Origin of the sequence: Nakamurella aerolata, from assembly GCF_013002705.1 — a bacterium.
GTDB classification, from domain to species: Bacteria; Actinomycetota; Actinomycetes; order Mycobacteriales; family Nakamurellaceae; genus Nakamurella; species Nakamurella aerolata.
Genome location: NZ_JABEND010000010.1, coordinates 57,672 through 154,369 on the forward strand (window position 1 = coordinate 57,672; position 96,698 = coordinate 154,369).

Consider the following 96,698-nt stretch of genomic DNA (forward strand, 5'->3'; position numbering starts at 1 on the left):
GACGTTCGTCCGCCGACGTCGTCAAGGCGGCATACAGCTGTTCGGAATACGCGCCGACCAGCAGTAGCCGAACCACAGCGTCGGCGAAATCGCCGCGCGGCAGGCTGACCAGATGGGTGCACCGGAAGTCGACGTCGTCACGGAAGTAGGCGAGCTCATCTTCGTTGCGCCCCAACAACTCCCCGGCATACGACAGCAACGCCCTTGCCTGCCCGAGCTGGTCCAGCCCGATGTTGCCCAGCGCCACGTCTTCTTCCAGCTCAGGAGCGTTGGTGATCCACTCGCCGAGCCGCTGCGCGGACACCAGCGCGTCGTCACCCAACCACAGCAGATACTCGGCCATGTCGGCCATGTCGGCCATGTCGGCCTGCCGGCTGGACGGGACGGCGGCGTGATCGGCACCGTTCGGTGCAGTAGCGGAAACCAGCTGCGGGGTCACAGATTCGGCACCCCCTCGCTAGCGGTGTAGAAGGTCGGGTGCCGATACGGTTTGTCGGCCGCCGGATCGAACAGCGAGTCCTTCTCGTCAGGCGAACTGGCGTGGATATCGGTGGAGGCGACCACCCAGATCGAGACGCCCTCACCCCTGCGGGTGTACAGATCGCGAGCGTTGCCGAGCGCCATCTCGGCGTCGGCGGCGTGCAACGATCCGGCGTGCACGTGCGACAGTCCGCGCCCGGGCCGGACGAAGACCTCCCACAGCGGCCACTCGGCCGTCGGCGAACCACTCATGCCGCACCCCTGGCCGATTGCTGCTGTCTTGCAGCCTTTTTCGCGGCGTGTGCCATCGCCGCTTCACGCACCCAGGCCCCTTCGGTGTGCGCACGTCGGCGGTGCTCCACCCGCTGCACATTGCACTGTCCCTGCCCGGCAAGCACCGCCTTGAACTCCGACCAGTCCAGCTCGCCGAAGTCGTAGTGACCGCGCTCGGCGTTCCAGCGCAGATCCGGGTCGGGCAGGGTGAGACCCAGTGCCTGCGCCTGCGGCACCAACATGTCGACAAAGCGTTGGCGCAGCTCGTCGTTGGAGAAGCGCTTGATCTTCCACGCCATCGACTTGGCCGAGTTGGGGGAGTCGGCGTCGGGCGGCCCGAACATCATCAATGACGGTGCGTACCAACGGTTCACCGCTTCCTGCGCCAGCTCGTGTTGCGCCGGCGTGCCCCGGGAGAGCGTCAACAGGATCTCGAAACCCTGCCGCTGATGGAAAGACTCCTCTTTGCAGATCCGGATCATCGCCCTGGCATAGGGACCGTACGACGCCCGGCAGAGCGGCACCTGGTTGCAGATCGCGGCGCCGTCCACCAGCCAGCCGATGGCCCCGATGTCTGCCCAGGTGGGCGTCGGATAGTTGAAGATCGACGAGTAGCGCGCCTTTCCGGCCAGCAGCGCCTGCATCATGTCTTCGCGAGAGGCGCCGAGGGTCTCCGCGGCCGAATAGAGGTACAGGCCGTGGCCGGCCTCGTCCTGCACCTTGGCCATCAGGATCGCCTTGCGGTGCAGGCTGGGGGCACGGGTGATCCAGTTGCCTTCGGGCTGCATCCCGATGATCTCGGAATGGGCGTGCTGGGAGATCTGGCGGATCAGGCTCTTGCGGTAATCGTCTGGCATCTCGTCGCGTGGTTCGATGCGGCCGTCTCCGGCGATCACCCGGTCGAAGCTGGACTGGCCGGACGCCGACGGTTCTGCGGGGCCCGCCGGTCCGGCACTGGTCGCTGGTGCGTGATCGCCGTGCATTCGGCACCTCCACGTGCTCGCTCGCGTGCTGCTTGAATTACCGACCGTTTGGTCGGTAATCTACCGCAGTTGGCCCGGCAAGCAAAGGTTGTGCACGAGGGGCGGCCCGGCGGGGCTGACCGGCCCGCAGGGTGTCACCGGCCGGGTGTGACCAGCAGAGAGGCAGATGTCGATGGCGACCACTCCCGACCGAGCGGCCGGACCGGGCACCGGTGCGCGGTCCGCCGGACCGGGCACCGCGTCGTCGGTCGTCGGATCGTCAGCCACCGAATCGGCAACCAGCGGATCGGCAACCACCGGATCGTCAGTGATCGGATCGTCAGACGTCACCGGCGCCGCGGCGATGATGGCGGCGGACCAGGCGTCGGCGGCGGCGGGAGTCCGGGTCGTCGAGCTGTCCGACGGGCATGCCGTGGCCACCATGACCGTTCGGGGCGACATGACCAACGGTCACCAGATCACCCACGGCGGTTATGTGTTTCTGTTGGCCGACACCGCGTTTGCCTGTGCCTGCAACGCTTCCGGATCGGTGACGGTGGCCGCCGGCGCCGACATCACCTTCTTGAGTGCGACCCGCGCCGGTGACGTGCTGACCGCGACCGCCGACCGCCGTTCCGAACGCGGCCGGTCCGGGGTGTACGACGTCACCGTCACCGACGGCGCTGGTGCGGTGGTCGCCGAGTTCCGTGGCCGGTCGCGCCGACTGGATGCCCGCGGTGGCCGGGGATGACGAGTCCGAGCGTCTCCGGCAGGGGCGGTGCGGATCCGGCCGCCCTTGATCCCGAGGAGCGGATGAGCCGGGATGAGCTGACCGCCCTGCAAACCGAGCGGCTGCAGCGGAGCGTGCGGCACGCGGCCGGCAACGTCGACCACTACCGCAGGGCGTTCGCCGACGCCGGCATCGACCCCCGCGAGGTGCGTTCGCTGGACGATCTGGCCAGGTTGCCGCTCACCAGCAAGGAGGAGCTGCGACAGAACTATCCGTTCGGCATGTTTGCGGTACCGCGGACGCAGGTCGCCAGGGTGCACGCCTCGTCCGGCACCACCGGCCGGCCGACCGTGGTGGGCTACACCGCCGACGATTTGACCACCTGGGCCGCGGTCGGCGCGCGGTCGCTGCGGGCGGCCGGGGTACGCCCGGGCGATCTGGTGCACAACGCCTACGGCTATGGGCTGTTCACCGGCGGGCTGGGCGCCCACGCGGCGGCGGAAACCCTGGGCTGCACGGTGATTCCGATGTCAGGTGGGATGACGGGCCGCCAGGTGCAGCTGATCGACGACCTGAAACCCGACGTCATCCTGTGCACGCCGACCTACATGCTGACCATCATCGACGGTCTGCGCGCCGCCGGGCTGGACCCGGAGCAGACGTCTTTGCAGATCGGCGTATTCGGCGCGGAACCATGGACCCCGGCGCTGCGCGACGAACTGGAGCGGGAGGCCGGCATCGACGCGCTGGACATCTACGGGCTGTCCGAGGTGATCGGCCCCGGCGTTGGCTGCGAGTGCATCGAGACCAAGGACGGCACCACGTTGTGGGAAGACCACTTCTACCCGGAAATTCTCGACCCGGTGACCGGTGAGGTGCTGCCCGACGGTGAGTTGGGTGAGCTGGTCTTCACCTCACTGACCAAGCAGGCCATGCCGGTCATCCGTTACCGCACCAAGGATCTCACCCGGCTGCTGCCGGGCACGGCGCGCCCGATGCGGCGGATGGAGCGGATCAGCGGCCGGGTGGACGACATGATCATCCTGCGCGGGGTGAACGTGTTCCCCACCCAGATCGAGGAACTGGCGCTGGCCATTCCGGGATTGAGCCCGCACTTCCAGATCCACCTGAGCCAGCCGCAACGCATGGACGTGATGACCATTCGGGTCGAGGCCGCCGCCGACGCCGCCGCGGTGGCAGGACCGGGAAACACCCTGCGACAGCCGATCAAAGACCGGATCGGAGTGAGCGCCGAGGTCGAGGTGGTGCCGCCGGCATCGCTGGAGCGCTCGTCAGGCAAGCTGCGCAGAGTGTTCGATCAGCGAGCCGGCGGATGAACACGGCAGCGACCACCCGCTCCAGGCGGGGCCGTCCCGGCCACGATGCGGACGCGGTGCTCAGGGTGGCGGTGCGGGTGTTCACCGAACGTGGTTACGACCGCACCACGATGGACGATGTCGCCGCCGCGCTCGGTCTGTCCAAAAGCTCCATCTATCACCATGTCTCGGGCAAGGGGCAACTGCTGGAGCGGGCCCTCGACACCGCACTGGGAGCACTGGAGGCGGCGCTGGCCAAGGCCGACGTCGACACCACACCGCTGCTGCGCCTGCAATCGGCGGTACGTGGCTCGGTGCAGGTGCTGGTTGCCGAGCTTCCGTTCGTGACGCTGCTGCTGCGGGTGCGCGGTAACACCGCCGTCGAGCGGGACGCGCTGCGCCGGCGCCGCGCCATCGACAGCCGGTTCGCCGAGCTGGTGCGCGCCGCCCAAAACGACGGCTCGCTGCGCGCGGATCTGGAACCGGACCTGGTGTCCCGCTTGGTGTTCGGCACCGTCAATTCGCTGATCGAGTGGTATCGCCCCGCTCGCGGTCTGGACGCCGAGCAGCTGGCCGATGCCGTGGTGAGCATGCTGTTCGAGGGGTTGACCCGCGGCTGACGTCGGGCCGTATGTTGCCGCGGCGGCGATGGTGTTGCGGCGGCCGGTCGCGCTGGCCCGCAACGTCTGACGGCAAGGTCGCGGCGAGACCGCTTGGGCCGGAACGGCATCAATGGCCGTCGGCGGGAACAATCAGCGTGGTCAGCAGCCGGCGGGTCCGGCCCGGTGCCGGCTGGTTGGCCAGCACCGGTCCGAGCACCTGGTTCATCGCCTGCACCAATTCGGTGAACTCGTCGTCGGTGAGCCACAGCGCGAGTTGCTGGTAGCCGAGCTGATCGCGGCGGTGCTGGTGCGGATCGGTGGCCCGGTCGAGGTAGCGCTCGGCATCGCCGAGGACGCCGGCGAGCACGGCTGTGATGCCGGCGAGGTGCTGCTCGGAGGTCAGCGCTGCGTCCTCGCCCGGAGGAGGACGCAGCGCCGGCTCGTTGAGGGCGTAGGTGCGCTCGGTGCCGCCGCGGACCTGACGCTGGTCGACCACCCGCAGAATGCCGCCGCCGGCGAGCGCGGCCACATGGCGGTACAGGGTGGCGGCAGGGACATCGGGCAACTCGCCCGCCAGCTGAGCGGTGGTGAGCTGTCGACCACCCAGCATCCGCTGGACGATGCGTACCCGCACCGGGTGCAGCAGCTGCGCGGTGTCCACGATCGATCAGCCTAGCCAACGCTCCCACTGATGCGAATGCTCTCACGTATGATATTAATGAGTTCGAGACCCGTGAGAGGCCGGTGAGGGCATGGCACGCGTGACGATCGACGGCAGTGCGCTGGTGATCCAGCTGGGCCGCTGGGAGCGGCTGCTGACGTTCCGGTTCGGTGCCGGGGGCAGGCTTGAAATCCCCTGGAGCGACGTCGTTTCCGTGGACGTGGTGCCCCGCCCGGTGCAGGAGATTCGCGGACTGCTGCGCGCACCCGGACAGGGCGCGCCGCTGCCGCGCCGGATCGGCACCTTCCGCGGACCGGGCCGGAAAGTGCTGGCCGCTTTCGCGGTTCGGCGGCCGGCACTGCGACTGACACTGCGGAACCAGCCGTGGGACGTCGCGCTGCTCGAGGTTCCCGATCCCGAGCGCCTGGCCGTCGATATCGATACCGAGCTCGGCGAGAGCCGCCAACCCGCTGGGTGCTGGCGCCTGCCCGATGGCGTCACCCTGGCGGGCACGTACTCCGAGCCGACGGACGGTGCGCCGGTGGCGGTCGCACTGCTGTTGCCGGGATCGGGTCCGCTCGACCGCGATTCCCAGTTGCCACGCATGCAACTGGGTGTCACCGCCGAGCTGGCGCAGGCGTTGGCGGACAACGGTATTGCGAGTGTCCGGTACGACAAGCGCGGCGTCGGAGCCTCGGGCGGCGACTACCTGGCGACCGGGCTGTGGCAACTGGTCGCGGACGCCCGCACCATTGTGGACGCCGTCCATGCCGACCATCCGCAGCTGCCCCTGTTCGTGGTGGGGCACAGCGAGGGCGCACTGATCGCGACCGCGCTGGCCGGTGCTGAGCAGCCGCCGCCGGGGCTGCGCGGGGTGGTGCTGTTGGCCGGTTCGGCAGGGACCGGCGAGCAGACGCTGCGCTACCAGAGCCGCCAGCTGGACAAGTCGATCCCACGGTCGGTGCTGCGGCTCCTGCGGTTGCTGCGCATCGACCTTGAAGCCAAGCAGCGCAAGAGTTTCGACAAGCTTCGGGCGACGACCGGTGATGTCGCCAGGGTTGCCGGGAAGAAGCTCAATGCGCGCTGGTGGCGCGAACTGCTGGACTTCAACAGCGACGAATATCTGGCTCGCATCACCGTGCCGGTACTGGCTATCACCGGCGACAAGGATCTGCAGGTGAATCCGGACGACCCGGCCCGCATCGAGGAGTTGGTGCCTGGCGATGTCGAGACCGAGCGGGTGCCCGACCTGACGCATCTGCTGCGCAAGGACGCCGCGCCGGCCTCGCTGCGCCGGTACCGGGCTCAGCTGCGCGCGGGTGGCGCGGATCAGCACGTGCTGCAAGAGGTATCGCGCTGGATCGATCGACAGGCGAGAGGCTGAACGGCGCTCTGCGAGGACGGCATGGAAGCCAACGCACGATCGACGTACCGGATGATGAGGCTGTCGACGTGGTGATGCGCGTCGCGGCGGGCGAGCTGGCCCCTGCGGACGTGGTTCCGTACCTGACGGCCTGGTGCGACCGAACGTGACCGCGTGGACTGGCCCGCTGACCTTTCGGCATGGCAACGCAAGTCAACGTGCACGAGGCGAAGTCGCAGCTCTCCGCCTTGATCGCCAAGGCGCTCGAGGGCGAACAGGTGACCATCGCGCGCGCCGGTGTGCCCGTCGTCGATCTGGTGGTGCACTCCGAGGTCGAGATCGTGTTCGGTCTCGGCGAGGGAACCTTCGACCATGATCCCGGCGTTTTCGACGGCGCCGATGCCGAGGTTGCCGACATGTTCTACGAGCCGCGTCGATGATCCTGCTCGACACCAACGCGCTCTTGCGGGCGTACGAGGGCAGCGATCGACTCGGTGAGTCAGCGGTGTGACTGTTGCGGCGCGGGCGGGCGCACTACTCGTAGGTGTCCGTCATGGAAATCGTGGTCAAGCGCATGCTCGGCCGGATCGGACTACCGGGAGACGCCGGCTTCCCGTCGATCTTTTGTCGAGTCGGGGCTGGTGGAGTTGCTCTTCACCGGTGCGCACGCGGCCGCGATGCTTGCGGATGCGCAACTTGCCCGGCACGATCCGTTCGACCGGATGTTGGTCGCGCCGGCCCGCACCGAACGCCTTCGGCTGCTGACGTCCGAGAAAGCCCTGCTGAGGATGGGTGAACCGTGGATCGTCGATGCGACCCGGTGACCTATTGCTCCACTCGCGGTTCCGCTGCTGGCTGGGGTGTCTTGGACACCATGGTCAGCACCGTGTAGGTCGCGACGATCTCGTCGCGTTGGTTGGTAATGGTGGTGTGCCAACGCACCTCGCCGTAGTCGTCGGTCTCACGCGGGGTGATCTGGCCGGCCACCAGCTGCACGGTGATCTCGTCACCCGGCTGCACCGGAGTGCGGAACCGGAGGTCCTCCAGCCCGGTGTTGGCCAGCACCGGGCCGGGCGCCGGATCGACGAACAGCCCCGCCGCCCAGCTCAGCAACAGGTAGCCGTGCGCAACGCGACCGCCGAAGAACGGGTTGGCGGCTGCGGCGTCCTCGTCCATGTGCGCATAGAACTCGTCGCCGGTGGAACGCGCGAAAGCCTCGATGTCGTCCAGCGTGACGGTGCGCGGCCCCGCGGTGACCGCGTCGCCGATCTTCAACTCGGCCAACGACTTCCGGAACGGGTGCTGCCAACCGTCGGTGCGCTGGTCGTCCAGTTGCGCACCGGTCACGTATCGGCTTCCAACCGCCGTCAGCAGATCTGGTGAACCCTGCACGGCGGTGCGCTGCATGTGGTGCAGCACGCCCCGGACGCCGCCCATCTCCTCGCCGCCGCCGGCTCGTCCGGGACCGCCGTGAATCAGCGTCGGTAGCGGCGAGCCGTGGCCGGTGGACTCCTTGGCGTCATCGCGGTCGAGCAGCAGGATGCGGCCGTGCATCGGCGCCATCGCCCTGACCAGAGTCCTTGCGGTGTCGGGGGAATGGGTGATCACCGACGCGACCAGCGAGCCCCGGCCACGGGCCGCGAGCTCGGCGGCCTGCTCCAACGAGTCGTAGCCGATCACCGTCGACACCGGCCCGAACGCCTCCACCGCGTGCGCCGCCGCCACCGACGCATCGGCCCGCAGCAGCAGCGGCGGCAGGAACGCTCCGCGGCCGGCGTCGGCTCCCTGCACCGCGAAATCGTCGGGGTTGCCGAGCACCAGCTCGGCGCCGCCCGACCTCAGTTCGGCAACCCTGTCCAGCACCTCGTCGCGCTGTGCGGTGGACACCAGCGCCCCCATGGTGACGCCCTCGGCGGTCGGGGCACCCACCCTGACCTTGGCGGCGATGCGGGCGTCGACGGCGTCGATCACGTCCTGCTGCAAGGCATTCGGCACGAAGGCGCGGCGGATGGCTGTGCACTTCTGGCCGGCCTTGGCCGTCATCTCGGTGACCAGCCCGCGGACGAACAGATCGAACTCGGGAGTGTCCGGGGTGGCGTCCGGCGCCAGCACCGAACTGTTGAGCGAATCGGCCTCAGCGGTGAAGCGAGTGCCGCGCACGATCACCGCGGGATCGGTGCGTAGCTTCTGCGCGGTGCTGGCCGAGCCGGTGAAGGCCAGAAGGTCGCGCTCGTCGAGATGATCCATCACACCCCGCGCCGAGCCGGTGATCAGTTGCAGGGTTCCCGGCGGCAGGATGCCGGAGTCGATGATGGCCCGCACGGTTGCCTCGGTGAGAAACGCGCTGGGGGAGGCGGGTTTCACGATGGACGGAACCCCGGCGAGAAAGGCCGGCGCGAACTTCTCGAGCATGCCCCATACCGGGAAGTTGAAGGCGTTGATCTGTACCGCGACACCGGGTAGCGAGGTGTAGATGTGCTGAGCCAGAAAGGTGCCGTTCTTGCTCAGCGGCTCGGCCGGTCCGTCCAGATAGACGGTGTCGTTGGGCATGTCCCGGCGGCCGCGCGAGCCGTACGAGAGCAGCACCCCGATACCGCCGTCGATGTCCACCCATGAGTCGGAGTGGGTGGCACCGGTGCGGTACGAGAGTGGGTACAGCTGGTCCTTGACGGTCTGCAGGTGCAGCGCCAGCTGCTTGAGGATCAGCGCGCGCTGGTGGAACGTCAACGGCCGCAACGATTCGTGCCCGACGCTGCGCGCGTGGTCGACCATCGCCGCGACATCCAGCTCGTCGTCGGAGATGCTCGCCACCTCCTCGCCGGTGACGGCGTCCAGCAGCGGCGTGGAGCCGGCGCTGGGAGTGATCCACTGGTCGCGGGCGAAGTGCCCAAGAACCGGAGTCGTCATGCTTGGTCCTCCCATTCGAAGAAGCCGCGTCCGCTCTTGCGGCCGAGCTCGCCGCGAGAGACCTTGTCACGCAACAGCTGTGGCGGCGTGAACCGCTCGCCCAGCTTGCCGGCAAGGTATTCCGCGATGCCGAGCCGGACGTCCAGCCCGACCAGATCGGTGAGCCGCAGTGGGCCCATCGGGTGGCCGTAGCCGAGCGTCATCGCGGCGTCGATGTCTTCGGCCGAGGCGACCCCGGCCTCGAGCATCCTGATGGCCTCGAGGCCGAGCAGCACACCGAGTCGGCTGGAGGCAAAGCCGGGGGAGTCCCGCACGGTGACGGCGGTCTTTCCCAGAGCCGTAACCCACTGCTGCGCGGCGGTCACCACGGCCGGATCGGTGGCGGTTCCGGCGACCACTTCGACCAGTGTGGAGGCCGGCACCGGATTGAAGAAATGCAGGCCCAGCAGGCGATCCGGTGCCGGGACGGCGGCCGCGAGCTCGTCGATCGACAGCGACGACGTGTTGCTGGCCAGCACCGCTTCCGGGCCGGCTGCGGCGGCGAGCCGGGCAAGGACGTCGGCCTTGAGTGCAGGATCTTCCGGCACCGCCTCGACGGCAAGCTCGACCTGGCCAAGTGCGGCGATGTCGGTGCGTACCTCCAGGCGCCGCTGGGTGTGTTCGACCGGGCCGTCGAGCTTGCCGCGATCGACGCTGGCCTGCAACGCTTTTGCCACGGCGGACCGGCCACGCTCGGCGGCGCCGGCATCGGATTCGACAATCTGCACCGTCGACCCGGCGAGCAGGAAGGCGTGCGCGATGCCGGAGCCCATTCGTCCGGCGCCCACCACCGCGACCCGGGCCGGCGCCTTTCGTGGTGATTGCCCGGGTCGCGATGGTGCCGGCCGCGATGGTTGCGGTGGCGTGCTCATGCCGCTTCCACTAGCATGGCGGCGCCCTGCCCGACCCCGACGCACAGCGTCGCAAGACCGCGGGTGATGCCGTCGTCGGCCATCCGGCCGAGCAGCGTCACCAGGAGGCGAGTGCCGGAGCAGCCGAGCGGGTGCCCAAGAGCGATCGCTCCGCCTTTGGTGTTGACGGTGCCCTCGTCGAGTCCGAGCCGCCGGATGCAGGCAAGTGCTTGCGGCGCAAAGGCTTCATTGAGTTCCACGGCGCCGACGTCGCTCAGGTCCCAACCGGTGCGGGCAAGCGCCTTCTGGGTGGCGGGCACCGGTCCGAGGCCCATCACCGACGGGGCGACCCCTGCGGTGGCCGCGGCGGCGACCCTGGCGCGCGGCGTCAGCCCCAGCCGGCGCACCGCGGACTCGGAGGCGACCAGCACGGCGGCGGCACCGTCGTTCAAGGAGGAGGCGTTGCCGGCGGTGACGACGTTGCCGCCGCTCACCACCGGACGCAGACCGGCCAGCGCCTCGGCCGAGGTGTCTGGCCGCGGGCCCTCGTCCATCGTCACAACGGTGTTGCCGCGGCGACCCGGGATGGTGACCGGAACGGTCTCAGCGGCGAAGTCGGCCTTGACGGCGAGCCGGTGGCTGCGCAGGGCGAACGCGTCCGAGTCGTCGCGGGAAATGCCGTCCAGCCGTGCCACCTTCTCGGCGGTCTCCGGCATCGACAGGGTCGCCTCGCCACCGTCGATGTCGGCAAACCGAGGATTGGTGAGGCGCCAGCCGATGGAGGTGTCAGCGACCTCGCCCGGCCGGGCGAACGCCTTCTCCGGCTTGGCCATCACCCATGGGGCGCGACTCATCGACTCGACGCCGCCGGCCAACACCACATCGGCCTGGCCCGACGCCACCATCGCCGCCGCGGTGGAGACGGCCGTCAGCCCCGAGGCGCACAGCCGGTTGACGGTGAAGCCGGGAACGGTGTCGGGTAATCCGGCCAGCAGGGTGGCCATCCGTGCGACATTGCGGTTGTCCTCGCCGGCCTGGTTGGCGGCGCCGAACACCACCTCGTCGATGGCATCAGGGTCGACGCCGCTGCGTTCCACCAGATGCGAGATCACCAGCGCGGCCAGGTCGTCCGGCCGGACCGGCGCCAGCGCGCCACCGTAACGGCCGATCGGCGTGCGGACCCCGTCGATCAGGAAGGCGTGCGACATCGGACTCCCCGGCCTCCTTGCGCGGCTGTCAGCTGGTGGCGCTCGCGGGGTGGTCGCGCCGTGCCGAGCACCCGGCGTCGCGCCGTGTAATTACCGAACGCTTGGTCGGTAAGTCTAGCTGTCGTTGTTGTGCCGCGCTGCTGGGAGTGCGGCGCCCTATTCAGAGCGCCCATCACAACCGTTCGGGCGGTGGTTCGCGCAGGTTTGGCGCGTCGCACACCCACAGCCTGTCTGCAGGCGTGCGAGGTGCTGAAAGGTGCGCGATTGGGGCCTTGGGCAAGAGTCGGAGTCTGCGCAGAGCTGCGTCGTGTCCAGCGATCCTTCAACCCGGCCATCACAACCGTTCCGGTACGTCACAATCGCTGCAGCACGCTGGACCGGTTGTGACGTACTGAAATGGTTGTGATCGCGAAAACTGCATGGATGCCGGGCGCCGTCTTGAACAGCGTCGGGCCGGAGGGGGCGGTTGGATAGCGCCGCGTCGAACAGCGCCGGGTCGGAGGGGCCGGTGTTGGATAGCGCCGCGTCGGACAGCGCCGGGTCGGAGGGGGCGGTCGGACAGCGTCACTTCGGACAGAGCGCCCATCACAACCGTTCCGGTACGTCACAACCGCTGCAGCACGCCGGAACGGTTGTGACGTACTGAAACGGTTGTGATCGCGAGAAGTGCCTAGTTGGGCGGCGCCGTCGGGCAGTGCCGCTTTGGACAGCGCCGGGTCGGAGGGGCGCCGTTGAACAGCGCCTCGTCGGGACGGCAGTCCGAGAAGCACCCCTTGCGCAGGCCCACGGCCGCCCACCGGGCCCACAAAAGAAGGCCCACCGGGCCCACCAAACAAGTAGGCCGAGCCTGCACGACGCAGGTCCGGCCCATCCCGACGTCCAGAGACATCGCGAAAAGCGCGCCCAGCAGGATTCGAACCTGCGACCGGCGGATTAGAAGTCCGCTGCTCTATCCAGCTGAGCTATGGGCGCCCAAGGGAAGCGTAGCGGGGCCGCTCGGTCGGCTCGTTACCCTAGGACCGTGCCGCCTCCCGTGCTTGACCGTGCCGCACCAGCTGCGGGCCAACCGCCCACCTCACGTCGCTGGTCGACTGCGGGGCTCGTCGTGGTGGCAACTCTGGTCGCGGCGGCGGTGGCCGCGCTGCTCACGTCGATCACCCAGCCGCGGGTACTGATTCTTGGACTTGGCCAACCGGGTCCTGCCACCGAGTACGGGCTGCCGATCGTCAAGGGCATCTTCGACCTGAGCGCGGCGCTCACCATCGGATGGTTGTTGGCGGCGGCCTGGTTGGTGCCGCCGGCGCGGTCCGGCACGTTCACCGTTGGGGGTTACCGGGCGGTGCGGGCGGCCTCCGCATGCGCCTTTGTCTGGGTCGCCGCGGGGCTGATGTTGGTGCCGCTCAACACATCTGAGGGCTCCGGTGAATCGCTGGTGGCGGCGCTCAGCGCTGACCAGATTCTGGTAGGGCTGTCGGCGTTGACCTCGATCAGCGCGCCGCTGCAGGCCGCTGGGGTGGCTCTGGTGGTGGCGTTGCTGGCGCGAGTGTTGCTGCGGCCCGGCGGCGCCTGGCTGCTGATGGGCCTGGCCGTCGTCGGGCTGTTGCCGATCGCGTTGGCCGGGCACACTGCGTCGTCCGGCGCCCACGACATCGCCTCCGACACCATGATCTACCACCTGGTCGGCGTCTCGTTGTGGGTCGGCGGCCTGGTCGCCCTGGTCGGGCTGACGCGGCAGCGGGTCAGCTTCCTGTCGGTGATCGCGCGTCGTTACTCGGCGGTGGCGTTGATCGCCTTTGTGGCGGTGAGCCTGTCCGGGATCGGGAACGCCTGGATCCGCTTCAGCTCGCCGGCCGACCTGTTCAGTACCGACTACGGCCGACTGGTGCTGGTCAAGGCGGCGCTGCTGGTGCTGCTCGGCGTCCTCGGCGCGCTGCACCGTTCCCGCACGCTGCGGCAGCTCGACTCCGGACGACGCGCCCCGCTGCTGCGGCTGGCCGGCGTCGAAGTTCTGCTGATGGCCGCGACCATCGGCGTCGCGGTCGCCCTGGGTCGCACCGCGACCCCGCCGCCGTCCGGCGTGGTGCCGGGCGGCTACGAGGAGGTCCTCGGCTACCCGCTGCCGGGTCGTCCGACGGTGTGGACCCTGCTGACGAGCTGGCGGTTCGATCTGATGCTCGGGACGTTGTCGGTGGTCGCCATCGTGCTCTACCTGGTCGGTGTGCTGCGGCTGCGCCGACGGGGCATCGGCTGGTCGATCTGGCGCACCACTCCCTGGGTGGTGGGCTGGCTGATGGTGCTGATGGCCACCTCGTCGGGATTCGGGCGGTACGGCGCCGCGCAGTTCTCGATCCACATGATGGACCACATGGCGCTCGGCATGATGGCGCCGATCCTGCTGGTGCTCGGCGGCCCGATCACCTTGGCACTGCGGGTGCTTCCGGCCGCGGGGCCGGCGGACCCGCCGGGAATGCGTGAGCTACTGGTGCGGATGGTGCACTCTCCGCTGGCCCGATGGATCACCCACCCGCTTGTGGTGTTCTTCCTGTTCATCGGTTCGTTCTACGCGCTGTACTTCACCAGTCTGTTCCAGACCCTGATGTCCGGTCACCTCGGGCATCTGGCCATGAATCTGCACTTCTTGTTGGTCGGCTATCTGTACTACTGGGTGATCATCGGGGTGGACCCGTCGCCGCGGCGGCTGCATCCGATGGCGAAACTGGGATTGCTGTTGGGCGCCTTGCCGTTCCACGCCTTCTTCGGGCTGGCCTTGATGCAGAGCCGGACGTCGATCGCGCCCGACTACTTCGGTGGCCTGAACCTGCCGTGGGTGAACGACATCGTGGCGGACCAGCGGCTCGGTGGCGCGATCGCTTGGGGCGCAACCGAAGTGCCGATCATCATCGTGGTGATCGCGTTGCTCAGCCAGTGGTCGGCCAGCGACGCGCGGCAGGCCAAGCGGGCCGACAAACTCGGCGATACCCGCGCCGACGACGAGCTGGACGCGTACAACGCGATGCTGGCCGAGTTGGCGTTCCGTGACGTCGAGCAGCGCCCGGAGTCCGGTCGCGTGCCCCGCAGGAGCGCCGACGACGACACGTCCGTTGCCAGCGGTACGGCGCCTGTGGCGCAGTCGGACCCCGACAGCTCCGCCGACTCCCGCTGACCGACGGCCCTAGCGCTCGGCTCCGACAGTGATGCTGTTATGGCGTCCTCTGGGGTTGTGACTCTGGCTCCGACCGACGCCCTGCTGGGCTGTCTTTCCGATGTTCCGTCCAACCCTGGGGGACGCGTTCCACCCGGTGCTGCCGGGCTGGTTGGACATGACCTCATAGGGGCTTCGCCCACTGCGTGATCACTGTCCTGTCTGACCAGCCGGCTCGGTGGCCAACAACCACGGATAGGACAACCGGTTTGACGACATCACCCGAGGTGATCGGCGGCGCCGACACCCACACCGACACGCTGCACGTCGCCGTGATCACCACCCTCGGCCAGCACCTCGACGATCACGAGTTCCCGACCACGGCCGTTGGTTACACCGCGGCGATCGCGTTCCTGACCAGCCACGGCACCCTGCGACGGGTTGGGATCGAGGGCACCAGCTCCTACGGCGCCGGCCTGGCCGCCGCCTGCCTGACGGCCGGGATCGAGGTGGTGGAAGTGAACAGTCCCAGCCGCGGTGACCGCCGCAGGAAAGGCAAATCCGATCCGCTCGATGCGTTCCACGCCGCCCACGCGGTGCTGTCCGGCCGCGCCACAGCGGCCCCGAAGGATCCCTCGATCGAAGCGATCCGCAGCCTGCATGTTGCTCGCCGGTCGGCGGTGAAGGCCCGTACCGCGACGATGCAGCAGATCCACACTGCGCTGGTCCGCGCCCCCGAACCGGTGCGCGGCAAGTACCGCGAGCTCACCGACAGCAAACTCGTCACAGCGCTTGCGCGGTGCCGGCCAGCAGCAGCCGGCGACCCCGTCATTCGTAGTGTGTTGACCGCGCTACGTGCTTTGGCCGAGCGACACCTGTTCCTCGGCAACCAGATCAAAGACCTGGACGCGAACATCGACGAACTGGTGACCGCCGCGAACCCCGGTTTGCGGGCCAGCCATGGTGTCGGATCCGACACCGCCGCGCAGTTGCTGATCACCGCCGGCGGCAACCCCGAACGCCTCACCTCGGAAGCCTCGTTCGCCGCCCGGTGCGGCGTCGCACCTGTACCAGCTTCCTCAGGCAGAACCGTGCGGCACCGGCTGTCCCGCGGCGGTGATCGGCACGCCAACAACGCCCTCTACCGGATCGCCGTCGTGCGAATGTCCAACCACCCACCAACCCATGCCTACGTGGTGCGGCAAGTCGCCGCCGGACGGTCGAAACCCGAAATCATCCGAATGCTGAAACGGGCCATCGCCCGTGAAATCCACCGGCACCTCACCCAGGCGACACCGGTACCGGCCTACGACGACCTCCGCCCGGCCCGGCAAGCGAAGAACATCACCCTGACCGCCGCGGCGAACCACTTCGGTGTCTGGCCGATCGTGATCTCCCGGATCGAACGCGGACTCCAACGCCACGACCAACTCGCCGACCAATACCGCGACTGGCTCGCTGTGGCCTAGCTGGTCCTGGCCGCGGTCTTGCGATGGGAATAGTGGCTTCCCACGCGGGGCTGTCGGTGGTTGCTGCTAGGAAACCCGGTATGGATGAGACGGAGGCAGTGTTCCCACCCTTCGCGGTGACGCCGGCGGCGGTGGAACAGATAGAAGCGCTGGGCGGTGCGGTGTTGATCGACGTCGAGGCCGGCGGGTGCTGCGGGAGCACGTACGCGTTCCGGGTGGTCGAGGATCCGGACGCTGCTGTCGTCGAAAGTGACCGGTACGGCTGTCCGGGCGCGTGGTTGTTCGTGGGCACTGGTGTCCGGGAGGTGATGCCAGGAGCCACGTTGGACTACTCGTCGCGCCTCAAGCCACCTCGGTTCCGGGTATTGAGAAACCCGAACACCGACGATGTTTGTGCATGTCGACGGTCCTTCGGGAGCCCCTGGCCCGGTCCGGGTCAGCCCGGGTGCCGCTCGTACAGTCCGATGCCGTGGGACACCGAGTTCGATCCGCCTAGTCGATGGAAGAAGCAGACCGGTTACGGTCGTTGATCCGTACCCGGCGCCCGGGGATCAGGCGCGCGGAGTTGAGGATGAACGCTGTCTCGCTGCCGACGTGGATGATCGCGGCGATCACGGGGCCGAGGATTCCGAAGGCGGCCAGTCCCATCCCGAGGAGGTCGACGGCGATTGTCCCGACGAAGTTGAACATGACGATTCGCCGGGCGCGGCAAGCAACGTGCACGGTGTGGGTCAGGTCGTTCAGGTCGGAGCTGATGAGCACGATATCGGCGCTTTCGCGAGCGATGTCGGTACCGCTGCCCATCGCGATCCCGATGTCGGCGTGGGCCAGCGCGGGTGCGTCGTTGACACCATCGCCGACCATCGCCAGGGTGTGGCCGGCCGCGCGTTCGGCATCGATTGCGGCCAGCTTCTGATCGGGAAGCAGGCCGGCCCGTACGTCGTCGATGCCTAGCTCCGCGGCGACCGCCTGAGCGGTCATCTCCTGGTCGCCGGTGATCATCAGCGTGCGTAAGCCGCGTCGATGCAGGTCGGTGATCGATCGGCGGGCACTGTCGCGGATGACGTCGGCCAGCAAGATGGTGCCGACGTAGCCCTCGTTAGCGCTGACGTGCACGGCGGTGGCGATACCTTGCGCTGGCAGGGTTTCCGGGGCGTCGGGGACGAGTGTGCGGTTGCCGGCCGCCACCTTCTTGCCGGCGACGGTGGCGCTGACGCCCTGTCCGGGTTGGTAGGTGAAGTGTTCGGACGGGCCGACGGGTAGACCCTGGGCACGTGCGTGGGCGACGATGGCTTGCCCGAGGGGGTGTTCTGAATAGGACTCGGCGGCGGCGGCAAGCATCAGCAGCGCCTCGGTCGTGATCCCGTCGACGGTGCGGATGTCCACCACGCTGGGGCTTCCGGTGGTGAGGGTGCCGGTCTTGTCGAAGACGATCGTGTCCGCCGTCGACAGAGCTTCCAGGTGCGCCCCGTCCTTGACGAATGCTCCGGACCGGGCTATCCGTGCTATCGCTGCGAGCACTGCGAGCGGCGTTCCGGCGGCGATACCGCAGGCACCGGCGACCACGACGACGGAAATCGTGGCCGTCCAGTCCCGGGTGGTCAGGAAAGTGACCACCGCGCCGGTCAGGGCGAGATAGACGAGGTAGGCGGCGAGCCGGTCCGCGAGCCGCTGCACCGGGGGTTCGGAGGATTGTGCTTGGCGGACCGCTTCGACGATGCGGCCGTAGGACGAGTCCGCGCCGACCCTTTCAGCCCGGATTTCGACGGCGCCGACCTGATTGATCGAACCGGCGAAAACCTCGCTGCCAACGGTGATGTCGACGGGCAGCGATTCCCCGGTGATTCGGGACTGGTCCGCTGTCGACTGGCCGGCAACAACCACACCATCGACGGGGATGCGTCCGCCCGGCGCGACCACGAGTAGCTGACCGGGCTGGACCTCACCGAGCGGAGTTGTTCTCGTTTCGCCACCGACACGGACCTGCACGGTCTGCGGCAGGAACGTCATCAGATCGGTCAGGGCATCGCGACCGCGGTCCATCGACAGGTCTTCGAGGATCTCGGCGGCGAGCACGAACGTGGTGATCAGCAATGCGGTCAGCCACTCGCCGATCGCCGCCGCCGCCACGATGGCGATGAGCATCGACAACTCCATGCTCATCCGCCGATGCCGGATGTCTTCCCACGCCTCCATCACGATGGGCCAGCAGCCCACGATCAGGCCCGCCAGGGCGACCACCGGAACAGTCGGCCAGGGCCACGTCAACCCGAGGGCCGTGGCTGCCGTGCACGCGGCAATGAACAGGGTCCGGGCCAGGTCGCCGCGGTCAACCCGCGACCACAAGCCGCGCAGCCCATGCCGCTGGGTCAAGTCCGGACCCGCCTCGGTCTCAAGGATCACGAGTCTGACGCCGCTGCAGGATCCGCGCTAACCGGCATCCCGGCCGAGTCCAGGTGATGCTCGGGTACGCCACCGCCTACGACATGCTCGGCCTGGAACACCGCATGCGTCACCAGCTGGCGGGCGTGCTCATCGATCAGGCTGTAGAAAACCCGGGTCCCGTCCTGACGCGCGGCCACGACCTTGCCCCACCGCAACTTCGCCAGATGCTGCGACACCACCGTCGGCGGCCGGCCGATTCGCTCGGCCAACTCGCCCACAGCCAACTCACCGGACCGCAGCGCCAGAATGATCCTGATCCGCGTCGCATCCGACAGCAGACTGAATACCTCCGCCGCCAAGTCCACGTACTGGCTCTCCGCGTCGAATGTGCATAACTTAGAACCTTCGCTCATATGCAGATACTACGCCTGTTGCACCGCCTTGACATCAATAGGAGCATCACCGGTGCCGGCTATCCACAGGTTTTCCGGCTGGTTGTCCACCGGCGGGAAATCCATCCACATTCTTGGTATTCCGCTGGATCGACGGACCACCGCTGAGCAGTCTCGGTAGGAGCCGCCGGCATCCGCTGGTCGGCTGTTACCTCTTATCGAGCGGAAAGGAGCACCGTGATGACGATCGTCACCACTGTGGTCGGAAATCTGGCCGACGCCCCGCGCATCAGCGAGAACGGCAACTCACAACGGGCGAACCTGCGCGTCATCTCCAACGACGGCTACTACGACAGGGCGAGAAACGAATGGCGGGCGCGGCCGGGTACCGGCGTCGACGTGGTGTGCTGGGGGCACTTGGCGCACAACGTGGCCGGCAGCCTGCACCGCGGCGACTCCGTGGTGGTGACGGGCCGGCTCGAGCAGTACTCGTGGGAAGACAAGGACGGAGCCAGGCGCAGCAGAATGCAACTGGTCGCCGAGGCGATCGGCCCGAACCTGCGCTGGGGCGTCGCCCGGTTGAGTCGGGTGGAGAACGCGGCCGACAAGGTGTCGCCGGATCCTTGGCGCGATGCCAGTCCGGGCGCTGCCGATGCCGAGTCTGACGGTGACGGTGCCGAATCGGATCCCGACGGCACCGACGGCACCGACGGCACCGGCAGCACTGACGGCACAGACGGCACCGACACGGGTGGTTCCGACGACTCCGCAGCGGCGGACGACGATGCCGAGCTCACTCTGGTGGGCAGCACCCCGGCGCCGTTCTGACCTGCGCCGTTCCGACTCACCTGTTCCGGCTCGCCCCGTTCGGAGTCGGTCCGTTCTGGGGCCGCCCCGCACCAGCAGGTGCTTGATCCGCGGGGCCGATTCTGTGCCGCGGTGCGCGGGCCGCGGCTGATGAGCCGCGCGCGTTGGTCCTTCAGGCAGCGCCCAGCTGCCCGGTGTCGACACCGAGCTCGCTGATCAGCGCGTCGTGGCCGGCCGGGGTGACTCGAATGGCCCGCTTGACGCTGGTTGAGCGGCGCAACCAGCCCTGCTGCAGCATCCAGGTCAGCAGGGCGTCACCGGCGATGCCGGCCAGATGGTGGCGCTGTTCGGTCCAGTCGACGCAGTAGCACACCATGGCGCGGCGGCCGGCGCGCTCCTTGTCTGTCGGCAGGGCACCGGTCTCGGTGAACCAGCGCTCGCCGGCGTCGGACAGGGCGTACTCGATGTCTTTGCCCCTGGCGGAGAACCGGTCGCGCTTGGCGGTGCCGGGATCGTGCAACCCGTTGCCGCCGACGATGTATCCGCGATCGATCAACGAACCCATCACGGCGGTTCCGAGCCGACCGGCCAAATGGTCGAAACATGAACGGGCGAAACGCAATTGGCCCGACCGGGTACCAGCGCGAAGGGAGGTGACGGGTGCGATCGGTGACAGCCGGGCGAGTGCTTCCACGGCCGCCGCCACGTCGCGGTTGCTGATGGCGAAGTAGCGGTGCCTGCCCTGCTGACGAACCTGCACCAGCCCGCCGTTCTGCAGCCGGGCAAGGTGCGCCGACGCGGTTGAGGCGGCGACGCCGGCCTCGTGCGCGAGCCTCGTCATCGGCAGCGAGCGACCGTCCAGCAGTGCCATCAGCATGGCGGCCCGGGCCGGGTGGCCGATGAGTTCAGCGGGCTTGGCGATGTCGGGTTCACCACCGTCGACGCGGGACGGGATCTTGGCTGGCATGACGCTGACGCTACGCCCGGCACATTTCGGTTGGCGACGAAACATCGGCGTCCCCTGCTCACGCCGCTGCCTGCCGTCAAGCGTCGCCGGCCCAGTGACGACATGGTCACCCCGCTGCATGCCGCCAGGCGTCGCCGGCCCAGAGACGACATGCGGCGCAGCGGGCGGGTTGTGCGTCCGGCCCGGCGGCACCGGACGCTGTCGGTGCTGCGTCCTACCGTCGACTGATGACCAACTGGCAACTCACCATCGACGCGAACGACCCGGGCAAGTTGCTCCCATTCTGGGGGCCGCTGCTGGGCTACGAGGTCACTCCGCCGCCGGAAGGATTCGACACCTGGCGCGACTACTACATCTCGTTGGGGAACCGGCGGAGCTGTTCACCGGTGACGGGTCGGACCGACTCCGCGACCCGACTGGCGGTGGCCCGGCGATCTGGTTCCAGATTGTCCCGGAGCGCAAGAGCGGCACCAAGAATCGCCTGCACCTGGACATCCAGGTGAGCGACGGGGAGCAACCCGTCGAGCAGCGTGCGGAGGTGGTCCGGAAGAAGGCAGATGAGCTCTGCGCCGGGGGCGCATCGATCGTCCGCCGGATCGAGATCGACGACGCCGGCTACTACTTCGTGGTGCTGCACGACCCGGAAGGAAACGAGTTCTGTATCAGCTGAGCCGTTCTCGCGCACCCGCTCACCGCCCCGACCAACTCACCTCGAAGACCAACTCGCCTCGACGAGCAACTGAACCGATGCCGGACGTTCCGCGGCGCGCCGGACTGCACATGCGCGAGAACTGTCCATGCGCGCCGGACTGGACATGCGCGCCTGACGCGAATTCACGACGTCGGCGCGGCGGCCGCCCGGCCCGGGTTGCCTGCACCAAAGCGCTCATGCCGGCGGTCTGGCACATTTCGGTCCTATGCGAAACCGGGCGGCCATAGCGTCACCGGCATGACGGCATTCCTGGCGCTCTGTCTGGCTTTCGCTATGATCCAACTCGATGTCACGGTGGTGTACACGGCACTGCCGGCCATCGGCGACAGCTTGCAAGCGCCAGCGGCGAGCCTGACCTGGGTGGTGGACGCTTACACGATCGCGTTCGCCGCGCTGCTGGTCACCGGCGGGGCGCTGGGCGACCGGCTCGGCGGCCGTCGGGTCTTCCAACTCGGCCTGCTGCTGTTCGGACTGGCGTCCGCGGCATGCGCCGCCGCACCCAACCTCGCCGTGCTCGCGGTGGCCAGGCTGGTCCAGGGCATCGGCGCCGCGGTCGCGTTGCCAACGTCGCTGTCGCTGCTCAACGTCGCATACCCGGATGCCGAGCGGCGCAACCGAATGGTGGCCTGGTGGGCGGCCGTCGGCAGCATCGCGGCCGCGATCGGACCGGTATTGGGCGGCACGCTGACCGACCTGCTCGGTTGGCGCAGCCTGTTCCTGGTGAACGTGCCGGTCGTCGCACTCGGAGTGTTGCTGGTACGCAAGGCATTGCCGCCTGATGCCGACCGAAACCCGGCGACCGGATCGCGGCTGGACCCGATCGGTCAGCTGCTCGCCGCGCTGGCACTCGGCGCCGGGGTGGCGGCGATCATCGAGCGTTCGGTGCCGCTGGCGGCCATCGGCGTGGCAGCGGCCGCCGCGTTCGTGCTGGCCGAGCGGCGGGTGCGGCACCCGATGATCCCGGGAGACCTGTTTGCCCACAACGAGTTCAGGGCAGCGATCTTCGTCGGTGCCGCCCTGAACTTCGGCACCTATGGTCAGCTCTTCCTGATGGCGTTCTACTTCCAACGGTTGCAGGGCTACTCACCCAGCCAGGCGGGGCTGGCCACCACCCCCGAACTCATCGCCAGCATCGCCGCGGCCGTGCTCGCCACCCGGCTGCTCGGCCGGTTCGGCCGAATGCCGCTGATCATCGCCGGAACCGGCATCGCCACCGTCGGATTGCTGGTGTTGGCGATCTTTCACCGCCCGGTCGGGTACGCACTGCTGCTCGGCCCGATCATGGCGATCGGGTTCGGCACCGCGCTCGCCGTACCGGCCGCAACAGCCACCGCGCTCACCGCCGGCGGCTCCGGGTACGCCGGCGTGGCCAGCGGCCTGTTCAATGCCAGCCGGCAATTCGGCGGATCGATAGGGCTGGCCGTCTTCGGTGCGTTGACGGCGGCAACCTTTCTCCCCGGCTTTCGGCTCAGCATGCTGTGCGGCGCCGCCGTGATGATCTCGGCGGCCCTGGCCACCGCGCTGGCCACCCGCCGCTCCGGTCGCGGGCGCCGCGGCACGGCCGTGGACAACCCGGAATCGCCTGGCACCGGCCAGCTACCGTCGAACAATGGAGCACAGCCAAGACAGTCGGGGCGGGCAGAGCTCGCGATTCAGGGAAGACTTCGCCGCGTTGGTCAACCAACTCGCCGGTGAGTGGCGGAACGCGGCGCCGGGCAGCGTTGAACTGCGCGACGTCCTCATCGAGCATCTCGGTACCGAGCCGGATGAGTTGCCGACCATCGGGGAGGACGTCCCGGCACATCGTTTGACCGACATCGATATCGCGCTGTCGGCCGTGGCCGACGCCGATCCTGACGCCAAGCTGGTTGGCGTCCGCAGCATGCAACGGCACCATTCGTCGCTGCAGGATCTGGTGTCCGACCAGCCGGGAATGTCCTCGCCGGTCGGCGCCGTCGAATACGCCAACCTGCCGACCGGACCCGATTCCGAGCGCGCCGTCGTCGCATTCGGGGTGCGACTGTTTCGCTACCGGGGCCAGCCGGTGGCGGTGTTGCAGCGCGCCGCGAATCCGCAGTACGGCAGCATGTCCGCGCGGGTGGAAGTGGTGGCGGCCGACCGCGAGCTGGTGGCGGCGCTGCTCGCCGAGATCCGCGCGCTGGCGGTCGAGCGCAGCGTGCTGCGCGGTCAGGTGGTCAGCCTCACCGCCAACGAATACGGCCCCTCCGCTGGTGGCGTCACCTTCGTTGCTCGCCCCGACATTCCCGCCGACCGGGTGATCCTGCCGGAGGGCACCCTCGACCGCATCCATCGGCACGTGCTGTCGCTGGCGACGGTCAAGGCCCAACTGCAAGCCGCCGGCCAGCATCTCAAGCGCGGCGTGCTGCTGTACGGCCCGCCCGGCACCGGAAAGACCCACACCGTGCGGCATCTCATCGGTTCCACCCCGGACACAACGGTGCTGCTGCTCACCGGCAGCAGCCTCGGCTTCATCGGCGAGGCCGCCGCGATTGCCAGGGCGCACCAACCCGCGATGGTGGTGCTCGAGGATGTCGACCTGATCGCGATGGACCGACACTTCGACGCGCACGGGCCCAAGCCGCTGCTGTTCGAACTGCTCGACGCCATGGACGGACTGGACACCGACGCCGATGTCGTCTTCCTGCTCACCACCAACCGCGTCGATCTGCTGGAGCAGGCGCTGGCCCAGCGACCTGGCCGGGTCGACCTTGCTGTTGAGGTTCCGCTGCCGGACCGCGATGCCAGGGCACAGCTGGTGCGGCTGTACGCCGGCGAGCTGCCGTTCTCGGACCAGGCGATCGACCGCTGGGCCGACCAGTCTGAGGGCGCGACCGCCTCGTTCGCCAAGGAAGCGGTGCGGCGCACCGTCCTGCGCGCCGCGCTGGCCGGGCATCCACCCACCGACGACGATCTGCTCGGTGCGTTGGCCGATCTGAACTCGGACGCGGAGCGGCTGAGCCGGTCGTTGATGGGCGTCGGCGGGGACGATCGACCGTCCTTCGACCCGGACGACCCAGTCGGTTTCGGTCCAGAACCGGGGCTGTACCCGGGGGTCACCTTCGCCTCGGCGGCGGCGCCCACCGCCTACTCGTCCACGCTGGAGTTGACCTTCGACGAGCCGGGCCGCGCCGGGGCGAACGCCGATCCGGACCCATCGGCGGGATCGGGTCCCTCGGTCGAGCCGCCCGAGCCTGCTGAGCGGGCCGAGCGGGCCGAGCAGAGCAAGCCGGTCAAGCCGTCACCGCCGGCGGACAGCGGTGAACCGAGCGCGCCGAGCTGACGGTCAGGGCGCTGCTCTGATCGATGGCCGGCATCGGCCCGGCGCTGAGCGGCACTGCGCGGCACTGCGCGGCACTGCGCGGGCGCGGACCGGCACCGCCGAGTGCGGACCGGCACCCCCGGGCGCGGCACTGCTGGGCGCAGCACCGCCGGGCGCGGCCGGCAAGACCGCGGTGCCCCCGCGGCGGATTGCTCGTTCCGGTGGCGGTTGAGGCACACTGGTCTGCGGGCTCGGCAGGGCCGGTATCTGCCGGGCTCCGCACAACCAGCGACCCGCTTCCGCGCGGGTCGATCGTGCGGCCGCCGGCGCCCTGGCTGACCGCGGCGGGACCCGGACCGACCCAGGACGGGACGCAAGGGACGAGACTCAGGAACAAAGAAGGAGCTGTGCACCGCTGTGCCCGAGTTCATTTACACCATGAAGAAGGCCCGCAAGGCCGTCGGCGACAAGGTGATCCTTGACGACGTCACCATGTCGTTCTACCCGGGCGCGAAGATCGGCGTCGTCGGGCCGAACGGTGCCGGCAAGTCCACCATCCTGAAGATCATGGCGGGGCTGGACTCGCCGTCCAACGGTGAAGCCTTCCTGACGCCCGGCTTCTCCGTCGGGATTCTGATGCAAGAACCGGAGCTGGACGAGGACAAGACCGTCCTGGAGAACGTGCAGCAGGCCTTCGGCGACGTCAACGCAAAGATGGCGCGCTACAACGAGATCGCCGAGCAGATGGCTACCGACTACTCCGACGAGCTGATGGAGGAGATGGGCAAGCTCCAGGAAGAGCTCGACCATGCCGGCGCCTGGGACCTTGACGCGCAGCTGGAGCAGGCGATGGACGCGCTGCGCTGCCCGCCGGGCGACGCCAAGGTCAGCGTGCTGTCCGGTGGCGAGCGGCGCCGGGTGGCGCTGTGCAAGCTGCTGCTGTCGGCCCCCGACCTGCTGCTGCTGGACGAGCCCACCAACCACCTCGACGCCGAATCCGTGCTGTGGCTCGAGCAGTTCCTGGCCAACTACCCTGGCGCCGTCCTGGCCGTCACCCACGATCGCTACTTCCTCGACAACGTGGCGCAGTGGATCGCCGAGGTGGACCGCGGCCGACTGATCCCGTACGAGGGCAACTACTCCACCTACCTGGAGAAGAAGGCCGACCGGATGGCGGTGCAGGGCCGCAAGGACGCCAAGCTCGCCAAGCGGCTGGCGGAGGAGCTGGCCTGGGTGCGCAGCGGCGCCAAGGCCAGGCAGGCCAAGAACAAGGCAAGGCTGGCCCGCTACGAAGAAATGGCCACCGAGGCGGAGCGAACCCGCAAGCTCGACTTCGAGGAGATCCAGATCCCGCCGGGCCCGCGGCTGGGCAATGTGGTGGTCGAGGTCGACCACCTCAAGAAGGGCTTCGGCGACCGCGTCCTGATCGACGACCTGTCATTCACCTTGCCGCGCAACGGCATTGTCGGCGTCATCGGACCGAACGGAGTCGGCAAGACCACCCTGTTCAAGACCATCGTCGGGCTCGAACAGCCGGACGACGGCGACGTCAAGGTGGGGGAGACCGTCAAGCTCAGCTACGTCGACCAGAACCGTGCCGGCATCGACCCGAAGAAGAACGTCTGGGAGGTGGTGTCGGACGGGCTCGACCACATCAAGGTCGGCAACGTCGAGATGCCTTCCCGCGCTTATGTTTCGGCGTTCGGCTTCAAGGGCCCTGACCAGCAGAAGCCGTCCGGGGTGCTGTCCGGCGGTGAGCGCAACCGGCTGAACCTGGCGCTCACCCTGAAAGAGGGCGGCAACCTGATTCTGCTGGACGAGCCCACCAACGACCTCGACGTCGAGACCCTGTCCAGCCTGGAGAACGCCCTGCAACAGTTCCCCGGCTGTGCCGTGGTGATCTCCCACGACCGCTGGTTCCTCGATCGCACCTGCACCCACATCCTGGCCTGGGAAGGCACCGACGAGGACCCGGACAGCTGGTTCTTCTTCGAGGGCAACTTCTCCGACTACGAGAAGAACAAGGTGGAGCGGCTCGGCGCCGAGGCGGCCAAGCCGCACCGGGTCACCCACCGCAAGCTGACCCGCGACTGAACCGATGCCAGCGCGGGTGCCGGTGCCTGATCTGACCGGGCTCAGCCATGCCGGCGGCCCGGCCGCCGACACCGGTGTCCACCTGATCGCGCTGACCGGGGCGGACGCCGGCGCGGTCGCGGCGGCATCGGATCACCTCGACACCGCGGTGATCCCCGGTGCCGTCGCCACCGCTGCCACCGCACCGGTCGCCGAGTACGCCATCGCGGTGCTCGCGGCCGGCCAGGTGTCGCTGCCGGCGGCACGAGTGGAGTTGCTGTATTTCCTCGGCCAGGTCACCGAGGCCGCGCAAGCACCGGCCGCCGAGCCCGGCGTCATCGGCTGCCGGGCGCTGCTGCCGGAAATCCTGCGGGTCGCCGAGCATTGCGAAGGCGATACCAGCGAGCAGGTCCGCGAGGAAGCCGCCGACACCGCTGAGTCGGCGCTCGAGGCCATCGACACCATCGAGGCCAGCGGCGGCTGACCGGTCCGGACCGGCAGTGCGACACCCAGGCCGGCGAACACCGCCAGCCGCCGGCCACGGCGAGCGCCCGGCCACGCGCGGTGTGGTGACCGGCGCCGCAGCCCAGCATCACCGGCACGCCGGCCCGGCTGGACTAGGCTCGATGACGCTGCTGCCGGCAACGACGCCGGCGGCGAATGGCCGCGGCTGATCGGCTACCGGCCAGCACGTCCGATGCGTCAACCAGGAGCGCTGTAGTGACTCAGCAGAGCGGCACCGCCGATCCAGCGGTGTTGGCCGAAGCGGAGGCCGCCGACCCCAGCCGGGCGACGATGATCCGCCAGTATTTCCGACACCTCGCCGACGACGACCTCCCGGAGAATCCGGCCGACGTGGTCGCCGCCATCAACAGCCACTTGCGCATCGGCACACAGCGACCGCCGGGCACCATCGCCATCCGGGTCTACAACCCGCCGGCCGCCGAGGTCGGTGTCGACGGGCGGAGCGAGTCGTTCACCGTGATCGACATCGTCAACGACGACATGCCGCACCTGGTGGACACCGTTGTCGGGGTGCTGATCAACGCCGGCATCAGGGTGCACCGGGTGTTCCACCCGATCCTGAAGATCCGGCGCGCGTCCGAGGGGCAGCTGATCGACTGCGAGGACCGGCTTTCCGGCTTCGGTGGCGGTGTGGTGGCCGCGGCCGACTCGGCCGACACCGAGGAGGCGGGCGCCGCGGCCGCCGCTGCCGAGCAGGGCGCCAACGCGAACGGCAAGGCGGCCGGTGCGGTCGGTAAAGAGTCGTGGATGCGGGTGCTTGTCGAACGGCTCACCGACGCCGAGCGCGCCGAGCAGCTCCAGCAACAACTGGACTCGGCGCTGCGCAGTGTCCGGGCGGTGGTCGCCGACGGCCCGCAGATGCAGGCCCGGCTGCAGGAGATCGCAGGCGAGCTGCGCCCTGAGGACGCCGAGTACGCCGAGCTGATCGACTGGTTCGCGGACGGCAACATGGTGCCGCTGGGAGTGGCCGGGGGCGGCGGCCCGGCGTTGGGCAGCTACCGCTCCGAACTCGACGACCCCGGATCCGACGACCCCGAAAACGACGACGCCGGATCCGACAACACCGGATCTGACAACGCCGGAAACGACGGGGCCGGATTCGACGGGGCCGGATCCGATGAGGCGGGCGCGGCGGCAGCGGCGCAACCGCAGCCGGTGTCGTTGTCGCAGGCGGTGTCGTTGTCACAGAGCGAATCCGGGTCGCTGATCAACCCGGCGTTGCCGGCGTTGACGCTCGACATCACGGTGGGCGGCCGGCAGGCCAAGATCACCGGAGTGCTGCAGGCCCGCGGCATCAACGCCGACCCCAGTGGGGTGCCGGTGTTGCGCCGATTGGTCGGACGCACGCTGGACAAGCTGGGTGCCGAGCCGGACTCCTACACCGGCCAACGGGTCGTCGAACTGCTCGGGCAGTACCCGCGGGTGGAACTGTTCTGGGCCGATCCGGAGCAGGCCAGCGACCTGGTGGCCGAGGTGCTGCGTGGGTCGGGAAGACGAGACCTGCGCGCGTTCGTGCAGCAGGACCCCCTGCACCGCTTCGTCGTGGTGCTGGTGTTCCTGGCCAAGGACCGCTGGAACACCGAGAACCGACTCAAGATGCAGCAGGTGCTGCTGCATCAGCTGCGCGGCGACGACATCAGATACAGCGCCTTGGTAGCGCAAAGTGAGCTGGCCGTCGTGCATTTCACGGTGCGGACCGGGCAGCCAACCACGATCAACACCGCGGCGTTGTCGGCCCAGCTCACCGACGCGGTACGCAGCTGGGAGGACGATCTGGTCACCTCCGTCGTCGGCGACGTAGACCTGCTGGACACCGCCGGCGCCATCGCCAGGTACTCCACCGCCTTCGACCAGGCCTACAAGGAGGACTTCACCGGCGCGGACGCCGTGGAAGACCTGCGCAGGCTGGACAGCCTCGCGGGGCCGGACGATCTCGCGCTGTCGATCTCGGTACCGCAGGACGACGGGCAGGTGCAGCGGCGGTTGCGGCTGTATGTCGCCGGCGGCACGGTGAGCCTGTCCCGCGCGTTCCCTGTACTGCAGAGCATGGGCGCCGAGGTGATCGACGAGCGGCCGTACCAGGTGACGCGCAGCGACGGAACCCGTTGTCACATCTACGATTTCGGGTTGACCTTCCCGGACGTCAAGCTGCCGGAGACCGAGCAGTTGGAGGCGGTCCGGCCCCGGTTCAGCGAGGCGTTCCTGGCGAGCTGGCGCGGCGACGCCGCCGTCGACGGGTTCAACACCCTGGTACTGGCCGCCGATCTCGACTGGCGGCAGATCGCCGTGCTGCGAGCGTACGCCCACTACCTGCAGCAGATCGGCTTCCCCTACACTCAGGGCTACATCGAGCGGGTGCTGCGCAACCACCCCGACCTGGTCAGGGAGCTGTCGGCGTTGTTCGACGCACGGTTTGATCCGCGCGCCGCCGAACCGGATACCAGCAGCCGGGTGCAGCGCATCGAGGCCGCACTCGACGAGGTCACCAGCCTTGACGCGGACCGGATCCTGCGGATGTTCCTTGCATTGATCCTGGCCACCGACCGCACCAACGCCTACACCGCCGCGTACCTGCAGCCCAGTGCGGCCGGGCAGTTACCGCCCCTGGCCTTCAAGCTGGTTCCCAGCCGGATCCCCGGTGTTCCCAAACCTGTTCCGGTGCACGAGATCTGGGTGTACTCACCGCGCGTCGAAGGGGTCCACCTGCGGTTCGGCGCGGTCGCCCGCGGCGGGCTGCGCTGGTCGGATCGACCGGAAGACTTCCGCACCGAGATCCTCGGCCTGGTCAAGGCCCAAGAGGTCAAGAACGCTGTGATCGTCCCGGTCGGCGCCAAGGGCGGGTTCGTGGTCAGGAAGCCGCCGGTACCCACGGGCGACCCGGCCGCCGATCGGGAAGCCCAACTGGCCGAAGGTGTTTCGGCCTACCGGCAGTTCATCTCTGCGTTGCTGTCGGTCACCGACAACCGGGTGGCCGACGCGATCGTGCCACCGGACGACGTGGTCAGGCACGACGAGGACGACCCCTACCTGGTGGTCGCCGCGGACAAGGGCACCGCGACCTTCTCCGACATCGCCAACGAAGTGGCGCAGTCGCACGGGTTCTGGCTCGGCGACGCCTTCGCCTCCGGTGGTAGCGAGGGCTACGACCACAAGGCGATGGGCATCACCGCCCGCGGTGCCTGGGAGTCGGTCAAGCACCACTTCCGCGACCTCGGGGTGGACACCCAGAGCCAGGAGTTCACCGCCGTCGGCGTCGGTGACATGTCCGGTGACGTCTTCGGCAACGGCATGTTGCTGTCGGACCAGCTGCGGCTGGTCGCCGCCTTCGACCATCGGCACATCTTCATCGACCCGGATCCGGTGGCGGCCACCGGATATGCCGAGCGGCAGCGGCTTTTCGAACTGCCCCGTTCGTCGTGGGCCGACTACAACCGGGAGCTGATCAGCGCCGGCGGCGGAGTGTGGCCGCGTACCGCGAAGTCGATCCCGATCTCCGACCAGACCCGGCGTGCCCTCGGCCTGCCCGGCTCGGTGACGGCACTGTCACCGGCCGAGTTGATGCGGGCGATTCTGCTGGCGCCGGTCGACCTGTTCTGGAACGGCGGCATCGGCACCTACGTCAAGGCCTCGGACGAGACCAACGCCGAGGTCGGCGACAAGGCCAACGACCCGGTCCGCGTCAACGGAAAAGACTTGCGGGTGAAGGTGATCGGCGAGGGCGGCAACCTCGGCGTCACCCAGCGCGGGCGCATCGAGTTCGCCCGCGGCGGCGGCGCCGTGAACACCGACGCCATCGACAACTCCGCCGGCGTCGACACCTCCGACCACGAGGTGAACATCAAGATCGCGCTCACCCCGCAGGTCACCGACGGCACCCTGTCCGGCCCGGCCAGGCGCGAGCTGCTGGAGTCGATGACCGACGACGTCGCCGCGCTGGTACTGGCCGACAACACCGCGCAGAACCGCCTGCTCGGCGTCTCCAGGGCCCACGCGGCACCGATGATGTCGGTGCACCGCAGGCTGATCGGGACCCTGGAGTCCACCGCCGGGCTCGACCGCGCGCTGGAGTTCCTGCCCGACGACGAGACCATCAGCGTGCGCGAGGCGGCCGGCGAGGGCCTCACCTCACCCGAGCTCAGCGTGCTGGTCGCCTACGTCAAGTCCGCCGCGGCCAGGGAGATGCTGGCCAGCGATCTCCCGGACGACCCGGCCTTCACCGGCCAGCTGTCCGAGTACTTCCCGGAGCGGATGCGCAGCGAGCAGGGCAGCGCCATCCAGGCCCACCCGCTGGCCAAGGAGATCGTCACCACCGCAACCGTCAACGAGGTGGTCAACAACGGCGGCATCTCGTACCTGTCCAGGATCGCGGAGGAGACCGCGGCGACGGCGGTCGACGGCATCAGGGCCTACCGGGTGGTGTCGGAGATCTTCGGGCTGCCCCGACTGTGGGCCGACATTGCGGCCAGGGACAACAAGATCCCGGCAGCGGCACAGGACAGGCTGCTGCTGGACACCAGGCGACTGCTCGACCGGGCCAGCCGCTGGATGCTGTCCCGCCGGCCGCAGCCACTGAACGTCAGCGCCGAGATCGACCGCTACGCCGGCCCGATCGGCACCCTGCTGCCGTTGATGCCCGAGCTGGTGACCGGTGTCGAGCGCGGCAACGTGGAGCGCGACACCGCCAGTTATGTCGCCGACGGGGTCGACCCGCAACTGGCCCGCAGGGTGGCGTACAGCCTGTACACCTTCAGCCTGCTCGACGTTGTCGATGTGGCGCTGGAGACCGACAGGTCGGTGCTGGAGGCCGCGCAGGTGTACTACGCGTTGTCGGCCCACCTGGACTTCGACCGGATGCTGTCGGAGGTGACAGCGCTGGAACGCGGCGACCGGTGGCATGCGCTGGCGCGCCAGGCGGTGCGGGACGACCTGTACCGGTCCATGCGCCTGCTGGCCGCCGATGTGCTGTCCACCACCGAAGCTTCGCAGAGCGTCACCGAGAAGATCGCCCAGTGGGAGACCGAGAACGCCTCGCGGCTGGCGCGTTCCAGGTCGACCCTGTCCGAGATCGCCGGCAGTGCGGCCGGCGATCTGGCCGCGCTGTCGGTGGCGGCCAGGGAAGTCCGCTCGATGATCCGATGAGCGGCCGGCCGCAGCCGATCACCCGAGCCGCCCCGGTCGAGCCGGTAGCCGGGCGATACGTCGTCCAGGTGCCGGTGCGCTGGTCCGACGTCGACGTCTTCGGCCACGTCAACAACGCGCGAACGGTGACGTTGCTGGAGGAGGCCAGGGTGCAGTGGATGTTCACCGACGCGCCGGCAAAAGGCTTGCAGGAGTTGACGAAGGGCGTTGTGGTCGCCTCGCTGACCATCGACTACCGGCGGGCCATCTCGTTCGGTGACCCGGTGACGGTGTCGATGGGGGTCAGTCACATCGGCGGCAGTGCCTTCACCATCGACTATCAGGTGTATGCCGGCGCGGACGGCGATCAGCTGGCGGCAACCGCCAGCACGGTGCTGGTGCCGGTGGATGCCAGTACCTTCAGGGCCCGCCGGCTGTCGGCGCCCGAGCGAGCCTTCCTGCAGCAGTATCGCGGGACAACCGATGCCGGGCCGCGATGAGCTCCACCGCCGTGCTGCTCCGGGTGGCTGACGATGCCGAGCGTGGCGACGCCGCCGCGTTCGCCGGGCGAGTCACCTTGTGGGACAAGGCCAATCCGGTCCGGCTCCGGCGCGACGCCGAGCGCGGGCTGGTCAGGATGTGGGCGGCGGCGCCGTTCGACGTGCTGGTGAGCCGGGCGGTTCGCGGGTCGGTCGAGCCGGCTGACGTCACCGTGCACGCCGGGAACCTGTTGTCCAGCCTTGAGATTCAGCGCAGGGCCAGCGCCGGTGACGGGGTCGACCCTGGGCCGGCGATCGACTCGTCCTGGCGTGGTCAGCTGCCGCCGGTGGACGGGTGGATCGCCGTCGACGACGTCCCCGCCTCGGTGCTGAACGCCAGCGCCGACGAGGCGGCCGCCCGGATCCGCGCCAATCCCGGGCCAACCGGCGGGGCGTCGGCCACCGCGCTGGACGCCGATGCCATGACGGTGACCGGCAACGGCATGCGGGTGGTGGTGCCGATGCGGATGCTGCTGGCGCTGTCCGGAATGGGCTTCACCGGCGCCGGTGACGATCTCGTCCGGGTCAGAGCCACCGACGCTTGGATCCGGTTGGATGCCAGATTCGGCTCGGTGCTGCGCCGCCGACATGCGTTGCTGCCCTTGATGTTCTAGCTGACAGCGTTCAATTGACGGACGGACCGGGTGGGCGCCGTGCTCAGGGCAGCAGCCACGCCGTCGCGTCCGCCGGCAACATGCCGTCGACCAACGGCGCGGACGACAGCAGCACTTCGCCTGGCGGCAACTCGATCGGGGTATCGCCGGCGTTCACCGCGCACACCAACCCGCCGCCGTCCCGCCGGAACGCCAGGCAGTCCCGCGGCGCCCCGTACCAGGAGATTTCGGATCCGGAGAACGCCGGATGGGTGGCCCGCAGCTCGATCGCCGTGCGGACCAGGTTCAGGGTGGAGTCCTGGTCGTCCAGCTGATCCTCGACCACATAGTCGCGGAAAGTATCCGGCGCCATTCGGACCGCGGGATCGGTGCCGTCGGTCGGTCGATCCGCCTGCGGTGCCACCGATCCGGTGAACCCGAACGGTGGCGCGTCGCCCTCCCACGGCATCGTCATGGTGGCGGCTCCGGGGAGCCCGCCGGGCCCGTCCGGGAGCCCGAGCTCGTCCCCGTACAGCAGCGTCGGCACCCCGGGCACCGCCAACAGCACCAGCAGCAGGGCCCTGGTCCTTGCGCCGCCGAGCGCGATGTCACCGTCGCCGAGGCGGGTGGCGGCGCGGCCACCCGCCGGTCCGGAGATCTCCCACCGCGGTGCCGGGGCATCGTCGGGCAGATCGCGCAGGGCCTTGTCGATCGCGGCCTGCATCGGAGCGGCGGAGAAGGGAATCTGGTGCAGCACACCGGGTTCGGCGCGAATGTGCCAATGCAGGGTGAGTTCGCGCGCGGCGGCGTGGTGCGTCAGCTGCTGCACCGGCGAGACTCCGGACTCATCGGCGCCGTCCGACTGCGGGGGCGCACCGGCCGGGTCGGGATGCAGCGCGGCCGGCACCCCGGTGAGTTCGATGTCGGTGATGCCCAACAGCTCCAGATACCCCAGGTGAGTGGTCAGCCCGACCAGGTCGCCGACGCCATCCGCGTCCGAGTCGGCGAACGACGGCACGTGCACCTGGTAGCCGACGGCTCTGGTGTCGGTGCTGAACGGGTCGGACGCCGGGTCGGTGTTCGTCACCGGCGCCGGGATCGGCTGTGCGGTCGCTGCTGGCTCCACAGCACAGCATCTTGCCAGGTCCGGCCGGCATCGACGGCCGGCCCGGTCGGCACCGTGGCTCAGCCGGGGGAGTTGACCAGCATGTTGGCGGCCATCACCAGATAGTTCCAGAGCCGCTCGTCCTGCTCCTTGGTCAACTCCGCCTCGTCGACGGCGGTGCGCATGGCCCGCAGCCAGGCGTCGCGCTCGGCCGGCCCGATCACGAACGGCACATGCCGCATCCGCAACCGCGGGTGCCCGCGTTGTTGCGAGTAGGTGCGCGGGCCGCCCCAGTACTGCTCGAGAAACATCCGCAGCCGCACCTCGGCCGGCCCCAGATCGGCTTCCGGGTACAGCGGACGCAGGATCGGGTCGACGGCGACCTCTTGGTAGAAGCGGTGCACGATCCGCTGAAACGTGGGGTGGCCGCCGATCTCGGCGTAGAAGGTGCCGGCGTCGTCCTGGCCCTGACCAGCCGGCCGTGCACCGGCCGGCGTATCGGCCGGCGCATCGGACGGTGACGCCGGGCCGGCCGAAGATTGCGTCGGCCGGGTGTGCCCGGGTTGCTCGGGCTGACCGGCGCCCGGCCATGGCAGGTTCGTCATCTGGTCTCCGGCGGTTGCTGGGCTGTCGATCCTGGGTCGGTGCCCGATCCCGGCCGTCCTGCCAGATAGCGCAGATCCGAAGCGGGGGACTGGATTCCGGCCAGATCGAAGGCTTGCTTGATGGCGCCGCGGACGGCCCGGCCGAACGCCCACTGCTCGCCGGCGCGCACGGTCGCCACCAATCGGATGGTGACGGCGTCGCTGGTCATCGTCAGTACCCCCTGGCTCTCCGGCATCTTGATGACGACGTCGGCGAACTCGTCCGACTTGGCGACCTCGGTGGCGGTGGCGAGCGCGATCTCGGCGGCCTTGTTGGCGTCGGCCCGGTAGCTCAACGGCAGGTCGATGATCACCACCGATTCGCCCTGGCTGGAGTTGCCGACCCGCAGCACCTCACCGTTGCGGACGTACCAGATGGTGCCGTCGACGCTGCGCAGTGTGGTGATGCGGAGCCCGACGTCGATGACGGTGCCGCTCGCCGGGCCGAGGTCGACGACGTCGCCGACGCCGTACTGGTCCTCCAGCAGCATGAAGATGCCGGAAAGGAAGTCCTTGACCAGGTTCTGGGCGCCGAAACCGATGGCGACGCCGGCGATCCCGGCGCTGGCCAGGATCGGGCCGACATTGATGCCGAGCTCGGCCAGGATCAGGATGATCGCGATCGTCACGATCACGAACGAGGCGATGGACTTCAGCAGCCCGCCGATCGACTCGGCGCGCTGAGTCCGGCGCGCCACCCCGCGCGGGCCCAGGATGATGACGTCGGCGCGTTCCTTGATCGGGCGCAGCAGCTTCGGCACCTTGCCGGTGGCGGTGACCGTGGTGACCTTGGTGATCGCTCGGTGAGCCAGATACCGCACCACGACGGCCGCGATGACGATCACCACGATGGCCAGCACCCTGCGGCCGATGGTGTCGATGTTGGCCGCCAGCCAGCCCATCCCGGTGGACGACCAGATGCGCTGACACCAACTGCCGAGCTCGGCGGCGCAGTCGGGGGCGGCGGCGTGCAACACGCATTCACCGTACTGGCCGCGGGCGCCGGCGCTGCTCCCGCCGGCGCCGTCCCTACCGCGGAACCCGCTCCGGCGGTGGTCCGGGCCCGCCGGGGGCCTGTCGGGCGACACGTCAACGACGAAAACGCCCGGTTGCTGCTGTAATCGAAGGCGGGACGGTTGACTGAATGGTGGATCGACCAGCCCGAGGGACAGCACCTGCACCGAGCACGTATCAGCGCCGAACGAGGTGACCGATGAGCCGAGCCCGACAACCGCGCAGCCCGCGCGGCTCAGCCGCCCGCGCCGTCCGTACTGCCCGCACCGGCAGCACGGCGGCCGCGCAGCACAGGGTGGAGCGGGCCGACGGCAAGAGCCGACAACCACAGGCGGTGTCCGTCACCGATCCTCGCAGCGGGTTTGCCGCGGGACCGGACCGGACGAACACCGCCGCCCTCGCTCCCCGTGGGGAGCCTCCGTCGGCCAAGGTGCGGGTGCTGCTGCTCAACGCCACCCATGAACCGCTGGCCGTCGTCACCGGTCGGCGCGCGCTGGTGCTGCTGCTCGCCGGCAAGGCCGAATCGGTGGCCGACCGGGACACCGCCGCCCCGATGCGTTCGCCGACGCTGGTGCTGGCCGTCCCGGCCGTCGTCCGGCTGAATCGCTTCGTGCGGGTGCCGTATCACCGGGCCACCAGCGTGACGCGGTCCGGCGTACTGCGCCGCGACCGGCGGATCTGCGCCTACTGCGGCGGCCGCGCCGACACCATCGACCATGTCCAGCCGCGCAGCCGCGGCGGAGCGCACTCCTGGGAGAACTGCGTTGCATGCTGCGTCCGCTGCAACTCCCGCAAGGCCGACCGGCTGTTGTCCGAGCTGGGCTGGACGCTGCCGTTCGTCCCGGCACCGCCGGTGCGTGCCGGCAACGGCAGGGTCTGGCTGACCGACGACACCGACCCGGCCTGGGATCCATGGTTGGCCGGCGCGGCCTGAGCCGCCGGCCCGCTCTCCGGCTCGGGCCGTGAGAGCCGTGAAGGCCGTGACGGCGGTGACGGCGGTGACGGCGGTGACGGCGGTGACGGCGGTGACGGCGAACCCTTCAGCCGGGCGGCGACCGGCGTGCCCGAGCAGGCTCGCGCCGGCCCGGTGGGCTACCGTTTTGGCGTGACCATTCTTCAGACCCTCGGAGTTTTCGTGGGGATCCCGCTGGCGATCTACCTGGTGATCGGCCTGTTGGTGTTCCTGCCGGGTCGGCACTCCCGCCGCGGCTACCGCGCCGGCGAGCAATGGGATTACCCGCCGCAGCTGTGGGCCGGCGACACCCCGGTCCAGATCCCCGCCGGTGACGCCCTCGCCGGCACGTCCGAAGGAGGCGCACGTGGCAGTTGGTGAGGTCACCGGAGAACCCGCCGACAGCAGCTCAGCCCAGCGCTCCGAGCAGCGCGGCGCCGGCGAGCTGTCGACCGACCGGCCAACGCTGCCACCGGTGCCGGTCGGCCCCCAGGGCACCGACAACGAGCCGCTGACCGCCAGCCAGCGCATCGAACTCGACGACGTGATCGCCGCCGCCGAACGGGTGACAGGGCTGCGGTTCGCGGTGTACCTGGGCGAGCTCGGCGGTGACGTCGGCGGTGACGTCGAGACCGGGGCCCGTGAGGTGCACGCCGCGCTCGGCGCCGAGGCGCCGGTGGCCGCGCTGCTGGCCGTCTCGCCCGCCCAGCGGGTGGTGCAGGTGGTCACCGGCGGGGAAGCGGCGCGCCGGATCTCCGACCGATCGGCTCGGCTCGCGGTGCTCGCGACCGTCGCGTCGGTCAGCCAGGGCGACCTGCTCGGTGGTCTGGTCAATGGCATCCGCACCCTCGCCGACCAGGCCGGCACCCTGCCGGAGCGCGCCGACTGGTAGGTCGCGCCCTCGACTGCTCGACAGCAAACCGACAACGCCGTTGGCCCGTCGGCGGTCCATCCGCCGACGGGCCAACGGCGTTGTCAGCACGGGTGGGTCCCGCGGCCCGGCCACCGGGCGGTCAGCTTGCTGAGCTACCAGCACCCGAAGAATCGGCGTCGGCAGTACCGGCGTCGGCGGCGCGTGCGGCCAGCGCGCGCTGCATGCTGGCGCGGCCTTCGGACACCAGCCTGATCAGCGCCGCCGGGTGGTCCGCCGCCTCGAACCGCTGCGCGGCATCGACCACCTGCTGACTCACCGCCCAGCGGGGGAACAGTCCGTTGGCGACCTTCTGCGCCACCTCGGACGAGCGGCGGTCCCACACGTCGGCGATCTCGGCGAAGTACGGGTCGGCCAGCGCCGCAAGCTCGGCGTCCTGTGCCGGATGGGAGAACGAGCCGATCGCCGCGTCCTGCAACGCATTTGCCATCGTGTCGTCGTGCATCAGCCGGTCCCACATCTGCTGCTTGCCGCCCGGCAGCAGGGCGGTCAGCCCGGTCGCCCTGCGCTCGCCCGACGCCGTCGGGTCGGCCGCCCTGGCTTCATCGATTTCGGCCTGACCGGCCCGCCCGTGCGCCACCAGCGGAGCCAGCAAGGTCCAGCGCATGTCGGTGTCGACCGTCAGTCCGTCCAAGGGTGCCGATCCGTCCCGCCAGCCGGCGATGACGTCCAGCTGCGCGTCGGTGAGCTTCAACCCGGCGAGCACCCCGACGGTGGCCAGCTGCACGTCGCCGCCCGGCTCGCTGGCCCTGGCCAGCTCGATCAGCCCGTCGACCACCTGCGGATACCCCTGGTCGGCGGCCCACTGCGGGTCGGCGTACGACCGGAGCGCCTGCGATATCTGCGACAGAACCCTTTGCACCACACCGATCTCGGTCTCCGCCGGCAGTCCGCGCAGCGCCAACGCGATGAAGTCGCTGGCCCGCATCTCGGCGTCCCTGGTCATCTCCCAGACCGCCGACCACACCAGCGTGCGCGGCAGCGACTCGGCGATGTCACCGATCCGCTCGACGGCGGTCTGCAGTGATTGCGGGTCGAGCTGCAGCTTGCAGTAGGTCAGGTCGTCGTCGTTGACCAGGATCAGCTCACCGCGGTGCTCGCCGGCCAGTTCGGGCACGTCGGTGCTCTCGCCGGTGACGTCCAGCTCGACGCGCTTGCGGCGCACCAACTTGCCCGAATCCGGGTCGGTGCCGTAGATGCCGACAGCCAGCCGGTGCGGCCGCAGCTCGCCGGCGCCGGGCTGCGCGCCGGACTGCCGCACCGCGAAGCGGGTGAACCTGCCGTCTGCATCGGTGTCGAAGTCCGCCGACAGGGTGTTCAGCCCTGTCGTGGTGAGCCAGGCTTCGGACCAGGCGCCGAGGTCGCGCCCCGAGGTCTGCTCCAGGGCGTCGAGCAGATCGCGCAGGGTGGCGTTGCCGAAGGCGTGCGCGCCGAAGTAGGCGCGCAGCCCCGCCAGGAACTCCTCATAGCCAACATATGCGGTCAGTTGCTTGAGTACCGAAGCGCCTTTGGCGTAGGTGATTCCGTCGAAGTTCACCTCCACCGCTTGCAGATCGACCATGTCGGCGGCGATCGGGTGGGTGGAGGGCAGCTGATCCTGGATGTACGCCCACGACTTCTCGACGTTGGCGAAGGTGGTCCAGCCGGAGCTGTACTCGCTGTTGGCCACCTGCGCCACCACCGACGCCCAGCTGGCGAACGACTCGTTCAGCCACAGGTCGTCCCACCAGCGCATAGTGACCAGATCGCCGAACCACATGTGCGCCAGCTCGTGCAGGATGGTCTCGTTGCGGCGCTCGTACAGGTAGCGGGTGACCTTCGAGCGGAATACGTACTCCTCGCGGAAGGTGACGGCACCGGCGTTCTCCATCGCCCCGGCGTTGAACTCGGGAACAAACAGCTGGTCGTACTTGCCGAACGGGTACCGCACGCCGAAAGCGTTCTGGTAGAAGTCGAATCCCTGTTTGGTCTCGGTGAAGAGCCGCTCGGCGTCAAGATGCTCGGCCAGGCTGCGCCGGCAGAAGAGCCCGAGATCGATGCCGTCGTGCTGGTCGCGAACCGCGTGGTACGGCCCGGCGACCAACGCGGTGACGTAGCTGCTCATCGGCTGGGTGACGGCGAAGACGTGCCGCTTGCTGCCGTCGCCGTTGTCGGTGACGTCCTGCTCCGCACCCCCGGTGACCACCTCCCAGTGGCCGGGAGCGGTAACGGTAAAGGCGAAGGTGGCCTTCAGATCCGGCTGGTCGAAGCAGGTGAACATCCGCTTGGCGTCGGCGGTCTCGAACTGCGAGTACAGGTACACCTCGTCGTCCTCGGGGTCGACGAACCGGTGCAGACCCTCACCGGTGTTGGTGTACAGGCCGACGGCAACCACCTCGAGCTCGTTCTCGGCAGCGAGATCGGGCAGCCCGAGTCCGGTGTTGTTGGTCCAGCCGGAAACATCGAGAGGGGTGCCGTTGAGGGTGGCCGAGGTGATCGATGCACCGACAAAGTCGATGACGGTGCTGCTACCGGGCTTGGCCTTGAACCGCACCACCGTTGTGGTGTCGAAGGTTTGCTGGCCCGGCGCGCCGTTGCCGTCGGTGAGGTCGAGCGTCACCTGATAGCTGTCGACGTCGACGGCGGCGGCCCGTTCCGCGGCTTCGGCCCTGGTCAGGTTCGGTGGCTGGCTAGCCTTGGCGGCGGCACCGGCGCCGGTGGAACCGGCGGGGGTAGTGGCGGGAGTCTCAGCGGGAGTGTCGGGTGACGTCATCGGCATGGGAACAAACCTAGCGTCGAACCCGGTTGCAGCCGAAGGGATGTCCCCGCACCTGCCAGCGTGCCGTCGTACCCGCCACCGGGGCGCCGGCACACCCGTCCACCGGCCGGCCGCAGCCACCGGAACCGTGAGAGGAAATGATCGTCATGAGCGATGCACAGCAAGCCGATACGTCGCCGCAGCAGGCCAGCGCGCCGAAGCCGGAGCGGGTCGACTTCTACTTCGACCCGATCTGCCCCTTCGCCTGGGTGACGTCCCGCTGGATCCTCGAAGTGCAGAAGGTGCGCGACATCGACGTGCACTTCCACGTGATGAGCCTTTCGGTGCTCAACTCCGGCCGGGAGGGCTTGCCAGAGCGCTACCAGCAGCTGATGGAGAAGGGCTGGGGCCCGGTGAGGGTGGCGATCGCCGCGGCGCAGGCGCACGGCGACGAGGTACTGCTGCCGCTGTACACCGCGCTGGGCACCAGGATTCACAACCAGCACGCCGACACCGAGAACGGCTACGACGAGGTGATCCGCGAGGCGCTGGCCGAGGTCGGCCTGCCGGCCGAGCTGGCCGACGCCGCCCACTCCACCGATTACGACGACGCCGTGCGGGAAAGCCACCACCGCGGAATGGATCCGGTCGGTGACGAGGTCGGAACCCCCACCATCCACTTCGGCAAGACCGCCTTCTTCGGCCCGGTGCTCACCCGCATCCCCCGCGATGAAGAGGCCGGCAAGCTGTGGGACGGCACCGTACTGATGGCCAGCTATCCACACTTCTTCGAACTCAAGCGCAGCCGCACCGAGGACCCGGAGTTCGACTGACCCATTCGGCTGCTGGCTCGCCGAGCAGCCGGGAGCGCGCCGCGATCCGCGCGCCGCACTATCGCTGCACAGAGTTCTGTGCCACCGTTGATTCATGACGTTCCCAGGTGGTGAGACGAACTCGCACGGGTTGCCGATTCCGCCGGACCTGGCCGACGGGCCGGTGATCGTCGGGGTGGACGAGGCGTCCACCTGCGGGCGGCCGCTGCGCGCCGCGGTGTTCTTGTCGCTGGCGCTGGACCGGCCCCTGCTGCTGGTGCACGTCCGGCGAAGGTCGATGCCGATGATCGAGGGATACGTCCCGGTGCCGGAGGAAACTCCGACAGGGGAACGAGTGGCCGACGAGATCGAGGCCGAGCTCGTCGAATCGCTCAAGCAGTCCAACGACCTGGCCGGGGTGCGCTGGGAACTGGTCACCACGGTCGGCGATGCCGCCGCCGAGCTGGGCCGGATCGCCGGCGAACGCGACGCCGCCTGCGTGGTGGTCGGCAAGCGCAACAAGGGGTTTGCCGAGTTGGTGCACCGCATCACCAGCGGCTCGGTGTCGCGCGCGATGGTCGCCGCGAACCGCTGGCCGGTGCTGGTGGTGCCGTAGCCGGCCGGCTCACTCCGTGGCCGCCGGCCCGGCGTGACAGACTGGCGCTATGCGGGTGTACCTGGGATCCGACCACGCCGGTTTCGAACTGAAGAAGCACCTGTTGCAGGTGCTGGCCGATGCCGGGCACGAGGTGGTCGACATCGGCCCGTTCGTCTACGACCCGACGGACGACTACCCGCCGTTCTGCATCGAGACCGGCCGCAGGGTGGTGGCCGACAACGGCAGCCTCGGCATCGTGATCGGCGGCAGCGGCAATGGCGAGCAGATCGCCGCCAACAAGGTCGACGGGGTGCGCGCCGCACTAGCCTGGACGGTGCAGACGGCGACGCTGGCCCGCCAGCACAACGACGCCAACGTGCTCTCGCTGGGTGCCAGGATGTACTCGATCGACGACGCCACCGAGTACGCGCTGGCCTTTGTGAACACGCCGTTCTCGCACGATCCCCGGCACGAGCGGCGGATCGCCATGGTCGCCGACTACGAGGCTGACCCCGAGCCCCCGCAACTACCGGCGAGCTGACCTGCCCGACTTGCCGCGCCCGTTGCCCGACAGCGGCGCGGGCGGGACGTAGTGCCTGCGCACCAGCACCACCTCCGCCTCCGCGGCCGCGAGTTCATCGGCGCTGGGTTGAGCAAACTCCCTGGCGCGCATGGCGTCTGCCGGGCTGACCTGGGTGCCGCGGTGGGCCTCGAGCCCGCGCGTCTTTCGGTCTGTGCGGCCGGCGCGTGCCGGCCGGCCGGAGCCGGAGTTGCGGTCGGTGCTGGGGTTGCGGTCGGTGTGGTCGGCGTTGCGGGTTTCGTCTCTGACGCGGGTGTGGGCTGCGGTGCCGGCGCAATCTGCGCTGTCGGCCCGGTCTGCGTTGTCGGGTCGCTCGGGGCGGTTCGGGCGGTCGGTCCTGACCCGCCGGCGCCTGCTGGCGCGCCGTGCCGGCTGATACGAGGAGTCCGGATGCGCCGGCTGTGACGGTGACTCGGACTGCGCCGGCCGGGACTCGTTGTCGGTCAGCGCCGGGGCCGTTACGGTTTGCGCCGGTACGGGTTCAGTCTGCGCTGGTCCGGCTTCGGTCTGCGCCGGGACGGGTGCGGGCGGACCGGCAGGACGGCTGGCGGCCCGCCGGCGGCGCCGTCCGCCCCGGTTCTCAGCCGCCGGCTCGTTGGTCGCCATCGCGTCGCTGACCGTACCGTCCCACCCTGAGCGGGTGGTCAGCGCGCCGTCGCGCGGGCGGGAACGGGCGCGCCCTGGCCGATGTCGGCGAGCATCTCGGTGAACCACGGCGTGCTCAGATCGAACGGCTTACCGCCGGCAATGCGCTGGAACTCGATGGGGCGCAAGATGTTTCCGCGCTCCTCGTCGTGCCCGATCACGCCCGAGGAGCCGCGCATGGCGCTGTCGACGGCAAGGTCCGTCATCGATTTGATCAGCCGCAGGTCTTCCGGATTGGCCGGCGCCGAGCGCGAGAAGTAGCCGGACTTCTGCACCATGACCTTTTCGGCACCGAGCTTTTCGGCGAACTGCTTGGCGAACCAGGCGCCCGGGTTGATGTCGTCCAACCGCACGTGCCCGAACGGGTCGCGGGCCGGGGGCGTACCCGCCGCCTCCAACTCGCGGACGATGGTGTCCACCCCGGCGCCCTCCGACAAGAAGATGGTGACGTTGCCGACGGTGTCCATGATGTTCTTCAGCCGCGCCGACTCGGCCCGCAGGTCGAAATCGGCCTCTGGCACGTAGACGGCGTGCACGTCCCAGGCCTGCTTGGACAGCCCAATCTCCGGCAGCCACTGCCTGGTGTCCAGCCACTTGCGGTAGTCCGCGGCGGTGGCGGCGGTGAGCCACCCGCAGTTGCGGCCCATCACCTCGTGCACGATCAACATCCGGGCGCCGGAGTTGTGTTCACCGACAATGTTCTGGGCGAACCGCGAGCCCTGCTCGGCTGCGGTCCAGGCGCCCAGCGACTGCTTGATCGGCACCACGTCGTTGTCGATGGTCTTCGGCAGTCCGACAACGGTGAGCTGATAGTCGTTCTGCGCCAAGTACTTTGCAAGATCGGCTGCGGTGGTGTTGGTGTCGTCGCCGCCGATGGTGTGCAACACGTCGACGCCGTCGGCGGTGAGCCGGTCGGCGGCCACCTTGAGCGGATCGTCGCCCTCGTTCACCAGTCCGCGCTTGATCAGGTCTTTGACGTTGGTCAGCTTGACCCTTGAGTTGCCGATGGGGGAGCCGCCGTAGCTGTGCAGCAGACCGGCTTTCGCCCGGATCTCGGGAGTGACGGTGATCGAATCGCCGGACAGCAGACCCTGATAGCCGTGCTTGTACGCGATGATCTCGACGTCTGGGGCCAGCTCGGTGTAGCGCTCGATGAGCCCCCCGACGGCCGACGACAGACACGGTGCGAATCCGCCCGCGGTGAGCAGGGCGACCTTCCTGATAGCCATGCCGGAAAGCCTATCGAGAGCGCTTTCGCCGGCTGAGCCCGCACCGCGGTGCCCGGCCGAGCCCGCGCCTGGCTTGATCGAGCGCCGGTGCCGGCGGGCGCTCAGCCTTCGTCGTCCGGCAACAGATGCCCACGCACGGGTGTGATGCCGAAGTTGTCGAGCTCGACTCGACCGCCCAGCGCGACGGGGAGGGTCAGGCCGTAGTACGTGTCGGCCCGCAACGTTCCGTATCGACGGCGCAGCCGCTTGAACAACGGTTTCTTCTTCCCGTCGATGACGTCGAATTGCTTCGGCCGGGCGAGGATCGTGGGTTCCACCGGCAGGGTGGGCAGGCCGTTGGCGACGTCGCGGGAGTAGTCGGCTCCGGTGATCCAGTGATACATCGGGTCGATGGCGATCGCGACCCCGTGTGTGGGTGACCAACAGCGCATCTCGCCGAACGCCGTGCGCAACCACGGGTGGTACGGCCCGGTCAGCAGGGCCGGGTCCAGCCGGGGCGACAGCACCGTGCAGAGCGGAAGTTGCGCGCCGGCGACCGCCGTCCACTCCGCCGGATCGGTGAACCAGGCCAGCCCGTCACCGAAGCTGCGAAACCGACCTGTTCCCACCAGGTGAGCACGATGTCGGGCAGTCTGCCGCGCCAGGTATCGAAGGTCTCCGCCGGGACCGGCGGACCCGGCTCGACCGAACCCATCTCTTCGACGAACATCTGCAGCAACTCATCGGTGATCTCCGGGTGCTCGGCCACGCTTGACCACGTTAGTGAGGTTCGGCTCGCCGGGACGCGCTCGCGCAGGTTCTGGCACGACGCACACCCGCTGCCTGTCGGTAGCTGTGCGCAGTGCCGAAAGGTGCGCGATCGGGATGGCGCGCGGCCGCACCGTGATGGTGAGCTGCCGTCCGTAGCAGTCATCTGCGCAGTGAACCTTCAAACCCGTCGATCACAACCGTTTCGGTACGTCACAACCGCTGCAGCAGGCTGGAACGGTTGTGACGTACTGGAATGGTTGTGATCGCGGGTGGGGGCCGGCTCGATGAGCGGGGACGGGGTGCGCTCCGCGTTGTGGCGGTGCTCCCAGTTCGTCGGGTGCTCACACCTCGTTGCTGTGCCTAATCGAGCGTGCGGATTTCGCCGGCTCGCTCTGCTCCTGGCCGATCACAACAGTTTTGGTACGTCACAACCGCTGCAGCAGGCTAGACCGGTTGTGACGTACTGGAATGGTTGTGATCGCGGGTGGGGCCGGTTCATCGGTGAACGGGTCGGGGTGCTCCCCACCTCGTCGCTGCGCTCCTCGGCAGGGCCCGGGATTTGCGCCGGATCGCTTCGCTCTCGGCGTTCAAATCCTGGCTGTCGCCGGAAATCGCACGTGGGGCCCGCGAACAGCGTGCGGGCGCCACTTGCGATGTGTCGGGGTGCGCCCTTCTCCGGTCCGCTGGCGCGTCCCGGAGTGGGGTCCCGCATCAGTCACCCCGACAAACAGGCCCGAGACCGCAAGCGGCCCCGGGCCGATTTGTCGGGGTGACAGGATTTGAACCTGCGACATCCTGCTCCCAAAGCAGGCGCGCTACCAAGCTGCGCTACACCCCGTCGCGCCGAGAGGCTGGGCCAGTGGGCCCGGCCGGTCAGGCTACGATGGATCCGCACCAAAGGTGCAGCGCGGATGTAGCTCAATGGTAGAGCCTCAGTCTTCCAAACTGATGACGCGGGTTCGATTCCCGTCATCCGCTCCAATGTCGTCCGCTCCAATGTCGTCCGCTCCAATGTCGATGGCTCCACTGTCGACAGTCGCGACACGGCCGGCCGCTCCACTCCGACGGGACCACGCTGGTGTTCGCACGGCCCCACGGCGCTTCCACTCCACGGCGCTCCCGCTGCATCGGCGCTCCGCACACCATGACGCCCCGGTCGCACCCCGCTGCGCCCGCGAGCCGGATCGCAGCGACACCAGCCGAGGCACGGCCGCAACGTCCGTCGGCAATCCCGGGCCGATCGGAGGCGAGCTTCCGTAGCGCCGGGTGCACGGTGACCGTGTCCGACGCGCGCCTGCCGCTGCCCTTAGAATCGCTGTCGCGGCTTGTCACGGCCTTGAACGCCGGTGGTCGGCGAGTCGCGCGTTCTGTCGGCGCCGCCGCTACGGTGGGCCGATTCGCCGCGCCACCACCTGCATGCCACCAGCTCGCTGTCGCATGCCAACCACTGTGTGAGGAGTTTCCCAGCGTGAAGAGCACCGTCGAGCAGTTGAACCCGACCCGGGTGAAGCTCACCGTCGAGGTCCCGTTCTCCGAGCTCGACAGCCAATTCGATGCCGCCTACAAGGCTCTGGCCGGGCAGGTGAACATCCCGGGCTTCCGCAAGGGCAAGGTGCCGCCGAAGATCCTGGAGTCGCGGGTCGGTCGCGGCACCATCCTGTCCGAGGTGGTCAACGAGGCCATCCCGGCCAAGTACAGCGAGGCCGTTGAGGAGAACGACCTCACCCCGCTGGGCCAGCCGGAGATCGAGGTCACCAAGCTGGAGGACCGCGACACCCTTGAGTTCACCGCCGAGGTCGAGGTGCGTCCGGAGATCACGTTGCCGGCGGTCGGTGAGATCAAGGTGACCGTCGACGACCAACCCGTCGATGACGACGCCGTCGACGCCGAGCTGGACGCGCTGCGCGGCCGGTTCGCCGCCAGCAACCCGGTCGAGCGGGCGGCCAAGGACGGCGACGCCGTCACCATCGATCTGTCGGCCAGCGTCGGCGGCGAGGACATCCCCGAGGCCAAGGCCGACGGCCTCACCTACGTGGTTGGCGCCGGTGATCTGGTGGACGGGATCGACGAGGCCATCACCGGACTGTCCGCCGGCGAGAGCAAGACCTTCACCAGCAAGCTGGTGGCCGGGCCGCACGCCGGCAAGGACGCCGAGATCACCGTCGCTGTGCAGCAGGTGTCGGAGCGGACGCTGCCCGAGCTCGACGACGATTTCGCGCAGCTTGCCAGCGAGTTCGACACCGTCGACGAGCTGCGCGCGCAGACCCGCGAGCAGCTGGAACGTCAGGCCGAAGTGACCCGCGGCATGCAGGCAAGGGACAAGGTGCTCGAGGCGATGCTGGACATCACCGAGGTGCCGTTGCCCGAGGGTGCGCTGAAGGCCGAGATGGACGCGCGGGCGCACGACGCCGTGCACACCTTCGATCACGACGAGGCCCGGCTCAACGAGTTCATCGAGTCGCAGGGGCAGACTCGCGAAGAGTTCGACGCCGAAATGCGTTCCAACGCAGAGCGTTCGGTGAAAACCCAGCTGCTGCTGGACGCCCTGGCCGAGGAGCAGGGCGTCGGCGTCAGCCAGGAAGAGTTCACCCAGCGGGTGCTGTACGACGCGCAGCGTTTCGGCATGTCGCCGGACGACTACTTCCAGGCGGTGCAGCAGAACAACCAGCTCGGCGCGATCTTCGCCGATGTTCGCCGGGGCAAGGCCCTGGCCGGCGTCGTCGGGCAGGCCACCGTTGTTGACCAGGCCGGTAACGAGCTGGACGTCGACGAGCTCTTCGGGGTGACGCCGGACGATGCCGAGGCCGCGGCCGCCGATGCTGCTGCGATGGCGGCCGTCGACGCCTACAGCTCGGGCGTCGACGCTGAAGACGCTGAAGACGCTGACGACGCTGAGGACGCCGAAGACGCTGAGGACGCCGAAGAGGCTGCGCCCGGCGACGGTTCGGACAGCGCCGAGGCCGGCACCGGCGCAGACACCAAGGCCGACAGCGCCGACACCGGCAAGAACACCGCAGGCAGCTGACCACCCGACCCGGCGCCGGGACGGGCCCCGCTCACGCCGTGAGCGAAACCGTCCCGGCCCGGGCATGGTGAGCGCGGTCCCGTCGTTACTGTCGAAAAGCAAGGGGCAGCACCACGTCCGTCCTGCAGCAACAGGCGAACGCGTCCTGCCGAAAGGACCGGCTGCTAAGGCTGTACCGCCGCGGTAGGCGAGTGGACCACCCCTTGAAGACGAGAAGTGCCCAGAGCTAGCCAGAAGTACCCAGAGCTACAAGGAGCAGATGTGACCCACCGTTCTGCCGGCCACCCGCTGGCCGCCGTGGAGCAAGCCGCACCGGAGATCTTGCCCGCCGTGATGCGCGGCACCCCGGGGCTCAACCTGTCCGACTCGGTGTCCGAACGGCTGCTGCGGGAACGCATCATTCTGCTTGGCTCAGAGGTGCGCGACACCAACGCGAACGAGATCGTCAGTCAGCTGCTGCTGCTCGCCGCCGAGGATCCGGAGAAGGACATCACCTTCTACATCAACTCGCCCGGCGGCAGTGTCACGGCCGGCATGGCCATCTACGACACCATGCAGCTGATCGAGCCGGACGTCGCCACCACCGCGATGGGCCTGGCCGCGTCGATGGGGCAGTTCCTGTTGACCGCCGGCGCCCCCGGAAAGCGCTCGGCGCTGCCGCACGCGCGGATCCTGATGCATCAGCCGTCCGCCGGTGTCGGCGGAACCGCAGCCGACATCGCGATCCAGGCCGACATGCTGACCAACTCCAAGAAGGAGATGGCCGAGCTGATCTCGCAGCACACCGGGCAGCCGGTGGATCGGATCATCGCCGACTCCGACCGGGACCGCTGGTTCACCGCTGAGGAAGCGAAGGACTACGGCTTCATCGACCGGGTGGTCAGCCGTGCCTCGCAGGCGCCCAGCGAAACCGCCGAGACGGCGACCGAGAAGAAGTAATACGAGGAAACCTTATGTCTAACAACGGATATCCCACCGGCGCCGCGCACGGTCACGCCTTCGACCGCTCGCTGGCCGCGCCGCAGGCCCGCTACATCCTGCCGTCGTTCGTCGAGCGCACCAACTACGGGGTCAAGGAGTCGAACCCGTACAACAAGCTGTTCGAGGAGCGCATCATCTTCCTCGGCGTGCAGATCGACGACGCGTCCGCCAACGACGTGATGGCCCAGCTGCTCACGCTGGAGTCCACCGACCCGGACCGCGAGATCATCATGTACATCAACTCGCCGGGTGGTTCGTTCACCTCGATGACGGCGATCTACGACACCATGCAGTACGTGCGCCCGCACGTCCGCACGGTGTGCCTGGGCCAGGCCGCGTCGGCCGCCGCGGTGTTGCTGGCCGCCGGCTCGCCGGGCAAGCGGATGGCGCTGCCGAACTCGCGGATCCTGATCCACCAGCCGGCCACCGAGGGTGTCTACGGGCAGGTGTCCGACCTGGAGATCCAGGCCCAGGAGATCCAGCGGGTCCGCACCACCCTCGAGGAGATGCTGTCGCGGCACTCCAACCGGACCGCCGAGCAGGTGCGCACCGACATCGACCGCGACAAGATCCTCACCGCGCAGGAGGCCAAGGAGTACGGCCTCATCGACGACGTGCTGCCGTACCGCAAGATCGAGAACTGACCTCGAGCCGGCAAGAACAAGCCGGTCGAGCACAAGCCGGCCAAGCACGAGTCGGCAAGCGCAAGTCGTCAAGCACGAGCCGTCAAGCACGAGCCGTCAAGCGCAAGCCAGCAAGCACAAGCCGTCGATCACAACCCTTTCGGTACGTCACAACCGCTGCAGCAGGCTGGAACGGTTGTGACGTACTGGAACGGTTGTGCTCGTGGGTTGCGCGGTCGCCCAGCGAGCTCTGCTGCATCGGCGAGCACGCCGGTAGCCACGCCGGTCGCCGGTAGCCATGCCGGTCCGGTATCGACGCTGGCCGGGTAACCAGGCCACGCCGGCCGGGTAACCACGCCGGTCGCCGCCAGCAGTGCCGGCGCACGGTTGGTCGCGCTGCGCCGTGCCGGACGAAGTCCGCTGCCGGATGTCGGCGTTGACGGATACCCTGGAAGAACCTGGACGATCGGGCCGGCGCTGGCCGGCTCGTGACCGGAGAACGTGGCCGTGTCGTGATGGATATTCACGGCGCGGGCCGGGCGGTATCGGCTACCGTCGAACGATCCCTAGCGGATACCCGGGGCGCCGGATCCGTCCAGCCCGCCGAATCAGCCGAGCACCCAGCACGGGTAGATCGAGAGGACCCATGGCACGCATTGGTGACGGGGCAGACCTGTTGAAATGCTCCTTCTGCGGAAAGAGCCAGAAACAGGTGCGCAAGCTCATCGCCGGCCCCGGCGTGTACATCTGCGATGAGTGCATCGACCTGTGCAACGAGATCATCGAGGAGGAGCTGGCCGAGACCAGCGACGTCAAACTCGACGAGCTGCCCAAGCCGACGGCCATCCGCGACTATCTCGACAGCTACGTGATCGGGCAGGACTCGGCGAAGAAGGCCCTGTCGGTCGCGGTGTACAACCACTACAAGCGCATCCAGGCCGGCCCCGACCGCGGGCCCGAGCCGGTGGAGCTGGCCAAGTCCAACATCCTGATGCTGGGACCGACCGGCTGCGGCAAGACGCACCTGGCGCAGACCCTCGCCAAGATGCTGAACGTGCCGTTCGCCATCGCCGACGCCACCGCGCTCACCGAGGCCGGCTATGTCGGCGAAGACGTCGAGAACATCCTGCTGAAGCTGATCCAGGCAGCCGATTACGACGTCAAGCGCGCCGAGACCGGCATCGTCTACATCGACGAGGTCGACAAGATCGCCCGCAAGTCGGAGAACCCGTCGATCACCCGCGACGTGTCCGGTGAGGGTGTGCAGCAGGCGCTGCTGAAGATCCTGGAGGGCACCCAGGCGTCGGTGCCGCCGCAGGGTGGACGCAAGCACCCGCACCAGGAGTTCATCCAGATCGACACCACCAACGTGCTGTTCATCGTTGCCGGTGCGTTCGCCGGGCTGGAGAAGATCATCGGTGAGCGGGTCGGCAAGCGCGGCCTCGGCTTCGGCTCGGAGGTGCGCAGCAAGTACGACATCGACGCCAGCGACATCTTCTCCGACGTGATGCCGGAAGACCTCATCAAGTTCGGGCTGATCCCCGAGTTCATCGGCCGGTTGCCGGTGGTCGCGTCGGTGACGCACCTCGACAAGGACACCCTCGTCTCGATTCTCACCGAGCCGCGGGACGCGCTCAGCAAGCAGTACCAGCGGATGTTCGAGATGGACGGCGTCAATCTCGAGTTCGAGCGGGAGGCGCTCGAGGCCATCGCCGACGAAGCCATCCTGCGTGGCACCGGTGCGCGCGGTCTCCGCGCGATCATGGAAGAAGTGTTACTGCAGGCCATGTATGAGGTGCCCGGCCGCGACGATGTTGAACGCGTCGTCGTCACCGCGCAGACCGTCAGGGAGAACGTGCTGCCCACCATCGTGCCGCGTCCGGCCAAGCGCACCCCGCGCGAGAAGTCGGCCTGATCGTTTCGCACCCGCGTCCGTCCTAGATCGGCCCACCGGCCCAACCAACACAGCACAACAAGAACAGCACAACACCGCAGCCCCGCGCTGGACCCTCTCTCGAGGAACCAGCGCGGGGCTGTTGGTTGTCGCCGAGCCCGCATCGCACCGGCCCGGCGTCAACGGGCCTTGACTGGGTGCAGGCGGCCGCTGTTCGTTGCGCAGCGGCTCGATGCAGGCCTGCAGGGATCAGCGGCAGGCCGTTCCGAGATTGCCGCTCAGCTCCTGCAGGACGGACGTCACGGCACTGGTTTCCGTCGGCGCCTGGACCAAGGATTTTCCGATCAGCGCCTCGGTCTGCTTCTTGAGCTTCTCGACGTTCGGCTTGAGCTCGGCGGGCAGTCCGTCCATGCGCTCCTGGGTGAAGATCTTGTCCACATCTGCCTGGCTGACCTGGCCGCTGGTCATCTTTTCCAGCATCAGATCGCTCAAACCGTTGGCGATCTCGAGCAGTCCTGCGCACTTCCCGCCAGGGACGGCCTGCCCGCCCTGGGCCGGTGTCGGCAGCGCTGGGGCCGGGCCGAGACCGCCGCCGGCCTCGGTGGTTTCGGCGGCTGTCGTCTCATCCGAGCCATCGCCACCAGGCGCCGGCTCCAGCGTCACCGGTCCGAGACCGGAGTCGCCGGGATCGATGGTCTTCATGGTGGGAATGTCAGGTGCCGGGATGACGCCGCCGGTGTCCCCGTCATCGGTGCCGCCGTCGGTATCGCCACCGGTATCGCCACCATCGGAGTCTCCGCCGCCGGGTGCCGGCATGGTCGGCACCGTCAGCCCGCCGCCGGCGGTCTGCTCGTCGCCCGGCTCGGGGACGGTGAGCCCACCTCCGCCGGTGTCGCCGCCCTTGGTGCCCTCACCGCCGGTCTTGTCGCCGTTGGTCTTGTCGCCGCCGGTGCCGACGGTGTTCGGGGCCTTTTGACCGCCACCGTCGGTGCCGACAGCGGCCGGGGCCACCTCGGCCGAGCCGGTCACGGTGCTGGCACAGCCGGTGAGCGCCGCCACACTGACGGCTCCGGCGATGACGAGTCCCGGCAGCCAACGCCGGCGTGTGGTCTGCTGCTGCACGATTTCCCCCTGCGGTGTGGTTCCCGAGATCACGGGCTGTTGCTGTCCAGTCGGCACGATAGATCCTGACGAGAGTGCGGGTCGTCCGGACGGTCGGCGGTGCGCGAAACGCGTCCGGCTCCGGACATGCCCAGCGTCGAACATGCTCACCTTCGAACATGCACAGCTTGGGACATGCTCTGTCGGACGTGCAAGTCGCCGCGAACGTTCCCCGAGCATGCGAAGAAATCGAAATCTGGGGGACACCACCGGCGGCGGGTCGCCCGGCGCGCGATCGGCCGGTCAGCTCTGCGGGTGCGCGCGGACCATCCGGATCTCCATGATGCCCATGGAATCGGGCCGCTCAGCGCCGTCCGGGATGAAGCCGTGATTGACGTAGAAGGCGGCGGCGCGCGGGTTGTCGCGGTAGGTCCACAGCGAGACCGGTCGCCCGTCGATGGTGGCTTCCAGCAGATCGTCGGCGATGCCGCTGCCCTGGTGCTGCTGCCGGACGAAGGTGGCGTACACCTCTTCAGGGGTCGGCGCGTCCTCGTCGCGGCTCGGCCCGGAGATCGCCACCCCGATCACCTCGCCGTCCAACTCGGCCAGCACGTGCACGGCGGAACCGTCGGCGATCTCGGCGGTGCGTCGCGCGGTCAGATCGTCGAGGTCCAGCTCGGCGAGCCGTTCCTCGCCCCACAGCTCGGTATAGGCCTCACGCCAGCACTCCAGCTGACAAGCCGCGAAGGCGGCGGCGTCGTCCACCGTGGCTACCCGAACCGTGGGAGTGGAAGCCATGAGCCCTCCTGTTGACTGTCTGATCGTGTGCGTGGCGGGGGTGATCGACGTCGGGCCAGAGTGGGACCAACCGGCCGGTGCCCCGACACTCCGGCTTCGGTGACATTCCAAGGCTAGACGACGCATTCCGGGCACCGATCCACGCGGTCGGGACGGCGTGCGTGCGGCACCGGGCTAGCGTTCGGTGGCACGATGAACAGTTGTGTCCACCGTGTCCAGCCACCGCACCGATTCAGCGGACCGCACGTCCGCTCACCGCGGTTCCACCTACCGCGACGCCGGCATCGTGTTGCGGGTGACCAAGCTCGGTGAAGCGGACCGGATCGTCACCGTGCTGACCCGCCGGACCGGCCGGATCCGCGCGGTGGCCAAGGGAGTGCGGCGCACCAAGTCCCGGTTCGGTGGCCGGCTCGAGCCGTTCAGCCACGTCGATCTGCAGCTGTACAACGGCCGGAACCTCGACATCGTCACCCAGGCAGAGTCGCTGGATGCGTTCGGGCCGGTGCTGGCCGCCGACTACGGCAAGTACACCGCGGCCACCACCATCGCCGAGACCGCCGAGCGGCTCGCCGCCGAGGAGCGGGAGCCAAGCCTGCGGCTGTACCTGCTGCTGGTGTCCGCGCTGCGGGCGCTGGCCGAGTCGGAGCGCTCACCCGGATTGGTGCTCGATGCGTTCCTGCTGCGGGCCATGGCGTTGGCCGGTTGGGCGCCGGCACTCACCGAATGTGCGCGGTGCAATGCGCCGGGGCCGCATGCGGCCTTTCACGTCGCCGCCGGCGGTTCGCTGTGCCCGCACTGCCGCTCGGCCGGGACCGCCCGCCCGGCCCCGCAGACCGTGACGCTGATGGCCGCGCTGGCGGACGGTGACTGGCCGGTTGCCGACGCCAGCGAGGGGGTGCACCGACGAGAGGCCTCCGGTCTGGTGGCGGCACTGCTGCAGTACCACCTGGAGCGGGCGCTGAAGTCGCTGCCGCTGGTGGACGTCGATCGGACCGCGAAGTGACGGCGCCGGACCACCGGCAGCGCACCACCCCGATCAGGCCACCCGATCCGCATCCGTCCGGCGCGCGGCCGCCGCAGCTGCCACCGGACCGGGTGCCGCAGCACGTCGCACTGGTGATGGACGGCAACGGCCGGTGGGCGGGGGCTCGTGGGCTGCCACGCACGGCCGGGCACCAGGCCGGCGAGGCGCAGCTGTTCGACGTGGTGGCCGGCGCCATCGAAATCGGCGTGAAACACCTTTCGGCGTACGTGTTCTCGACCGAGAACTGGCGACGCTCGGCGGCGGAGGTTCGATTCCTGATGGGCTTCAACCGCGACACCATCCGCCGTCGCAAGCACCAGATGAACGACTGGGGGGTACGGGTGCGCTGGGCCGGTCGCAAACCCCGGCTGTGGCGCAGCGTGCTGCACGAACTGGAGGCGGCCGAGGAGCTGACCGCCGGCAACGACGTGCTCACCCTGACCATGTGCGTCAACTACGGCGGCCGCGGCGAGATTGTCGACGCCACCAGGGCGATCGCCGAGCAGGTCGCCGAGGGCCGGCTGAAGCCGGAGAAGATCACCGAGCGGACGCTGGCCGAGCACCTGTACCACCCGGACATGCCGGACGTCGACCTGTTCATCCGCTCGTCCGGGGAGCAGCGCACCAGCAACTTCCTGCCATGGCAATCTGCTTATGCCGAAATGATTTTCATGGACACGCTGTTCCCGGACTTCGACCGCAGGCACCTGTGGCAGGCCTGCGAGAGCTATGCGTTGCGGGAACGCCGGTTCGGCGCAGTACCCACCGACCCAGCCGCCCCGGGGCCTGCCGGTACGGCTTCGACGGGTACCTGACGCTGATCCAATGCTGAACTGACCGCTGTCCGGGAGGGAGCGCCACCGTGGGTCGTCACCGCCGGCCGCGCAGCCGGAGTCGGAACGGGCACCGATGGTTGCGGCGCGCCGGCGTGGTCGGCGGGGTGGTGCTGATCGCAGTGGCCGCCGATGCGGTGGCGATGGGCGCGCGGTTGCAGCACTTCGCCCTGACGGCCGCGGTCGATGCCACCGGACAGCCTGCGGGCCGGAGCTGGCTGATCGTCGGGTCCGATTCCCGTGCCGATCTGGCCGCGGGCACCGACGCCGGCGGCTACGGCAGCACCGACCAGGTGCAGGGCCGCCGGGCGGACATGGTGCTGCTGGTCCGGCAGGACGGCACCGGAACCAGGGCGGTGTCGATTCCACGGGACATGATGGTGCGGCTGCGGCCCGATCTGGCGGTGCGCGTTGCGCTGGCCCTCCAGGACGGTCCACAGGGTCTGGCCGACGGCATCTGCAACACCCTCGGCGTTGCGGTGACCGACATGGCCATCGTCAATTTCCGCACCTTTGCCGCAGCGGTCGACGCCGTCGGCGGGGTGCCGGTGACGCTGCCGACGCCGATCCGGGACCGGGCGACGGGCCTGGAGATCGGCGACGCCGGACCCCGCACTCTCGACGGGGTTCAGGCGCTGGCGCTGGTTCGCTCGCGGCAGGCCGAGCTGCTCGTCAAGGGACGGTGGGTGGCCGAGTCCGATGCGGTGGGGGCGCAGCAGCGGGCCGACTGGGGCGGCGCCGTGCTGTCCGCGTTCGCCGGCCGGGCAAAGTCGGCCGTCGGCAATCCCGTTGTGGCACAACGCCTTGCCTGGACCCTGAGCGGTGGGCTGCAGGTGTCGTCCGGGCTCGGTCTCGCCGACCTGATCCAACTGCGCGGCGTCGATCCCCGGGTGCCGGTGCTGCCGACCGACCCCGATCCCAATCCCCGGCTCGGTCTGCTGCATGCCGGCGCCGGAGCCAAGAACGTCTTGCGGGAGTTGGGATACCAGGGGGAGTGCACCACCGCCGCCATGCGCGGCTACGTCGAGGACGCGGGCGGCCGGGTGCGCAGGGTCGACGGCTGATCGGCGCCGGAACCCCGGGGGAACGCCAGCAGGGCCCGGCGGATCGGCCGGGCCCTGCTGGCGGTGGTGGTGGTCGAAAGGTGAAGCGGTGTGCTGACTTCGGCGAGCGTCAGTGCTGGTGATCGGCATCCCGGCGGCGAGTCAGCAGCAACAGCGCGCCGCCGAGCACCAGCAGGGCAGCGCCGGCACCGGCGAGCGGACCGACGCTGCCGGCGCCGGTGTTCGCCAGCGGGTGTTCGCCGGCAACGTTCCGGACGCTGGTGCTCGGCGGCCAGACGATCACGGCAGAGGTGACGGTGCTGGTCGCGGTGCCGGCCACCTCCCGCGTCGATGGCGATGTGGACGTCGACGTGGAGGCGGTGGCTGTTGCGCTGGGTCCGGACCCGGTCGGGGTCGGTGTGGTGCCCGGGGTTGTGGTGGGCGGCACGGGGGTGGTCACGCGGAACGGCGCGGCCACCACCACCTCGCCGTCGAGGAACAGTGCGATGACGTGTTGTCCGGTCGCGGCGTCTGCGGGGATGGTGATGCTGGTGTGTACTTCGCCGTTGGCGTCGGAGGTCACTTGGCCGACATGTGTTGGCTTGGAGTGGAATTCGACGTCGTAGGTGGTGTTGGGCTGCAGTCCGGTTGCGTCGATTTTGACGTTGATGCCGGCGGCGCCCTCGGTGGGGGTGACCACCAGCTTGGGCGCGCCGCTCTCGCCCCCTCGATAGCTCTTGCTGATCACCCGGCCGTCGGCGTCCGAGCTGTACACGGTGACGCTGCCACCGGCGGGTGCCGTGACGACGGCGGGCACCTCGACGGTGACCACGCCGCCTTCGGGTATGTCGGACTCGATCCACACCGTGAACGTGCTGAGCTCCGGCACGAAACGGGTCTCGTAGACAAGGTCGATGAAGGCGCCGTCGGGTCCGCGCAGCTGCACCTTCGGCGGGATGTTCGGGTCGAACCGCAGCTCGTCCTCTGGCCAGTAGACGTCGATGAACTGCGGAGCCTCCAGTGCCGCAACGGCTCTGATCGTGTTGACGACCGTCACCGGGTCGCCGGTCAGCAGCACCCCGCCGTTGTTGTCGACCAGCTCGATGGATTCGGTGGCGGCGGGGGTCACCGTCAGGGTGGCGGTCTGGGTGGATTGCGTGTCGTAGGTCTGGCAGTTCACGCTGACGGTGAATGTTCCGGGCCAGAGGTAGTCGGCCCACAGCTCGGTGCGGTAGCCGCCGGTGGCGTTGAGCGGCAACAGGTCTGACTGCCAGAGCACCTCATCGGTCTCGTCCAACACACTGACCTGGGCGGCGTTCTTGGAGGCGTCGCCGGCGGCCGGAACCGGGCAGCTGCCGCTGACCGCCACGCTTTCGACAGTGCCCTCGATGAATCGAGCCGGCGACAGGGTGGGAGCGGTGGCGGTCGGTGCGGCGGCCGGCATCGGGGTTGGCGCCGCGGTGGCGCTGCCGGCTCCGAGGCCGGCTCCGACGGTGATCAGGGCGGCGACGCCGCAGGCGAGAATGGAACGCAGCTTCATGGAGGGCCCCCGGCTGAGAGTGGTACAAGGCCGGCGACGCCGACCAGCGAAACCTGGCACATTAAATATTGATACAAGAAGCGGCGCCGGGCAGCCGTTACCGAACCGAATCCATAGCCGGATCGATGCAGTCGGATCGAGGTGGTCGAACAACAGGGCCCGGCGGATTCGCCGGGCCCTGTCGGTCGTGCGGGTCAGAGCAAACTGCGGGCAGCGTAGGTACTTTGCTGCTTGCTCCTTAGGACGTCGATATTAATGCTTGCGGTCGGCTTCCCGGCGACGGGAGAGCAGCAGGAGCGCGCCGCCCAGCACCAGCAGGCCGGTGCCGGCACCGGCCAGCGGGCCGACGTTGTTGGCGCCGGTGTTGGCCAGCGGAAGATTGGAAGAGGTCGTGGTCCACGACGAGCTGGTCCAGCTGGTGGACCAGGTGACGGTGACGTCCGAGCTGGTGCTGGTCGGGGCGGTCGTCGGGGCGGTGGGCGCCGTGGTGGTCGGCACGCCGGTAACAGTCACCTCGAACGGCGCGGACACCACTACCTCGCCGTTGAGGAACAGTGCGATGACGTGTTGTCCGGTTGCGGCGTCTGCGGGGATGGTGATGCTGGTGTGTACTTCGCCGTTGGCGTCGGAGGTCACTTGGCCGACATGTGTTGGCTTGGAGTGGAATTCGACGTCGTAGGTGGTGTTGGGCTGCAGTCCGGTTGCGTCGATTTTGACGTTGATGCCGGCGGCGCCCTCGGTGGGGGTGACCACCAGCGTGGGCGCGCCGCTCTCGCCGACAACGTAGCTCTTGCTGATCTCGCTGCCGCCCAGGTTGCTGGAGACGGTGATGGTGGCACCAGCCGGAGCGGCGACGGTCGCAGGAACCTCGACGGTGAGCGTGGCGCCGACCGGAATGGCGGAATTGACGGTGACGAGGAAGGAGTTGTCGGCCGGGTCGAAGTCGGCGCTGTAATCCAGGTCGACGAACTGCCCGTTCACGTCGCGCAGCTGCACCTTCGGCGGAACGGACTCGTCAAACGTGAGTTCCTCTGGCGGCCATGCCACATAGAACTGGTAGGGGTTCTCCGGCGAGGCAAGGAACTTCTGGGTCGCCACGATGGAAACCGGGTCGCCGGTCAGCAGCTTGCCGCCGTTGTTGTCCACCAGATCGATCGACGCCTCGATGAGCGGGTCGACGGTGAACTCGGCCGCGGCTGACTCCGAGGTCGCCTCGTAGTCGGAGCAGGTGACGGTTACCTGGTAGGTGTCTGCCGGCAGCGCGCCCAGATCTTCCGTGAAGGTGTAGTTGCCGGCCGCGTCCAACGGCACCGGGTCGCCGTAACCGGCCCCGCTGATGTTCAGCAATGCGGTGTTTTTGCTGGTATCTGGCGCGGAGGTGACCGGGCAGGTGCCGCTGATCGTCACCGGGTCGGTGGAACCTTCGACCAGCTTGTTGGGCGACACCGTCGGCGCTGGAGGCGCCGCGCTCGCCGGTGCGGCCACCAGACCCACCGAGACCAGGGCAGCGACAGCGCTACCGACCAAAAGTGAACGAAGTTTCACAGAACTGCCCCCAAGCTGGACTTTTGGCGGGCCCGTCCCGCCGACCACGCGAAAAGTATCACAGCGAAATCTCATGCGATACCCATGCAGATACCCCAATTGTCGCAGTGTCGAGAGTTCACTCAATCAGGTGGCGAGACTGCGCTGAGCAGCGCAAACGCCTGTTGATGCAGGGTTGCCGGTGGATTGCCCGTTGGCGGGCCGCGGCGGGTGCCGGGCGGCCTGCGGCGGGTGCCTGCGGAGCTGGGTCACCGCAACGACGCCAGCGGGACTGGGCCAGCGGGAACCGGGTCAGATCAGTGCAGCTGGGTCAGCTGCGGCAGCCGTTGCACCGCGGCGGCCAGGGCAGCGGGATCGGCATCGCAGTAACCGGCCCAGCCGGCCAGGAACGCGTCGTCGACGCCGTCAGGGCCGGTGATCCTGGCGTCCAGAACTGTCGGCAGGCCGTACCGCTGCAGCAGCTCGCGGAAGGCCAGCAGCTGCTGGTCCGGCGCGTCGTTCAGGATCAGCTGCACCAGCAGCCCGGTGCCGACCACCTCGCCGTGCAGCAGCTGAGGTTCGGCAACGCGGTTGCGGTGCATGTAGTACATGGCATGAGCGACGCCGGTGCGAGTGGGCGGTTGGGTGCCGGTCACCAACGCCGCGCCGACCGTGTTGGCGAGTATCAGCACGTCGTCGGCCGCCAGCCCGCCGGGAGCCGCGCCGCGCAGCCGCTCGGCTATCTGGTGATGGATCTGCTCTGCGACGCCGGCCGCAAGCTGAGCCGGCCACGGCAGCGCATCCGTTGCGCCCCAACGCTCCTGCAGCTGCCATTGCAACTCGAGGTACTTGGCCATGGCGTCGAACGCGCCGGCCACCAGCAGCCGTTCCGGAGCGGCGGACACGATCCGACGCGGAATCAACAGCTCTCGGACGGTGGCCACCTGGCGCGCCGTGGCATAACCGCCGCTGGGCGTGTAGAGCACCGAAAGTGTTGCGGCACAAGCACAGGTGGCCGCACTGGTCGGTACCGTCACCACCGGGACCGTGGCAAGATCGCCGGTGGCCTTGGCGACGTCGAGCACCTTGCCGCCGCCGACGATCACGTCGACAGCTGCGGTGCCGGGTTCGCCGGTCCATCCCAGTTGTGCCGCGGTGTCGGCCACCAGCTCCGCCGTCACCGCGCCGGGCACCGGCACCGTGATCGCGCCGGGTGGCGGCCAGGCAACCCCGGCTGTGCGCAATTCGCCGGCCAGCAACCGGTGACCGACGCCGCCGACCACCAGCCCCACCCGCGGCCCGTAGCCGGACAAGGTCAGCGGGAGCGCTCGGTCCAGACCGTCATCGATGACGATGCGGCCGGGACCGAGCGCGAAACCGCCGCTCGGCAGCAGATCCACAGCTGCTACAGACCCAACTCGCCCTCGAACTCGCCGGCCTCGATGCGCTTCTTGACCGCATTGAGGAACCTGGCGGCGTCGGCACCGTCGATGGTCCTGTGGTCGTAGCTGAGCGCGACGTAGGCCATTGAGCGGATGGCGATCACATCGTCACCGTCGGCGTCGGTCACCACCACCGGGCGCTTCACCACCGCTCCGGTCACCATGATCGCCGACTGCGGGGGAGTGAAGATGGCGGTGTCGAACAGCGCCCCGACGCTGCCGGTGTTGGTCAGCGAGAAGGTGCCACCGGACAGCTCGTCCGGCCCGATCTTGTTGCTACGGGTGCGTTCTGCCAGATCGGCGATCTTGCGGGCGATACCGCCGAGGTTCAGGTCGTCGGCATTCTTGATCACCGGAACGATGAGCCCGCGCGGGGTGTCGACCGCCATGCCGAGGTTCACCGTCGGGTGGTAGGTGATCTCCTTCAGGTCATCGGACAACGTGGAGTTGATGACCGGGTACACCTTCGCGGCCTCGACGGCGGCCTTGACGAAGAACGGCAGGAACGACAGCTTCACGCCCTCGCGCTGTTCGAAGCTCTTCTTGGCCTGCTGACGCAGCTTCGCGACCTTGGTGACGTCGACCTCGATCACCGTGGTCAGCTGCGCCGAGGTCTGCAGCGCCGCCACCATGTTCTTGGCGATGGTCTGCCGGATCCGCGGGGTCTTCTGCGTGGTGCCGAGCAGCTTGGTCGCCGCCTCGTCCGGCACCGGAGCGCCGCTGCCGGCCGGCTGCCCTGCTGCCGCGGCCGGCGCGCCGGACGCCGCCGGTGCGGTGGTGGCCGCCCCGGCAGCCTTCGCCGCCTTGACCACGTCCTCCCGGCGGATGCGGCCGCCGACGCCCGTGCCCTGCACCGTCGAGAGATCGACTCCGTTGTCGGCGGCGAGCTTGCGGATCACCGGCGTGACATAGCCGGCAGCACCTGCGCCACCGGCGTCCTTGGGGCTGAGCGACTCGGTGGCCTTGGCCGCCGGGGCCGAAGCTGCCGGAGCCGCGGACGCCTGCGACGCGGCCTGCGATCGGCCGGGCGTCGAACCGCTGCCCTCGGCGGTGACTTCGTCCTCCTTCTCCGCCGCTTGCGGGGAGCCGGAGGGTTCGATCTCGTCCAGCGGCTCGGCCTGCTTGCTCGGCTGGTTTGTTGGCTGCTGGGCCGGCCGGCTCGGTTCCGCCGCCGACTGCTCGGCAGAGCCGGCGCCGTCGGAGCCGGAGCCGGAGTCGGAACCCGAGTCAGAATCAGAGCTGGAACCGGAGTCGTCGCTCGCGCCGGAGCCGGAGCCGGCGGACGCATCACCGATGACGGCGAGCTGGCCACCGACCTCGACCGTCTCGTCCACCTGGGCGTTGATCTGAAGCAGCGTGCCGGCCACCGGTGACGGAATCTCGGTGTCGACCTTGTCGGTGGATACCTCCAGCAGCGGTTCGTCCACCGCGACCTCGTCACCCACCTGCTTGAGCCAGTTGGTGACGGTGCCCTCGGTGACCGACTCGCCCATCTCCGGCAGGGTCACGGGGGTGCCATTGCCGGATCCTCCGCCCGAGCTCGAACCCGTTCCTGCTGTGGGCTTTTCGGCTGGTTGCTCGGTGTCCGACGACGGCGCTTCCGGTGCCTCGGACGCGGCCGGAGCTGCTTCCGGTTCCGGCTGCGCCTGCTCGGCGGCGTCATCGTCGTTGGCGTCGGCACCGGTGCTGTCGGCACCGCCGGAGTTGTCGGCGGATTGGTCCGCTGAGCCGGAGTCGTCGGCGCCCGAACCGGAACCGTCGCCGATGATCGCCAGGTCCGCGCCCACCTCGGCGGTCTCGTCCTCCGGCACCAGGATCTTCTCCAAGGTGCCGGCGACCGGTGACGGAATTTCGGTGTCGACCTTGTCGGTGGACACCTCCAGCAGCGGTTCGTCGACCGCCACCTCGTCCCCCTCGGCCTTGAGCCAGCGGGTGACCGTGCCCTCGGTGACGCTCTCACCGAGGGCGGGCATCTGCACGGACTGCGACATGGGTTCTCCTTCTTCGGGTTCGGCGCGAAGTTCCGGCCGGCGTGACTGCTGTCAGTTCACCGCAGCTGCGGTGTGCGCGCGAGTCGGCGCCGGTGCTGACGGTCGATCAGTGGGCGGCGTGCAGTGGCTTGCCGGCCATCGCCAGCATGGTCTCGCCGATGGATTCGTACTGCGTCGGGTGGGCGTGGATCAACGGTGCGACGTCTTCCGGGTGTGCCTCCCAGTTGACGATCAGCTGGGCCTCGGCGAGCAGCTCGCCGATCCGGCCACCGACCATGTGCACCCCGACGATCGGCCCGTCCTTCACCCTGACCGCTTTGATTCCGCCTGCGGTGCGCAGGATGTCGGACTTGCCGTTGCCGGCGAGGTTGTAGGTGTAGGTCTCGACCTGATCGTCGCCGTACTGCTTCTTGGCCATGTCTTCGGTCAGGCCGACCGACGCCACCTGCGGGTCGCAGTAGGTGACCCGCGGAATGTTGCTGTCCGGCACCACCACCGGGTTGAGCCCGGCGATCTCCTCCGCGGCGAAAATGCCCTGCTGGAAGCCGCGGTGCGCCAGCTGCAAGCCGGGGACGATGTCGCCGATCGCGTACACGTGGTCGACGTTGGTGTGCAGCCGCTCGTCGGTCAGCACGAAGCCGCGGTCCATGGCAATGCCCTGCTCGGCGAAGCCGGTGCCGTCGGTGGCAGGTCCGCGGCCCACCGCAACCAGCAGCAGGTCGGCCTTCAGCTCGGTGCCGTCCTCCAGGGTGACGGTGACGCCGGAATCGTCCTGGGTGACCTTGGAGAACTTCACCCCGGTCTTGAAGTTGATCTTGCGCTTGCGGAAGGCCCGCTCCAGCTGTTTGCCCAGCCACGGATCTTCGGCCGGCACCAGCGACGGCAGCGCCTCGACGATGGTGACGTCGGAGCCGAAGGAGCTCCAGATGCTGGCGAACTCGACGCCGATGACGCCGCCGCCGAGCACGATCGCCGACTGCGGCACCCACTGCAGCCCGAGGGCCTGCTCGGAGGTGATCACCCGACCCTCGATGTCAAGGCCGGGCAGGCTGCGCGAGTACGAGCCGGTGGCCAGGATCAGATCTTTGCCGGTGTAGGTGGTGTCGCCGACCTTCACCGAGGTGCCGCCGACGTAGGTGCCCTCGCCGGCCACCACCTCGATGCCGTGCCCCTTGATCAACCCGGTGAGGCCCTTGAAGTGCTTGCCGACGATCGAGTCCTTGTACTTGTGCAGGCCCTCGATGTCGACGCCGTCGAAGTTGACCTTGAGCCCGACGTCGGCGGCGTGCTGCGCCTCGTCGGCCACCTCGGCCGAGTGCAGCAGCGTCTTGGTGGGAATGCAGCCCCGGTGCAGACAGGTGCCGCCGAGCTTGTCCTTCTCGATCAGCACCACCTTCATGCCGAGTTCGGCGCCGCGGATGGCCGCGGCGTATCCCGCTACTCCGCCGCCGAGAATCACAAGGTCGACGTTGGTGTCCGTCATTGCTGGGCTGCTCCTTGATCGGTTCGATCGCCGTGGTGGGCGCCGCCGCCGGGTCAGCCATCGACCTCCGGCTCCGTTGCTGGGCCGGACGCCGCTGGCGAGGCGGTGGAACGCCGCGACGCCGGCCGCGTTCTTGCGCCGGGCACGCGTCGCAGTGTGCCGATCAGGATCGGTCTGTGCGGCACGCCTCCTCTATCTTGGCACTCCGCAGCGGTGGTCCGCGGGCCGGGGCGACCTCGCGGCATACTGGAGTAATGGGGCTATTCACGCGGCGGTCGAAGCAGACCGGGCAATCCGGGGCGAAGCCGTCGCGCCGCGAGGCCCAGGCCACCTCCGATGCCCTGGCCGAGTGGGTGGCCAACCGGCGCGGCGTAGAGGTGTACGTCGAACCGAAGACGGCCGTCACCGAGAACAGCGTGCTGCTGGTGGCGCACGACGGCGAGTTCACCCGCCGCCGGGTGCCATCGCCCGATGTGGCCCGCACCTTCGCCCGCAAACACGGCCTGCCGATCTACGACGCGACCGTCGTCGGCTACCCGCAACGCATGCGCGACTACTCGCGTCGCGAGACCATCCAGCGGCAGCGCGAGCTGCGCAAGGCTCTCGACGAGGGCTGAGGTCCGGCGGCCGAGCGCGGGTGGCGCGGCCCCGTCCCGCCGCCGCGCCACCCGCACCCCGATCAGCCTCAGTCCGATCAGCCGAAGACCGATCGGCCGAAGACCGATCGGCCCGCAGTCCGATCAAGCGTCGGCCAGGTCCTCCATGGTGGCGAGCAGGGTGCGCACCGGCACCCCGGTGCCGCCCTTGGTGGTGTAGCCGTACGGCGCGCCGGGATGGAACGCCGGCCCGGCCACATCGAGATGCGCCCAGGGCAGCTCGTCGGGGACGAAGGCCGCCAGATAGTGCGCCGCGGTGAGCATCCCGCCCTCGCGGCCGGCGCCGACGTTCTGGATGTCGGCAAGGTACGACTGCAGACCCTCGCGCAGTTCCTCGGGCATCGGCATCGCCCAGCCGCCCTCGCCGGTTTGCCTGGCCAGCTCGGCCACCCTGTCCCGCAGCTCGTCTGTGCCCATCACGCCCATGGTGCGGTTGCCGAGGGCCACCACCTGCGCGCCGGTGAGCGTCGCGGTCTCGAGCAGGTAGTCGGGGTTGTCCTCAGCGGCTCTGACAATGGCGTCGGCCAGGATGATCCGTCCCTCGGCGTCGGTGTTGAGGATGTGAGATGTCTTGCCCTGCTTGCCTTTGCCCGCGTAGTGGGTGATCACGTCGGCCGGCCGGTAGGCGCTTCCGGAAGGCAGATTCTCGGCCAGCGGCACGGTCGCGGTGACGGCCACCGGCAGTCCCAGCGCGGCGGCGCCGATGGTGGCAGCGACAACGGCGGCTGCACCGGACATGTCGCTGGTCATCTCGACCATGCCGGGCATCGGCTTCAGCGAGAGGCCGCCGGAGTCGTAGGTGACGCCCTTGCCCACCAACGCGATCTTCGCCGCCGGCCGGGCCGGACGGTAGCTGAGCCGCAGCAGCCGCGGTGGCCGGGCCGAGCCGGCGCCGACCGCGAGGATTCCCCCGAAACCCTTTTGCTGCAAAGCTTTCTCGTCCAGCACCTCAACGGTGAGCCCGGCGGCGGCACCGGCCTGCGCCGCCCGCTCGGCGAATGCCGCTGGGGGAAGGTCGTTCGGCGGGGTGTTGATCAGGTCGCGCGCCAGCAGCACCGCTTCGGCCGTGACGACGGCCCGCCGCAGCACTTCCTTTGCGGCCTTGTCGGCGCTGGGCACCAGTAGCTTCACCGAGCGCACCGGCGGCTTGCTCGGCTGCTTGTAGCCGGCAAACACGTAGCCGCCCAACGCCAATCCCTCGACCGTCGCGGCCAGGTCGATGGCCGACAGGGTGGTCGCGACCTCGCCGAGACCGGCGACCGCGCGGGCGGCGTTGCCCGCTGCCTTGCGCACCCGTTCGGCGTCCAGCCTGTAGATCTCGCCCAGCCCGACCAGCACCAGCCGGTCCGCGGCCACCAGGTCGGTCCCTGGGACCGTGGCGACCTCACCGAGGGCGCCGCTGATGCCGGCCAACTCGGCGGCCCGCTGCACCTGCGCCCACGGTGACTGCGGCTCCGGCTCGAACGGCAACACCGCGCCGGCGTGTTCCTCCGCGCCGGTGTGCAGCCCGACGATCAGCGCATCGGCCTTCACCTTGCCGGGATCAGCGGTGGTCAGGCTGAACTGCGGTGGCGCGGTCGACGCCGCGGTACCGGCGCCGGTGCCGGCAGCCCGGGCGGCGGACGCCCGTCGCCGCCGGGCCGGTGCCGCAGCTGTTGCCGCCGGGGTTTTTGTGTTGGCACGCTTGGGCTTTGCGCCGGACGCGCTGGCCGTGCTCGCCGAGGAGGTAGCGCCGGTGCCACCGGCGGAAGTATTGCGGGTGGATGTACCGCGGTGAGAAGCGCTACGGCTGGAGGCGCTGCGGCCGGAGGCGCTGGGTTTACTTCCGGACGAAACACTGCGCGGCGCTGCGGACTGGCGAGCCATGAAGTCTCCAAAAGGGGTATGAGAGCTTGATCGGATGCGGCCAAGGGTATCGGCCGGTCAGCTCGGCTCGTCCAGACCGCCGGCGCCGCGGGCCATTTCGTAGCTGGCGGTCACCTCGAGGAAGAACTCGGCGGCCACCGTGGTGAGCTCGGCGGCCTCGCCGGGAGCGCCGTCGCCGATGGCCCGGCTGAGCGCGTCATGATGAATCCGCACCAACTCCAGCAGGCTGACGCCGGCCGCGACACTGTCGCGACCGAGGTCGTAACCCGCCAGCCGAGCGGTCTCGTCCTGCCGGCTGATGAACCGCAGCAGGAACACCAGGTAGTTCTGGGCGATCCGCGCCAGGTCGGCACCCCGCTCACCGGCCGGCGCCCGGTCAGTCACCGAGCGGGCCGCGCACCGGCCGGCGGGGCACCCTGGCGTTCAGGTACGCCAGCCCCTCCTCCAGATCGAGGGCGGTGGGCACCCCGGCTGTGCCCATCCCCAGCTGCACCATCGCGAAGGCCACGTCCGGCTGGATACCGACGATCACCGTGAGCGCGCCGCGCAGTCGCGCCATTTCGGCAATCGTGGCCAACGTCTTGGCGCCGAAGGAATCCAACACATCGAGCGCGGCGACGTCGATGATCACCCCGTTGCTGCGGTACCGGCCGATCTGCTCGACCAGGTTGTTGCGCAGCCGGATCATCTCGGAGTCGTCCAGGGCAGTGTGCACCGATGCGATCAGGTAAGAATCCTGTCGCAGAATCGATACCAGCGCCGGACCGGAGCTCACGTCTCGTTCACGCCATCCTGTCGAGTCACGTTGTAGCCGAGCAGCCGCTCGGCTTCTTCAAGACCGCCCTGCAGATCGCCGATGGTGTTCATCTTGCTGAGGTCGACGCCGATCGTCACCAGCGTCTGCGCGATGGTCGGCGACAACCCGGTAATGATGACGCTTGCGCCCATCAGCCGTGACGCGTCGACCGTCTGCACCAGGTGATTGGCCACCGTCGCGTCGACGTCGGGGGCGCCGGTGATGTCGATGACGACCACCTTGGCGCGGTGGGTGCGGATCCCGGACAGCAACTGCTCGGTGACCTGGCGAGCACGTTCGGAGTCGAGCACCCCGATGATCGGAAGGATCAGCAGCCGCTCGCGCACCGGCAGTACCGGGGTGGACAGCTCCCTGATCGAGTCCTGCTGCTGCCGGATCACCCGCTCGCGCTCCTCGACGAACGACACCGCCACCGTGTTGGCGATCCGGTTCGCCGCCGGCTCGTAGGCATCGAGCACCCGGTTCAGCAACGCGAAGTTGCCCTGGTACTTCTCGAACAGCGAGCGGGCCAGCACGTCGCGCAGCAGCAGCACGATGCCGACCACCTCGTGCGTCTCCACCCCGCGCGGAATGATCCGCTCGGAAAGATCGCGGGCGTAGTGCTGCAGGGCCTCGACGCTGCCGGTCTCCAGCACCTCGACGTAGTTGTCGTAGACCGAAGAGGTCTCGGTGGCCATCTCCTGCGCCGTCATCGCCTCCAGCAGATGGGCGTCGCGGATCCGGGCCGCCCACTGATCGCGCAACTTGGCCCGGTGTTGCTGTAGGTGCGCGGTGAGCTGGGTGAGCAACTCGGCGTTGGCGTTCTGCTCCGAGTCGCTCGGTGCCGGCGGCTGGCCGGTGGCGGCCGGCGGCTGTGCGGCGGCGAACCCGTCCGGGCCGGCAGTGCTGTTGGGGTTGGCGGCGCTGTTGGGGTTGGCGGCGCTGTTCGGGTCGGGGACGCCGGCCGCTGGCGCCGGGTGCAGCGACGCGGCCCAGGCCGCGTCGGCGCTGGGTTCGGTGTCTTGTTCACCGCGCCGGCCCGCCGGGTCGGCGGCCGGACCTGGCTGGTACTCGGTCATCGTTGCTTCCTTCTAGTCGGAGTCGGTGGTCTGCTCGGCCGCGGCATTGCCGCCGGCGTGATTGCCGAGAACTGTTGCCTCATCGGGAGTCCCACTTGGTCATCGTCACGGTGGTGCCGCGTCCCGGTTCGCTGACCAACTGGAACTCGTCCATCAGACGGCGGGCGCCGGGCAGGCCAAGACCCAACCCGTGATAGGTGCTGTATCCCTCGGTCAGTGCCGCCTGGGTGTCGACGATGCCGGGACCGGCGTCGCGGGCGACGATCTGCACTCCGGCCCGTGGCCGGCGCAGCAGCTCGACCACGATCTCGCCCTGACCGGCGAAACGCACGATGTTGCGGGCGATCTCGGAGACCGCGGTCGCGATGGTGGTGAGCGCGGTGGCGGAGAAGGACAACCGGCTGGCCAGCTCTCTGGCTGCCTGCCGGGCGGTGACGATGTCGGCATCGACGCTGATGCCCACCGTGATCTGATCGTCGCTGGTCTTGCCGCGGGCCAGCAGCGGGGTGCTCAGCTGGGCACAGACGTTGCACTGCAACAGATGTCGGGCGGCGTCCAGCTGCCGTTGCCGGCGACGATCGGCCGCCGAGAGTGCCAGCAGTACCGCCCGGCACTGCGGCGTCGGGAGTTCCACGTGCTCGGCAGCCAGCAGGTACTCGATGCGCAGCTTGGCCCGCGCCCTGCTCAACTGGGCGGCGACCGCCCCCGGGGTCGACCCGTCGCGGGCGGCCAGCGTCGCGGTGTCCACCCCGGACACCTCGTGCGCCAACACCAGCGCGCGGTCACGTTCGGACAGCTTGCTCAGTGCGGTCGCCATGGCCGAGCGGTCCTCGCCGGCCAGCAGTGCGGAGTCCGACGGCCCGTCGATGGCGATCTCCAGCGCGCGGTGCTGGTTGCGGCGTTCCCTGTCCTGCCCGCGCCAGTGGTTGGCCAGCACATTGCGGGCGGTGCTGATCGCGTACGGCTCCAGCATGCTCGCGTCGATGCGGTCGATCGCCGTCATCACCCTGGTCAGGGTTTCCTGGACCAGATCGTCGGCCAACGGATCGCCGCCGAGGCGGGCATGCACAATCCGGCGCACGATCGGGATGAGGTGGGTGATCGGCTCGGTTGCCGCCCGCGATCCGGCGCGGGCGTCCGGGTCGGGTCCGTCGGAGCGCGCCGGACCGGGAGCGACCGTCAACTCCGACACGTCCGGTAGCGGCGCGGCGGTCGGCACCGGGGTTGGCGGAACCGCGGCAGGCGGCGGCACCGAGGTCGGCGCCTGCTGCTCACCACCGGCATCCGACGACCGGGCCACAGTCACGCGTTCATCATGGCCCAACCGGAGCGCGCATCGGTCATCGTCACGACACCGGAGCCCGGCCGGCGCGGCGGAAATGTTCTTACCGTCCGGTCTGTCCGTGCGATTGCCCGCCGCGCCGCCTCCCGGTCGGAGAGCGGCGACGGGCCGTCGGCAACCGGACATTCCGGTAGTAGCCGCAGTCGGCTCGGCTCCCGGCCGGCCGGCGCCGACTCGCTGACGGGTCTGGACCCAGCGCCGAACACGCTGGTCGGGACCGGTGCGACGGGGAGAGGCGACGGCGGACACCGATCTCGCGACGGCATGACGCGACGACGCCGGAAAATCGGCGCGGCCTCGGCCGCCGCCCACTTACCGGCACCACATTCCCCTGATTGGGTGGAATTCACTCCATTGCTGCGAGGCGCACCGTGGAGACGAGCGGTGACGCCGTCGTTCAGGAATCCCGGCATTGGCGCGCGGACCTGCGGTGATGCGCCATGTACTCGACACCGTTGACGCTGCTGACGCCGCCGCCGGGCGGGCATGCGCCCGGGTTTCCGATCAGCCGAGCGCTCGTGGTGGCAGGCCACATTCCCGGCCCTCCGGCGTCCGGACACCCGGTGGCGGCTGGCGAAATGGCGCCGACCGCGGACGTCATGCACCGGGCCGGTCGGGGTTTCAGCTGGTGTGTGCGACCCCGCACACTCCGCGCCAACCGCGCGGACGCCTCAAGCGATGCTCGCGGATCCCCGCGACCAACGCCGAACCTGTTCCCGACATGGGAGAAGGGGAATCCATCATGTCGATTCGTCTCAAGCTCGCCAGTGCCTCCGCCGCCGTGCTGCTCGCCACCACGGCGACCGTGCTGCCGGTGACGACGGCCGCAGCCGCACCGGCAAGCGCCGCGCCCGCGGCCGCGTCCGTGCTGCCGTTCCAGGCGAAGAAGACCGCGCCGACCAGCCTGCCGGTGACCGGAACGCTCGCCGACGGCACCGCCTTCACCGGCGCCATCAGCGACCTGACCGCCACCTCCACCAAGGGCGGCGTGATGCAGCTGACCGGCACCATCACCGGAAACGGGTTGCCGGCCGGCGGGACCACGTTCACGACGCCGATCGAAAACCTTGCGGCGCCCGCCGGATGCAGCGTGCTGAACCTCGACCTCGGGCCGCTCAACCTTGACCTTCTCGGTCTGGTGATCGATCTGGCGCCGGTGAAGCTCGACATCACCGCGGTTCCCGGCAGCGGCAAGCTGCTGGGGAACCTGCTCTGCGCGGTGACCCACCTGCTGGACAAGGGCGGCCCGCTGTCGGGGCTGACCAACCTGCTCAACCGGCTGCTCAGCGTGTTGGGCCTGTAAGTCACCCCGCTCTGTTACTGATCTATCCGGAACAGCTCCAGCTGGAACCGCGCGGTGACGCCGGGCCCGTCGTTACTGGCTGACGACAGGGTGCGGTGTCGCCGGCTGTTCCGGCACGGCGCACGCAACGTGCAGCTGATAGCAGTGCCGTGGTCACGGCACCGCGTCATGGGTCTGGAGCAGTACCGGAGCACAGCGCCACCGGCGATGTCGGGTCGCCGGTGGCGCTGTCGCGTCCAGTACCGGTGATCGACCGGGCAGCGACCGAGCAGCCGGACCGCCGCGATAGGTTGACCGCCATGGCCGAGACCCTGCAACAGTCGCCGCTCAACGCCCAGCACGAAGCGCTCGGGGCCACCATGGCCGCGTTCGGCGGCTGGTCGATGCCGATCCAGTACCCGGCAGCCAACGGCGGTGGGGTAGTGGCCGAGCACACCGCGGTGCGCGATGCGGTTGGCGTTTTCGACGTCTCACACCTGGGCAAAGCCTCGGTCACCGGACCAGGCGCCGCCGAGTTCGTCAACCGCTGCCTGACCGCCGACCTCGGCAAGATCAGCGCCGGGCAGGCCCAATACACGTTGTGCTGCAACGAATCCGGCGGCGTGATCGACGACCTGATCGCCTACCTGGTCTCCGACGACGAGGTGTTCCTGGTCCCCAACGCAGCCAACACGGCCGCCGTCGTTGCTGCCCTGCAGCAGGCCGCGCCCGACGGTGTCGAGGTGACCGACCGGCACCGGGACTTCGCCGTGATCGCCGTGCAAGGCCCCAAGTCCGCCGACGTGTTGGAGGCTGTTGGGCTGCCCACCGACCTCGACTACATGGCCTGGACCGACGCGAGTCTGCCGGACGGCAGCAGCGTCAGGGTCTGCCGCACCGGATACACCGGCGAGCACGGCTACGAGCTGGTGCCCGAGTGGGACGCCGCCCCCGCGCTGTGGGAGCAGTTGCTCAGCGCCGCAACGGATCTCGGCGGCCGCGCCGCCGGGCTCGGCGCCCGCGACACCCTGCGCACCGAGATGGGCTACCCGCTGCACGGGCAAGACCTGTCGCTGGAGATCTCACCGGTGCAGGCCAAGGCGGGCTGGGCCGTCGGATGGAAGAAGCCGGAGTTCTTCGGTCGGGAGGCGTTGGTGGCGGAGAAGGCCGATGGTCCGCGGCGGGCGCTGCGCGGTCTGCGGGCGGTGGAGCGGGGCGTGCCGCGTGCCGGGCAACCGGTGCTGGACGCCGACGGCAACCAGGTGGGCCAGACCACCTCTGGCACGTTCTCGCCGACCCTCGGCCAGGGCATCGCCTTGGCGCTGATCGACACCGCCGCGGGCGTTGCCGACGGCGACGAACTGGCCGTCGACGTGCGCGGCCGCAAGCTGAAGGTGGAAGTGGTGAAGCCGCCGTTCGTCGCGTCGCACGTGCGATAGCCGGCCAGCGGTTTTGCCTCCGTCGGATTTCGTCGGATTTCGGCGGACCCGATAGTTGGACGTCCAAGCAACGCGCTAACGTGGTGCCATGACGAGCCCGGTCTTTGCTGTGCAGAAGAACCCGAACCCGGCGACCGACGAGCAGTTGGCGGAGATTTTCGCCGCACCTGGCTTCGGCAACTACTTCACCGATCACATGGCGTTGATCGATTGGGACCCGGAGCAGGGCTGGCACGATCCGCGGGTGGTGCCCTACGCGCCGTTCTCGATCGACCCGGCGTCGATGGTGCTGCACTACGGACAGGAAATCTTCGAGGGCCTCAAGGCCTATCGCCAGCCCGACGGCAGCGTCGCGGCGTTCCGGCCGGACGCCAACGCCAAGCGGATGGCCGGCTCGGCCCGCCGACTGGCGCTGCCTGAGCTCGGCGAAGAGTTGTTCGTGGGTGCGCTGCGGGCGTTGGTCGAGGTCGACAAGCGCTGGGTGCCCAGTGCCGAGCATCAGTCGTTGTACTTGCGGCCCTTCATGTTTGCCAGCGAGGTGGGGCTCGGAGTTCGGCCCTCCAGCGAGGTCACCTTCTGCGTGATCGCCTCGCCGGCCGGCAGCTACTTCTCCGGCGGCGTCGCCCCGGTGACGGTGTGGCTGTCCACCGAGTACGTCCGCGCCTCGCCGGGCGGCACCGGCGAAGCCAAGTGCGGCGGCAACTATGCGGCCTCGCTGCTGGCCCAGGCCGATGCGGCCGCGAAGGGCTGCGACCAGGTGGTCTGGCTCGACGCGGTCGAACGCCGCTGGGTCGAGGAGATGGGCACCAACAACCTGTGTTTCGTCTTCAACGACGGCAACGGCGGGGTCGAGGTGGTGACCCCCGAACTGAACGGTTCGCTGCTGCCCGGCATCACCCGCGACTCGCTGATGAAGCTCTCCAAGGATCTCGGCTACACCGCGACCGAGCGTCGGATCTCCACCGACGAGTGGGCCAAGAGCGTTGACGCCGGCGAGATCACCGAGGTGTTCGGCTGCGGCACCGCCGCGGTGGTGACTCCGGTCGGCCAGGTGAAGAGTGTCGACGGTGAGTTCGGTACCGGTGCCGAAGGTTTGGGCCCGGTCGCCGCCGCGCTGCGGGAAGAGCTCGTCGGAATCCAGAACGGCACCAAGCCGGATCGGCACGGCTGGATGGTTTCGCTCGCAGACTGAGCGGGCGGTGCTCGACCTGAGTGGTCGCGCGGCTCCGGGTGCCGGGTGTTCGGCGGTTCTCGACCTGGGTAGCGGTTCTCGACCTGGGTAGTGGTTCTCGACCTGGGTAGTCGCGCGGCTCCGGGTGCCGGGTGTTCGCTGGCTTGCCTGGCCGCCCCGGTTCGCGGGCTCACCGGGTCGGCTGGAGCCTGACCCGCTTTCCCGGACACCTGAGCTGAGGCGATGATCGTCTCGGAGAGGAGTCTGGGATGCCTGCTGCCAAACCATTGGAGTTCCGTCGTCGAGCGGTCGAGCTGACCCGGGTGCCGGGTGCGTCGGTCGCGTCGATCGCCAAGGACCTGGGGATCAGTGAGTCGTGCCTGCGCCGTTGGATGGCCAAGGACGACGTCGACGCCGGCCGCCGCGAGGGCCTGACCTCGAGCGAGCACGAGGAGCTGGTCCGGCTGCGAAGAGAGAACCGCCGTCAGGCGATGGAGATCGAGATCCTCAAACGGGCCTCGGCCTACTTCGCGCAGGAGAACGTGCTGCCCCCAAAATGAGCGCCCCGCTGGTCCGTGAGCTGGCCGCCGACGGCTACCCCGTCGCGGTGACCTGCGAGGTGCTGGGCATCGCCCGCTCCAGCTACTACGAGGCCGTCGCCCGGCCGCCCTCGAAGCGGTCGGTGGCCGACGCGCAGCTGGCCGCCACGATCGAACGGGTGCACACCGACTCCCGCGGCACCTACGGCGCCCCGCGGGTGCACGCCGAGCTACGCCTGGGGCTCGGCCTCCCGTGCGGACGCAAGCGGGTGGCCCGGCTGATGCGCCGGGCCGGGCTGGTCGGGGTGTGCCACCGCCGCAAGCGTGGGCACCGTCCCGCGCCGGCCACGCACGAGGACCTGGTGCAGCGGGTCTTCACTGCCGACGCACCGAACCGGGTGTGGTTCACCGACATCACCCAGCACCGCGCCAGCGACGGGTGGGTGTACTGCTGCGCGGTGATCGACGCCTACAGCCGGCGGATCGTGGGCTGGTCGATCGCCGACCACATCCGCACCGAGCTCGTCGTCGACGCCTTGGAGATGGCCCGCTGGCAACGCCGCCCCGCGCCGGGCACGATCCTGCACGCCGACCGCGGCTCCCAGTACACCTCGTGGGTCTTCGGTCACCGCCTGCGCGACGCCGGCCTCCTCGGGTCGATGGGGCGGGTTGCCTCGTCAGTGGACAACGCCCTCATCGAGTCGTTCTGGTCCACCATGCAACGCGAGCTGCTCGACCGCCGCACCTGGACCTCACGCGTGGAGCTGGCCGCGGCGATCTTCGAATGGATCGAAGGCTGGTACAACCCCCGCCGGCGGCACTCCACCCTCGGCTACCTGTCCCCGCACGAGTACGAAGCCCTTCACACCGCCGCCATCACCGCGGCATGATCACCACACCGAAACTGTCCGGGAAACCGGGTCAGGCTCCGCTGGCACTGCAGAGTGCTTACACCCGCCACCCTTACGCCGCGGGTGAGCTGTGGCGCGAAACCGGGGTCATGCTGACTCCGCGGCCCGTGCCGGCTGGCCGCCCGGCCGGATGGCTGGTCGGCGATTTTCAGCACCAGTGGCAGAAGTGGGCTGGGGATGCGTGGTTGCGGGCCGGAATGGGCCGGGACTGTCGGTGGTGCTGAAATCTGGCTCCGCATTGTCGGACGACAGGTGTGCCGGCGGTGCTGAGTGTGCTGTCGGGGTTGCCGGTCGGCTGGTTGGTCGGCGATTTTCAGCACCAGTGGCAGAAGTGGGCTGGGGATGCGTGGTTGCGGGCCGGAATGGGCCGGGACTGTCGGTGGTGCTGAAAATCTGGCTCCGCGTTGTCGAACGACAGGTGTGCCGGCGGTGCTGAGTGTGCTGTCGGGGTTGCCGGTCGTGTGGTTGGTCGGCGATTTCAGCACCAGTGGCAGAAGTGGGCTGGGGATGCGTGGTTGTGGGCTGGAATGGGCCGGGACTGTCGGTGGTGCTGAAAATCTGGCTCCGCGTTGTCGAACGACAGGTGTGCCGGCGGTGCTGACCACAAGGCACGTCGGCGATGACGAGCAGCTCGGCGCAACGGTCCGGGGACGAAGAACGGCGACGACCGGATGGTCGTCGCCGTTTTCGTTGATCGCGCCGCGGAAGTTTGCGCGAAATCTGAGGGGTCTTGCGGGGTACTGAAGGGGTCCTGGCGGGCGCTCGGCGTTCGGCAGGTGGCGCGCCGGCCGGTGGTGGCCCGATCCCGCCCGATCCTGCGGCCTCATCGGCGAGCCAGGGTGCTGGCGTCGCCGCTACCGAGGTTCGCTCAGGCGCGCGGGGCGCGCTGAACGGCGCCGGCCTTCAGGCACGAGGTGCAGGCGTTGATCTTGCGCACGGTGCCGGGCGCGACCTGAGCGCGCACCGACTGGATGTTCGGGTTCCAGCGCCGGCTGGTCCGACGATGCGAGTGCGAGACACTCATGCCGAAGCTCGGGCCCTTGCCACACACGTCACACACGGCAGCCACGTCGGCTCACTCCTTGAATTGCCTATCGGTTCCGGCCGACCGGGCGCAGCGGGCATGCTGGCGTCGGCGCGGACAAACCTGGGTTTGGACACTGTCGAATAGCCTGGCCACGGCCGGGCAACCACTCCACAATACGCGGGCTCGCGTAACACAGCCAAATTGCGGCCTGTGACCTGCGCCGAGGCTCCCGCGCAGAATCGCCCGCGCAGGATCCGGCGGGAATCTGCGGCCAATCAATTCGCGCGGTCGGCTCGGACCTGGGCCAGGGACAGCCGGGCCGGTAGCACCGTCAGGCCGCGCAGCGGACAGATCAGGTTGCCGAGGTTGGCGGCGCAGTGGATGGCGGCCATCACCACGATGGTGGTGCGCACCCCGAGCTGGTTGCCGAGCGCACCGGCCACCACGCCGGCGACCGGCATGGTCCCGAAGTTGACCAGTTGGGAACACGTGACGACGCGTCCCATCAGCTCGCCAGGGACGTAACGCTGCCGGAAGGTCACCGTCAGCACGTTGCCGCCGACCACGAAGAAGCTGACCAGCAGCGCGGACAGCGCGTACCAGACCAGTCCGGCGCCGGCACTGGTGAATGCCAGCAGCAGCGCCGGCGGCCCGCCCAGCGTCCGGACCCACAGCAGCGCCCTGGCATCACCCATCCATCCCGCGATTCGCCGCACCACCAGCGCCGCGGCGATCCCGCCGATTCCGGAGAACATGCCGAGCAGCCCGACGGTCGCTTCGCTGACCCCGAGCTGATTGACCAGTAGCAGCACCAGCAGCGCGCCGTAGCCGGTGAGGCCGAAGTTGGAGATCCCACCGATGATCATGAAGCTGCGCAGGAACCTGTCTCTGCCGACGATCCGCAGGCCGTCGGCGATGCGCTGTCGCAGCGGCGCGGCCGGTACCGCTGTTGCCTCGCGGTCGGCGCCGGCCGCGTCCGGTCGGATCCGGAAGAGACAGAACGCCGACACCAGGAAGCCCGCCGCCTGTGTCCACACCCCGACAGCCGCGCCGATGGCGTGCGCGATGAGACCGCCGGCGGCCGGCCCGGCCAGCTGCGCCGTCGACTGACTCACCTGCAGCGCCGAGTTGGCGCTGCCAAGCGCGCCGCGGCGAACCAGCCGGGGGAGCAGCCGTTGGTAGGCCGGGGTGAAGAAGACGTTGCACCCGCCGGTCAGCAACGCCACCACCAACAACTGGGCGAGGCTGAGCACGCCGAGCTGCCAGCCGATCGGGACGCTCGCGGTGGCCAGGGCCGCAACCAGGCCGCAGCAGATCATCACCCGGCGCGGATCCCAGCCGTCCACCCAGGCCCCGGCCGGCAGGCCGATCAGCAGCCAGGGCAGCCAGGTCGCGGCGGTGAGCAGTCCCATCCAGAACGGCGTGGCCGAAAACTCCACTGCCGCAACCAATGCCAGCAGCACCGATGAGGTGGAGGTGCCCAGCAAGCTGACCGTCTCACCGGTCCACAACCAGCGGAAGGCGCGATACCGGAACGCACGGTCAGCCGCGGCGGGCTGCCCCTTGGCGGTGATGGTCATGGTCGGGCCGGGAAGCCGCGCAACAGGTAAAAGACGGTGGTGCGGTCGTTCTCCGCGGCGGACGGGCCGTCTCCGCTCGCAGCGGGGTCTGCCGAGTCGAGCGGGGTTGCCGAGTCGCGCGGGGCTGCGGGGCCGGCCGGCCGCCCGCCGGCGGCGCCGGGACGGCCGGCCTGGTGCAGCTCGTCGCTGTAGCGGCGCCAGCGGTTGACCACTGCGCGTAGCTCTTCACCGAAAGCGTGCAGTTCCGCCGGGGTCAACCGCAGCCAACCGTCGCTGGCGAAGCTCGCGTCCGCCCACTGCGGCAGGCTGTCGGCGTTGCGGCGGTAGTCGTTGAGCAGCTGCCAATGCCGTTCGGTGAGGACGTCGGTGGCCGCTTCGACCGCCGTGCGCTCCGCATCGGACCCGGTGGCACCGCCCCAGCTGATCGAGTGCACCCGCCGCCACCAGCTCTCGCGCTGGTCGCGCGCCAGGTCCGGGGCCGGCGCCACCACGCCGGCGGTCTGCAGCACCTTGAGGTGATGGCTGACGCTGCCGACCGCCTGGCCGGTGCGCTCGGCGAGCTGACCGACGGTGGCCGGGCCGTCGGCGCTGAGGGAATCGAGCAGCCGGCGCCGGAACGGATGGGCCAGCGCGCGCAGCGTTGTCGGCTCGGTGAGGCGAATATCGCCCGGCAGCACCGCATCGGGGTGCTCGGCGGGTTGCTCTGGGCGGTCGGATCGAGCGGGCATGACACCAACGCTAGCTCTACAAATTCCCTTGCACAAGAGCTCTTGTAGATATGGCCGGCTGGGTGGATGGCACCGATGCGGCGCGACGCGCGGACCGAGTCCAGCGGCGAGCAGCGGCAGGCGCCTGGCCCGAAACGTTGACCGGAACGGGCGCGGACGCGCGCAGGAACCGGGTCGGGAACGCTGACAAGATGCCTGCATGAATCCCGCCGATGCCGATGCCGATGCCGATGCCGGTGCCGACCCGGATGCCGATGCCGGTGCCGACCCGGATCGCGCCGACCGCGCGGGCAGCGGCGCGTTGGTCGTGGGTCCGCCAACGGGTGCGGCGCCCAGCACCGGGGACGCGGTCACGGCGGACGCAGCCAGGCACGCCGGGCATCCGGGCGCGGTTGCCGGGTTTCGGTGGCGGACAGGTGCCGTGCTGCGCGGCGTGCTCGATCCGGCCGCCGAATCGGAGCAGTCGGTGGTCGACGTGTTTGCCGCGGCCGGCCGGGTGGTCGACGCCTCGACGCCGGTGGTGGTGCCAACCGAACTGAACATCGCCGAGGAGCTTGGCGTTCGCGACGTCCGGATCGAGGTGCCGTGGGCCGGGCTCCGGCCGGCCGAACCTGCGGCCACCGAAGCCGAGCTGCGGGAAGCTGCCGCTCGCCGGCTTGCGCCGTACGAGCGCACCGTCGACCAAGCGCTACAGCGGGGCGTGCGGCCGTGGATCACGCTGTATCGCAATGCATTACCGCTCTCGCTGATGCTGCAGGGCGGCTGGTTGCACCGCGACACCGCGGCCCGGTTCGGCGACTTCGCGGCCGTGGTGGCGGAGCGGCTGGGTGATCGGGTCGCCGGGTTCATCACGTTGGAAGAACCAGCCTTGCACGTGTTGTACGGCTACGACTTCGGCATCGAGGCGCCGGGATTGACATTGCTGGGCAACACCTTTCCCGCCGTGCACCATCTGTTGCTCGGGCATGCGGCGGCGCTGTCCGCGGTGCGCGCCACCAGCGATGCGCCGGTGGGGATTCTCAACCATCACAGCGTGGTGCGGCCGGCCAGCGATCGCGAGGCCGACATGAACGCCGCCAACCACTACGACGCGCTGCACAACGGACAGTTCCGCGCACCGCTCACCGGCCGGCCGTACCCGGAACCGACTCTCACCGGTGCCGGCGCCGCCGCCGAGGTCGACACCGTGATCAGGGACGGTGACCTTGCCGCGATCGCCGCGCCGGTCGACTTCTACGGCGTCGGGTACGACCATCCAAGGACGATCGCCGCGGCGCCGGACAACGCGCGGGTGCCATTCACCATGGTCGATGATGCCGCCCTGCCGCACAGTGAGATCGGTTGGCCTATCGACGTTTCCGCGCTGGACCAGACGCTCCGGTTCGCGCCGAGTCAGGTTCCTGTTCACGTCGGCCTGCACGGCTACGGGACGCCCGCTGCCGGCACGGACGGCAGCGCCGCCGACGCCGATCTGGTCGACACTGCCCGCGGCGAGTACCTCGGCGGGCACCTTGACGCGCTCGCCGCCGCCGACCGGCCGATCGACGTGGTGTGGCTGCCGCCGATTGTCGACGACTGGCGTGGCAGCGAAGGTTTCGGCCAACGGTTCGGCACGGTGCGCCTGGATCCGGCCACCGGCTGCACGCGCAAGCGGGCGTCGTTCGATGAGCTGGCAGGCAGACTGGTGACCCGGAACGCAGAAGCGGCCGAAAGGAGCGACAGCTGATGAGCAGTGTGCGATTGCCACTGGTGGACGACTGGACCCAGCACCTGTTCGCGGAGCTGCAGCGCAGCCGAACGCTGTTCGGCGTTGGTGTTGACGGTGCCGAACAGTCGGCGGTTGGCAGTGGCATGGCCGCCATCCGCGCCGTCGTCTGCGGCGAACCGATACCGGAGCAGACCGATGCGGTCGACGGGACGGCGCTGGGCGGGGATGGCCCGGCCGGTGACGGGCACCAGCCGGGGGAGCCAACGGCGGCCGGGGCCCTGCGCGAGTACCTGCGGGGCGTGGCCGCCGGGATCGCCGCGGCAGGTGCCGACGGCTCGGTGATTCCGCTGGTGGCTGGGCTGGTGACCGGTGGTGCGCAGTTGCGCTTTCACGCGCTGGACTCGGTTCCGGCCGCCGGCGGGGTGTCGGCCGGTGAGTTGGCCTCCAGGGCCGGGTTGGCCGCGGCGGATGTGGCCGGTGACGGCGGCGACGTCGGCGAGGTGGCACGGGCGTTCGCCGAGGCCGCACAGTCGGGTTGGTCGCAGCGCCTGACGGCGGAATCGGGCGCTGCCGAGCCGACAGGTATTGCCCGGCAACAGTTCCGGCTGCGAGTGCTGCTCCGAGCGGTCGCGGTGGCGCTGTCCCGGGCCGCCGGCGCCGAGGTGGCACCGCCCCGCGCCGGCTGCGGCGCCGAACCCGGAAGTCCCGGCGGCCGAGCATTTCTCGCGGAGCTCACCTTCAGCGTCGACACCGCTGGGCGGGGTGACGCCCTGGTCGCCGCGCTGCAGGATGCGCTCGATCCGCTCGGTACCGATCTGCGGGTCTGGTACGCGCCAGGAACAGACGCGAACGAGCGCAACACCGCGCCCGCCGCCGATGCGAAATCGGGCCGTGGTAGCCGCGTCCACCAGGCTGCCGGTCAGAACCAGAGCGGTCAGAACCAGAGTGGGGCGGTTGCCTTTCACCTGCACACCACCCGCCCCGGCGAGGCAATCACCCAGGTCTACGCGCTCACCACCCCGTTCGAGTTGTCGGTGCGCACCCTGGAACCGGCGCTGCACCCCAGCGACGGCTTCGACGGTTGGGCCGGGCCGAACCAGCGGGATACCTCAGACGGATTCGGAGAGCCGCACGACTGACGAACGGCGACCGGCTGCAGTGTCACTTTTCGGCGTCCAGATCGCCAGAACGATGTCCTGGCAAGAGTTCTGCGGAACCGCATGCCGTGGACGCCAACAGCGTGCCGGTCACTCGTCGGTGATGCGCAGGATGCGATCGTCGCCGTCGCGGGGGTCGCCGCGCCCGTCGGTGTTGCTGGTGGTCACCCAGAGGTTGCCATCGGGAGCCACCACGGCGGTGCGTAGCCGGCCGTACGCACCCTGTAGGTGAGCCACCGGCGTGCCGGTGCGGTCGCCGTTCAACGGGATCTGCCAGAGTCGCTCGCCGCGCAGCGACGCCATCCAGATGGCGCCCCGCCAGATCGCGATCCCGGACGGAGAGGCGTCCGCGGTCGACCAGACCTGTTGCGGCGAAACGAACCTCTCGTCGTCGCTGGGGCCCTCGACGATCGGCCAGCCGTAATTGCCGCCCGGCTCGATGAGGTTCAGCTCGTCCCAGATGTTCTGCCCGAACTCGGCCTCCCACAGCCGGCCGGCCGAGTCCAGCGTCAGCCCCTGTGGGTTGCGATGCCCGTAGGAGTACACCAAAGGATTGTCGGGGAACGGGTTTCCGTCCGCGCCGGATCCATCGGCCTTGACCCGCAGGATCTTCCCGCCGAGGTAGTCGAGCTGCTGCGCGCGATCGGCCTGCCCGGCGTCGCCGACCGTGATGAACAGGTTGCCGTCGGGCGCCCACAGCAGCCGACCGCCGTCGTGGGTGCTGCCGACCGGCAGACCGTCAAGAATCACCCGGCCACCGGTCAACCGGTTGTCGGCGTCGAGGGTGTACGTCATCACCCGATTGTCCGACTCTGTGCTGAAATACACCGCCAGCAAACGATTCTCGGCAAACTGAGGTGAGACGGCGACTCCCAGCAGGCCGGCCTCGCCGCGGGCGTCGACACCCTCGACGGTTCCGGCCTCGGCGGTGTCGCCAGTGTCGCCTGTGCCGGAGACAAGCAGCACCCGCCCGCTGTTGCGTTCGGTGACCAGCGCCCGGCCGTCCGGCAGCACGGCGATACCCCAGGGAACCTGCAGGCCGGTGACGGCATCGGCGGCGCTCACCAGGGACACCGGGCCCGCTGGCGTGACGGTTCGCGAACCGCCGGTACTCGCCGGCCCGGAATCCGTCGCCCCGGAACTGCCGCCCGCCGAGCCGGTGGACGGGGCCTGCCCCGACGTCGTGCCCGACACCGACGCGGTTGCTGGTGGTGCGGTTGTCGGCGCTGCCGGTGTGGACGGTGCCGACCCGGGTGCCGATGGCCCGGGCGCCGGCGCCGACGCTGATGCCGCCGCACCGGACGACGAAGCTGGTGTGGGGCCCGTCGAGGTGATGGCGGTGGGAGTGGCCGGCGCCGGAGGGTTCGCCGTCTCCGCCCCGGAACAGCCGGCGAGCACCACTCCCGTCACCGCCGCGAGGCCCGAAAAGCTGGAGCGACGGCCGGCGTGACGAGAAGCTGTCATCTCTCCAGTGTGCCGGAGCCGGCAATGTCGGCCCGGCCAGGCAGGATGGAGTGGGGTAGTGACGTGCGCACTGCGGCGGGGCAGGCGCACACCGGACGTCCGTTCACGGCGGAACATGGCGGGAGGTCACCGATGTCAGGCAAGGCGGGCAAGCACAGCGCAACCCTTGGGCTGGACAGCCCGCTGCGGGACGCCGGTATCCCGCAGCGGCTCGCCGGAAACCTCGACGACAAGCTGGGCCTGCGCACCGTTGGCGATCTGCTGCGGTACTACCCGCGTCGGCATACCGAGCGCGGAAACCTCACCGACCTGTCCCATCTGCGGGAGGGGGAGCGGGCCACCATCTGGGCCAGGATCGTCTCGGTCACCGACAAGAACCTGCCGCCGCGCAGTGGCCGCAAGGGCGGCGTCCGGTTGGTCACCAGGGTCGTCGTCGGCGACGGCAACCGGCAGGTCACCTGCGCGTTCTTCAACCAGTACCACGTCAAGCGGGTGATGCGGCCTGGCATGGAGGCGATGTTCGCCGGCACCGTCAAACGGTTCAACTCCGAGCTGCAGCTGTCCTCGCCGAGTTACGCGGTGCTGTCCGGTGGCGACAGCCTGAGCACTTCGGCCGACGCCGACATCGAGACCCTTGAGGAGTTTTCCGGGATCATCCCGATCTATCCGCTCACCGAGGGCATCACCCAGAAGTTCATCCAACAGGCGGTGCGGGTGGTGCTGGAACTCGTTGGCACCATTGAAGATCCGGTGCCCCAGGAGCTGCTGGCCACCCGCGGCCTCACCGATCTGGACACCGCGCTGCGCAACATTCACCGACCGGTCAGCGACGAGGCGCTGGCGGCGGCGAAGCGCCGGTTGAAGTACGACGAGGCGCTGGCTGTGCAGCTGGCGCTGGCCCAACGCCGGCACCTTGCCAAGGAGTTCCCGGCTCCGGCCTGCCCACCGCGCGCCGACGGCCTGCTCGCTGCCTTCGACGCGCAGCTGCCGTTCATCCTGACCAACGGCCAGCGCACCGTCGGCAAAGAGATCGCCGCCGAACTGTCCCGCCCGCATCCGATGAACCGGCTGTTGCAGGGCGAGGTGGGTTCCGGCAAGACCTTGGTGGCGCTGCGTGCCATGCTGCAGGTGATCGACTCAGGGCACCAGGCGGCGCTGCTGGCGCCCACCGAAGTGCTTGCCGCGCAACATGCCAGGTCGCTGCGCGAGATGCTGGGCCCACTCGGCGCCGGCGGTGAGCTGGGCGCTGCCGAGGCATCGACCTCGATCACGCTGCTGACCGGATCGCTGACGGCCGCCGCCCGGAAGAAGGCGTTGCTGCAGATCGCCTCGGGCGAGGCCGGCATCATCGTCGGGACCCACGCGCTGCTGTCCGATCCGGTGATGTTCGCCGGACTCGGGCTTGTGGTGGTGGACGAGCAGCACCGGTTCGGCGTCGAGCAACGCGATGCGTTGCGCAGCAAGGGATCTGACTCGGCACCGCCGCACGTACTGGTGATGACGGCGACGCCGATTCCGCGCACCGTCGCGATGACGGTGTACGGCGACCTGGAAACCTCCACCATGCGTGAGTTGCCGCGTGGCCGCTCACCGATCGCCACCACCGTCGTCCCGACGGCGGAGAAGCCGGCCTGGCTGGGGCGGGCCTGGCAGCGCATCCGCGAGGAGGTCGAGAACGGGCACCAGGTCTACGTTGTCTGTCCCAAGATCAGCCAGGACGCCGCTCAACCGGGCAAGGCCCGCGCACTGAGCGAGGACGACGGCGGTGACTGGGACGACCCTGCACTACTGGACGACGGCGCCGACGAGAAAGGCCGAAGGGCGCCGTTGTCGGTGGAGCAGGTGGCCGACCTGCTGCGCAACGGCCCGCTGCAGGGACTGCGGCTGGCCGAGCTGCACGGCCGGATGCCGCCGGTCGAGAAAGACGCTGTGATGCAGGATTTCGGCGCCGGTCTGATCGACGTGCTGGTCTCCACCACGGTGATCGAGGTCGGCGTCGACGTCCCCAACGCCACCATGATGGTGGTGGTCGATGCCGAACGCTTCGGCCTGTCGCAGCTGCACCAGCTGCGCGGTCGGGTGGGCCGCGGCAGCGCCCCTGGAGTCTGCCTGCTGCTCACCGATTCGCCCGCGGGCAGCACCGGGCGGCAGCGGTTGGACGCGCTGGCGAGCACGCCGGACGGCTTCCAACTGGCCGAGAAAGACCTCGAGCTCCGGCGCGAAGGAAACGTGCTCGGCACCAGCCAGGCCGGGCGGGCGTCCTCGCTGAAGCTGCTGTCGCTGGTGTCCGACCGAGAAGTTGTGCAGGAGGCCAGATCTGACGCCCAATCGCTGGTCGCCGACCAGCCCGATCTCGACCGGTTCCCCGGGCTTGCCGCCATGGTCGCCACCGTGATCGACGAGGACGACCAGGATTTCCTCATCAAGGGCTGAGCCGTCCCGCCGCGGTTCGCACCGGGACCTGTTGAACGGGGATCTGACTGTGCAGCACCATCGCCCGAGTAATCGATTTCGGCTAGCGTGGGGCTGCGGCTCGCCGAGCAGCCGGTGACTTCCGAGGATGAAAGGACCACGTCCATGAGCCCGACCAGCGCGGTGATCGGCGTCGACATCGGAACCTCGAGCAGCAAGGGCGTGCTGGTCGACTTGGCGGGGAACGTGCTGGCCAGCGCCACCCGTGAACACCAGGTGCAGCGGCCGCACTCCGGGCAGGTCGAGATGGACGGCGCCATCTGGTGGGACGAGTTCGTCGCCATCACCAAGGATCTGCTCGATGGTGGCGACGCCGAAGTGATCGCGGTGGGGGTGTCCGGGATGGGGCCGTGCGTGCTGCTGACCGACGACGCCGGCACACCGGTACGGCCGGCCATCCTGTACGGGGTCGACACCAGGGCCGGCGAGCAGATCGACCGGCTGAACCAAGAACTGGGCGCCGACGCGATCGTGCAACGAGGCGGCTCGGCGCTGTCCAGCCAGGCCGCGGGGCCGAAGATCGCCTGGGTGGCCGACAACGAACCGGACGCGTTCGCCAGGGCCAGGAAGTTCTTCATGCCGAGCAGCTTTCTGGTGCATCACCTCACCGGCGCCTACGTGCTCGACCATCAGTCCGCCAGCCAGTCGACGCCGCTCTACGACACCTCGGCCGCCGCCTGGTACCAGCCGTGGTGGGACGCGATCTGCCCGGACATCTCCCAGCCCCAGCTGTGCTGGTCCGACGACGTCGTGGGTACGGTGACGGCCGAGGCGGCGGCGGAAACCGGTCTGCCGCAAGGTATTCCGGTGGTATGCGGCACCATCGACGCCTGGAGCGAGGCGATCAGCGTCGACGCCCACAACGTCGGTGACCTTTTCCTGATGTACGGCACAACGTTGTTCATGATCAATACCGTCGCGGAGACGTTGCGGCACAACGTGATGTGGGGGACCGTCGGCGCGTTCGACGGCACCCGCAACCTGGCCGGCGGCATGGCCACCTCTGGTGCGATCACCGGCTGGCTCCGGGAACTGTACGGCGATCCCGATTACGGCACGCTGGTTCGGGAGGCCGGTGAGAGTGCGCCGGGCGCCAACGGTCTGCTGCTGCTGCCGTACTTCGCCGGGGAGCGCACCCCGATCAACGACCCGGACGCCCGCGGCGTTGTCGCCGGCCTGACCCTCTCGCACACGCGCGGCGACCTGTACCGAGCGGCGCTGGAGGGCACCGCCTTCGGCGTCCGGCAGAACATCGAGGCCTTTCTGGATGCCGGCGGCCGCATCGACCGGGTGGTGGCCGCCGGCGGCGGCACCCAGGGTGATCTGTGGACGCAGATCGTCTCCGACGTCACCGGTCGGCCACAGGAACTGCGCCGCACCTCCATCGGCGCGTCCTACGGCATGGCCTACCTGGCGGCCAAGGCGGCGCGTCCGGACGACGCCGCCGTCACCCTCGACCGCTGGAACCCGGTGGATCGGGTGGTGCAGCCCAATACCGAGCTGAGCGAGCGGTACCAGCGGCTGTACGAGCTGTACCAACAGCTCTACCCGGCCACCAAAGACATCCAGCACGCGCTGGCCGAGATGCAATAGGCGAGCGGCGACAGCACGGCACAGACCGGCGCCGGGCCCGACAGGTTCGGACCCGGCGCCGGTGTTTCGTTTCGTTGCGACCGCTGTGCGTCAGCGGCAGTGCACCCAGGCTCCGCTGCCGTTCCAGTACTCGACCCCGCTGACCTTGATGGAGCCGTAGAACCAGACGCATTTGCGGTCGGTGCGCGTCTGGTAGGCGCCACCCGCGTAGTTCGGGTAGGTGCCGTAATCCTTGGAGTAGCCGTCGCCACGGGTCAGGCGCTTGTTGCCGTCACGGTCCACCCACAGCTCGGCCATCGTGGCGGGGCTGCCGGTGCCGTTGCGGGTGATCACACAGTTGGTCCCGCCGTTGGCCCGCGAGTACCACAGCTCGACCTGACCGAGCCGGACGTTGCCCTTCATGATCGGCTTGACCTCAAGCCGCGAGCCGTAACACCCCGCGTCACGGACCGTGCCGACCTTCTGGATGGTGCCGGCCGACGCGGGCGCGGCCGTTGCGGCCATCCCCCCGGCCACCGTGAGCGCCAGTACCGCGGCGGTGATGCTCTTGCGAACGACAGACATCGCTGTCCTCCTTTGTCCGGGACCGCCCGGCTGGGGCGATCCCCTTGGTGCCACCGGATGGTGACGCCCGTTCGATGCGTGGGTCGGGCCGGTGGTTCTGCGCGCCGTGCGAGATTGCCGCGAGGATGCCGGTGCCCCGCGGGCGGGGAGCTTCGCCCGGTGCCCAAGCGGGACGAGGGAGTTTCGCCCAGTGAGACGAATGCGGGTGGGTTCGGGCCGCTCGGCTACGGTTTGTGGCACTGCGGTCGGCAGGCCGGCTCGACGCTGAGCGGCCAGCCGGCCGCGTTGTTGCGTCAGTGTTGGTGGTAGCGGCCGTGTTGGCACGCTGCTCCGGTGAAGTGAGGGAGCCGGCATGTTCTCGAAGATTCTGGTCGCCAACCGCGGCGAGATCGCGATCCGCGCCTTCCGGGCCGGTTATGAGCTGGGCGTCACCACGGTGGCGATCTACCCCTACGAGGACCGGGCCTCCACCCACCGGCAGAAGGCCGACGAGGCTTATCAGATCGGCGAGCCGGGTCACCCGGTGCGGGCCTACCTCGACGTCGACGCGGTGGTGCGGGCCGCGGTGGAATCCGGCGCCGACGCCGTCTATCCCGGGTACGGATTCCTCTCCGAGAACCCGCAGCTGGCGCAGGCCTGTGCCGACGCCGGCATCACTTTTATCGGGCCGCCCGCGGACGTGCTGGAGATGGCCGGCAACAAATCACGAGCGGTGGCCGCGGCCCGCGCCGCCGGCATCCCGGTGCTGGAATCCTCGGCGCCGTCCGCCGACGTGGACGAGCTGATCGCGGCCGCCGAGCAGATCGGGTTCCCGGTGTTCGTCAAGGCCGTCGCCGGCGGCGGCGGCCGCGGGATGCGTCAGGTGAACGAGCCGGCCGAACTGCGCGAGGCGCTCGGCACCGCCATGCGGGAGGCCGAATCGGCGTTCGGTGATCCGACGGTTTTCCTGGAACGCGCGGTGGTGAACCCGCGGCACATCGAGGTGCAGATCCTCGCCGACGCCACCAACCGCACCGCCGACAGCCCCGACAGCAGTGCCGGCACCGAGGGCGGCGCAGGCACCGGTGTGATCCATCTGTACGAGCGGGACTGCTCGGTACAGCGGCGGCATCAGAAGGTGGTCGAGGTCGCCCCGGCGGTCGGGCTGGATGATGAACTGCGGCAACGTATCTGCGCCGATGCGGTCGCCTTTGCCAGGCACATCGGTTACGTCAACGCCGGTACCGTCGAGTTCTTGCTGGACTCCAGCGGCCGGCACGTCTTCATCGAGATGAACCCGCGCATCCAGGTGGAGCACACCGTCACCGAGGAGGTCACCGATGTCGACCTGGTCTCCAGCCAGATCCGCATCGCTGCCGGCGAAACGCTGGAAGACCTTGGCCTGACGCAGGACTCGATCACCGTCAACGGTGCGGCGCTGCAGTGCCGGATCACCACGGAAGACCCGGCCAACGGGTTCCGCCCCGACACCGGGAAGATCAACACCTACCGCTCGCCTGGCGGCGCCGGCGTCCGCGTCGACGGCGGAACCGTGCACGCCGGCGCCGAGGTCAGCGCGCACTTCGACTCACTGTTGGTCAAGCTCACCTGCCGCGGCCGCGACTGGAAGCAGGCCGTCACCAGGGCGCGGCGCGCCCTCGCCGAGTTCCGGATCCGTGGCGTGGCAACGAATATCCCGTTCCTACAGGCGGTGCTGGACAACCCTGATTTCGCTGCCGGCGGCGTCACCACCAGTTTCATCGCCGACCATCCGCAGCTGCTCACCGCCCGCACCTCGGCAGACCGCGGCACCAAGCTGCTCACCTTCCTTGCCGACGTCACGGTGAACCAGCCACACGGCGCGGCACCCAGCACGCTCATCGACCCGCTGAGCAAACTCCCAGCACTGGCCGACGGACCGCCCCCGGACGGCAGTCGGCAGTTGCTGCAGCAGCTGGGCCCCGAGGGGTTTGCCGCGCAACTGCGGCAGGGCAACGCCGTCGGTGTCACCGACACCACCTTCCGCGACGCGCACCAATCGCTGCTCGCCACCAGAGTGCGCACTCGCGATCTGCTGGCCGTGGCACCAGCGGTCGCCAAGCTCACCCCGCAACTGCTGTCGGTGGAAGCCTGGGGCGGAGCCACCTACGACGTCGCGTTGCGGTTCCTCGCCGAGGACCCGTGGGAGCGGCTCGACCAGCTGCGTGCCGCGATGCCCAACATCGCCCTGCAGATGCTGCTGCGCGGGCGAAACACGGTGGGCTACACGCCTTATCCCACCGCCGTCACCGACGCGTTCGTCGCCGAGGCGGCGTCGGCCGGCATCGACATCTTCCGGATCTTCGATGCGCTCAACGACATCGAGCAGATGCGCCCGGCGATCGACGCGGTGCGCGGCACCGGAACCGCCGTCGCCGAGGTCGCGCTGTGCTACACCGGCGACCTGTCCGACCCTGACGAAAAGCTGTACACCCTCGACTATTACCTGCGCCTCGCCGAGCAGATCGTCGCCGCCGGCGCACATGTGCTGGCCATCAAGGACATGGCCGGCTTGTTGCGAGCGCCGGCCGCCCGCACGCTGGTGACGGCGCTGCGCGACCGGTTCGACCTGCCGGTGCACCTGCACACCCACGACACCCCGGGTGGCCAGCTGGCCACGCTGCTGGCGGCCATCGACGCCGGGGTGGACGCGGTGGACGCGGCCAGCGCACCGATGGCGGGCACCACCAGCCAGCCGCCGCTATCGGCGCTGGTGGCGGCGACCGACCACACCGACCGCGCCACCGGGCTGTCGCTGCGGGCGGTGAACGACCTTGAGCCGTACTGGGAAGCGGTCAGGGCGATGTACGCACCGTTCGAGTCCGGGCTGCGCTCACCCACCGGGCGGGTGTACCGGCACGAGATTCCCGGCGGGCAGCTGTCCAACCTGCGCCAGCAGGCCATCGCGCTCGGATTGGGAGGCAAGTTCGAGCAGGTCGAAGACATGTACGCGGCGGCGGACACGATGCTCGGACACCTGGTGAAGGTGACACCGTCGTCGAAGGTGGTGGGCGACCTGGCCCTGCAACTGGTCGGCGCGGGCGTCGACCCGAAGGAGTTCGAGGCCGACCCCGGCCGCTTCGACATCCCCACCTCGGTGATCGGATTTCTGCACGGCGAGCTCGGCGACCCGCCCGGTGGCTGGCCGGAACCGTTCCGCAGCAAGGCATTACAGGGCCGCAGCTGGCAGGCACCGAGCGCCGAGCTGTCCACCGAGGACGCGCAGGCGCTGGCGGACAACCCGCGGCCGACGCTGAACCGACTGCTGTTCCCCGGGCCCACCAAGGAGTTCCAGGGCAACCGCAGCGAGTACGGCGACACCTCGGTGGTGCCGACCGCGGACTACCTGTACGGGTTGCGGCCGGGAGCCGAGCACGAGTTGCAACTGGAACGCGGGGTGCGGTTGTACGTCGGCCTGGAGGCGATCGGCGAGCCGGACGAGCGTGGCATGCGATCGGTGGTCACCACCCTGAACGGGCAGCTGCGGCCGTTGCAGATTCGCGACCGCTCGGCGTCGAGCAACGTTCCGGTGGCCGAAAAGGCCGACGCCGGCAACCCGAACCACGTCGCCGCCCCGTTCGCCGGGGTGGTGACGCTCACCGTCGGTGAGGGCGAGCAGGTTGATGCCGGCGCCACTGTGGCGACCATCGAGGCGATGAAGATGGAGGCGGCCATCACCGCGCCGCGCGCCGGAACCGTTGCCCGGGCTGCTATTTCACCGGTGCAGCAGGTGGAGGGCGGCGACCTGGTGCTGGTGCTGGTGGACTGAGCCACGCGGCACCGGGTTGAGCACCGCGGGCCCGGCCCCGCGTGGCAACGGTGCTGCGTGCCGGCCGGCTCAGCCGGCAAGCGGGCCGATCCGGAACGACCGCAGGATCTGGCCGGCGATCCCACCGCCGCCGTGCTGGGCCGTGAACGCCTGGGTGGCATCGGTTCCGCAGATCGACAGGATGCGCTCCGGGCCGCCGGGGTGCCGGTTGATCCAGGACGTGAGGTCGTACACCTGCCCGTCGACGGCGGCCCAGCACGACGCCGCGGAGCGGTGTCCAGCGACCTGATCCATGGTGATGCCGGCGGCCGCAGCCGTCGGGCTGGCGGTGCTCGGGCGGGTCGTCCCGGCGCCTGGGCGCGGAGCTCCAGCTCTGGGGGTAGCCGTGCTGGTGGTGGACACGGTGCTGGTGGTGGACACGGTGCTGGTGGTGGACACAGTGCTGGTGGGGGACACGGTGCCGGCGGTGGACGTGCTGGAGGTTGCCGCCGCCCGGGATGACGGTGCGGCACTTGAGGTTTGCGCGGAACCGGAGCTTGCTGCGGTGCTGGAGCTGGGTGCGGTGCTGGAGCTGGGTGCGGTGCTGGCGCTGGGTGCGGTGCTGGAGCTGGGTGCGGTGCTGGCGCTGGGTGCGGTGCTGGCGCTGGTTGGGGTGCCGGGGACGGGTGCGGTGCCGGCCTGCGCCGGCGCGGGATCGGCCGGGAACGCCACGGTCGCGGCCCAGGTGCGCTGTGCGCCGCTATGGCCGGTCAGGATCACTAGCACGACGGCCGCCACCCCCAGTGCGGCACACGTCAACGAAACAACGGTCAGGGCAACGCGATCGCGACGCGAAGGCCTGGCCCGATCGGCGTCACCCGCGGCCGGCGCCGGCCGGCGTGCGTCGCTGCGCCGGACCAGCAGCAGCCACCCGATCGTGCCGAGTGTCAGCAACCCGACCACCACGAAGGTGGCGTTGCCGTACCTGGCATGCACGCCGGGAGCCCCGACGTACCGCTGCAGCTGTTCGCCGGATTGTTTGGCCATCAGGGTGCCGATGCCGCCGACGACCATCGCGGCCGTCACCAGCGTGGCGTAGCGCCGCCGGTGCCGTGGAAAGACCGTCAGGGCAATGAGTCCGAGGGCGGCGAGCGGCACCAACACCACAACGAAGTGCACCACAAGTGGATGCATGGGCAGGCCCATCACGGTGTCGAACATGCTGCTGCTCGACCGTGTACCGCTCGGTGTGGGGTTCACGAAGGCACCTTTCGTTGCCGCCTCGACGGCTCGGCCTCGACGGTTCGGCCTCGACGGCTCGGCCCGGTCGCTGCGCGCCGCGCTGACCCCGGCGATGACCATGAGCTCGCCTGCGAGTTCAACTGGTTGTCACAGGGTTGTTCGTGGCACTCGGCCCGCAGGACGGGTGCGGACCTCAGGCTCGGCCCTGCCGCTCGCCAGGCCCCGCCGCTCGCCAGGCCCTGCCGCTCACCAGGACCGGTCGCGATGCTCGGGCCCGGCGACCAACCCGGGGCGCGGCGGCGATCCCGATGCGGCACCGGCCGCGCCCGATGCGCACTGGTCGCGCCCGATGCGGCACCGGCCGCGGCCCGGCTGGGATGCTGGTGCGGTGACACGCATCGTCTCCGGCCGGTGGAAAGGCCGCACGCTGGCAACGCCGAGCGGATCGGTGACCCGACCCAGTTCGGAGAAGATGCGGGCTGCGCTGGGCAATGCGTTGACCGCTGCCACCGACCTTGACGGTTTGACGGTGCTTGACCTCTACGCCGGCAGTGGAGCGCTCGGCCTGGAGCTGTTGTCAAGGGGAGCCGGCAGGCTGACCTGCGTCGAGGTCGATCGGAAGGCACTGGAATCGTTGCGCCGCAACGTATCCGATCTCCGGGCCGGTGCCGAGGTGGTGGTGGTGCCCGGCAAGGTGGAGACCGTGCTCGGACAGTTGCCGGCGGCGGCCTTCGACATCGTCGTCGCCGACCCGCCCTACGCATTGACCAATGACGACCTGCGCAGGGTGCTGGCGCTGCTGGTGCCGACGCTGCGTCCGGGCGCCGACGTCGTGGTGGAACGCGCGGCCAGGGCCGGTGCACCGCCGTGGCCGCCGGAGCTGGAACCCGGGCGCGGCAAGACTTATGGCGACACCGCACTCTGGTACGCGGTGCTAGCGTCCGCGCCACCGACCGATCCGTCGGCGGCTCCGCCCCGACCCCGAACCGATCCACCACCGCCCCGACAGCATGGGAGTGCCTCGTGAGCGACCCGCAGCGCAATTCTTCACCGACCCGGCCGGCGGGACCGGGAACCGACGTCGTGGCGGTCTGTCCCGGCTCGTTCGACCCGCCGACGCTGGGGCATCTGGACATCATCGAGCGCACCGCCCGGCTGTTCGCCGAGGTGCGGGTGGCGGTGCTGCGCAATCCCGACAAGCACTCGCTGTTCAGCGTCGACGAGCGGATGGAACTGCTGCGGCAGGCCCTCGCCCAGCTGCCCAACGTCGTTGTCGACTCCTTCGACGGGCTGCTGGTGGATTACTGCCGTGACCGCGGGGTGAGCGTCATCGTCAAGGGCCTGCGGGCGGCGTCCGACTTCGACTACGAACTGCGGATGGCCCAGATGAACACCGGCCTGACCGGCGTCACCACCATGTTCCTGCCGACCGCGCCGCAGTACGCGTTCGTGTCGTCATCCCTGATCAAGGTGGTGGCGCGCGGCGGCGGCGACGTGTCGCCGTACCTGCCCGAGCAGGTACTGACCGCGCTGCGCGGCAAACTGGCGCGCTGACCACCCCGCCGTCCGGCCGCGCCGACCGTCGGGCGGGCCGATCCAAAACCGGACACCCGGGTGTGGCAGCGCGGCTGTGGCCGCACCGATTGGCAGACTGAGCACGTCTGCTGAACCCTTGGGCTCTGCCGCCACCCCGGCCGGAGCCCCGAGCCCTAGCGGCGGCGGCAACCCGTGCCGCCGCCGAATGTGATGGAGGAACCCACCGTGTACCGGGTGTTCGAAGCGCTCGACCAGCTGGTCACCATCGTCGAGGAGGCACGCGGCGTTCCGCTGTCGGCGTCCTGTGTCGTGCCCCGCGGTGACGTGCTTGACCTGCTCGACGATGTCCGCGATGCGCTTCCTGGCGAGGTGGACGACGCGCAGGATGTGCTCGACCACCGGGACAAGCTGATCGCCGACGCCGAGGAGTCCGCGGCCAAGACCATCGCGGACGCGCAGGCCGAGGCCGACCGGCTGGTGGCCGCGGCACGGGCTCAGGCGTCCAACACCGTGGCCGGCGCCAATGCCGAAGCCGAGCGCACCGTCGGCGAGTCGACCGCGCGTGCCGAGTCGATCCTGCAGCGCGCGCATGCCGACGCCGAGCGCGCCGTGCAGGCCGGCCGGGAGCAGCACGACAGCCTGGTGGAGCGTGGGCAGCGTGAGCAGGAGCGGCTGGTCGGGGCCGGTGAGGCCGCCCAGGAGCGCAGCATTGCCGACGGCCGTGCCGAGCAGGCCCGCCTGGTCAGCGAGCACGAGGTGGTGCGGGCCGCGCATGTGCAGTCCGCCGAGATCATCGACAGCGCCCACGCCGAGGCCGACCGGTCGCGGTCCGAATGCGACGGCTACGTCGACAACCAGTTGGCGGGGCTTGAGGAGACGCTCACCAAGACCCTGCGTACGGTTTCCCGTGGTCGCACCTCGCTGCGCTCCGGGTCGAGAGCGGAGTTCAGGGACTAACAGCACGGAACTGAGGTCGGGATGGTCGGGGTCGGGGTACGTCAGTCGGGAACGCGGTCGGAGCAGTCGGACACCACCGAGCCGGGGGTGGCGCTGCCGCCGACGGCAGTGGATCTGCACAGCACCGCGTCCGCTGACGGGGTGTCCGGGCCCCGCCGCGAGCGTTGGCCGCGCTGGGTCGGTTACCTGGCAGGGACGCTTGCCTGGCTGCTGATCGCGCTTGTGCAGTTCTCCCGCATTCCGGCGCAGGCCAGGGACGTGCTCTACGCCGAGGACGGGCAATACTTTCTGGCCGATTGGATCAATCGACCCGGTATCGGTCTGCTCTTCGAGCCATACGCGGGTTATCAGCACTTTGTTCCGCAGGTGTTGTCGGGTGCGGTGCGGTGGATTTTTCCGGCGCCGCTGTGGGGACTGGCACTGACCTTTTCCGCCTGTGCGGTGGTGTCGGGAATAGCGCTTGCCGTCTATGCCATTGCCAGGTCGCGGCGGCTGTCCATTCCGGTCAGCGCTGCTGTTGCCGCTATTCCGGTACTGCTGCCGTTGGCCCGGCTGGAAGCCATCGGTTCGGTTGCCAACCTGCACTGGTACTTCGGTTACCTGATGTTTTGGCTGCTGCTGTTCGTCCCGCGCAACCGGCGACAGGCGGTCGCTGCCGGCACGGCGGCCGCTGTTGCCGTACTCACTGAGCCGCAAGCGATGTTCCTGCTACCGCTGGTACTGATGGTGGTGCTCAGATACCGACGGGCGAGCATCCCGGTGGTGGCCGGTTGGGTGGTCGGCTGCGTTGGCCAGGGCTTGACAGTCGCCAGTTTTCTGGGGATCCGGCCGTACAGTTTCGACGACGAGCGGTCCGCCTTCTACGGATATCTTGTCAATGTGGTCGGTACCGACATTTCCATGCGGGGAACGAGGTTGTCGACGGCGGTCGCTACTTTCGGCTGGCTGGGTCTTTCCTTGATGACAGTACTGGTGCTGTGCGCCGTGGCGGCCGCTGCCGTGTTGGCGGCTCTTGGACGTTGAGCGGGGCGGCAGCCTGAGGTAGGGCTCGTGGCCGCGCATGCTGTTGGTCTCTCACAACGTCCAGCAGCGAGGCCACGAGCATGGTTCAGGGTAGCGGGGCTGCCGTC

At 69.2% G+C, this 96,698-nt stretch carries 81 protein-coding genes, 3 tRNA genes and 2 pseudogenes (1 of these 86 only partly in view); 48 read left to right on the top strand and 38 right to left on the bottom strand.

Going from position 1 to position 96,698, the window contains the following annotated elements; genetic code table 11:
• From paaC to paaA, 3 genes are all read right to left on the bottom strand, one after another.
• Positions 1-361, bottom strand: partial view of a 1,2-phenylacetyl-CoA epoxidase subunit PaaC gene (gene paaC / locus HKD39_RS15585; protein ID WP_212754646.1) — the beginning only. It extends 386 nt beyond the left edge of the window; 361 of the gene's 747 nt are visible here — the first part of the coding sequence; its start codon is at positions 359-361; its stop codon lies off the left edge, out of view.
• A 74-nt stretch (positions 362-435) separates the two neighbouring features.
• Positions 436-732 (bottom strand): 1,2-phenylacetyl-CoA epoxidase subunit PaaB, encoded by a 297-nt coding sequence (paaB, locus tag HKD39_RS15590; RefSeq protein ID WP_171200802.1) that lies wholly within the window; start codon positions 730-732, stop codon positions 436-438.
• Complete coding sequence (gene paaA, locus HKD39_RS15595) at positions 729-1,736, bottom strand: 1,2-phenylacetyl-CoA epoxidase subunit PaaA (RefSeq protein WP_171200803.1); 1,008 nt, start codon at positions 1,734-1,736, stop codon at positions 729-731. The genes paaB and paaA overlap by 4 nt, the downstream gene beginning before the upstream one ends.
• A 343-nt stretch (positions 1,737-2,079) precedes the next feature.
• Between paaA and paaI the strand changes: the two genes are divergently transcribed.
• The 3 genes from paaI to HKD39_RS15610 are packed head-to-tail and all read left to right on the top strand — an operon-like array spanning position 2,080 to position 4,381.
• Entirely contained in the window at positions 2,080-2,466 is a 387-nt protein-coding gene (gene paaI, locus HKD39_RS15600) for a hydroxyphenylacetyl-CoA thioesterase PaaI (RefSeq protein ID WP_171200877.1), read from the top strand.
• Complete coding sequence (paaK, locus tag HKD39_RS15605; protein WP_171200804.1) at positions 2,463-3,782, top strand: phenylacetate--CoA ligase PaaK; 1,320 nt, start codon at positions 2,463-2,465, stop codon at positions 3,780-3,782. The genes paaI and paaK overlap by 4 nt, the downstream gene beginning before the upstream one ends.
• The gene (locus HKD39_RS15610; protein WP_171200805.1) at positions 3,779-4,381 is read left to right on the top strand and encodes a TetR/AcrR family transcriptional regulator; all 603 of its coding nucleotides are present in this window, start codon (positions 3,779-3,781) and stop codon (positions 4,379-4,381) included. Before paaK ends, HKD39_RS15610 begins: the two co-directional genes overlap by 4 nt.
• Before the next feature lie 109 nt (positions 4,382-4,490).
• On the opposite strand, the gene HKD39_RS15615 is transcribed toward HKD39_RS15610, so the two are convergent.
• Complete coding sequence (locus tag HKD39_RS15615) at positions 4,491-5,024, bottom strand: helix-turn-helix domain-containing protein (RefSeq protein WP_171200806.1); 534 nt, start codon at positions 5,022-5,024, stop codon at positions 4,491-4,493.
• Positions 5,025-5,115: 91 nt separating this feature from the next.
• On the opposite strand from HKD39_RS15615, the gene HKD39_RS15620 reads away from it, so the two are divergent.
• The 3 genes from HKD39_RS15620 to HKD39_RS15630 all read left to right on the top strand — a co-directional run bounded on the left by HKD39_RS15620 (position 5,116) and on the right by HKD39_RS15630 (position 7,211).
• Positions 5,116-6,408 carry an alpha/beta hydrolase gene (locus tag HKD39_RS15620; RefSeq protein ID WP_171200807.1) on the top strand — a complete coding sequence of 431 codons (1,293 nt, stop codon included), beginning with the start codon at positions 5,116-5,118 and terminating at the stop codon, positions 6,406-6,408.
• Between the two features lie 179 nt (positions 6,409-6,587).
• Positions 6,588-6,827 carry a type II toxin-antitoxin system Phd/YefM family antitoxin gene (locus HKD39_RS15625; RefSeq protein ID WP_171200808.1) on the top strand — a complete coding sequence of 80 codons (240 nt, stop codon included), beginning with the start codon at positions 6,588-6,590 and terminating at the stop codon, positions 6,825-6,827.
• A 201-nt stretch (positions 6,828-7,028) separates the two neighbouring features.
• Positions 7,029-7,211, top strand: a complete 183-nt coding sequence (locus HKD39_RS15630; RefSeq protein ID WP_171200763.1) for a PIN domain-containing protein — start codon at positions 7,029-7,031, stop codon at positions 7,209-7,211.
• Between the two features lies 1 nt (position 7,212).
• Here HKD39_RS15630 and paaZ read toward each other — a convergent pair whose 3' ends face one another.
• The 4 genes from paaZ to HKD39_RS15650 all read right to left on the bottom strand — a co-directional run bounded on the left by paaZ (position 7,213) and on the right by HKD39_RS15650 (position 12,364).
• Positions 7,213-9,294 carry a phenylacetic acid degradation bifunctional protein PaaZ gene (paaZ, locus tag HKD39_RS15635; protein ID WP_171200809.1) on the bottom strand — a complete coding sequence of 694 codons (2,082 nt, stop codon included), beginning with the start codon at positions 9,292-9,294 and terminating at the stop codon, positions 7,213-7,215.
• Positions 9,291-10,205 (bottom strand): 3-hydroxyacyl-CoA dehydrogenase family protein, encoded by a 915-nt coding sequence (locus HKD39_RS15640; protein ID WP_171200810.1) that lies wholly within the window; start codon positions 10,203-10,205, stop codon positions 9,291-9,293. Before HKD39_RS15640 ends, paaZ begins: the two co-directional genes overlap by 4 nt.
• The gene (locus HKD39_RS15645; RefSeq protein ID WP_171200811.1) at positions 10,202-11,392 is read right to left on the bottom strand and encodes a thiolase family protein; all 1,191 of its coding nucleotides are present in this window, start codon (positions 11,390-11,392) and stop codon (positions 10,202-10,204) included. The genes HKD39_RS15640 and HKD39_RS15645 overlap by 4 nt, the downstream gene beginning before the upstream one ends.
• Positions 11,393-12,290: 898 nt before the next feature.
• Positions 12,291-12,364: transfer RNA gene (locus HKD39_RS15650), tRNA-Arg, on the bottom strand.
• 136 nt (positions 12,365-12,500) lie between these two features.
• Here HKD39_RS15650 and HKD39_RS15655 point away from each other — a divergent pair.
• A complete protein-coding gene (locus HKD39_RS15655) occupies positions 12,501-14,555 on the top strand; it encodes a cytochrome c oxidase assembly protein (protein ID WP_171200812.1) in 2,055 nt (684 codons plus the stop codon).
• Between the two features lie 248 nt (positions 14,556-14,803).
• A complete protein-coding gene (locus tag HKD39_RS15660; RefSeq protein WP_171200813.1) occupies positions 14,804-16,003 on the top strand; it encodes an IS110 family RNA-guided transposase in 1,200 nt (399 codons plus the stop codon).
• A 492-nt stretch (positions 16,004-16,495) separates the two neighbouring features.
• Here HKD39_RS15660 and HKD39_RS15665 read toward each other — a convergent pair whose 3' ends face one another.
• Both HKD39_RS15665 and HKD39_RS15670 read right to left on the bottom strand, forming a co-directional pair.
• The gene (locus HKD39_RS15665; protein WP_212754624.1) at positions 16,496-18,406 is read right to left on the bottom strand and encodes a heavy metal translocating P-type ATPase; all 1,911 of its coding nucleotides are present in this window, start codon (positions 18,404-18,406) and stop codon (positions 16,496-16,498) included.
• Positions 18,403-18,801 carry an ArsR/SmtB family transcription factor gene (locus tag HKD39_RS15670; protein WP_171200814.1) on the bottom strand — a complete coding sequence of 133 codons (399 nt, stop codon included), beginning with the start codon at positions 18,799-18,801 and terminating at the stop codon, positions 18,403-18,405. The genes HKD39_RS15665 and HKD39_RS15670 overlap by 4 nt, the downstream gene beginning before the upstream one ends.
• Before the next feature lie 219 nt (positions 18,802-19,020).
• Between HKD39_RS15670 and HKD39_RS15675 the strand changes: the two genes are divergently transcribed.
• Complete coding sequence (locus tag HKD39_RS15675) at positions 19,021-19,608, top strand: single-stranded DNA-binding protein (protein WP_171200815.1); 588 nt, start codon at positions 19,021-19,023, stop codon at positions 19,606-19,608.
• Positions 19,609-19,759: 151 nt separating this feature from the next.
• Here HKD39_RS15675 and HKD39_RS15680 read toward each other — a convergent pair whose 3' ends face one another.
• Complete coding sequence (locus HKD39_RS15680; protein WP_171200816.1) at positions 19,760-20,554, bottom strand: ArsR/SmtB family transcription factor; 795 nt, start codon at positions 20,552-20,554, stop codon at positions 19,760-19,762.
• A 227-nt stretch (positions 20,555-20,781) separates the two neighbouring features.
• On the opposite strand from HKD39_RS15680, the gene HKD39_RS20640 reads away from it, so the two are divergent.
• From HKD39_RS20640 to HKD39_RS15720, 9 genes are all read left to right on the top strand, one after another.
• Positions 20,782-21,057: a VOC family protein gene (locus HKD39_RS20640; protein ID WP_343074747.1), complete on the top strand. Its 276-nt coding sequence runs from the start codon at positions 20,782-20,784 to the stop codon at positions 21,055-21,057.
• Entirely contained in the window at positions 21,000-21,224 is a 225-nt protein-coding gene (locus HKD39_RS20645; protein ID WP_425488464.1) for a VOC family protein, read from the top strand. The genes HKD39_RS20640 and HKD39_RS20645 overlap by 58 nt, the downstream gene beginning before the upstream one ends.
• A gap of 279 nt (positions 21,225-21,503) precedes the next feature.
• A complete protein-coding gene (locus HKD39_RS15690) occupies positions 21,504-22,961 on the top strand; it encodes an MFS transporter (protein ID WP_171200817.1) in 1,458 nt (485 codons plus the stop codon).
• Positions 22,876-24,567 (top strand): AAA family ATPase, encoded by a 1,692-nt coding sequence (locus HKD39_RS15695; protein WP_171200818.1) that lies wholly within the window; start codon positions 22,876-22,878, stop codon positions 24,565-24,567. The genes HKD39_RS15690 and HKD39_RS15695 overlap by 86 nt, the downstream gene beginning before the upstream one ends.
• Positions 24,568-24,963: 396 nt before the next feature.
• Positions 24,964-26,640, top strand: coding sequence for an energy-dependent translational throttle protein EttA (gene ettA, locus HKD39_RS15700; protein WP_171200819.1), 1,677 nt, complete (start codon positions 24,964-24,966; stop codon positions 26,638-26,640).
• A 22-nt stretch (positions 26,641-26,662) separates the two neighbouring features.
• Positions 26,663-27,103: a hypothetical protein gene (locus HKD39_RS15705; RefSeq protein ID WP_171200820.1), complete on the top strand. Its 441-nt coding sequence runs from the start codon at positions 26,663-26,665 to the stop codon at positions 27,101-27,103.
• Between the two features lie 236 nt (positions 27,104-27,339).
• The gene (locus HKD39_RS15710) at positions 27,340-32,283 is read left to right on the top strand and encodes an NAD-glutamate dehydrogenase (RefSeq protein WP_212754626.1); all 4,944 of its coding nucleotides are present in this window, start codon (positions 27,340-27,342) and stop codon (positions 32,281-32,283) included.
• Positions 32,280-32,762 (top strand): acyl-CoA thioesterase, encoded by a 483-nt coding sequence (locus HKD39_RS15715; protein ID WP_171200822.1) that lies wholly within the window; start codon positions 32,280-32,282, stop codon positions 32,760-32,762. The genes HKD39_RS15710 and HKD39_RS15715 overlap by 4 nt, the downstream gene beginning before the upstream one ends.
• Positions 32,759-33,415 carry a DUF8185 domain-containing protein gene (locus HKD39_RS15720; protein ID WP_171200823.1) on the top strand — a complete coding sequence of 219 codons (657 nt, stop codon included), beginning with the start codon at positions 32,759-32,761 and terminating at the stop codon, positions 33,413-33,415. Before HKD39_RS15715 ends, HKD39_RS15720 begins: the two co-directional genes overlap by 4 nt.
• Positions 33,416-33,458: 43 nt before the next feature.
• Here HKD39_RS15720 and HKD39_RS20820 read toward each other — a convergent pair.
• From HKD39_RS20820 to HKD39_RS15735, 4 genes and pseudogenes are all read right to left on the bottom strand, one after another.
• Positions 33,459-33,746 (bottom strand): annotated as a pseudogene (locus HKD39_RS20820) (DUF3459 domain-containing protein); the annotation flags it as partial.
• Between the two features lie 558 nt (positions 33,747-34,304).
• Positions 34,305-34,481, bottom strand: a pseudogene (locus tag HKD39_RS20825) (alpha-amylase family glycosyl hydrolase); the annotation flags it as partial.
• A gap of 98 nt (positions 34,482-34,579) precedes the next feature.
• The gene (locus HKD39_RS15730) at positions 34,580-35,095 is read right to left on the bottom strand and encodes a globin (protein ID WP_425488465.1); all 516 of its coding nucleotides are present in this window, start codon (positions 35,093-35,095) and stop codon (positions 34,580-34,582) included.
• A gap of 5 nt (positions 35,096-35,100) precedes the next feature.
• Positions 35,101-36,120 (bottom strand): mechanosensitive ion channel family protein, encoded by a 1,020-nt coding sequence (locus tag HKD39_RS15735; RefSeq protein ID WP_212754628.1) that lies wholly within the window; start codon positions 36,118-36,120, stop codon positions 35,101-35,103.
• A 467-nt stretch (positions 36,121-36,587) separates the two neighbouring features.
• Between HKD39_RS15735 and HKD39_RS15740 the strand changes: the two genes are divergently transcribed.
• From HKD39_RS15740 to HKD39_RS15750, 3 genes are all read left to right on the top strand, one after another.
• The gene (locus HKD39_RS15740) at positions 36,588-37,091 is read left to right on the top strand and encodes an HNH endonuclease (RefSeq protein WP_343074746.1); all 504 of its coding nucleotides are present in this window, start codon (positions 36,588-36,590) and stop codon (positions 37,089-37,091) included.
• A gap of 171 nt (positions 37,092-37,262) precedes the next feature.
• The gene (ctaJ, locus tag HKD39_RS15745) at positions 37,263-37,490 is read left to right on the top strand and encodes an aa3-type cytochrome oxidase subunit CtaJ (RefSeq protein ID WP_171200826.1); all 228 of its coding nucleotides are present in this window, start codon (positions 37,263-37,265) and stop codon (positions 37,488-37,490) included.
• Positions 37,477-38,001 (top strand): DUF5130 family protein, encoded by a 525-nt coding sequence (locus HKD39_RS15750; RefSeq protein ID WP_212754629.1) that lies wholly within the window; start codon positions 37,477-37,479, stop codon positions 37,999-38,001. Before ctaJ ends, HKD39_RS15750 begins: the two co-directional genes overlap by 14 nt.
• Positions 38,002-38,122: 121 nt before the next feature.
• On the opposite strand, the gene pepN is transcribed toward HKD39_RS15750, so the two are convergent.
• On the bottom strand, positions 38,123-40,792 hold the full coding sequence (gene pepN, locus HKD39_RS15755; RefSeq protein WP_171200827.1) for an aminopeptidase N: 2,670 nt from the start codon (positions 40,790-40,792) through the stop codon (positions 38,123-38,125).
• Between the two features lie 152 nt (positions 40,793-40,944).
• Between pepN and HKD39_RS15760 the strand changes: the two genes are divergently transcribed.
• The 3 genes from HKD39_RS15760 to HKD39_RS15770 all read left to right on the top strand — a co-directional run bounded on the left by HKD39_RS15760 (position 40,945) and on the right by HKD39_RS15770 (position 42,728).
• The gene (locus HKD39_RS15760; RefSeq protein ID WP_171200828.1) at positions 40,945-41,610 is read left to right on the top strand and encodes a mycothiol-dependent nitroreductase Rv2466c family protein; all 666 of its coding nucleotides are present in this window, start codon (positions 40,945-40,947) and stop codon (positions 41,608-41,610) included.
• A 94-nt stretch (positions 41,611-41,704) separates the two neighbouring features.
• On the top strand, positions 41,705-42,205 hold the full coding sequence (locus tag HKD39_RS15765) for a universal stress protein (RefSeq protein ID WP_171200829.1): 501 nt from the start codon (positions 41,705-41,707) through the stop codon (positions 42,203-42,205).
• Positions 42,206-42,254: 49 nt separating this feature from the next.
• Entirely contained in the window at positions 42,255-42,728 is a 474-nt protein-coding gene (locus HKD39_RS15770; protein WP_171200830.1) for a ribose-5-phosphate isomerase, read from the top strand.
• On the opposite strand, the gene HKD39_RS15775 is transcribed toward HKD39_RS15770, so the two are convergent.
• The 4 genes from HKD39_RS15775 to HKD39_RS15790 form a co-directional block, all read right to left on the bottom strand.
• Positions 42,714-43,373, bottom strand: a complete 660-nt coding sequence (locus HKD39_RS15775) for a hypothetical protein (RefSeq protein ID WP_171200831.1) — start codon at positions 43,371-43,373, stop codon at positions 42,714-42,716. The genes HKD39_RS15770 and HKD39_RS15775 overlap by 15 nt on opposite strands.
• 38 nt (positions 43,374-43,411) lie before the next feature.
• The gene (locus tag HKD39_RS15780) at positions 43,412-44,641 is read right to left on the bottom strand and encodes a pyrophosphate--fructose-6-phosphate 1-phosphotransferase (protein WP_171200832.1); all 1,230 of its coding nucleotides are present in this window, start codon (positions 44,639-44,641) and stop codon (positions 43,412-43,414) included.
• Between the two features lie 101 nt (positions 44,642-44,742).
• Positions 44,743-45,249, bottom strand: a complete 507-nt coding sequence (locus HKD39_RS15785) for a T6SS immunity protein Tdi1 domain-containing protein (protein WP_171200833.1) — start codon at positions 45,247-45,249, stop codon at positions 44,743-44,745.
• 906 nt (positions 45,250-46,155) lie between these two features.
• A tRNA-Pro gene (locus HKD39_RS15790) sits at positions 46,156-46,229 on the bottom strand.
• A gap of 69 nt (positions 46,230-46,298) precedes the next feature.
• On the opposite strand from HKD39_RS15790, the gene HKD39_RS15795 reads away from it, so the two are divergent.
• The 5 genes from HKD39_RS15795 to clpX all read left to right on the top strand — a co-directional run bounded on the left by HKD39_RS15795 (position 46,299) and on the right by clpX (position 51,935).
• Positions 46,299-46,372, top strand: a tRNA-Gly gene (locus HKD39_RS15795).
• A 487-nt stretch (positions 46,373-46,859) separates the two neighbouring features.
• Entirely contained in the window at positions 46,860-48,416 is a 1,557-nt protein-coding gene (tig, locus tag HKD39_RS15800; protein WP_171200834.1) for a trigger factor, read from the top strand.
• A gap of 321 nt (positions 48,417-48,737) precedes the next feature.
• Positions 48,738-49,355 (top strand): ClpP family protease, encoded by a 618-nt coding sequence (locus tag HKD39_RS15805; protein WP_281361961.1) that lies wholly within the window; start codon positions 48,738-48,740, stop codon positions 49,353-49,355.
• 14 nt (positions 49,356-49,369) lie between these two features.
• Complete coding sequence (locus tag HKD39_RS15810) at positions 49,370-50,041, top strand: ATP-dependent Clp protease proteolytic subunit (RefSeq protein ID WP_171200835.1); 672 nt, start codon at positions 49,370-49,372, stop codon at positions 50,039-50,041.
• 625 nt (positions 50,042-50,666) lie between these two features.
• On the top strand, positions 50,667-51,935 hold the full coding sequence (gene clpX, locus HKD39_RS15815; protein ID WP_171200836.1) for an ATP-dependent Clp protease ATP-binding subunit ClpX: 1,269 nt from the start codon (positions 50,667-50,669) through the stop codon (positions 51,933-51,935).
• Positions 51,936-52,163: 228 nt separating this feature from the next.
• Here the strand turns inward: clpX and HKD39_RS15820 are convergent, their stop codons facing one another.
• Positions 52,164-53,093 (bottom strand): hypothetical protein, encoded by a 930-nt coding sequence (locus HKD39_RS15820; RefSeq protein WP_171200837.1) that lies wholly within the window; start codon positions 53,091-53,093, stop codon positions 52,164-52,166.
• Between the two features lie 225 nt (positions 53,094-53,318).
• Positions 53,319-53,813, bottom strand: a complete 495-nt coding sequence (locus HKD39_RS15825) for a GNAT family N-acetyltransferase (RefSeq protein ID WP_171200838.1) — start codon at positions 53,811-53,813, stop codon at positions 53,319-53,321.
• A 211-nt stretch (positions 53,814-54,024) separates the two neighbouring features.
• On the opposite strand from HKD39_RS15825, the gene recO reads away from it, so the two are divergent.
• The 3 genes from recO (at position 54,025) to HKD39_RS15840 (ending at position 56,734) form a co-directional block, all read left to right on the top strand.
• A complete protein-coding gene (gene recO, locus HKD39_RS15830; RefSeq protein ID WP_171200883.1) occupies positions 54,025-54,816 on the top strand; it encodes a DNA repair protein RecO in 792 nt (263 codons plus the stop codon).
• A complete protein-coding gene (locus HKD39_RS15835) occupies positions 54,813-55,652 on the top strand; it encodes an isoprenyl transferase (RefSeq protein WP_343074743.1) in 840 nt (279 codons plus the stop codon). Before recO ends, HKD39_RS15835 begins: the two co-directional genes overlap by 4 nt.
• A 98-nt stretch (positions 55,653-55,750) precedes the next feature.
• Complete coding sequence (locus tag HKD39_RS15840; RefSeq protein WP_171200839.1) at positions 55,751-56,734, top strand: LCP family protein; 984 nt, start codon at positions 55,751-55,753, stop codon at positions 56,732-56,734.
• Positions 56,735-56,843: 109 nt separating this feature from the next.
• Here HKD39_RS15840 and HKD39_RS15845 read toward each other — a convergent pair whose 3' ends face one another.
• The 5 genes from HKD39_RS15845 to lpdA all read right to left on the bottom strand — a co-directional run bounded on the left by HKD39_RS15845 (position 56,844) and on the right by lpdA (position 64,693).
• The gene (locus HKD39_RS15845; RefSeq protein ID WP_171200840.1) at positions 56,844-58,253 is read right to left on the bottom strand and encodes a hypothetical protein; all 1,410 of its coding nucleotides are present in this window, start codon (positions 58,251-58,253) and stop codon (positions 56,844-56,846) included.
• A 252-nt stretch (positions 58,254-58,505) separates the two neighbouring features.
• Positions 58,506-59,738, bottom strand: coding sequence for an LPXTG cell wall anchor domain-containing protein (locus HKD39_RS15850; protein ID WP_171200841.1), 1,233 nt, complete (start codon positions 59,736-59,738; stop codon positions 58,506-58,508).
• Positions 59,739-60,094: 356 nt separating this feature from the next.
• On the bottom strand, positions 60,095-61,177 hold the full coding sequence (locus HKD39_RS15855; protein WP_171200842.1) for an iron-containing alcohol dehydrogenase: 1,083 nt from the start codon (positions 61,175-61,177) through the stop codon (positions 60,095-60,097).
• Between the two features lie 5 nt (positions 61,178-61,182).
• Positions 61,183-63,210, bottom strand: coding sequence for a 2-oxoglutarate dehydrogenase, E2 component, dihydrolipoamide succinyltransferase (gene sucB, locus HKD39_RS15860; RefSeq protein WP_171200843.1), 2,028 nt, complete (start codon positions 63,208-63,210; stop codon positions 61,183-61,185).
• Positions 63,211-63,316: 106 nt separating this feature from the next.
• Positions 63,317-64,693 (bottom strand): dihydrolipoyl dehydrogenase, encoded by a 1,377-nt coding sequence (gene lpdA / locus HKD39_RS15865; protein ID WP_171200844.1) that lies wholly within the window; start codon positions 64,691-64,693, stop codon positions 63,317-63,319.
• A 254-nt stretch (positions 64,694-64,947) separates the two neighbouring features.
• Here lpdA and HKD39_RS15870 point away from each other — a divergent pair, with 254 nt between their 5' ends.
• Positions 64,948-65,310 (top strand): oxidoreductase, encoded by a 363-nt coding sequence (locus HKD39_RS15870; RefSeq protein WP_171200845.1) that lies wholly within the window; start codon positions 64,948-64,950, stop codon positions 65,308-65,310.
• A gap of 123 nt (positions 65,311-65,433) precedes the next feature.
• On the opposite strand, the gene HKD39_RS15875 is transcribed toward HKD39_RS15870, so the two are convergent.
• The 5 genes from HKD39_RS15875 to HKD39_RS15895 form a co-directional block, all read right to left on the bottom strand.
• Positions 65,434-67,215, bottom strand: coding sequence for a leucyl aminopeptidase (locus tag HKD39_RS15875; protein ID WP_171200846.1), 1,782 nt, complete (start codon positions 67,213-67,215; stop codon positions 65,434-65,436).
• Between the two features lie 57 nt (positions 67,216-67,272).
• Positions 67,273-67,599, bottom strand: coding sequence for a phosphatase RsbU N-terminal domain-containing protein (locus tag HKD39_RS15880; protein WP_171200847.1), 327 nt, complete (start codon positions 67,597-67,599; stop codon positions 67,273-67,275).
• Complete coding sequence (locus tag HKD39_RS15885) at positions 67,592-67,990, bottom strand: STAS domain-containing protein (protein ID WP_171200848.1); 399 nt, start codon at positions 67,988-67,990, stop codon at positions 67,592-67,594. The genes HKD39_RS15880 and HKD39_RS15885 overlap by 8 nt, the downstream gene beginning before the upstream one ends.
• A complete protein-coding gene (locus HKD39_RS15890; protein WP_212754631.1) occupies positions 67,987-69,090 on the bottom strand; it encodes an STAS domain-containing protein in 1,104 nt (367 codons plus the stop codon). Before HKD39_RS15890 ends, HKD39_RS15885 begins: the two co-directional genes overlap by 4 nt.
• A 79-nt stretch (positions 69,091-69,169) precedes the next feature.
• Entirely contained in the window at positions 69,170-70,396 is a 1,227-nt protein-coding gene (locus HKD39_RS15895; RefSeq protein WP_212754632.1) for a sigma-70 family RNA polymerase sigma factor, read from the bottom strand.
• Positions 70,397-71,174: 778 nt separating this feature from the next.
• Between HKD39_RS15895 and HKD39_RS15900 the strand changes: the two genes are divergently transcribed.
• The 5 genes from HKD39_RS15900 to HKD39_RS15920 all read left to right on the top strand — a co-directional run bounded on the left by HKD39_RS15900 (position 71,175) and on the right by HKD39_RS15920 (position 75,753).
• Positions 71,175-71,735: an ABC transporter substrate-binding protein gene (locus HKD39_RS15900; RefSeq protein ID WP_171200850.1), complete on the top strand. Its 561-nt coding sequence runs from the start codon at positions 71,175-71,177 to the stop codon at positions 71,733-71,735.
• Positions 71,736-72,034: 299 nt separating this feature from the next.
• Positions 72,035-73,153 (top strand): glycine cleavage system aminomethyltransferase GcvT, encoded by a 1,119-nt coding sequence (gene gcvT, locus HKD39_RS15905; RefSeq protein ID WP_171200851.1) that lies wholly within the window; start codon positions 72,035-72,037, stop codon positions 73,151-73,153.
• An 88-nt stretch (positions 73,154-73,241) separates the two neighbouring features.
• The gene (locus HKD39_RS15910; RefSeq protein ID WP_171200852.1) at positions 73,242-74,345 is read left to right on the top strand and encodes a branched-chain amino acid aminotransferase; all 1,104 of its coding nucleotides are present in this window, start codon (positions 73,242-73,244) and stop codon (positions 74,343-74,345) included.
• Between the two features lie 248 nt (positions 74,346-74,593).
• Positions 74,594-74,884, top strand: a complete 291-nt coding sequence (locus HKD39_RS15915) for a transposase (protein WP_171200853.1) — start codon at positions 74,594-74,596, stop codon at positions 74,882-74,884.
• Positions 74,881-75,753, top strand: coding sequence for an IS3 family transposase (locus tag HKD39_RS15920; protein ID WP_171200854.1), 873 nt, complete (start codon positions 74,881-74,883; stop codon positions 75,751-75,753). Before HKD39_RS15915 ends, HKD39_RS15920 begins: the two co-directional genes overlap by 4 nt.
• An 889-nt stretch (positions 75,754-76,642) precedes the next feature.
• On the opposite strand, the gene rpmB is transcribed toward HKD39_RS15920, so the two are convergent.
• From rpmB to HKD39_RS15935, 3 genes are all read right to left on the bottom strand, one after another.
• Positions 76,643-76,843, bottom strand: a complete 201-nt coding sequence (gene rpmB, locus HKD39_RS15925; protein ID WP_171200855.1) for a 50S ribosomal protein L28 — start codon at positions 76,841-76,843, stop codon at positions 76,643-76,645.
• 233 nt (positions 76,844-77,076) lie between these two features.
• Entirely contained in the window at positions 77,077-78,381 is a 1,305-nt protein-coding gene (locus HKD39_RS15930) for an MFS transporter (RefSeq protein WP_171200856.1), read from the bottom strand.
• On the bottom strand, positions 78,378-79,109 hold the full coding sequence (locus HKD39_RS15935; protein ID WP_171200857.1) for an ArsR/SmtB family transcription factor: 732 nt from the start codon (positions 79,107-79,109) through the stop codon (positions 78,378-78,380). Before HKD39_RS15935 ends, HKD39_RS15930 begins: the two co-directional genes overlap by 4 nt.
• A gap of 199 nt (positions 79,110-79,308) precedes the next feature.
• Here HKD39_RS15935 and HKD39_RS18980 point away from each other — a divergent pair, with 199 nt between their 5' ends.
• Both HKD39_RS18980 and HKD39_RS15945 read left to right on the top strand, forming a co-directional pair.
• Complete coding sequence (locus HKD39_RS18980) at positions 79,309-80,835, top strand: family 1 glycosylhydrolase (protein WP_212754633.1); 1,527 nt, start codon at positions 79,309-79,311, stop codon at positions 80,833-80,835.
• Entirely contained in the window at positions 80,835-81,956 is a 1,122-nt protein-coding gene (locus tag HKD39_RS15945) for a hypothetical protein (protein ID WP_171200858.1), read from the top strand. The genes HKD39_RS18980 and HKD39_RS15945 overlap by 1 nt, the downstream gene beginning before the upstream one ends.
• A 108-nt stretch (positions 81,957-82,064) precedes the next feature.
• On the opposite strand, the gene HKD39_RS15950 is transcribed toward HKD39_RS15945, so the two are convergent.
• Complete coding sequence (locus HKD39_RS15950) at positions 82,065-83,039, bottom strand: PQQ-dependent sugar dehydrogenase (RefSeq protein ID WP_212754634.1); 975 nt, start codon at positions 83,037-83,039, stop codon at positions 82,065-82,067.
• On the opposite strand from HKD39_RS15950, the gene HKD39_RS20655 reads away from it, so the two are divergent.
• The 3 genes from HKD39_RS20655 to HKD39_RS15960 all read left to right on the top strand — a co-directional run bounded on the left by HKD39_RS20655 (position 83,017) and on the right by HKD39_RS15960 (position 87,503).
• On the top strand, positions 83,017-83,424 hold the full coding sequence (locus HKD39_RS20655; protein WP_212754635.1) for a hypothetical protein: 408 nt from the start codon (positions 83,017-83,019) through the stop codon (positions 83,422-83,424). The two genes, HKD39_RS15950 and HKD39_RS20655, sit on opposite strands and share 23 nt — an antisense overlap.
• A 146-nt stretch (positions 83,425-83,570) precedes the next feature.
• Positions 83,571-85,871 carry an ATP-dependent DNA helicase RecG gene (gene recG / locus HKD39_RS15955; RefSeq protein WP_171200860.1) on the top strand — a complete coding sequence of 767 codons (2,301 nt, stop codon included), beginning with the start codon at positions 83,571-83,573 and terminating at the stop codon, positions 85,869-85,871.
• Positions 85,872-86,015: 144 nt separating this feature from the next.
• Complete coding sequence (locus HKD39_RS15960) at positions 86,016-87,503, top strand: FGGY-family carbohydrate kinase (RefSeq protein WP_171200861.1); 1,488 nt, start codon at positions 86,016-86,018, stop codon at positions 87,501-87,503.
• A 90-nt stretch (positions 87,504-87,593) separates the two neighbouring features.
• Here the strand turns inward: HKD39_RS15960 and HKD39_RS15965 are convergent, their stop codons facing one another.
• Complete coding sequence (locus HKD39_RS15965) at positions 87,594-88,067, bottom strand: hypothetical protein (protein WP_171200862.1); 474 nt, start codon at positions 88,065-88,067, stop codon at positions 87,594-87,596.
• 352 nt (positions 88,068-88,419) lie between these two features.
• On the opposite strand from HKD39_RS15965, the gene HKD39_RS15970 reads away from it, so the two are divergent.
• The gene (locus HKD39_RS15970) at positions 88,420-91,854 is read left to right on the top strand and encodes a pyruvate carboxylase (protein ID WP_171200863.1); all 3,435 of its coding nucleotides are present in this window, start codon (positions 88,420-88,422) and stop codon (positions 91,852-91,854) included.
• A 69-nt stretch (positions 91,855-91,923) separates the two neighbouring features.
• Here HKD39_RS15970 and HKD39_RS20660 read toward each other — a convergent pair whose 3' ends face one another.
• Positions 91,924-93,093 (bottom strand): cytochrome b5 domain-containing protein, encoded by a 1,170-nt coding sequence (locus HKD39_RS20660; protein ID WP_212754636.1) that lies wholly within the window; start codon positions 93,091-93,093, stop codon positions 91,924-91,926.
• 370 nt (positions 93,094-93,463) lie between these two features.
• Here HKD39_RS20660 and HKD39_RS15985 point away from each other — a divergent pair, with 370 nt between their 5' ends.
• From HKD39_RS15985 to HKD39_RS16000, 4 genes are all read left to right on the top strand, one after another.
• Positions 93,464-94,102, top strand: coding sequence for an RsmD family RNA methyltransferase (locus tag HKD39_RS15985; RefSeq protein ID WP_171200866.1), 639 nt, complete (start codon positions 93,464-93,466; stop codon positions 94,100-94,102).
• A 56-nt stretch (positions 94,103-94,158) separates the two neighbouring features.
• Entirely contained in the window at positions 94,159-94,629 is a 471-nt protein-coding gene (coaD, locus tag HKD39_RS15990; RefSeq protein ID WP_171200886.1) for a pantetheine-phosphate adenylyltransferase, read from the top strand.
• 207 nt (positions 94,630-94,836) lie between these two features.
• Positions 94,837-95,568 carry a DivIVA domain-containing protein gene (locus HKD39_RS15995; protein WP_171200887.1) on the top strand — a complete coding sequence of 244 codons (732 nt, stop codon included), beginning with the start codon at positions 94,837-94,839 and terminating at the stop codon, positions 95,566-95,568.
• Positions 95,569-95,826: 258 nt separating this feature from the next.
• Positions 95,827-96,591 (top strand): hypothetical protein, encoded by a 765-nt coding sequence (locus HKD39_RS16000; protein WP_171200867.1) that lies wholly within the window; start codon positions 95,827-95,829, stop codon positions 96,589-96,591.
• Positions 96,592-96,698 lie beyond the last annotated feature (107 nt).

Excerpts from the sequence above, each read along its gene's own strand:
- HKD39_RS15910 (WP_171200852.1), top strand. The coding sequence starts at position 73,242 with ATGACGAGCCCGGTCTTTGCTGTGCAGAAGAACCCGAACCCGGCGACC.
- sucB (WP_171200843.1), bottom strand. The coding sequence starts at position 63,210 with ATGTCGCAGTCCGTGCAGATGCCCGCCCTCGGTGAGAGCGTCACCGAG.
- HKD39_RS15965 (WP_171200862.1), bottom strand. The coding sequence starts at position 88,067 with ATGTCTGTCGTTCGCAAGAGCATCACCGCCGCGGTACTGGCGCTCACG.
- HKD39_RS15890 (WP_212754631.1), bottom strand. The coding sequence starts at position 69,090 with ATGACCGAGTACCAGCCAGGTCCGGCCGCCGACCCGGCGGGCCGGCGC.
- HKD39_RS15970 (WP_171200863.1), top strand. The coding sequence starts at position 88,420 with ATGTTCTCGAAGATTCTGGTCGCCAACCGCGGCGAGATCGCGATCCGC.
- HKD39_RS15770 (WP_171200830.1), top strand. The coding sequence starts at position 42,255 with ATGCGGGTGTACCTGGGATCCGACCACGCCGGTTTCGAACTGAAGAAG.
- paaA (WP_171200803.1), bottom strand. The coding sequence starts at position 1,736 with ATGCACGGCGATCACGCACCAGCGACCAGTGCCGGACCGGCGGGCCCC.
- HKD39_RS15780 (WP_171200832.1), bottom strand. The coding sequence starts at position 44,641 with ATGGCTATCAGGAAGGTCGCCCTGCTCACCGCGGGCGGATTCGCACCG.
- HKD39_RS15625 (WP_171200808.1), top strand. The coding sequence starts at position 6,588 with ATGGCAACGCAAGTCAACGTGCACGAGGCGAAGTCGCAGCTCTCCGCC.
- HKD39_RS15825 (WP_171200838.1), bottom strand. The coding sequence starts at position 53,813 with ATGGCTTCCACTCCCACGGTTCGGGTAGCCACGGTGGACGACGCCGCC.
- gcvT (WP_171200851.1), top strand. The coding sequence starts at position 72,035 with ATGGCCGAGACCCTGCAACAGTCGCCGCTCAACGCCCAGCACGAAGCG.
- HKD39_RS15960 (WP_171200861.1), top strand. The coding sequence starts at position 86,016 with ATGAGCCCGACCAGCGCGGTGATCGGCGTCGACATCGGAACCTCGAGC.
- HKD39_RS15680 (WP_171200816.1), bottom strand. The coding sequence starts at position 20,554 with ATGCCAGCCAAGATCCCGTCCCGCGTCGACGGTGGTGAACCCGACATC.
- paaB (WP_171200802.1), bottom strand. The coding sequence starts at position 732 with ATGAGTGGTTCGCCGACGGCCGAGTGGCCGCTGTGGGAGGTCTTCGTC.
- HKD39_RS15915 (WP_171200853.1), top strand. The coding sequence starts at position 74,594 with ATGCCTGCTGCCAAACCATTGGAGTTCCGTCGTCGAGCGGTCGAGCTG.
- HKD39_RS15810 (WP_171200835.1), top strand. The coding sequence starts at position 49,370 with ATGTCTAACAACGGATATCCCACCGGCGCCGCGCACGGTCACGCCTTC.
- HKD39_RS20640 (WP_343074747.1), top strand. The coding sequence starts at position 20,782 with ATGACCAACTGGCAACTCACCATCGACGCGAACGACCCGGGCAAGTTG.
- HKD39_RS15645 (WP_171200811.1), bottom strand. The coding sequence starts at position 11,392 with ATGTCGCACGCCTTCCTGATCGACGGGGTCCGCACGCCGATCGGCCGT.
- HKD39_RS18980 (WP_212754633.1), top strand. The coding sequence starts at position 79,309 with ATGAATCCCGCCGATGCCGATGCCGATGCCGATGCCGGTGCCGACCCG.
- HKD39_RS15675 (WP_171200815.1), top strand. The coding sequence starts at position 19,021 with ATGACGATCGTCACCACTGTGGTCGGAAATCTGGCCGACGCCCCGCGC.
- HKD39_RS15720 (WP_171200823.1), top strand. The coding sequence starts at position 32,759 with ATGAGCTCCACCGCCGTGCTGCTCCGGGTGGCTGACGATGCCGAGCGT.
- HKD39_RS15930 (WP_171200856.1), bottom strand. The coding sequence starts at position 78,381 with ATGACCATCACCGCCAAGGGGCAGCCCGCCGCGGCTGACCGTGCGTTC.
- clpX (WP_171200836.1), top strand. The coding sequence starts at position 50,667 with ATGGCACGCATTGGTGACGGGGCAGACCTGTTGAAATGCTCCTTCTGC.
- HKD39_RS15715 (WP_171200822.1), top strand. The coding sequence starts at position 32,280 with ATGAGCGGCCGGCCGCAGCCGATCACCCGAGCCGCCCCGGTCGAGCCG.
- HKD39_RS15920 (WP_171200854.1), top strand. The coding sequence starts at position 74,881 with ATGAGCGCCCCGCTGGTCCGTGAGCTGGCCGCCGACGGCTACCCCGTC.
- paaK (WP_171200804.1), top strand. The coding sequence starts at position 2,463 with ATGACGAGTCCGAGCGTCTCCGGCAGGGGCGGTGCGGATCCGGCCGCC.
- HKD39_RS15765 (WP_171200829.1), top strand. The coding sequence starts at position 41,705 with ATGACGTTCCCAGGTGGTGAGACGAACTCGCACGGGTTGCCGATTCCG.
- HKD39_RS15935 (WP_171200857.1), bottom strand. The coding sequence starts at position 79,109 with ATGCCCGCTCGATCCGACCGCCCAGAGCAACCCGCCGAGCACCCCGAT.
- recG (WP_171200860.1), top strand. The coding sequence starts at position 83,571 with ATGTCAGGCAAGGCGGGCAAGCACAGCGCAACCCTTGGGCTGGACAGC.
- HKD39_RS15670 (WP_171200814.1), bottom strand. The coding sequence starts at position 18,801 with ATGAGCGAAGGTTCTAAGTTATGCACATTCGACGCGGAGAGCCAGTAC.
- HKD39_RS15900 (WP_171200850.1), top strand. The coding sequence starts at position 71,175 with ATGTCGATTCGTCTCAAGCTCGCCAGTGCCTCCGCCGCCGTGCTGCTC.
- HKD39_RS15690 (WP_171200817.1), top strand. The coding sequence starts at position 21,504 with ATGACGGCATTCCTGGCGCTCTGTCTGGCTTTCGCTATGATCCAACTC.
- HKD39_RS15760 (WP_171200828.1), top strand. The coding sequence starts at position 40,945 with ATGAGCGATGCACAGCAAGCCGATACGTCGCCGCAGCAGGCCAGCGCG.
- HKD39_RS15775 (WP_171200831.1), bottom strand. The coding sequence starts at position 43,373 with ATGGCGACCAACGAGCCGGCGGCTGAGAACCGGGGCGGACGGCGCCGC.
- HKD39_RS15870 (WP_171200845.1), top strand. The coding sequence starts at position 64,948 with ATGGGGCTATTCACGCGGCGGTCGAAGCAGACCGGGCAATCCGGGGCG.
- HKD39_RS15610 (WP_171200805.1), top strand. The coding sequence starts at position 3,779 with ATGAACACGGCAGCGACCACCCGCTCCAGGCGGGGCCGTCCCGGCCAC.
- HKD39_RS15640 (WP_171200810.1), bottom strand. The coding sequence starts at position 10,205 with ATGAGCACGCCACCGCAACCATCGCGGCCGGCACCATCGCGACCCGGG.
- HKD39_RS15945 (WP_171200858.1), top strand. The coding sequence starts at position 80,835 with ATGAGCAGTGTGCGATTGCCACTGGTGGACGACTGGACCCAGCACCTG.
- HKD39_RS15620 (WP_171200807.1), top strand. The coding sequence starts at position 5,116 with ATGGCACGCGTGACGATCGACGGCAGTGCGCTGGTGATCCAGCTGGGC.
- paaI (WP_171200877.1), top strand. The coding sequence starts at position 2,080 with ATGATGGCGGCGGACCAGGCGTCGGCGGCGGCGGGAGTCCGGGTCGTC.
- HKD39_RS15845 (WP_171200840.1), bottom strand. The coding sequence starts at position 58,253 with ATGAAGCTGCGTTCCATTCTCGCCTGCGGCGTCGCCGCCCTGATCACC.
- lpdA (WP_171200844.1), bottom strand. The coding sequence starts at position 64,693 with ATGACGGACACCAACGTCGACCTTGTGATTCTCGGCGGCGGAGTAGCG.
- pepN (WP_171200827.1), bottom strand. The coding sequence starts at position 40,792 with ATGACGTCACCCGACACTCCCGCTGAGACTCCCGCCACTACCCCCGCC.
- HKD39_RS15695 (WP_171200818.1), top strand. The coding sequence starts at position 22,876 with ATGGAGCACAGCCAAGACAGTCGGGGCGGGCAGAGCTCGCGATTCAGG.
- paaZ (WP_171200809.1), bottom strand. The coding sequence starts at position 9,294 with ATGACGACTCCGGTTCTTGGGCACTTCGCCCGCGACCAGTGGATCACT.
- HKD39_RS15875 (WP_171200846.1), bottom strand. The coding sequence starts at position 67,215 with ATGGCTCGCCAGTCCGCAGCGCCGCGCAGTGTTTCGTCCGGAAGTAAA.